Source organism: Paenibacillus fonticola DSM 21315 (genome assembly GCF_000381905.1).
GTDB classification, from domain to species: domain Bacteria; phylum Bacillota; class Bacilli; order Paenibacillales; family Paenibacillaceae; genus Fontibacillus; species Fontibacillus fonticola.
The window spans coordinates 1-115,343 of the sequence record NZ_KB907246.1; the positions used below are offsets into that span (position 1 = coordinate 1).

Genomic DNA, 115,343 nt, shown 5'->3' on the forward strand with positions numbered 1-115,343 from the left:
CAAGAAAGGCACTTGACAAGCTCACGCCGGAGCACGAGGCCCGGGAGCAAACGAAGGTTCGGGAGAGAATATGCGTGATTCGTTTGCACTAGGTTTGCCAAGAACTGAACGTGCGTTTCTAGCTTGCAAAAGCTCTCCTTGACGAAGACATAACATGTGGTACCCAACCCACGGATAGCAGCGTGCCGACCGTCGCTCGCATTTTTGCTCTCGTGCCACGTGCTCAGGCAGAAAAAATAGAGGGTTTGACAAAAACGTTCATAGCAACGAATCTCAGCCACGCTATTTGCGGTTTATCCTCTGTTTGGAGCAGTAAAGATTGAAATAACGTTGCCCAGCTTCGTTACATTTTGAGAAGGGTTATTTTTAAACAGATAGCGATTATCAGCTTCGTTATAAAATTTCGTTCACGTTCTGAGTCACATTTTCGATCTAAGCCCTGGGAAAGGAATCGTCTTGGATGGCAAACAAGAGCAAGAAAGAAATAAACCAGTTTAACTTGTAAGTGAAAGTGACAAATAACACTGAACTTGAACAGATTTGTGGTCAGGCTAGCGTCTTTAGGTGCAGTTTGGCAACAGGGAATTATCCCCCGAAGAGCAAACCACCCGTTGGACGGGTGGTCATGATTGATGGCAAAGAAAGAGGATGGAAATCAACAGGGCCAAGCTGTCAGCTGGTTAAAAAAGGGGCTCTGCCATGATGACAGAGCCTAAATCATCTATATTAATTTAAGAAACCCCTGAAAAAAACATCAACCCAGCAGGAGGGAGATCAGCACGGGCGCAGCTCCCAGCGTGAACAGGGCAGCTAAAATCATGGAGATGCTGGAAATCGTTCCGGTTAGAGAACTAAACTCAAAGGCTTTGGAAGTTCCCGTACCATGGGCTCCCGTGCCGAGCAATACGCCGCGGGCAATTTCATTTTCAATCCGGAACCATTTCAGGACAAACGGCCCGATAATGCTGCCGAGCAGCCCGGTAATGACTGCGAAAACGGCGGTAATATTCGGGACCCCGCCGATCGCTTGGGAGACACTCATGGCGATCGGAGCCGTTACGGAACGGGGAATCAGGCTGCTGACAAGCTGATGGTCAAGCCGCATCCATTCCGCCAGCAAGGCGGAGGAGAGCATGGCGACGATCGAGCCGGACAGCACGCTGATGAGAATGACAGCCGCATGCTTTTTGAGCACGTTATAGTATTTATACAGAGGTATGGCAAAAGCAATCGTTGCGGGCTGGAGCATATCGCTCAGCCACTGGCCTCCGGAGTTGTATGATTCGTAAGGGATATTCGTCCACATCAGACCTGCAATAAGTACGATGGGAGTAACAAGTAAGGGGGACAAATAGACACGCGGTCTAGCCTGGTACAGCCGTTTCGATAAACTATAGATCAGGAGGGTAAGGACAAGCCAGAACAGACCGGTCATCATGAAGCTTTACTCTCCCTTCGCTTCGTTATGCGTGAGGCAATCAGCCCCGAGCTAAGCATAACGATAAATGTGCTGGCAATAACGACAATCAGAATCCGGACACCATCGCTCTCCAGGAGCGGAATATATTTCATGACGCCGACCGCGGACGGAACGAAGAACAACAGCAGTTCGGCCAGAAGCAGGTTTGCCCCTTGCTCGACCCAGGTCAGCTTGATTACTTTGCTTTTTAGCAGTACGAAAATAACGATAATCCCCAAAATGGAACCCGGAACAGGCAAATGAAGCAGCTCGGCCAATCTGTTCATTGCGATCGAAATGAAGAATAAAATTGTTACCTGAACAACGCTTGTCGTCATCTTTTGCAGCTTTTCCATCGCCTTTAGGCTCCTTTCGTCATAGTTTTGGTAATGAAAATATTACAACAGTTACTTTCATGAGTAAAATGAATAATAATAATGTATACTATTCCTAAAAGTTATCATTAAATCAGGCCAGAGGAGATTGGATTCAATTATGGATATTCGTCAGCTTCAGTACTTAATCGAAGTAGCCCGGTTTAGAAGCTTCACGAAAGCAGCGGAATCTTTATTTATTACGCAGCCAGCAATCAGCAAGGCGATCAAAGCGATGGAGACCGAGCTTGGGGTAGTGCTGTTCGACAGGCAGGGAAAAAAAGTAGAGCTGACCGACGCCGGGCAGATCATTGCTGGACAGGCTCAGCATATCGTTGCCTCCTTCCACAATCTGACCTCTGAACTGGATGATTTGCGCAATTTGAAAAAGGGGCATATCCGCATCGGCCTGCCGCCGATGGTCGGCGCCAGCTTTTTTCCAAAAGTGATCGGTCAATTTCATAAACAGTATCCGGACATTACCATCCAGCTGTACGAAGACGGAGCGAAGAAAGTAGAGCTTGAAGTCGCCGCTGGCTCGCTGGAAGTAGGTGTAGTCGTGCTGCCGACGACGCAGGAGGGCTTATGCAGCTTTCCGTTTGTCGAGGAAAAATTGAACCTGGTCGTGCATCCTTCTCATCCATTAGCGGAGCAGAGCGAGGTGGAGCTGCCTCAGCTGGCCCAGGACGATTTCGTTCTGTTCCGGGAAGACTTCACGCTGCATGACCGGATTATCGGCGAATGCGCGAGATTTGGATTTCAGCCTCATGTCATTTATGAGAGCTCGCAATGGGATTTGATCAGTGAAATGGTGGCGGTAGGCCTGGGCATTACCTTGCTGCCGGAGACGATTTGCCGGGAGATCGATAATAAACGGGTCAGAATTATCCCGCTCGTGAAGCCTGTCATTCCGTGGAAACTGGGGATCATATGGCGGGAGGACCGGTATATGTCATTCGCGACCAGAGAATGGATTGCTTTTGCCAAGTCGGAGCTGGCCCAGGTATGATAAGCGCAGCTAAGTCGGAGCTGGCCCAAGTATGATAAACGCAGGAGTGGGCTCCGCGTTTATCTGTGATGATCATGGGCTGAAATACATTCCGATGGTATAATAAGGACATGAATCAACTGAAAAATGAACAATGTTATGAACCACGTTATGAAAAAAATGAAATATGAAAAATGAGAAATGGGATGTTGATGCTTTCATTAGAGGGGGAGACAGAAATGGCAGTTCAAGTAGGACTAATTGGCTTCGGATTATCCGGTTCGGTGTTTCATGCTCCATTAATTCATTGGACGGAGGGCTTGAAACTGGCGGCAGTCGTATCTTCTCAGCAGGACAAAGTTCATGAGAGCTATCCGGATGCAAAAGTGTACCAGGATGTAGAATCTATGCTGCAGGATAATGATATTCGCATCGTAGTCATCTCCAGTCCCAACTTGACGCACTATGATTATGCAGCCCGGGCATTGGAAGCAGGCAAGCATGTCGTCGTCGAGAAACCTTTTACGAACAGCTCAGAGGAGGCCGAACGGCTTATTGCGCTTGCCAGAGAGAAGAACTTGCTGCTTACGGTATATCATAACCGCCGCTGGGACAATGATTTCCTGACGATTACCCGTCTTTTGGAGTCCGGCGTGCTGGGCAGCATTTCTTATTATGAAGCGCATTTTGACCGCTTCCGTCCGCAGGTGACCCGGCGCTGGCGGGAGCAAGATTTGCCTGGATCCGGTATGTTGTACGATTTGGGTTCGCATCTGATCGATCAGGCTTTGACCTTATTCGGCAAGCCGAACACGGTGTGGGCGGATTTACGCAAAGAGCGGAAGGGCGGTAAGGCCAACGATTATTTCCATCTGGTGCTTGGGTATTCAAATCTTAGAGTAGTGCTGCACGCCGGATCATTGGTTCGTGAGCAGGGTCCGCGATTTATTTTGCACGGAGACCGGGGAAGTTTTATCAAGCATGGATTTGACCCGCAGGAAGCGCAGCTTAGAAAAGGGCTGGGTCCTGGCGGCGAGGATTGGGGTCGGGATGCTGAAGATCAATTCGGCAAGCTGACGACAGATATCGGCGGTCTTCCCTTTACCGGTACGATTGAGACGGTGCTTGGAAGCTATGAGATGTTCTACCGGAAGCTTGCGGATGCCGTAAGTCAAGGAGGGCAAGCGCCTGTGCCAGCAGAGGATGCGTGTGATGTGATCCGCATTATTGAATTGGCTATGAAAAGCCATTCCCTGGGACGGGTTGTTACGCTGGACAACCGTTAATGATTTTATCCAGCTAGAATGACGCGTTGAATAGCGGTGCCTAGCTCTGCCACGCTATGTGCCAGAACGGAAGCATTACATGACGGTGATCGACCGCATGCATGGTCTCCGCTGAAAGATGCTATATGATCTCCTATGTGACATAACCTAATTTCCCCGTGACATCACCTTAATTTAGCGAGGAGGCTATCCTGCAAGTCGTAAAGGGCTTGGGGTAGCCTCTTTTTGTTGTGGGATGTGAGGCATGCATATTTTCCAATGTTCGAGCAGACAATACAAAAACCGATTATGAAAAAAAAGGAGAGAACCATCGATGAGAATGGTTTTGATGTCTGCAATAGCGGCTTGTTGTCTCCTCGGATTAATTTATGGAGGGCAGGTAAGCCCGGCTTCAGCTGCAGCAGACGGGCCATACCATTTCGGCTTTAAGAGAAGCGTTAACGGGCAGCTTCCCTCGATCAATGAAGAAGGATTCAAGCCGATCGTGGATAAACATGGGGCGTTATTTCTGGGAGATACATCGCGCAAGGAGTTGTTTTTAACATTTGATAACGGCTATGAGAACGGGTATACAACTTTTATTTTAGATACGCTCAAGGCAAAGAAAGTGCCGGCGGTTTTTTTTGTGACGGGGCATTTTGTGAAAGATCAGCCAGCACTCGTGAAACGAATGGCTGCGGAAGGACATATCGTAGGCAATCACTCATGGAGCCATCCGGATATGACGGCGATTTCCGACGCTCAGATCAAGGAGGAACTTGAAAGGGTCAACAAGGAAATTGTAGCTTTAACCGGACGCAGCGACAGAGGCTATTTACGGCCGCCTCGGGGGATTTTTAACGAACGGACACTGCGCGTAACGAAGGAGCTTGGCTATACGAACGTTTTCTGGTCGGCCGCCTACAAGGATTGGGATACGAAGGAGCAGCATGGCAGTGATTATGCCTTTAAAAAAGTAGTGTCCCAGCTGCATCCGGGGGCGATTATTTTGCTGCACTCGGTTTCAAAGGATAATAAAGAAGCGCTTGGCGCCATTATTGATGAGGCCCGGCGGCAAGGGTATGAGTTCAAAGCATTCCCTGAATTGCGGGGGATGGACCTGCCCTTCATGCCCTTTGGCATGGCGATGTAGCAGGCAGCAAAGCAGCGGTGTATAAAAATGGCACAATTCAAAACAGGGGGCCGTCGCAAGTAGAAATCATCTACTTGCCGCGGCTCCTTTTTAATGTCAGAACAACGGGGAGTAAGGCTGATGGACGATGGCGTATACGGGTGCGTATGCGTGCGGTTTACTGCGGGTTCGCCTGGTGTAATCGCGGTATTTGACATTGAAAAATGACGGAAATATAATTAGGTGTACTAATAAATAGGAATGCTAATTATTAAATAGTATAAATAAATTTCAGGGGAGATGATCGTGTGATTATGGGCGACGATCCGGTAGCCCAACGTCTTATTGAAGCAGTTCACCGTTTTCGCCGCGCGGAATGGCACAAGATGGCGATAAATGGCTGGAGCAATAGTGAAATCAAGATGCTGATGTGTATTCAGTGGGGGTGTACTCAGGATGAGAGAGGCTCCTCTGTTTCCTCGCTAAGCTCCATGATGCAGGTGACCTCGCCGACCATTACCCAGTTGATCAAGAGCCTGGAGCGCGGGGAGCTGGTTACCAGATATAACGATCAGGAGGACCGGCGCGTTGTCAGGGTGAAGCTCACAGAGAAGGGGAAGGCTGTGACTAAGCAAGCCCGGGAGGATATGACCAGCAGATTCAAGGATCTATATGCGCATTTGGGGAAGGAGAAGACCGAGCAGCTTGCCTCGCTGCTTGAACAGGTCTACGAGCATTTGGAGGCTCATTTGCAAGAAAAGCGCGATATTGATAGAGAAAGTGGAGATGAGGGACGATGATCAAGCTTTTTCGATATTTGAAGCCGTACTGGCTGCTGGTACTCGCCGTGCTAGTACTGGTGTTTTTTCAATCGCTGTCCGAGCTGTACCTGCCAACGCTTATGGCGGATATCGTAGATATTGGTGTTGTAAAAGGAGATACGCCCTATATTTGGAAGATTGGCTCCTTTATGCTGCTTGTAGCGCTCGGAGGCATGTTCTGCTCCATTGCAGCAAGTTATTTCTCTGCCAGAGCGGCGACGGGATTTGGCAAAATTTTGCGCGGAAAAGTATTTAACCATGTTGAAAATTTCTCGCTGGAGGAATTCGACAAAGTCGGTACTGCCTCGCTGATAACACGTACAACGAACGATATTACGCAAATTCAGCAGGTGCTGATTATGATGCTGCGTATGATGGTCATGGCTCCTATGATGTGTATCGGCGGCATTATTATGGCCATCTCGAAGGACGCCCGGCTGTCGCTTATTTTCGTAGTCGTTCTGCCTGTGCTGGCGCTGGCTATTTTCCTGATTGCCCGGAAAGGGCTTCCTTTATTCAAAGCGATCCAGAAGAAGATCGACAAGCTGAATCTCGTCCTGCGGGAAAATTTGACCGGGATTCGCGTCATTCGTTCCTTCAACCGCATTCAGCATGAGAAAATGCGCTTTGATCAGGCGAACTACGATTTGACGGATACCTCGATCAAGGTGAACAAAATTATGGCTTTCATGATGCCGGTCATGATGCTGGTAATGAACTTATCGTCCGTAGCGATCATTTGGTTCGGCGGGCTTCGTATTGATGCAGGATCGATGCAGGTGGGCGATCTGATGGCATTTCTGCAGTATGCGATGCAGATCATGTTCTCGCTCCTCATGGTTTCGATGATGTTTGTCATGGTTCCGCGGGCCTCAGTTTCGGCAGTCCGAATTAATGAGGTGCTTGATATGGAGCCGGTAATCAAAGATACAGAGACCGTTGGAAGTCCAACTGGACAAAAAGGCTATGTCGAGTTCCAGAACGTAACATTCAGCTATCCCGGCGCGGAGCAGCCGGCTATTCAAAATATCAGCTTCGCCGCTCGCCCGGGGGAAGTAACGGCGATTATAGGCGGCACAGGCTCAGGTAAATCAACGCTTATCAGCATGATCCCGAGATTTTACGATGTGGAGAGTGGACGCGTGCTTGTAAATGGCACCGATGTGCGGGATATGCCGCAGCAGGAGCTGCGTGCGAAGATCGGCTTCGTTCCGCAGAAGGCGGTTCTGTTCACGGGAACAATTGGCGAGAACATTCGCTACGGCAAAGAGGATGCTACCGATGAGGAAGTATGGCATGCGGCGCAAATAGCTCAGGCTGCGGATTTCGTCGCTAAGATGGAGGACGGCTATGAATCTCCAATCGCTCAAGGCGGCACGAATCTTTCCGGGGGACAGAAGCAGCGTCTCTCCATTGCGCGCGCTTTGGTGCGGCAGGCGGAAGTTTATATATTTGATGACAGTTTCTCGGCGCTCGATTTCAAGACCGATTCCAAGCTGCGTGCAGCGCTGAAGCAGGAAACGAAACAGTCTACCGTCATTATCGTTGCTCAAAGAGTAAGCACGGTGCTTGAGGCTGACCAGATCATCGTAATGGATGAGAGCAAAATTGCAGGAATCGGCAAGCACCACGAACTTATGGAGACGTGTGACGTGTACAAAGAAATCGTCTTGTCTCAGCTTTCAGAGGAGGAGATCGCATGAGCCAAAGCCAAAAACAAAGCGGCCGAAAATCCGGCGGCTTCGGTCCGGGCGGGGGACCGGGACATGGCGCCCCAGGCATGAGAATGCCGGCCGAGAAGGCGAAGGATTTCAAAGGTACGCTCAAACGATTGATGAGTTACATGCGGCCATTCAGGGTGCAATTAGGCTCTGTTGTGCTCATGGCTGTCCTCAGTACGGTGTTTGCTATTCTTACCCCGAAGGTGATGGGGGAAGCAACGACCAAGCTGTTCGAAGGTATTATGATTCCGGGAGCAGCGATCGATTTTGATGCCATAGGAAGAATTATCGTATATTTGCTTGGCCTGTACTTATTAAGTGCCTTATTCAGTTATTTCCAGCAATATTTAATGGCGGACGTTTCTCAGAAGACGGTCTACAACTTGCGGAAGCAAGTGAATGACAAGTTATCGAGACTGCCGCTCAAGTACTATGATGCGAGAACGCATGGCGAAATTTTGAGCCGGGTAACGAACGATATGGACAATATCAGCTCGACTCTGCAGCAGAGCATGACGCAGCTGATCACTTCGATCCTGACTATCATTGGGGTTATCGTGATGATGCTTTCGATTAGTCCGCTGATGACGCTAATAGCGGTATTGACGATTCCGTTGAGCATCGTGGCGATTACCTCGATCGCCAAACGCTCCCAGCAGCAGTTCGTCCGCCAGCAGAAAGAGCTTGGACTTTTGAATGGCCATGTGGAAGAAATGTACACCGGCCACACTGTCATTAAAGTATTCGGCCGCGAGCAGAAATCGCTCGAGCAATTCGATGAGATTAACGAGCGCCTGTATGAAGCGGGCTGGAAGGCGCAGTTTATTTCCGGTGTAATCATGCCGATCATGAGCTTCATCGGCAATATCGGTTATGTGCTTGTTGCCGTGGTCGGCGGCATTTTGGTCTTGAAGGGACAAATCAAGATCGGGGACGTGCAGGCGTTCATCCAGTATACAAGACAGCTGTCCCATCCGATCTCGCAGACAGCTAACATTGCTAATATCATTCAATCCACCGTCGCTTCCTCGGAGCGTGTATTCGAGGTGCTGGATGAGGTTGAAGAAATCCCTGACCCGGCCAAACCGGTTGATATTAAAGAGCCGCAAGGGGTAGTCTCCTTCAATCACGTCCGTTTCGGCTACGAGGATCAAGCACTGCTGATCGAGGATATGAACATTCATGCCGCAAAAGGCCAGACAATTGCGATCGTTGGTCCTACCGGCGCCGGGAAGACGACGCTGATCAATCTGCTCATGCGTTTCTATGAAGTGAACGGCGGCTCGATTACGATCGACGGTGTCAATATTGCGGACATGAACCGCGGCGACCTGCGCAGTCTGTTCGGAATGGTACTGCAGGATACATGGCTGTTCAACGGCACGATTCGCGACAATATCGGCTACGGACGGGAAGGAGCGACGGAGGAGGAAATTATCCAGGCGGCGAGGACGGCGCATGCCGACCACTTCATCCGCACGCTGCCGGATGGCTATGATACGATTTTGAACGAGGAAGCGTCCAACATTTCGCAAGGCCAGAAGCAGCTCTTGACGATCGCACGGGCCGTTCTCGCCGATCCGGCTATTCTTATTCTGGATGAAGCGACGAGCAGCGTCGATACACGGACTGAAATTTATATTCAGAAGGCGATGAACGAGCTCATGAAGGGGCGTACTAGCTTTGTTATTGCGCACCGTTTATCGACGATTAAGGACGCGGACATCATTTTGGTGATGAATCACGGGTCTGTCATCGAGCAGGGGACCCATGACGAACTGCTGGCGCAGGACGGATTTTATGCCGATCTGTATAACAGCCAATTTTCCAAGGGCGGCTTTGAACTGGAAGTTGGATAATTCCTGAAATGGCGACTTGCTCTAAAATGAGATTCATGGTAAAAATAGAGGAGTAATACAAAACCCATAATTTTAAAAATTCAGGAGGACCCTTAGACGATGGAGTAAGAACACGTTCCCACAAGACAACTTGTCAGCAGGCAAGCGGCGCTCTCGAGGCATTGAGAGCGGGTCAGGGATACGTGTGTCGACTTAGGGTCTTCTTTTTTTGTACTTATAAAGAGTAATACGATCATGAGGAAAACTGAATGGATGCCTATTTTTGGCGTGTAAGCTCTATTTCCGTTATCAGTTACCAGATCCTGGACATTTGGTGATCGTACCCCTATTTCCATTTCCACGTACCCGACCGTGTGCCGCTGGCCACGGTTATTTGCATTTTCGCCATAAACTGGCTAAACGGGGGATGATGTGGTATGACGATGGTTTTAAATGTGAGAGAAGTAAAAAAGGAATGGAACGGAGCGTCTTTGTTTGCGGACGTTTCGTTTGAAGTAGGCCGGGGAGAGCGGCTGGCGCTATTTGGCCGCAACGGCTCCGGGAAAACGACGCTGCTGCAGGGCTTACTTGGGAAGATCGCATTCGACTCCGGCCGCGTGCATCGGATATTGCCGCTGGAAGAGTGGGGCTGGATGGAGCAGCAGGCTGATCCCGGCTCACGGCTTACGCTGCTGGAATACGTCCAGTCCAGATCCGGGGAAATCTATAGGGTGAAGAAGGAACTGGAACGATTGCAGAGTGAAATGGGATCCGGCCAGGCTTCGGAGGCAATCGTGGAGCGGTACGGCTTGTTTTATGAGCAATATATGCAGCTGGGCGGCTATGACTGGGAGGTCAAAGTAGAGAAACGCCTGGGGCAAATGAATTTACCAGCAGAGCTGTGGAACTTGCCGTTCGGGCAATTGAGCGGCGGGCAAAAGACGAGAGCGCAGCTCACCGCCCTCATGGTTCGGGAGCCGAAGTTCATTCTGCTGGATGAGCCGACGAACCATTTGGATACAGCATCTCTGAACGACCTTGAGGAGTGGGTGCGGGGCTATGAAGGGACGATTTTGTATGTGTCGCATGATCGGACGTTCATGGACCGGACGGCCACGTCCATCCTGGAGCTGCAGGCGGATGGATGCCGGCGCTATGCCGGCGGCTACAGCGATTACCGCCAGCAGAAGGAGGTGGAGCGGCGCACCCAAATGACGCTGTACAAAAAGCAGGAGCTGGAGCGGCAAGCTCTGGAGCAATCGATTCGGCGATATCAGGAGTGGTTTCACCAGGCCCATCGGGCCGCTCGCGCCGACAATTTGGATGTGGCCATCACGGCCAGCTTCTACAAGGCGAAGGCAAAGAAAAATATTTCCCGCTATCATGCGAAGCAGAAGGAGCTGGAGCGGCTGGAGCAGAATCGGGTGGAGAAGCCCCGCGAGACCAAGACGCTGCGGATGAACCTGCAGGAAGGGGCATTTGCGGCGTCGACCTTGCTGCGTCTGAGCGATGTGGGATTCGGCTACGGCTATGACCACAGGGACGGCAATGACCCCGGTAACGGCAACGGTAACGGCTATGCCCACGGTAACGGTAATGGCAACGGATATGATCCCGGGAACGACAACGACAATGGCAATGGTCACGACCCTGGTTGCGGATGCGATCGTTGTCATAGCCACGCCCTCGGGCAGGGCCATGACAACGGTGATGGCAACGACCACGGTAACGATCACGATCCCGATTCCGGCTCCGGCTCCGGCCAGAACTTGCTGTTCCGCCACTTCAACCTCCAGGTAGAACGGGGGGATCGAATTGGTGTACTGGGGCCGAACGGAACGGGCAAGTCCACATTATTGAAGCTGGTTACGGGCCAGCTCGCTCCTTCTTCAGGCACGATTACGCTGCATCCGCAGGCCTCGATCGGCTATTTTGCCCAAGAGCTTCACAACCTGGACGAGAGCAAGAGCATTCTGGACAGCTTGCTGGTGCTGCCGGATATGACTGAATCGCATGCTAGGACGATATTGGGCTGCTTTTTATTTTCCCGCGATGAGGTGTATAAAAAAATAGAAGATTTGAGCATGGGCGAAAAGTGCCGGGTAGCGTTTTTGAAACTGTTTTTTGGCCAGTCCAATTTGCTCATCCTTGATGAACCGACGAATTATTTGGACATCGATACGCGGGAAGTCGTTGAGGAAGCGCTATGTGTGTATCCGGGAGCGCTCATGATCGTAACGCATGACAGGTATTTGGCCCGCAAGGTATGCAATCGGCTGCTGATGCTGGACGGACGGAAGGAGCCAGAATGGTTTCCGGGCACAGTAGAAGAATACGAGGCCAGGGATCGGACGAACCGGCTGGACCCGGCTGGTCAATGGGCAGAGAATGAGCGGGAGCGTCTCGAACTGGAGCTGGCTTTCCTGATGGGGCGTGAGGAGCCGCCAACGCTTGAGGAGCGGGAGAAACTGATGACGATGATCGCTGAACTTCGCAGGAAAATTAAAGCTCTCTCCGAGGCATAAGGAAAATGCCAACTGAAGAATGCTGCAAATTAAGGCAGACCGTGCTCATGTTTAGCAGCTGATACTGATAATTAAGAGAAACGTAAAAAGACGCCGGATTGGGTCGCTAACCAAACTGGCGTCTTTTTCACGGATATGCGTTTAACGGGCTAGCAAGTACACGCCGAATAAAATGACGGCAACGCCGGCTAGCTTACTCGCTGAGATGGATTCGCCAAATAAGAAGTATGCAGGAAGGAGAGCGAGAACATAGGCGAAGGCTTGCATCGGATAAGCTACACTCAGCGGCAAGCGGGTCAGGACGGCGAACCACAGCACGGTAGCAAGTCCATAAAGCCCGATTCCGCCGAGAATCATCGGCGACAGAAGCAGCTTGCCCCATACGAGCCCGCCTGATCGGGTCAGTCCGATCTTGAAAAGAACCTGCCCCGTGACCAGCAGCAATATGTTGCCGAGTAGCATCACATAACTAATTGTTTTTTCCATAAAGAGCCTCCCGCGCCTTGAGGATCGCCACCTCCTGGGTCAGACGGAGCACCTGGCTCGTCAGCTTGGTAATGACGATCGTAAGATGAAGTATGAGTGAAAAGCAGAACAGCAGGCCGAAGAGGAAAAGAACGGCTGGGGCGTATTTTACGCCGAGCTGGTCTGCAATCCATTCCATCAGGGATACATTTAACGAAACGGTGAGCAGCACGATACTGAACAAGATCCATAGCAAGGAGTATTGTTCCCGCAGTCTCTGTCTACGCACAAGCTCCAGCACGACGACGAGAAATGTGATGGCTATCGATACCGATAGAACGTTAATGAACATCTATTTGATCACCGCCGTTCTATTATAGCGCATTGCGCTCATAATTACAGAGAAGGTTACTTTGATCATATAATAGACGGACCTGGCCGGAGTGATCGAGGATCGGCCTGCTTTTCGCCGGTGCATTTCCGTGGATACCTCCGTAATTTTGCAGCCATGCCGTTTAAGATAGACGAGGGACTCCACCTCCGGGTAATCGATTGGATAATAGCTCGCATACAAGTCGATGACTTTGCGTCCGGCAGCGCGGAAGCCGCTGGTCGTATCCGTGAATTGCTGTCTCGTAAGAAGCGTAACCAACTGGGAGAAAAAGATCATGCCGATGCGGCGCATATACGGCGAGCGGTATGACGTGGATTCCACGTACCTGGAGCCGATTACGAGATCGTATCTGGACGCTTGTTCGATCAATTTAGGCAGCTCTTTCGCCGGATGCTGGCCGTCCGCATCCATTTGCACCGCCACATCATAGCCCTGCCTCCTGGCATATATATATCCCGTTTGCATGCCGCCGCCAATCCCTACGTTGTAAGGCATGGTCAAGACGTTGGCGCCGCTAGCCTTGGCGATTTCCTCCGTCCGGTCCGTGGAGCCGTCGTTGATGACGACGATATCTGCTTCCGGCACATGCCCGCGGATATCAGCGATCACGGCGGCTATGCTGCCTTCCTCGTTATAGGCTGGGATGATGATGAGAGTTTTCATGGTTTTCATTGTCTTCATGGCGTCATCGTCCTCCTCCTTTTTTTATTGAACCGTTATTGGAAAGCTGGCTGATGTACCTGAGAAGCTGTTCTATGAAATAGGACCCGAATAGTATTAACAGAATCATGTTTGGATAGCCATACCGGTTAAAGGCGACGAATGGAATATAGATGATGGTGAAATAACCGAGGGCCAGCACGAGCGGCAGCAGCCTGTCCCAGCGGTGCTTCAGCAGGGCCAGGCCGATGCCGAGCATATTGATGATCATCAGTATCACTTGGATGACGTTCATAATCGGTCTTGTGACGGGCCAAATGGGCCGGGAATAGAACGGGTGAAAATATAGCTCCATCCAGCGGCCTACTGTAAACCAGTACAAATACTTGAGCGGCTCGTGCTTGAACCCGTATTTGATAATGTCGAGGCCTTTTTGGACTGCAAAGCGGTCAGAGCCTTGAAACAGCGTTGTTGGATCGTACTGCGGGTGCGCTTCGAAGAAACTGGCCGGCGGCAGCTCTCCATGGATTCGGGTTCCGAGCAGGAAAGGGCTGCCCCCGGAGTTGGTAAACAAAATGAACTTGTGGAATGTGAGCCAGTTACGTACCCACCAGGGTGTAAGCAGAACAATATAAGTTCCGGCTATGAGCAGGGCATATTTCAACACATGGCGCCACGGGACCCGATGCCTCCACCAGAGGACAACGAAAACAGCCGGGTACAGGGAGGCGTGGGGTTTGAAATAAGCAGCTGCGGCTGTCAGTACACCGAGCAAGATGTAATAGCGCGCCTTATTTTGTTCCAGCGCAATGATCGTGACGCATAGCAGGAGCAGGAGAAGTGTTCTGAAGGTCGTCTCGGACAGGATGACGCCGGAGGAGAAAAAGTCCGGCAAATAAAGCGCGCTGATCGTGCAGGCAATCAAGCCGACGCGAGTATTGAAAATGCGCTTGCCTAACCAGAAGACCAGATAAATCGACAGCACTTGCAGGACGCATTGATACAGACGGTAAGCGATGACACCGCCGTCATCCTGGCCAAACAGGGCCATGAACCCTGCCAGTATAAACGGCAGCCCAGGCATGATGAAGGCCGATGGCTTGTCTCCCGTATTATAGGCAAGAACTCCTTCATTCAGCAGAAGGCGGGAGGTCTGAATGTATTTGACGTCATCATTATTAGGCTTAAGCGGATCACCAAGAAAAAAATAATCATTATAGGCCAAAACCACGATACAAGAAACAATGCCGACGAAAGCCATTAAGCCGGCTAAATACAGCTTGGCTCCGCGGCTCACTCCTCCAATTCTGAACAAAAGCTTCAACTCCACTCTACTAGAAAATGTTCAAATATATATATAAACAAGTTCCGGCGTTTTAAATATGCAGTATGTATAATGTGTGGCATGTGTAGTATGTAGTGTATATGTAGTGTGTATGTGTGGTGCGTATGTAGTGCGTGTGTAGTGTATATGTGCAGTATGTGGTGCGTGTAGGCATGTGTGACTTGTACGATGTATCTATGGGTATGCATGATATGTGTTTGTACGTCGCGTGTGTAGATTTTTTTTGCTAATACTAATATTATTACTCGAATTCCACTCACACTCAATTTGTCACCAAATAGCACCAAATACCACCAAATGTCACCAAATGTTACCAAATATCACTAAATGTTACCAAGTGCTATTAACTTCCGCCAAACCGCCAACTAATTACTGGTTAATCCCTGACCGAAAAATGCTAAGTAGAGCTAGCGGACCGTAGATCCGCTATTTGGCCAATAATGCGAAAATGATTGCACTAACGGACCCTGGTTCCGCTATTGCGCAGAAAACTAGCCGATTTGGGGCAATTAGGGCCAGATAGCAGCTTCTGTGTCCGTAAAGCTGCGAATATCACGGAAATCGGCGAAATAGCGGATCGTATGTCCGCTAGGATCATCAAAATAGCCATAATAAGTTAACTTGAACCATATTCAATGGCCGCTCCTTTCAGTCATCAACCACTGGCATGCACCACTGGCATGCACCACTGGCATGCACCACTGGCATGCACCACTGGCATGCATCACTGGCATGCACCACTGGCATGCACCACTGGCATGCACCACTGGCATGCACCACTGGCATGCACCACTGGCATGCACCACTGGCATGCGCCATTGGCTTCAGGTATAACCGCTCATCGCTACTCCAATCATTGTAGGTTTACGTATGTTACCTATTATACCTAGTATGGGGAATTACCCCATAAATATGAAGTGTCCTAGGGTCGAAATTTATTTTACGGTGTCATCCCTTATAAAATGGTTTCTATGATCGCAGGCTGCCTTTTAAGTGCTCGATAGACGTTTTTCCTAATTAGAGAGGAGTTGATCGAGCGTTTGGCCGGAGTCTACATGTCCGATATTGATTGCTTCCCATAAATAGAGGGAGGCGACCGAACCGTACGGGCTCCATAAGCCCATGACCTGTTGCAGATACTTGCGATCCGCCCGCTCCTCCAGACCATAAAGCCACCTGGCGGCGCGCTGCAGCCCGGCATCCCCCACAGATACGACATCCTCGCGGCCGAGCCCGAAGATCAGGAACATCTCGGCCGTCCACTTGCCGATGCCTTTAATTGAAGTCAGCGCCTGGATAACTGCATCGTCGCTCTTTTCGTGCAGGCGCTCTAGCACGACTTCGCCCGACTGTACTTTACTGGATAGGTCGCGGAGATATGCTACCTTGGAAGCGGACAGTCCCGCACCCCGCAAGGCTTCGTCATTTACCGCCGATAAGGCGTCCGGGGAGAGCTCGCCGGCCAATCCCAGCACCCTGCCACGGATCGTAGCCGCAGCCTTGACGGAAATTTGCTGGCTGATGATCGAGCGGGCAAGGGCAGCGAAATGCGGGCCTTGCGGCGCCGCCTTGATCTCGCCGATTAGTGTGATCAAGGCTCCCATGCGGGCATCGGCCTCAGACAAGGCAGCAATACGAGGGTCATCCATCTGAAGATGGAAGGAAATCGGGTTCATTGGACATTCACTCCTTATTTGCTGAAATAACGATCCCATCACTTCTCTAGAAGAGAGATATATTTATCAATGAGCGGGTCGAGATTCCGCTGAACTTGATTACGCTCCTCCAGCAGAACGGATAGTTTCTCTGCGTTGCTCCCGATGCCTGGATCAAGCATAGCTTTAGCGATCTGTGCAATCCTCTCCTCCATGGAGGATATTTCCTGTTCCATTTTGCGAAGTGTGGCAGGGTTAGCGGCGGAAGAGGCTGCATTGCCGTGCTCTTGTCCCATGGTCTGTCCTGCTTTGTTTCGCACTTTACCATTAGAGGCAGCTTCCGAAACCGGCAATTTGGGGCGAGCGGAATTTCTCGCCGAGTTGAATTCGTATGCCTGCGTGGGTTCTCCATTTTGCCCAGAGGGCTTAGATTGTCTAGGCATCTCACCCTGCGTGGGCTGTCCAAGTGCAGCCAACTGCCGCTTCTTCAGCTCAGCCTGATAGTCTTCATAGCTGCCTTCGGTGATGAACATTTTGCCCCCAGCAAGCTCCCATATCTGGTCTGCGATCTTGTTGATGAAATATCGGTCATGGGAGATGACGAGCACGGAGCCGGCATAATCCTCGAGTGCGTCTTCCAGGGCTTCCCGGGAGTCGATGTCCAGATGGTTGGTCGGTTCATCCAGGAGCAGCAAATTCGGTTTTCGGTACATCAGCATAGCCAGTCTCAGCCTGGTCCACTCACCGCCTGAAAGACTGTGAACCTTCTTAAATACATCACTTCCGTAAAAGAGGAAGCGTGCAAGTTGATTACGGGCTTCCCCGGCTTCCATGCCGAGCTCATTCCGGAAATACTCCAACACCGTGCAGGGATCGTCCTTGGGTGCCGATCCTTGTGCAAGATAGCCGGTTTCTACCCGCGAGCCGAGCAAAATCTCTCCCTCCTGGACGGATTCTTTACCTAATATGCACTTCATGAGCGTCGTTTTTCCAGCGCCGTTTCCGCCGATTAAGGCAGCATTCTCTCCGTAGCGAAGCGTATGATTTATGCCGCGGTACAGCGTGCGTTCTCCTATGCTTTTCCCTGCTTCACGCAGGACGATAACATCTTTGCCAGAACGGTCAGACTGCGTCAGCTGCAGATCGATGCGTTTTCGTTCGAGTACGGGTTTCTTCAGCTTGATCATGCGGTCCAGCGCCTTTTGCATAGAGGCTGCTCTGCGGTGGAATCCCGCGTTCGGCGGGTTGGAGCGGTTTCCCCATTCGATCAGCTGCTTGATGGCCTCCTGCATTTTCTTGATTTTCTTCTGCTGTTCCTGGTAGTCGGCAAATTGCTGGAGCAGCCTGCGCTCCTTCTCTTTTTTGTATTCGCTGTAGCTGCAGGGGTAGGTAAATGCTTCACCGTCCTCGATTTCGATGATTTTACCGGCCACCCTGTCGAGAAAGTAGCGGTCATGGGAGATCACGGCAACGGTACCTTTAAAAGCACGCAGAAATTCCTCTAGCCAATGGACGGCAGCCATATCCAAATGATTGGTCGGCTCATCAAGCAGAAGAACATCCGGCTGCTGCAGCAAGATGACGGCTAGACCGATCTTCGTCTTCTCTCCGCCGGATAAGGAGCTGAAGGCCTGCTTGTAGGTACTGGCAGAGATACCGAGCCCTTGAGTCACCCGCTCGATGGACGCCTCCATTTCAAAGCCGCCGTTATGCTCAAAGGCCTCCTGTAAGCTTCCATACTGCTGGAGCAGGCGATCCATGTTAGAGCTGTTCATGCCTGATGAGGATAGCGCGGACATTTCCGCTTCCAGCTGCCTCATTTGCGCATGGACCGCGAGCAAAGGTTCAAAGGCGGATTGCAGCACATCGTATACTGTCATACGGTTGGCATAATCAGGAATCTGGGCGAGAACGCCAAACGTAGTATCTTTGCGGATGGCGATAGAGCCATGATCGGGCGTTTCACTGCCGGATAAGAGGCGGATCAGCGTCGTCTTGCCGCTTCCGTTGCGGCCGATCAAGCCTACCTTCTCCCCGGATTTGATTTCAAAGGTAACATCACTGAGCACCAGCTCGGCACCGTAATATTTTTGGACATTTATGCATTGGATAATCATTCTATATAATCTCCTTTGGCTCATGCCGCTTTCACCGAAGCAAAGCTACCTTGGAGACGAAAAAAGGCTGCAGAAATTCTGCAGCCTTCTTCACGTAACGTTCCGTTAGGTTAAGGTAGGAGCGGCATTTCGCAAGTGTAATTTGGATATCGAACAGCTAAAAATGGACAGACTTCTCCCGTTGTCAGCTGCGCCATGAACAATGCCAAATAATGCCATAGGCAATTGGCTGATTCGATTCCATGCGTACTTGCGGTCCACTCTACCCACCTCCTTCTAAATATAATTATTTAAATTGTATCCGTTTTGGCATTTATTTTCAACAGCCCCCTGGCTGACATAAAAAAGGGATTGACGAAATCGGGGTTAGAAGGGCAATGGGAGGCTGCTTATTCTCTGGGAATGTCCCGTGTTCAGGCGCTTCGGCATGTTGTATTGCCCCAAGCAGCACGGGTGTCTGTTCCGCCGCTTGGCAACTCTTTTATTAGCCTTGTTAAAGATACATCGCTTGCCTTTACGGTTACTTATGCGGAAATGTTTCGAAAAGCGCAGGAAATCACTTCAGCGACTTACGAACCGCTGATTGTATATAGCGAGACTGCCCTGATTTATTTGATGTTCAGCACAATCCTTTCCGCTTTACAAAGTTATACGGAGAAGCGGCTTGGTGGCTTTTACACCAAATAAAATAATGGTTGCTCTGTTATTCATTTCTGGAATCCGTTGCATTATAATGAGTAAGGCAAAAACGTTCTGATTACACAATCAGATACGAAGTGTCAATCTAAAAGAAGCAAGGGGAGTCTAATTGGAAAGAACAGCAAAATGTATTATTGACGAATTGCTGACGCAGTCCGGCAGTAAGGTTTCGGTCGACGTGCGCTTGCGGTTTCCCGGCGGTCGGAACGTAGGCGGCAAATACAGTATGGCCCATCATAAGGTTACGATGTATTTGGAAGAGATCAAAAAGCAATGTTTAAGTCTATTTGGCTCACTAGATGCTTTTCCGCAAGTGTTTCGTATTGTATTTGCTCATGAGCTTGGGCATGCAGAGGATGCCAGTCTGAAGGTGCTGTCAGATCTTCTAGATGCTAGCGGCTATGAAATGGAGCGCAACAGAATCGCTCTTCGCATCGAAGAGAATGCCTGGGATTATGCCAAAACGCTCATTCCCGAGGAAGATCAAAGCATCATGCAGACGGTTATTTATTGCTCGCTGAAGTCTTACCGCGATGCTATCGCGGGTGAGATCGCCTAGTGATCGCAAACGAACCGCCTATCGTAATCACGGCGGGATCACAATCGAAAATCACAGCAGAATTACCCAGCGAAATAGTTACGTAGCTGCAATGGAATCGTAGTGGTTCCGCGGCCGAGTTACAATGGAACTAGCGGAATACCATTTAGCATGCCATATGTCAAATAGCCCCCAGTGTCTAAAAACCGGGGGCTATTTTCGGATAATCCCAAAAGGATCAGTTTATTTAATCGTAATGTTTCCTGAAGTGGAGCGCACCTTGATGAGGTCATCGGTTACGCCAGGCGAGACGGGTGATTCGATTCGGCCTGATGTGGCCTTCAGGTCGTATGTGCCTTGAAATTCAGGATCGGCGGAAAGGCTTACGTTTCCGGAGTGGATCGAAATATCCAATGAGTCCGAGCGCTGCTCCCTAATTGCTATGTTACCGGAGGTGGATTTAAATGTTCCGTTTCCAGTCCAGTCGTTGATATTAATATTGCCAGAAGTCATCGTAGCATGGATATCGCCTTGTAGGTTTCGGGCCGAGAAATCACCAGAAGTCATTTTGGAAGTTAAATTTCCTGTGAAATGGTCGAGCTTCACATTGCCAGAGGTTACGTTAAGCTCGGTGTCAGCCGCAACTTGCTCAAGTGATACTTTACCGGAGAAGTTTTTTATCTGCAAGCGATCGGCAGCCAAATCCTGGACTGCCAGGTTGCCTGAATTCGTCTTCAGTGACATTTCTTTGGCGCGTAAAGCCTTAAAGTTTCCATTGTTGGCGAGCAGATCGACGTCGATTCGATTTAACATCTGCTCCGGGTCGGTCAATGCCACCGTCACATACTGGGTTGAGGATTGAAAGTCGAGGTCGAGGAAACGAACGATACGCTCCTCCATGAATTGCAGGGCAAGGCTTTGGTCGGCGATTTTCGTATCCGTCAGTTTATCGATGGATTTCTGCGGCATATTCCCGCTGGCTTCCACGTAGTTCGTCCCGTCAGGGCTGGTGATGAATTCAAATTCGACGTCATATTCGCTGTTGATGGAGAGAAGTTGCAGTTCATTATCGTTAAAAGTCCATTTCTGTGTATAGGCGGGCTTTTTTTCTTCGAAGTTGAAACCTTGATAGATCATTCCGCTGATACCCAGGATGACGCAAATGGTCGCCAGTAGGGTCCATCCTTTTTTATTCATTGATTTTAACTCCTTTGGCGACTCGGACATTCCATGCCCAATAAGACGCGCTTAATTTAATGATGCCGGAAAAGGCGCGACGCGAGCCCATGGCCAGAAAGATACCGATGCCGACCATCGTGAGGGCGGCAAACGCTTTTGCCGGTAGAAAGGGCCCGTTAAATACATATTCAAGCACAAGGAAGACAGGGCTGATCATGCCGCTGACGGCTGCTAGTACAAGAGCTAGGCCAAATGCCCATATTACAGCTAGCAGAGGAAGCATAACCAGGTTGAGGAAGAACAATCCGGCATAAATGGCGGAAGCAGCTTTCCGGTAAGGGATGTCGCTAGTTTCAGGAGGGGCTGTGCTCGTCTGTCCCTGCGGTTGTTCTCCAAACCAATATAAGGGGTTCAGAGGAACTGACCGGTTGCCGAGGGCTTCCTGGGCCAATTCGGCCGGATCGCCCAGTTCGCGGACGATCTCCTCCTCGGTCTTGCCATTCTGAAGACCGAAAGCAAAATGTGCTTCATAGTCCTCCATCAGTTCATTGCGCTCCTCAGGCGGGAGTGCCGATAAATGGTTGCTAAGCAGCGAGATGAATTCACTCTTGTTCATAGATGGTTTCCTCTCTCGATTAAATTGGATACGTTGCTGACGAATCGTTTCCATTCAATCACCAGCTTTTTCATGTGAATTTCCCCTTGGGGGGTCAATTTATAATATTTACGGGGAGGACCCTCGCTCGATTCCTGTAAATATGTCGTGCAGTGTCCTTCGTTCACGAGCCTGCGGAGCAGGGGGTACAGAGCGCCTTCCGCCACTTCGATATGCTCTGAGACGGATTGGGCCAACTCATAGCCATAGCGATCCTTCTCATGGATGAGTACGAGCACGCAAATTTCCAAGGCGCCTTTTTTGAATTGGATACTGATATCCAAGTGGCATCGCCTCTTTTTCCCATAATTTTATCAGTGTTTATCAGCTGTCTTCACTCTACATAATATCACCCAGTACTGAACAAAGCAATGTAGCTGATCAAAAGAAAGGCACCTGCCGGTGCTTTCTTATAACGTGTGTCTTATTGTTCGCATGTCCTCACTGCTGCTGTTAGGGCTGCTGACTGAGCAGCGGCAGATTTTCCGTAGCCGGTCCTTCCAGCACTTCTCCTTTGTAGTTGAACCTTGACCCGTGACACGGGCAGTCCCAGGAGCGCTCAGCATCGTTCCATTCCACCTCACAGCCGAGATGTGTGCATGTCGTGTCGACGATATATAGTCTGCCTTCCGCATCCTTATAGCCGCCGGCCCGCTTGCCAAGATGCCGCACGACCCCGCCTTCATCAGCCTTTAATTGTTCTGCTCTGCGTTGGATCATTTCTACCTTGCCGGATACCCATTCCTTGGCTACATCTGCGTTTTGTACGGCAAAGTTTTTAATCCCCGGATTTGCTTTGAAGCGGGAAGGCTTGTACAGGTCTGTATACTTGTTGCCGTGGCCCATAATGAGATCACGGAACATCAGGGCGGCTACGGTCCCGTTCGTCATTCCCCATTTAGCAAAGCCCGTGGCCACCATAACATGATCCTCGTCCGCAGTGATGGTTCCGATGTAAGGGACTTCGTCCAGCGTAATGAGATCTTGAGTCGACCAGCGATAAGGAATGCGTTTGGCTCCGAACAGCTTGCCGCCGAATTTCTCCAATTCTTCATAGTGCTTGAACGTGCATTCTCCTTTGCCCGTCTTATGCGATTCTCCGCCGACCAGAATGACCTGCTCGCCGTTTAGCAGAGCCGATCTCAGTGAGCGCTTAGGGCTGCCGCAATTAATGTACATGCCCTGCTCCAACGGAATTTCCGGTTCTATGGCAACTACGTAAGAACGTTCCGCATACAATCTCGTAAAGTAGAACCCGCTTCCGTCATAGAACGGGAAGTGCGAGGCAGAGATTGCATATTTGCAAGTAATCTTATAACCGTTCTCGGTAGTGAGCTGCCGCCGCCCATTCCCGGTGTTGACGGCCGCATCCTCCAGGGTTGTATTTTCGTACAGCGTTCCGCCATGTGATGTTACATATTCGACGAGGGTGCCCAGGTACTGCAGCGGGTGGAACTGGGCCTGATTTTTCATTCGGATCGCTCCATGGACTTGGATGGGAATCGGCAAGGTGTCGCACCATTCGCCCGGCAGCTCCAGGTGTTCGTATGCCTCCCATTCCGTGCGAAGCTGCTTTGCCTGTTCCTCAGAGTCGGCATACAAATAGGCGTCCTGCTGTTGCAATTGACAGTCAATTTGATGCTCTTCCACCGTAGATCGAATGAAGGAGAGAGCTTCCTCATTCGCTTCGTAATACAGTCTGGCTTCCTTATCCCCAAAATGTTTCCTCAGCTTGTCGTAAATTAACCCGTGCTGCGAAGTGATTTTTGCCGTCGTAAACCCGGTAGTCCCATCAAGAATTACTGCTGCGTCCACTACGGTAACCTTAAAGCCTGCTTGGCACAGCAGATAGGCGGTAGTAATACCCGTAATGCCAGCGCCGATGATGGCGATATCGGTCTCGATATTTTCTTTTAGCTGGGGAAAAGAGGGCAAGTCAGTCGTATGCCTCCACATCGACTGAGGAAAGCGGGGCAAAGCGCCGGAGTCGTATGCTTGTTTAGTCATTGGTAATCTCCTTATATTCGTAGTCGTTCTTCATTATTACCACGTTGTTTGTTAATTAAAGCATGGTCAGCTCTGCTTCTTGACGGGAGTGCTTTTTTCGATCGTTTGTATTGCCGCCCGCATGAAATTGAGGCAGTTAGCAAATAATGGGGATATGTTAAGGGACAGGAGCTGCCAGGCATGAAACGCAATCAATTTATCGGTAGAAGCAGACGCCAATTGCAAGGAAACTACGAGCAGAAGAAAAGCGAGAGCAATCTCGGCGCCAGCCACGGGATGAGCCGAGGTAAGGACGAGACCGAGACCGATTCCCGAGCAGACGCTAATTCTCAGCAGATTCAGACGGGCTCTCAAAGCAGTGCTAGAACTCACCAGGGTGATGCAGGGTCACAAAGTGGCGGCAGTGGGGACCAGGATAAAGTGGGGCCTCAGAGTGATAGTGGCAGGTACCAGGGTGATACAGGGTCTCACAGCAGCGGCATTGGGGATCAAAGTCAAGCTGGGCGACAGAATGGTGATAGTTCACAGAACGGCAATAGTTCACGGAATGGTACAGGGTCTCAGAGAAATAGTACGTATCAGGGGGACGCGGGTTCTCAGCACTACGGCAGCTCCCGAAGTGGCTTTAGCTCGCAGAGTAGTGCAAATTTGCAAGGTAATGGCGGTTCATGGAATAGCACCTCCTCCCAGACGGGTTCTGCACAGGGCGGTTCAGGATCGCAAGAAATTTCCGGATCCGAGGGCAGTGCTGGTTCCCAGGGAGGCGGTAATTCGCAAAGCAGTTCAATATATCAGAGCAGCGCAATTTCTCAGGGCGGTACTCATTCCCAAGCCAGCGCGAAGAATACACAGGGAGCCGGTAATAAGGCCATTTCAGGAGATTTGCAGCAGACTGTTCAGCGTATTCAGAAAGAAACCGGAGACAGCCCCGATATCGTCGTGCGAAAAATGAGTTTAGGCGGGGAGAAGCCTACTTCGGTAGCTGTCATTTATTTAAATGGCTTAAGCGATCAAATGATAATCAACACTTTCGTTATGGAAACCCTATCCGGCCTAGGAGAGGTAGAAGCGAAGGATTCAGAAGCATTATTGGATCAATTGCAATACAGCTTGCTGTCCCTGGGAGAATCTAAAGTAGTGTCGGAGTGGAACGATGTCGTATTTGATATTTTGTCCGGGGATACGGCTATATTTTTGGAGGGAAGCACTAGAGCCATAATAGCTGGAACCCGTGGCGGGGAATGGAGATCCATTACGGAATCTACCACGGAGCTGGTCGTTCGGGGTCCGAAAGACAGTTTTGTTGAGTCGATTGCAACCAATATATCACTTATTAGGCGCAGAATCAGGAATACGGATTTATGGCTGGAGACCATGAAAGTCGGAACCGTTACTCATACAAATGTAGCGATGATGTATATTCAGAGTCTGGCTGATCCCAAGCTTGTCCGGGAAGTCAGGCAGCGTCTGGAGAACATTCAGCTTAACGGAGTACTGGAATCCGGTTATATCGAAGAGTTTATTCAGGATAAGACTTTTACTCCGTTCCCTACCGTATACAACACAGAGAGGCCTGACACGGCAACAGGACATTTGCTGGAGGGGCGGGTAATCATCCTTGTTGACGGGACACCGTTCGTCTTAATTTTACCAACCGTATTCGGCCATTTCTTTCAATCGCCGGAGGATTATTCGCAGCGTTTCGATATCGTCATTCTGATGCGTTCGATTCGCTATCTTAGCTTTATCATACTGCTTCTTGGACCGGCTATATACATAGCGCTAACAACGTTTCACTATGAGATGCTTCCTTCGCTGCTGCTGGTTAGTCTGCTTGCACAGCGGGAAGGGGTTCCTTTTCCGGCATTTGTCGAAGCTTTGCTGATGGAGGTTACCTTTGAGCTGCTCCGTGAAGCGGGGCTCCGTATGCCGAGGGCTGTCGGAAATACGATATCGATTGTGGGTGCGCTTATTCTGGGAACAGCCGTGGTTGAAGCGGGACTGATTACTCCGGGAATGGTTATCGTCGTTGCCTTGACGGGAATTGCGAGCTTTGCGCCTACTGCCTACAACATCGCCGTTGCTGGGCGGTTGATACGGTTTCTATTTATGGTTCTGGCTGGCATGTTCGGACTGTACGGCATTACCTTGGGAATTCTGATGCTGCTCATCCACATGAACAGTCTTCGGTCTTTTGGAGTTCCGTATCTAGCTCCAATTACCCCGTTCGTTCCGAAGGACCAGAAGGACACGTTCTTCCGTATGCCGGCTTGGATCTTAAGAACTCCGCCAAACAAGGTTAGAGAGCAGCAGCTTATTCGAGAGGGCCGGAATAAAAATTCGATAGGGCCCAATCAGCAGCAAGGCCAGGCAGGCCAGGCAGGCCAGCAGTGGCAGCAGAGCCAGCAGTGGCAGCAGGGCCAGCAGAGCCAGCAGGGCCAGCAGGGCCAGCAGAGCCAGCAGGGCCAGCAGGGCCAGCAGAGCCAGCAGAGCCAGCAGGGCCAGCAGGGCCAGCAGGGCCAGCAAGGCCAGCAAGGCCAGCAGAGCCAGCAGGGCCAGCAGGGCCAGCAGGGCCAGCCAGGCCAACAGAGCCAGCAGGGCCAGCCAGGCCAGCAGTGGCAGCAAGGCCAACAGGGCCAGCAGTGGCAGCAGGGCCAGCAGAGCCAGCAGGGCCAGCAGGGCCAGCAGAGCCAGCAGAGCCAGCAGTGGCAGCAGGGCCAGCAAGGCCAGCAAGGCCAGCAGTGGCAGCAGGGCCAGCCAGGCCAGCAGGGCCACCAGAGCCAGCAGAGCCAGCAGGGCCAGCCAGGCCAGCAGTGGCAGCAAGGCCAACAGGGCCAGCAAGGGGGCTCTGATCACGGCGTTTAAGGAGATAGTCCGCTGTATGAATAAAGCCAGGCGATATGTATTTTACACCTTAATCTGTTTCGAGCAGGAGGAGCGTTCCATGATAAAGAGAACAATAGCCATCGTTTTGGCTTTTTGCTGCATGGTACTGATGACCGGCTGCTGGGACGCTATCGAATTGAACCGGAGAGCGATTGTATCTGGGATTGGCATCGATCAAGCACCGGAAGACGAGAGAAAGCTGCTGGTTACTTTTCAGGTTATCATTGCCGACGAAATTACAGGGAAAACAGGCAGAGGAGCTACTCCCACTTCGACTTACAGTGGCACAGGGTACACGATTAGCGAAGCGATCCGCAACGCTTCCCGCCAAGTACCGCGGCTGACTTCGACAGCACATGCCCGGTTCATTGCCATATCCGAGAGTGTTGCCCGAAAAGGGATTACGGAAGTGATGGACTTCTTGGACAGGGACTCCGATATCCGGTTGACTTCCGATGTTGTCATTGTCAAACAAGAAATCTCAGCCGAAGCGGTGACGGCTTCGCTAACGCCCATCGGCAAAATCACGGCATATTCCCTTTCGCAAAAGGCCGAATTTGCCTCTAAGGAGCATGGAGAAAATTATACCATGGAAATAGACGACATTATTCGAGATTTACTGACTCCGGGTGGGGGGGCTGTTATCAACGGCGTGGGAGTGGTCGGCGATGTGAATGAGACAGGCAAAAAAAGCAGTTTAGAAAAAACGAAAAGCCCGTTGGTGGTACTCGAGGATCCTGCTATCTTCAAAGGCGATAAGCTGGTGGACTGGCTAGCCCCGAATGAGAGCCGCGGGATGGTATGGATAAAGAATAAAATGAAAAAAACCTCGATAGTCTTAGAGCCAGATCAGGAAAAAGGCGATATAGGCATCGACGTTATTCGATCCAAAACCGGATTGCAAGCAAAGCTGAACGATCCGCTTCATCCGGTTATCCAAGTCAGCGTCAACGTGCAGTTGTCCATAAGAGAGGTCAACACTGCCATTGATTTGAAGAATCCCGATATGCTTCACAAAATTGAAGCTAAAGCGAATGAGGCGATTGCCAAGGATCTGCGGGCCGCTGTCCAAAAAGCCCAATCCGTGAACAGCGATATTTTCGGGTTTGGGGAAGTCGTTCAGCGTCAAAGTCCTGCGGCTTGGAAAAAGATACAGCATCAGTGGGGGGATCTGTTTCCACAGCTCGAGGTTGAGTATAAAGTCAATTCCGTCATACGCAATACGCAGCTGCGCGACCGCTCCTATAAATTTAACCAGCGCTCCTAAGGAGGAATAACGACGTGGAAAAGATCAGAATCACTCCTATGCAAATATTTTCGTTAATACTCTTGTTTGAGTTGGGTACGGGGCTTGTCGTCAATTTGGGGATGGAAGCCCATAAGGATGAATGGCTGGCCGTTCTGCTTGGAATGATTATTGGGCTCTTGCTATATGCCGGCTATACGATGTTATATCTATGGTTTCCGGATATGCTGCCTACGGCGTATTATAAACTGTTGCTGGGTAAATACTTGGGGACTTTGCTGGGGATCGGTTATATGGTGTTTTTCATGTACAAAGCATCAAGGGACTTAATGGACGGCGGGCTGCTGGTCATTGCCACTACGCTGCGGGAAACCCCCGTTTTTATTGTCAATATGCTTATGATGCTTACCGTCGCTTATACGCTGCATAAAGGATTGGAGGTGCTGGCCCGAACATCATTGATCTTCTTTGCGTTTATGATGGTAGTTGGCGTACTGAGCCTGCTTCTCATTGCTTTCGCACATATTGTCGACATTAACCGCCTGCTGCCCGTTCTTGGCGATGGGATAGGGCCGGTGCTGCAATCGGTGTCCCGAACAAATTATCAGTTTCCGTTCGCAGAAGTCGTTGCGTTTACAATGCTGCTTCCATACCTGAATCATTCAAAAAAAGGAATTAAAGCCGGATATTTAGCCCTTCTATTCTCCGGCTTAATACTTAGCTTTGGCGTTGCGACGACGATAGCCGTGCTTGGGGTTGACATTGCCGAGCGATCGTATTTTCCGATGCTGATAACGGTCGGAAAGGCTTCAATCTCCGACTTCATTCAGCGGCCGGATATTTTTATCGTCATGACGTTTATTATCGGAATCTATTTTAAAATTTGCATTTACTTTTTTGCGGCGGTAATAGGGATATCGAATATTTTCAATATTCCGTACCAAAAGGTGGTGTACCCGCTTACACTCATCATTTTGACTTTGACGGCTGGGATAGGCCGTTCTTATAGCGAGTTTTTATTGAAAGGGGGAAAGATGCTGTATCTGGTCGATCCTATATTTTTTATTGTGCTTCCGTTCATCCTTTTGATAGCGGCCATGATTCGAAAGCTTGTTTTCCGCTCAAGATCCGGACCCGGAACCGGCGGGGGATTCGGGACAGGAACCGGGGACGGGGGAATGGGCGGGGCTGGAACTGGTACCGCTGGAACCTATACCGGAGCTGAAGGCAGTTCCGGACCCGGATGTGAAATTCCCGGAGGCGGCCCGGGAAGCGGTGGAGGCATCGGCGGTGGTGGAAGTTGAACTGCCGGCTGATCTTTTCTTTTGCGTAAATAAAGCACGGAACAGGTCGGGAACAACGAGGAACAGGAGCAGTATTCTGGCCGCCCATTGTTCTGCGCCTGTAAAGAAGAAATGGCTCATGTTGATAAATAGAGTGTTCCATGGCAAGCCTGCTCGGACATCGACCCACATGCTAAATGCGGCGCATAACAGGGTGAACAAAATGGTGATTACATACTTTTTTATTAACATAGGCAACCCATCCCATCCTTTTGATAAAAATTATAGTCTTATTATGTGAAAGGACGCGGTATTCCCATGCAGATTTTGAATTTTGTCAGGAACATTGAGCCGGGAGCATGGCGGCCTAGCTTGACGGATAATGAAATAAGACTTATACTAATTCTAAAATCAAATCATAAGGAATGATTCTATATATGAAATCGCTAAATTTAACGACGCAGCGTAAAGCGGTTTATGATGTCGTCCGCAGTGCGAATGACCATCCGACTGCAGCGGAAGTAATGAATCGCCTTGTGGAACAGGGATATAATTTCGCATACGGCACAGTTTACAATTCGCTCAGGTACTTAACCGATAAGGAACTGATTCGCGAATTGAAGCTGGGCGAGGCCGCAAGCCGCTATGACGCCAAGCTTGATGATCACCAGCATATTTTGTGCGAGGTGTGCGGAAGGGTGGATGAAGTCATGTCGAAGGTTCCAGAGGAATGGACCGCTGAGGTAGCCAAGGAGACCGGATATGACGTGCATCATGCACATGTCGTATTTGGGGGGGTGTGCCAATCATGCAGGCAGAAGAAATAAAAGGAAGAGTGCAGGGCGGATCGGTGACCCTTTTCAGGCGTCCCGGACAAGAGCTTGCATACAATGATGAGCCGTTCGGCAATACTCAGCTTCAGCCTCAGGCATGTTCTGTTACGCAGCGCGTCATACTCGTTAGCCCTTTTCCGAGTGAAATATATGAGCTGGTAAGAGATTTGTCGGTAGGCTGCTTCGATGTCCTTGTATTCCATCATTTAGAGCAGGGCATCCGCAATGCTCCGTCTGCTGATCTGGTTATATTTGACCTGACGGCTTATCGCGGCAGTGAAGAGGCTGGAATGATCACTAATCTGATGCTTCGAGACCTCGAAAACGTGCCTTCACTCCTGCTGGTGAATAAAGCTATGCTGCCGCAAATGGATCAGAGCTTAATGCACCTAGAGCTCCTCGTCTGGCCATCCTCGCCCCACGAGATACTGTATCATGTTCAGCGGATTATTCGCACAAGCAATCACCGGCCGGCCGCTTCCGGCGCTTTGTCTGCAGCGGATACGGCTGCTGCCTATAAAGATCTTTGGATCGACCGCAAAAAGATGCAGGTGTACCGTGCCGGGACGGCGATCGACTTGACCAAGACCGAATATGAGCTGTTGATCAAATTGCTGGACCATGAAGGTAGCGTCCTGTCAAGGGAAGAGCTGCTGGCAGATGTGTGGGAGACCTCTTTTATGGGGGGGAGCAATGTGGTGGACGTGCATATCAAGAGCTTGCGGAAGAAGCTCGGCGACCGGGCGGCGAATCCGACTTATATCGCGACTGTCCGAGGGGTAGGGTATCGTTTGGCCGACTAGAAAGCCTGTTTAAAAACGCACTGATACTATTGTAAAAAAACAAACTAAACCGTTCGCTGTATCAGTTGAGCGGTTTTTTTGCGTTATTATTTAGAGGGAAATATGTGATTTATGTCGAATATAACAAGATAAAAGTTACATATAAAGTGGGTCAAATGGATTAATTCTATGAGGGAAAGGAACTGGATTAATGAAAAAGCGGGTAACGTTCTCATTGTTTATGGCTAGTGCCTTGATTGCCGTTGTACCTGTCGTATTGCTGCTGTTGATGGGGGATTCATTAAAATGGATCGCGATAGTAATATCTATTGTCTTTGCCCTGCTGGTCGCTATGCTTCTCGTTCGCAGCGTAACAGGGCCTCTTCAGCGGTTAAGCGAATCTATTCAAAGCATTAGCCGAGGCGACTTGTCGAAGAGAGTCGGCGGAGCTGATCGTAACGATGAAATTGGCATGGTGGCGAAACGGCTGCAGGAGGCGGTCGATAGCTGGAATGTCACGCTGACAGAGATGCGGCAGGCGTCCAACCAGGTCAACTTATCGGCGAATCAGTTGTCGGCCAGTGCCGACCAGACGACCAAAGCGATCGAGCATGTGACTTTGGCGATTCAAGAAGTAGCTTCGGGAAGCGAGCGGCAAACGCATAATATGAGCCACGGCGTAGAAGGTATCGAGGATATTTCAAGACAGGCTGAGGCAATTTCCAGCCATATTCAAGATGTGGCCGAGACGATGGAGCAGACGACAGCTGTGGCCGAGGAAGGAAATACGTCCGTAATCAGCGTCGTAGAGAAAATAGAGCACATCCACCAAACGGTTGATGAACTCGGCGCGGTCATTCAAACCTTAAGCGAGCATACCGAGAATATCGGTGGAATTGTTGGCGTCATTACAGGCATCGCTCAGCAGACGAATTTGCTTGCGTTGAACGCATCGATTGAAGCAGCCAGAGCTGGGGAGGAAGGCCGGGGATTTGCCGTCGTCGCTTCCGAGGTCCGGAAGCTTGCCGAAGGCTCAGAGACCTATGCCCATCAGATTGAAGAACTTATTGAAGGCATTCAGTCGGAAGTGCAGCGGGCGCTGGAGTCGATGGAGAACGCGAAGACGCGCGTAGAGGAAGGGATCGTTGCCGTCGACTTATCCGGCCGGAGCTTCTCTCGGATCCGCAGAGCCGTCCGGGGGTCGGCAGACAAAATCGAAGAGGTATCCAGCGCAGCACGGGAATTGACGATTGGTGCGGGGAAAGTATCGGAGACGATATCCGAAATCCGCAACATTACTGAAGAAGGTGCAGACAATGTCGGGACGATTTCCGCGGCCGCCGAGGAGCAGCTTGCCTCGATCCAGGAAATTGCGTCCTCCACGTCCCAACTGTCCTCGGTTGCCGGACGGCTGGAGGAAATGGTGGGCAAATTTAAATTGCGGAAATCCTAGATGCAATAGAGTATGACCATGGCTATGGCTATGGAATGCTGCCTCGCAGTCGTTCAAATGACAGCGCGGCAGCGTTTTTTGTGTCCAGAGAACATTTTGACCTGATGTGACTGATTCTTAAGTTGGATGCATAAATGCTTCATCTGGAATTCATTCTAACGAGAAAGATGCAATAGAACGATTTACTTAACCCCCGGTGTCGTTTAAGCTTATGGTAAACGAAGCTTCTGTTGAAGATAGCGAATACGGGGGTAGAGAAGTGGCTAGAAGATTAGAAGGTAAGCGAATTGCGTTGACCGGGCCTCGCCGCGCGGAGGAACTGGGGAAGCTGATCGAAAATATGGGTGGAATTCCGCTGTACCGCCCAGCGCAGGGAACTGTGTTTCTGGATGACGAGAAACTTCGCCAGGGGATTCAGACGTGGGTAAATCAACCGCCTGACTGGTCAATTTTTACGACGGGTATCGGGCTTAACGCCCTGTTCGAGATGGCCGGGGAGATGGGGCTGCTGGCTCCATTGCTGGACAACTTGTCTAAATCGCATATTGCCGCACGGGGATACAAAACGGTAAACGTTCTGAAGAAGCACGAGCTTGCGCCACATGCCCGCGACGACGACGGCAGTACGGATGGACTGATCCGTGAATTGGCAGCATATAATTTGAAGGAAGCTACGGTATTGCTGCAATTATACGGTGATCCAGCGCCAAAGCTGGTGGCCTGGCTGGAGCAGCAGGGGGCAGTTTGCACGGAAATATTGCCCTATCGTCATATTGCGCCGCCGGAGGAAGACTTGAGCCGCTTATTGCTGGACATTGTGGAGGGGCACGTCCATGCCGTATCCTTTACAAGCAGTCCGCAGGTAAGGTTCCTGCTTGAATATGCGGAGAAGCAAGGCCGCTTTGACGAGCTGATCTCTGCGCTGCGGGGGCCGGTCATCGCCGTTGCGGTGGGCAAAGTGACCGCCCAAGGATTGTATGAAGCGGGAATTCCCCGCGTGGTCGCTCCAAAGGAAGAACGAATGGGTAGCATGATTGTCGAACTGGCGCGTTATTTTGCCGGCGAGAGCGATCCCCTGCTGGCTAGCAAATAAGCCCTGACCTGCTGGGGATGGGAACTTTACGGACAGGAGGAGCAGTTCATGAATAAGAAGAGAGCACTGCTGATCGGAGATTATACTCATCCTAAATTTTATCCCCTGCAAGGGGTTGACCGGGAAATCACCCATATTTTGAATGACAGCTTTTCGGTGCAATGTACAGAGAACAACCATATGCTTGAGGAGAGCAACTTACAGTCGTTTGATCTTTGCATTTCCTATCATGATAGCTGGAGAGAGAAGCTGTCTTCCAAGCAGACGTCAGGTCTTCTGTCCTGCATCAGCGGCGGACGCGGACTGTTAGTTCTTCATAACGGCATTGTGCTGCAAAAAAAATACGAGATCGCGCAGCTCATTGGTGCCAGAAACGTATCGCACCCTTCCTTGCAAACATTGCAAATGCGTGTGACAGCGCCGGATCATGACATCATGCTTCACATTTCGCCCTTTGAAATTGAGGACGAGCCGTATCGATTCGAGTTCGATCCGTTTTGCGAAACGACGATTTTGCTCGAATACGAAATGGATGGGGAGTGGCACCCGGCGGCATGGGCGCATAGCTATGGGCTCGGCCGTGTAGTCTATCTGCTTCCGGGACGTGATCAGGCCGTGTTCCAGCACCCGGAATATCGCAAACTTGTGCTGCAGGCTGCGAAGTGGGCGGCAAGGTCGCCGGGTTAAGCGGGTTTAGGCCTTCAGGTTTCATGCTTCAGCTTTAGGCTTTGAGGCAGGGAGGTCTCTAGCTGTGAGAACTGTGAGAGCTGTAAGAAAGTAAGAGCTGAAAGAGCTAAAAGAACTAAAAGAGCTAAAAGAACTAAAAGAACTAAAAGAACTAAAAGAACTAAAAGAACTAAAAGAACTAAAAGAAGCTGCAAAAGCTGCAAAAGCTGCAAAAGCTGCAAAAGCTGCAAAAGCTGCAAAAGCGTCATGACTGGGACCGCAACAAGCTGCTGCAAATGGCCGGAACGCTGACTGGATGGCGGGTCCGGTCTTTTTTAAGCAAGCAACTGTAATATAAGCGAGAGGAACCTAGCGCTAAAGGCTAGCGGTTCAAGGCTAAAGGCAAGAGGTTAAATGTTTAATGTTAAAGGCGGTCTGTCTACTTAGAGAGTACGTCTTAAGGCAGGACTATTAAAGGACGAGGTGGATATATTTGACGACTTTCGATCAATGGGGCATTGCGCCTGAGCTTGTTCGGACATTACAAAGTTATGGCATCAGCACTCCGACGCCGGTACAGGAAGAGGCCATACCCGTGCTGCTTACAGGGGAGGATGCGATCGTCCAAGCGCAGACGGGAACGGGCAAGACGCTGGCTTTCTTGCTGCCGATCATGGACAAGCTGAGAGCGGACCGCCCTGATGCGCAGGCGCTGATCATTACGCCGACCCGGGAATTAGCCATCCAAATTACGGCGGAGGCACGCAAACTGGCTGCTGCCCGCGAGGGGATATCGGTTCTCGCTGCCTATGGAGGGCAAGATGTGGAGCGGCAGCTTCGTAAATTGCACAATGGCGCGCAGCTGGTCATCGGTACGCCGGGACGCTTGCTCGATCACTTGCGCCGGGGCTCGCTGGTGCTGGGCGCTGTGCGCATGCTTGTGCTCGACGAAGCGGACCAGATGCTGCACATGGGCTTCCTGGCCGAGGTAGAGTCGATTATTCGCATGGTTCCGAAGAGCCGCCAGACGATGCTGTTCTCTGCGACGATGCCGGATAACGTAAAGCGGCTTGCCCGGTCATATATGGTGCGGCCGCAGGATATCCGGATCGCGGAAACCTCCCGCGTCACACTGGATAGCATCCGGCAAATTTTAGTGGAATGCACCGATCGGGGCAAGCAGGGGGCATTGATCGAGCTTATTCGCACCCATCGACCTTATTTGGCGGTTATTTTCTGCCGAACGAAGCGGCGGGCCAGCAAGCTGAACGAAGCTTTGCAGGAGGCCGGCTTTGCCTCTGACGAACTGCACGGTGATTTATCCCAATCTAAACGGGAGCAGGTGATGCGCGCGTTCCGCGAGGCGAAGCTGGAACTGCTCGTCGCCACTGATGTAGCGGCCAGAGGGATCGATGTTGAAGGCGTAACCCATGTGTTTAACTATGATATTCCCCAGGACGTGGACAGCTACATTCACCGGATCGGCCGTACGGGCCGGGCCGGCGGGAAAGGGGTTGCGATAACTTTTGCTTCTCCAAGGGATATCGATGCGCTCCGTCATATCGAGCGGGGCATTTCGATGAAGCTAGAGCGGCACCGCCAGGAGAAAAGCGAGACAGCAGCCTCTATGAGCCGGGATACAGCAGGCAAACGGGAATCCAGGGATTCCGCCGGGAAAGGGAGAAGGCCTGAGGGCAGAAAACAGGCAGGCGGAGAAGTGGGCGGAAGAGTAGGCAGAGAAGCGTCTGGAAGAGCAGGTGGAAGAGCGCGCGGAGAAACAGGCGAAGGGCGCCGCGGCCAAGGCAGCGGGAAGGGCAATCGTGAACGTCATACCTCCCCGTTCGGCCGGGGCAGAGGCGGCAAGCCGTCCAACGCAAGAAGCGGACATGCCTCCCGCAGCGAAGGCGGCGGCCGTCGCAGCGGAACAGAACGCGGAGGGCGCCGGGGACGTTAGCCGGATGCAGCCGGATTGAAGTTAAACGCAACATAATGCGGTTAAAATACGTTTTAAAGATTAGAAATCATGTTTCATCCTTTAGGAGAAGAGGGTCAGGGGGAGAGAGTAAGGTGAATGATCGAAACATATCGATAGAAATACTGCGCGGGAGTTGTGCTGGGCGAAAGCATCCGTTTAAGCTATCGGCGGTTGTGTTGATTTGCATATTGTTGGCTGTCGCCATGACGGCTTGCGGCAAGGAGAATTCACCGCAGCCGGATAATTCATCGCAGCCGGATAATTCGGCTGCAGTGTCCGAGCCGGGAGCTAACCCGTCGAATAGCGGGAACGAGGAACAAGGTGATCCAGCAGGGGAAAATACGAGTCAGAACACCGGACCGGATGCGGAGCAGGCGCCTGCGGCTAAAGATCCGCAGGAAGGCTCCTCAGTGGCAGACAAGGCTGCTGCCGCCGACCCTCACAGTATTGCCGTGCTTGTCAATAAAGAGCTGGCTCTGCCCGAAGATTATAAGCCTTCCGATCTGGTCTATCCGGATGTCCGGTTTACATTTAAGGAGAAGATCGAGAAGCGGATGATGCGCAGCGAAGCTGCCGAGGCGCTGGAGGAGATGTTCGCTGGAGCCGAGCAGGACGGCATTTATTTGGCTGGCGTATCAGCCTATCGGTCCCACAGTACGCAAAGATCTTTGTTCAACCGCTATGTAGAGAGGGACGGAGAAGAGAAAGCGAAGACGTACAGTGCGGTTCCGGGGCATAGCGAGCATGAGACCGGGCTTGCGATCGACGTCTCAGGAAGCGATGGAAAGTGCGCCGCAGAGGATTGCTTCGGAGGGACGAAGGAGGCGGAGTGGCTTGCCCAGCATTCCGCGGAATACGGTTTTATCATTCGTTATCCCGAAGGAAAAGAAGCGATCACAGGCTACAAGTATGAGCCTTGGCATCTGCGCTATGTCGGAAAGGAAATCGCCGCGGATATTTTTGAACGGGACATTACCTTGGAGGAATATTACGATGCTGTCCCGGTATCCGGAACTCCTAAAAGTTAAGCTTTTGACGACCGGATTTATGATTCATCCCGCTGCCGGACGGGTTATGTAGTAACGAACTCCAACTAAACTTTAAGGAGGCGTATGGACATGTCCGAGCATAACCATGTAGTCAACAAAGAAGGCGAGCTGGCGCTGAATAAGGTGGATGATGTGCTTAAGCGTATGGACGGGGAGCGGAAGGAAGATATCCTCGAAAATTTCAATGCCTTTAAACGTTATTTGGGCGAGCGGATCGAGCTGGCTCAAGGTATAGGGCTTAGCGAAGAGACGTTAGCGAAGACAGCGGAGAAGATCGGCGATTACCTTGCAGCTAACGAGGAGCCGCGTAACCGGGAAGAGAAGCTGCTGAAAGAGCTGTGGAATGCCGGGGAGCAGGAGCATCGCCATGCTTTGGCCCATATCCTGGTAAGGCTTGCTAAAACGACGCAATAAGATCGATTGATGTTTGCTGAAGGTGGTTTCCTTAGGGAAATCACCTTTTTCTATTGACAAATGATAATGATTATCAGTATCTTTAAAACAGAAGGTTTTTGTTAGATAATGGTCGCATTGTGTTCATATAAATATTTAATAAGTCGTTTGCGGAAAGGGAGATTGTTATGGTCGCACTAAATACATCTCATTTGAATATTGCTTATGGAGACCGTCTCATTGTAGAAGATTTGAATATCAGCATTCCTAAAGGGAAAATCACCGCTCTTGTCGGCGCGAATGGCTCCGGGAAATCGACGGTTCTGAAAACGATGGCCCGTATTCTTCAGCCGAAGGACGGAGCGGTGCTGTTGAACGGGAAATCCATTCATAAGCAATCCACCCGAGAAGTGGCTAAGCAGCTGGCCATTCTGCCCCAGAACCCGACCGCACCCGACGGGCTTACGGTTTACGAGCTTGTGTCGTACGGCCGTTTTCCGCACCAGAAAGGATTCGGAAGCCTGAAGTCCGAGGACCGGAAAATCGTGGATTGGGCAATAGATGCCACCGCAATGAATGAGTTCGCGGACCGGGCGCTCGAGCAGTTGTCTGGAGGACAGCGGCAGCGGGCCTGGATCGCCATGGCGTTGGCTCAGGAGACGGACATTCTATTTCTGGATGAGCCGACGACCTTCCTGGATATGGCGCATCAGTTGGAGGTGCTGCAGCTGCTGGAGCAGTTGAATGCGGAATCCAGTCGGACCATCGTCATGGTTGTGCATGACTTGAACCATGCCGCAAGGTATGCTCATCATATGATCGCCATCAAGAAAGGGCAGGCTATCGCGGAAGGAGCGCCGGCCGAAGTGGTCACTTCTTCCGTCCTGCGCGAAGTATTCGGCATTGAGGCGGATATCGTAACGGATCCGCGAAGCGGAGTGCCTCTTTGTCTTCCATATGAGCTTTACCGTGTAGCGGAGAGTAGGGGACAGCTTCCGAACAACAGCGTACTGACAGGTGCCGTTGATAAGGTGGCCGCCCTAAGATAGTCGCAGAAGCGTTAGGAGACACGGTGGGAAGCAGAAGCATGGAGTGAAGCTGAGGCACAGAGTGAAAGCAGGAGGATCATATGCAGCGATTGGCCATCGACTATCAATTCCTAGAAGAGCAATGTTATATAGTTCGTGAACGCAGAGAACAGGCAATATATACAATCGAGGGAGAGGAACTGCTCGATCGGCTGCGGACCGAGCAGTTTTTGGTTCGGTATCAATCCGAGATCAAAGGGCTCGATATTCAGGTCGCAGCGACTTATTTCGTGGCCAGTTGGCGTGTTCTTTGCACGGCGCTGCATTATATGGCGTCATTGACGCTCACCCGGTTAAATTTCCAATTGGACAATCTGACACTGCAGATCGTTCCGGTGCATCAATTTCCGATGGTCTTCTTCGTGCTGCGGGACGATTCGGAGTCCGCGTGGCCGGCAGTAGCTGATAAGGCCGTTGAAGCTGGCGAGTCTGGTGAAGCTGGCGAGGCCGATGGCTGGCAGGAGCAGCAATTAGGGAGCTTCTATAAGGAGACCTTGCAGCCGGTGATGGAATCGGTAGCCGGTGTGTCCAAGCTGCCGGTGACGCAGCTCTGGGGGCAGCTGCCTCTCGGAATTGCTTATTATATCAAGCAACTGGCGAATAGGCTGGACACAGCAGAGCAGCGGGAACGGTTATGGGCGGATCATGAATCCGTCAAGGAAATGTCTGCTGAATGGTTTGGCGTCAAGCGCAATCCGTTTACGATTAAGGAAATTCTGGTGGATAATCCTTATTCGCCTGGCGAGAAGACGCCCTTGAAGCCAACCTGCTGTCTTGCGTATCGCACTAAGACCGATATAGGCTACTGCTACGCCTGCCCTAAGCTGACGAAGCAGCAGAGGGAAGAGAAGCGGATAGAGCTAATGCAAAGGCAATTGGAATCCAGCAACAAATAAGCCGCCCGAATTGACCTTTTTAGGTCGCTTTAACAGGCGGCTTTTTGTTGAAGATTAGCCGATTACTTTAGCGACTGCAAAGCCTGGACGAGCGGGGTTTCCCCCGTCATCAAGTTAAAGGCGGTATGCTCCGTCTCAGGTAGTTTTAAGGCAAGAACCGCCGCTTCGGCCACATCGTTTCGGGAAATGAATCCCGAATAGGTGAACCCCTCGCGGATCGATACTTTGCCTAAAGGCAAATCATCGGTCAGACCCCCCGGACGTATAATCGTATGGCATAAAATACTGTCTTCCAGCACTTTTTCAGCCCGGCGCTTAGCTAATAAATACGGCTTCAAAATTTTCGGCATGCGTTCCGGCTCCAGCGTTCCCATCGAGCTGATCAGAATGAAGCGCTTAACGCCGAGCAAGGCGGATTGCTCGATCAAACGAACGGTTCCGAGGTGGTCAATTTCTTCCGGATCGCCCTTATCTCCCGCGCCGACCGCGCAAATAACGGCGTCCGCCCCATCGATCCCTTCCGAGAACACCGTCCTCAAATCACCGATGTATGGCTTTGCCCCCGATTCCTGCAAGTTATCCCGCTGCAATTCATTGCGTACCAGCCCCCTGACTTCATAATTTTCTCTCTGGAGCTTTCTAATAATATGACGGCCTGTTCTTCCGTGCGCTCCCGCTACAAAAACAGTATACATGGGCAGCCCTCCGGTGCTAGATGATGTTAGTAATATCCTTAATTTGTAGGGATAATTATCATTACCCTAACAAAAATTTTCATAACCCCTTGCAATGTGAAAAAGATCACACTATAATAAGAGTCACAAGGTGAATGTTTTCACAACATTTTATTTTTATAAGTGATATATTTCACAATAAACACCCCGATTTTTGAACAATATATAACATCGGGCCATTATAAGGAGGAAGAAATCATGAGAGTAGCAGTTATTGGATGTACACATGCGGGGACGGCGGCTATTGTAAATACAGCAAAACTATACCCTAAGGCGGAGATTACCGTATATGAGCGCAATGACAATATTTCCTTCCTGTCGTGTGGGATCGCTTTATATGTCGGCGGCGTGGTAAAGGATCCTCAGGGATTGTTCTATTCATCGCCCGGTCAGCTGGCAGAGCTTGGCGTAAAGACGAAAATGCTTCATGAAGTGACCGCCGTGGACACGGACCGGAAGCAGTTAACAGCACGAAATCTGCAGACTGGAGAAGAATTTACGGACCATTTCGACAAGCTGATCGTAACGACGGGATCGTGGCCTGTCGTGCCCCGATTCCCAGGAATTGAGTTGGATAACATTATTTTGTCCAAAAACTTCAATCATTCCAATATGATCATTGAGAAAGGGAAGGAAGCGCAAAATATCGTCGTTGTCGGCGCAGGCTACATCGGCATTGAGCTCGTCGAAGCCTTCCAAATGAACGGCAAAAATGTGACGCTGATTGACGCGGAAGAACGGGTCTTAAGCAAATATCTCGATGCGGAGTACACCGATGTCATCGAGGATACGCTGCGCGAGCGCGGAATAGTCCTGGCGCTTGGCGAGAAGGTCGTGAGCTTTGAAGGAAGGGCGGGCAGGGTGAATACCGTTATAACCGATCATGGCCGGTATGCCGCGGACGTCGTCATTCTCTGCATCGGCTTTAAGCCGAATACGGAGCTGCTGAAAGGCCAGGTCGATATGCTGGATAACGGGGCGATTATCGTTGACGAGTATATGCAAACGAGCAAACGAGACGTATTCGCAGCAGGCGACAGCTGCGCGGTATATTATAATCCGCTTAAAAACCATGCCTATATTCCGCTTGCCACCAATGCCGTACGCATGGGGACGTTAGCCGCGCGCAACCTGGTATCGCCGACGGTGAAATACCTCGGCACTCAAGGGACCTCGGGTATCAAGATTTACGAGGATAACATTGCGGCAACCGGGCTGACAGAGTCTGCAGCTATAGAGGCCGGGCTTGAAGCAGACTCGGTACTGGTGACAGACAGCTATCGGCCGGAATTCATGCCGACCCATGAGAAGGTTACGCTGAAGCTCGTATATGAGCAAGGAACAAGACGCATTCTCGGCGCGCAAATCATGTCCAAGGTGGATTTGACGCAAGCGATCAATACGATCTCCGTCTGCATCCAGAACGATATGAAAATGGAGGAGCTTGCATTCGTCGATTTCTTTTTCCAGCCGCATTTTAACAAGCCATGGAATTTCTTGAACAGTGCCGGATTGCAGGCCCTGCCTGAAGTGCGGGCAGAGGAAATCGTCCACGTTTAATTGCTGCAAGAGACAAGACGCAAACAGGATACAGGACGGACGAAAGAGACAAGACGTGGACTCTATAATTATCAAGTATCGCGGATGCTGCCGCTAATTATGGTGATATGGCCACTGCCGGGGAAGCAGCTTCCCTGTGCGGTGGCTTCTTCGTATCTATAGTGACTAATGTTACATTGCCGGCAAGCCAAGGCACGATACAATGAGGATAAAATAGAGAAAGATTATTGCATCAAGAGGAGATGATAACCATGGCTTATTACAAACCGCCGCAAATTGCGGAAATAACCGTGGATACGGGAGTCCAGAAGGCGCGCAATCCGCTGCTGACTGTAATGATATTAGGATTTCTCGGCGGGGCTTTTATCGCGCTTGGATTTCTGCTCGATATACGGGTGATCAGCAACGCGCCGCAGGAATGGGGGAGCATCGTTAATTTCATCGGTGCCGCCGTTTTCCCGATCGGTCTGATTCTCGTCCTGCTTGCTGGCGGCGAGCTGTTGACGGGCAACATGATGGCCGTGCCGCTCGCACGGATGGCCAAGCGTATCACGACGCTGGAAATGCTGAAAAATATCGTACTGATTACGATCGCCAACTTTCTAGGTGCTGTCTTTGTAGCTTATTTTTTCGGGCATATCGTCGGGCTGACGGCCAGCGGTCCTTATCTCGATAAATTGATCGCGATGGCCGGACATAAGCTGGATGACAGCTTCCTGCAGGCGTTCGTATCCGGGATCGGCTGTAACTGGCTCGTTGCGCTTGCCGTATGGCTCTCCTACGGCGCCGATAATATGAGCGGCAAAATCCTCGGCATCTGGTTCCCGACGATGGCCTTTGTCGCCATCGGCTTTCAGCACGTTGTCGCCAATATGTTCCTCATACCTGCAGCAATATTCGAGGGTTATTTCTCTTGGGGAGACTATATCCGAAATTTTGTGCCCGTCTGGCTCGGCAATTTGACCGGTGGCGCCCTGTTTGTCGCAGGCGCATACTGGATGGCTTATTTGAAGGACAGAAATCCGAAAGCTGTGCAGCAGTCCGCAGAGCGTGCATCCGTTCCCGTAAGCAAGCACGCATAACAAGTACGCATAATTAATAACTGAAAAACGAATCAGCCTGTTGATTACTCAACAGGCTGATTTTTTCATGTATTCAAACTGGAAATCGTTGTAGTCAAATTATTTCATGATCAGTCAAATCTGTTGCTATGAGCTGAAATCCTGAAGTGATTAAATAAGATCCAGAGCATATATAGGGAGGGCGAACACGAGTGCAACCGTGGAAGAAGTGGCGCTGGCGCTCGGCTATGATAATAGGAGCTATTTCGTTAAGCTGTTCAAAAAGTATTATGGCGTGTCGCCAAGCCGGTTGATTTAAGGTTTCAGTAGAATGTCCTGTCGCCAAACAGATTGATTTAAGGTTTCAGTAGACACCGGTCCGTCTTTTTCCTAAGATTATGACATTAGGAAGACATGAGGATAGGGGATGTTTACATGGTCCGAGAGGAGAACGGAATATTTCCGGCTGTATGTCCATTGGATTGTCCGGACACTTGCGGCCTGTTACTGCATAAAGAAGACGGAAAGATCGTAAAGGTGACGGGGAACCCCGAGCATCCGATCACGAAAGGCGCGATTTGCAATAAAGTTCGCAACATGACGGAGCGGGTATACCATCCCGAGCGCATTCTTTACCCGCTGCGGCGGACGGGAGCCAAGGGTGAGGGGAATTTCGAACGGATTACTTGGGATGAGGCCATTGGCGAAATTGCCGGGAAATTTACGGAATTGATTCGCGATTTCGGCTCCGAAAGCATTATGCCCTACAGCTTCTACGGCAATATGGGAGCGCTAAGCGTAGATGGCATGGACCGCCGTTTCTTTCACCGGCTTGGCTCAACCCGGCTGGACCAGGGCATCTGCAATGCCGCTGGCAACGCAGGCTGGAAGTATACGATGGGATTCATGGGCGGAACAAGCCCGGAAGAGACCGCCAAAGCCAAGCTGTTCATCGTATGGGGACAGAACACGATCAGCACGAATATGCACGCCTGGTCCATTATGGAGAAGGCGCGCAAGCAAGGGGCGAAGCTGGTCGTTATTGATGTGCACCGGAATCGGACCGGCGACCGGGCGGACTGGTTCATTCCGCTCCATCCAGGAACGGACTCGGCTCTGGCGCTTGGCTTGATGCATGTCCTGTTCGACCGCGGCCTGGTGAATGAGGAGTTTATAGAGAAATATACCGTGGGCCATAACGAACTGCGCGAGCATGTGAAGCAGTATACACCGGACAAGGTGGCAGCTATTACTGGGGTGCCGGTGGAGGATATCGTCAAGCTGGCCGTGATGTACGGGGAGACATCCCCGGCGTTCATACAAATCGGCAACGGGCTGCAGCATCACGATAACGGCGGCATGAACATCCGGGCAATCGTCTGTCTTCCGGCCTTGACGGGCCAGTGGCTTGTCGAGGGAGGCGGCGCCATTAAATCGAATGGCGATTATTCCAAATTCAATGGAGCCGCCTTGGCGCGTCCCGACCTCCGGCAGAATCCGAATGCCCGCATCGTCAGCATGAATCAGCTTGGAGAGACGCTGCTGTCCCTCGATCCGCCGATCCGGGGCATGTTCGTCTACTGCGCCAATCCGGCCGTGGTAGCCCCGGATACGGACAAGGTGGAACGAGGCTTGCGGCGCGAGAATTTGTTCACGGTTGTGCACGATCTGTTCATGACTGATACGGCTCGATATGCAGATATTATCCTGCCGGCCACATCAACCTTTGAGAATATGGACGTGTACCGGTCTTACTGGCATCACTACGTCCAGCTTCAGGAGCCGGTCATTTCCCCGCAGGGCGAGAGCAAGAGCAACATGGAGGTCTTCAAGCTGCTTGCGCAGGCGATGGGGTTCACGGAGGAGGCTTTCCAAGATTCAGAAGAGGATATGATTCGTCAGGCGCTAGATCACCCGGCAAATCCGTATATTGAGCATGTTACGCTGGAAGGTTTGAAGGAGCATCGCTTCCTCAAGCTGAACATGGAGCATCAGGGCCGTTATCTCGAGACGCTTACTACCCCTTCCGGCAAAATCGAGCTGTATTCGCAGCGCATGGCCGAGGCCGGACTTCCGCCGCTGCCGACTTACGTTCCGCTTGTGGAAGGCTACGACGGCAAACGGCGGCCAGGTAAAGGCTCCCGCTATCCGCTCATGTTCATTTCGCCGCCGAACCACAGTTTCCTCAACTCCACCTTCGCCAATGTGGAGAAGCTGGCAGTGCTGGAGAAGCAGCCGACGCTGCAAATTCATCCGGAGGATGCGATGGCGCGGGGAATAGCGGACGGGGACCAGGTCCTCGTGTGGAACGATCGCGGGCAGTTCGAAGTAACGGCGGCGGTGACGGATAAAATGCTGCCAGGCACCGTTGTCAGCCAGGGGCTGTGGTGGGAACAGGAAGGCAAGCGCCAGCGTGCGAACGCACTTACACCGGAGCGCCTTGCCGATATGGGGAGCGGAGCGACCTTTTTCTCGACTATTGTCGAGGTAAAGCGTCAACGGAAGTGCTTGCCGAATCAGTAGTATTCCGCGATACTAAAAAATGACTATTGAAATGAGCTATTGATAAGTGAATTCAATTCCGGGGCCACGTTCGTCCATTTTAGCGTTTGCTGGTTCAAGTATTAAAGTGTTTCTCTGATCGCTGTTGCTTCAAGATTTCTTGAATGATATAGGTTCGTAATCATATTTTCTTAGAGGTAAAGGTTCTGGGAGGGATCTAGCACAAAGGCGACCACAAAGTCGACTACAAAGTCGACTACAAGGACGATCATAAGGATGGCCACAAGGGTGAACATAGGACGAGCACAAGGGTGAACATAGGACGAGCACAAGGGTGACCACAGGACAAGCATAGGACGAGCATGGGGGTGACCACAGGACGGTCATTAGAACGAGCAAAAGGAAGACTACAGGACGATCAGAAGGACGAGCACAAGCTTATGTCCCCAATGTGGCTTTCTTACACCAAGCTGGGTTGTACACTAAATGGAATTCATGTATCTAATTATGCACCAAACGAATGTATCCGGGGATTAGATGGATTTTATGTACTTAAAATCAAGTATTCAGCCCAGGATTGGTAATTCCCGTTCTTCTAACGACACGAAATCCATTTAAATCTACTTTCCCTTCTTTGCGGCAGAAATTAACTACTATAAATCCATTTATATAGGTTGAAAACTATTACATATGGATGTAGGGCATGTACGTAAAATGATCCTACGGCCGCTGTTGCTCCCGGATTTCTTGGATGACATAGCTTCTTTAGTTTATCTTGCATAGATTTTATTTTTTTTTGTATAGTTACTTACTTTTTTGTAAATCGCTTATTTCTTGCATAAATACTTACTCCTTGAATAGCTACTTGCTTCTTGTATAGATACATGCTTCTTGAATAGTTACTCATTTCTTATATAGTTACTTATTTCTCCTATAGTTACTTATTTCTTGTATAGATAATTATTTTTGTGTATAGGAAAAGCCCGTGAGGGCTTTTTCCTCTTCATGCAGATGGTGGGCGATAACGAATGAAGTTTTTGGAGCAGTACCCTAAAGAAGTAAAAGGTTTTTTAATCGCGAGTCTTGTCAATTCCGCGGGCGGGTCGCTTATGTGGCCGCTCGTGTCCATGTATGTGTTTGATGAGCTGGGCCGCAGCATGGCGGACGCCGGTTTCGTCATTTTGATCCAATCGGTCGGGGGCATCGCCGGACAGCTTCTCGGAGGCGGGCTGTATCACAAAATCGGCGTCAAAAAGTTGATCGTCGGCTCCCTGATCCTGAATGCGCTCGGATTGTTTACACTGTCTTTCATCAGCAGCTACTGGCTGTTGTTCGTGGCAATGATGGGCTTCATCGGTTTCTGCAATGCCGTGTCGCTTCCGGCAATCCAGGCGTTTATCGGCTTTCGGTTTGCTGATCGGCGCGGAGAGCTGTTCAATGTCATTTATGTAGCCAACAATATTGGAGTGGCCGCAGGTACGGCGATGAGCGGATTTTTGGCTGAATTTTCGTATCATTTGAGCTTTATACTGAACGGGGTAACCTCAGCAGGCTTCGCACTGTTCTTCTTCGCGTATTTGTCACGAGTTGACGGCGTCGGTTCTGAGGCCGCAGTGAGGTTGAAGAAGGGAGCTCCACCCGAAGGCAAGGGGATGGGGCTGCTGCTTGGGAATACGCGCATTTATCTCTATATGGGACTGGGCTCGTTGTTTCTCTGGTTCGGCAACTCGATATGGAACACCGGGGTGTCCCCGTACATTATTTCCGAAGGGATGTCCAAAACCGCTTACGGCTATTTATGGACGTTGAACGGCATATTGATCTTCGTCGCTCAACCGTTGACGTCAGCGATCAAGCGGTTGTTTGCCCGCACGGAAAATGTCCAGATGACGATTAGCGCCATGTTCTACCTGTCGGCATACGCCGTCATCGTCATCATGAACAATTATCCGGGCATGGTGCTGGCGATGGTGCTGGCCACACTTGGAGAAATGCTGATATCCCCCGCGATCCCTTCGTTTATCGCCGAGCGGTGCGGTAAGGAGGCTCCGTTCTATATCGGGCTTGTAGGCGGATTGGGTGCTGCAGGGAGGGTGATCGGCCCGTATATTATGGGATCGATGTATGATGGCGGCGGTCTTCCACCGGTTGCATGGTTGGCTGCCGGGACTGCGGTGCTGTCTATCAGCTTCTTCTTCGTCCACTCCCGGATGAACCGGATGCAGACTCGGGTAAAGGAGACGATCTAACCATGTTATATGGTGCGTCCACTGTAATGGTATAATAGAACCAAATAGAACCAGATAGAACCAGCAAATTATTACTGGGACGAGTGAAGGGATGGCGGCAAAAATGTCGTATGAACGATACAACCCTCATGGATCGATCAACGCCGATGGATTAATCACCCCTGATGAATCAATCATCGCTGATGTACCAATCAGCCCTGATGAACCAATCATCGCTGATGAGCCAATCCACCCTGAAGGGTTGGACAACCCTAATGAATCAAACTATCCTAATGAATCAAACCGTCCTAATGAACGAGTCAATCCTGATGGATTAAATCCTGCTGGGTTAATCAATCCTAATGAACCAAATAACCCTGACGGATCAAACAGGCTTCATGAACGAGCGATATGGGTAAGGCTGTCGGACCTGAGGGATGCAAGCAGGCTGATGGAGCTTGATGCGCTGGTGTGGGATAGCAGAACAAGTCCTTCTTCCATGTCGTGGACTTCCCGGGAGAAGTTTTTACAGCATTGCCCGCCGGGCCGACAACTTGTTGCCGGGGTAGAGGATGAGCTGTGCGGGTATTTGGGCTTTGCCTCGCCGACCGCCATGTCGTGCCACCAGCATGTATATGATATCCATATAGCGGTCCATCCTGCCTACCAGGGCCAGGGGCTCGGACGCGAGCTGATGGAAGCGATGAAACAGCTGGCAGCCGAACAAGGAATCAGGAAACTGTCCCTGCGGGTGCTCAGCACGAACCCTCGGGCCATCGCATTCTATGAAAGCTGCGGCTTTAAGCCGCAGGGCAGGCTGGTTGCGGAGTACTATATCGATGGGCAGTATGTGGATGATATTTTGATGTGGTACCCGATAACACCATGTCTGTAATTATTTTAGCTGTCTCCGGCTGGTCAGACGTAGTACTTCTGCCATTGAACTATTACGAAGTTATCGGTATATTTATAAGAAGAAAAATCGGGAAAACATCCGGCTCAACAAGCCCTCTCTAGGGCATTAATGTAGAAGTATTATGACAAAGGAAAGGTTGATATGCGTGGAAGTTAACAACAGGAACAGTACCCCTCCAAACTTTATCAAAAATATTATTACCGAGGATTTGCAAAACGGTAAAGTGAAAGAGATCGTCACGCGCTTTCCGCCGGAGCCTAACGGTTACTTGCATATCGGGCATGCCAAGGCGATCTGGATTAACTTCACGATCGCCGATGAATTCGGCGGCCGCACGCATCTGCGCTTTGACGATACGAACCCCGTCAAGGAGGACGTAGAGTACGTCAACTCGATCAAGGAAGACGTGAAATGGCTTGGCTTCGATTGGGAAGAGCTGCATTTTGCTTCGGATTATTTCGAAGAGATGTATGAGCGGGCGATCGTACTGATCAAGAAAGGCAAAGCCTATGTCGACGACCAAAGCCCGGAGGAGATTCGCGCGACCCGCGGAACGCTGACCGAGCCGGGGCAAAACAGCCCCTACCGCGACCGTTCCGTGGAGGAGAACCTCGATCTATTCGCCCGGATGCGTGCGGGAGAATTCAAGGACGGCGAGAAGGTGCTGCGCGCCAAAATCGACATGGCCTCCCCGAACATCAATCTGCGGGATCCAGTCATTTACCGTATTCTCCATGCTTCTCATCACAACACGGGAGACAAGTGGTGCATCTATCCGATGTATACCTACGCGCATCCGCTGGAGGACGCGGTCGAGGGTATCACCCACTCGCTCTGCACGACGGAGTTTGAAGATCAACGCCCGTTCTACGACTGGGTCATCGAAGAGACGGAAATGCCAAGCGTTCCGCGCCAGTATGAATTTGGACGCTTGAATCTGACCCAGACGGTAACGAGCAAGCGCAAGCTGAAGCTGCTGGTCGACGAAGGCATCGTAGACGGCTGGGACGACCCGAGAATGCCGACGATATCCGGTCTGCGCCGTCGCGGCGTAACGCCGGAAGCGATCAAGGCTTTCGTGTTCGAAGCGGGCATATCCAAGGCGTACGGGGAAATCGATCTGAAGATGCTCGATCATTTCATCCGCGAGGATTTGAAGCTAAAGGCGCCTAGGACGATGGCCGTCCTTGATCCGCTTAAAGTCGTGATCACGAACTATCCTGAGGGACAAAGCGAGCTGCTGGAGGCCGAGAACAACATTGAGAATATGGAGATGGGAAATCGTCAAATTCCTTTCTCGCGTGAAATTTATATTGAACGTGAAGACTTTATGGAGAACCCGCCGAGTAAATATTTCCGGTTGTTCCCGGGGAACGAAGTTCGGCTAAAGCACGCTTACTTTATTAAATGCCATGACGTAATCAAAGATTCGGAAGGCAACGTGCTCGAAATTCATTGTACTTATGACCCGGAAACGAAGAGCGGCAGCGGCTTCACCGGCCGGAAGGTAAAGGGCACTATCCATTGGGTGGACGCCTCACAAGCTGTCCCTGCTGAGTTCAGGCTGTATGAACCGCTCATTCGCGAGCAAGGGCCGGAAGATCCTGCCGAACTTGAGAGTGAGATTGAAGAGGAGGGGAAAGAAGGAGTAGAAGAGAAGACCTTTATGGATTTTCTGAATCCCGATTCCTTGAAAATCGTCCATGGTTTTGTGGAGCCTGGAATGAAGGACGTTCAACCGCAGGATAAATTCCAATTTTTCCGCCACGGCTATTTTAACGTGGACTCCAAATATTCCAAACCTGGACATCCGGTATTTAATCTGATTGTCTCCTTGAAGAGTTCTTTCCAGCTGCCGGATAAGAAGTAACCCGGACCCAGGATTTGTAAAAAATAACCACCCGCATAAGAGACCCGCTTTAAGCCTCGCTCAAAGCGGGTCTTTGCGTTAAGCAGCAGTATATATGTGCGTTGGATTTACGATGAATTAGCGGAATCTGTGTCCGTTAGCTCATCAGAAACAACAATAAGGAGGGAATAGCTAATAGCGAGACCTCTTAAATGGATTTACTGAACTTGCAAATTTTTTCAAAAATTGTTTTTAAAAGCTGCCATTTTAGGAAATAGTATAACGTAACAAGATATAATTTAAATTAGATTTCCCGATAGGAGGATTTAACGTGAAAACATTAGATACGATTGCTCTTACACTGCTTATTATTGGCGGCATTAACTGGTTGCTGGTTGGATTGTTCCAGTATGACCTGGTAGCCTCGATCTTTGGCGGTCAAACGAGTTCAGGGGCCCGGATTATTTATGCGATCGTGGGAATTTGCGCTCTGTACTGCATTAAATTTTTCGGTGGCACGGCCGTGGATAATAATAGGGCGACTCGTTAATACGAGTAATGCCTACCCGGAACCTATTCACTTCTTGGCAAAACTTGAACCATGTCTGCACAAAAGAAAGCTGCCCCAGATTCATCAAAGGATGATCTCTGCCAGGGCAGCTTCTTTCTTTTGAAAAATTGCTAAGCCAATTTCTGAGCTGATACTGAGCCAATGCTAAGCCAATGCTGAATCAATTCAATACTACACTAATCAATGCTAAACCAGTCAAAGCCAAGCCATACTTAGCCCATAGACAATCGGAGATGTCAGATAAGTTGTCTCTAACGCATCTATCCAAAGGTAACGCAATTAATTCAAACTATACAACGCAACTAATCCAAAACTATACAGTAACGTAACTAACCTAAAATACGGTGACGTATTTGATCCAAAAACTAAACGCTGGAACGCTCAATAAGCTTAAAACCGAGCTCTTGGATGGTCGTGCTGTCAGTTTGCTCGCTAATATGCCTGTAGATGATGCGGAAGGCCTCCGCACCGATTTCGTTTAGCCGGTTATCGATTGTGGTAATGCCGAGAAGTTTGGAAATCGGCTGGTTATCGAGGCCGATCAAGGCAAGATCGTCTGGAATCTGTACGCCTTGTTTTTGCGCGGCAATCGTTAACCCGGCGGCAACCTGATCTCCGGTGACGAGGAGTGCGGTCGGCGGATCATCCATGGATATGATCTTATTCAGTAGCACAGCGCCATCCTCAAGGTGAAGACAGTTGTCGAAGATCCAGGCTTCGCGGCCCTCGCCTCCAAGGGAAGCCAGCGTTTCCAGGTAAGCCTTATGGCGGGTGGCGCTGCTGGCGCTATTTCTGCGGTTCACTGTGTAGCCGATGCGGCGATGCCCCTTACTCCACAAATAGATGAGTGCTTTTTGGAAGGAGGCGTAATGATCGAAATATACGCAGGACAAGGGGCGTCCGCGCACTTCCTCGCAAAGCGTAATGGGGCCATATGCGGCATACTTCTCGATCTGATTCAAGGAAAGCGAACGCGAGATGATGATAAGCCCATCAACAATCTTATCCCTCAGCATATGCAGTGCCTTCCGTTCCTCATGTGTACGATAGCCCGTCTGGCATAACATTAACTGGTAGTTCACCTGAAGCGCCTGCTGCCCGATCCCTTCCACGACTTTGCCAAAGTAGGCATTATTGATCTGGGGAAGAATAACGCCTATCGTTTGCGTCGCTCCTTTCACAAGATGGACGGCATTCATGTTCCTTGTGTACTGCAGGCGCTCAATCGCTTTGTATACGGCCTGGCGTTTGTCTTCCCGTACATACGGATGCCCGTTCAGCACCCGGGATACCGTGCTTACCGACACACCGGCAGCTTCGGCCAGCTGTTTAATATTTGGCATGGCGGGCAGCTCTCCTTCTTGCAAAAAATTTGATCTGAAATGCATTTCATAGTTTAAAATGAAAATGTACTGGGAAACAACACTTCTGCTTTGGCGTGACCAGATGGGCGTAACGAAGCAAGAAGGTTGTTTTCTTTTTTCTATTTGTAAAAAAATCCGGCACCTATAGGCGTACCGGAGGACATGCGAATAATTAAGGCTCTTCAGAGCGGGGCAGGGGGGAATACCCAACCTTATAAATACGGTACCACATTGCAGCAAAGCCTGCTGCCCCAAATAACGTTAGAGTAACGCCGAACCGGTACATGATGACCGCTCCAAAGCTCTGAAACAGCCATCCCCCAAGAAAGCCGGCCAAGAGGAAGGCGAGACCGCTCAGCGCAAAGGTATATACGGCTTGCCCTGATGAGCGGAAAGGCCGGGGCAGCAGCAGTGCAGTGAGCCGGGTGCCTACATAAAAAAATCCGCCGAAGGTTACGGAATGCAGCACTTGGATCATAATGATCTGGAGTGGCGTAAAGGCTTCGGACATCAGCTGCCAGCGCAAGGCGAACAGAAAGCTGACAATCGTAATGCAAGCCAGTAAATAAGTCATTTTTCGTTTAAGAAAACGATGCAGCAGCGTGAACGCTCCAGCCTCAAATATCGTGGAAAGGAACACCGCTCCTCCAACTTGCAGCCGGGAGCTGCCAAGATCATTCATGAATAAAGGGAAAAAAATACTGTTAATGGCATTAGGAATTGAGACCATCAAACCAAACACGATAAAAGCGATAAAATACTTGCTGTGTAGGACCCGGGCCAATTCCGAGGACTTCATCCAAGGCGTATCCGTCGTTTTCCGGATGGAGGGAAGGACCAATGTAGTGCCGATCGCCAGCATTAAGGTCAAGCTGAACAGAAGGGAAATGCCGTTATGACCGGCTTGATCAATGACCAGCCCAGAAGCCAATGCGATGAAAGCCCAGCCTAAAGAACCCCAAATCCGATAAGTGCTGAATTTCAAGCCGGTTCCCTCAATATAGCCGAGAATAAGACTGTTGCTTTGTGACAACAGAGGACTTTGAAAAAAATACAGCAATACCATCGTAACATAGAGCGCTGTGTAGGTATTCACTTTAAAAACCATGTGACCTGCGACCAGCAGGCCTGTCAGCATAATGAGCAGAATAAAGCGAACATTGTGAGTTCGATCACTTAAGTGCCTCCAGAACGGGTGGGCCAACAAAGAAACTAGGGGAGCGATAGCCATCAGGCTGCCGATCTCAAACTTGTCCATGCCTACGTCCAGCAAATATAATTGGAAGAAGGCTGCGAAGATAACCATAGTTCCATATATGAAAAAATTAAGCAGCCCTAAGGGCAGTAAAGTATTTGACGGATTTTCAGCATTTTTCCGCAAATGCGCCATTCCTTTCTGTCCGATCAATCACTAAAATAATTAATGGTTACGTTCTCAATGTAACACAGGGATGAAAAAGGATACAAACCATCTTTTTCCGTTTTTGCAGAAATTAATACTAATTACAGCCTTTCTTTAACACAAGGAGACATTGATATGGAGTGGACAGCGATAATTTTGGCTGGAGGACAATCAAGCAGGATGGGAACGAACAAAGCGGTTCTTCCATTGGCAGGTTCGCCTGTCATAGAGCGGATAGTGGCTGAGATGAAGAAGGTTACGGGGCATATTGTTTTGTCCGGCGGTCAATCAACGGCCTATGCTTATTTGGGCCTTCCTGTGCTGCAGGACATTTATCCGGGGCGCGGGCCGCTGGCCGGATTGCATGCTGGGCTGAAGGCATCGTCTACAGACTGGAATCTTGTGGTCAGCTGTGACATGCCCTTTGTGAACGCCCCTTTAATGCAATATTTGGCGTGCCAGGCATTTAGCGCAGAGCAATCTCGAATAGAGCAATCCCATATGCAGCAGTCACGGTTCGAGCAACGCTTTTGGGATCAAAAAGGAAAGGAAAAGGAAGTAGAAGTAATAGTAGAAGCAGAAGTAAAAGGAGAAGACGACTTGAAAGAAGAAGGGAGAGGGAAACAAAAACGGATTGAAGCGATTATTCCCCGCGTGAACTGCCGGGAGCATCCGTTGTTAGCGATGTACCGGCGCAGTGTGCTGCCCGGATTGGAGCAGGCCCTGGAACAGGGGAGCTTGAGAGTGAACGGCTGGAGCTCTGAACTTGCGGTAAAATATATTTCAGGAGAAGAGTTAAGCAGCGCTTCGGGTCTTCCTGCTGAGGTGGCTGCCTTCAATATGAATCGGCCGGAGGATTATGAAGCCGCCAAACTTTATTATGAACATTATTTATTATGAACATTTTAAATAAATAAAGTTGAAAAAGAGGTGAACGAGCGGCTCTCCGCCCGTAATTGTTATTTTGCGCAGCCCCATCGAAGCGAGGGAGGCGATCGTCTCCTTTCATGGAAGTGGCGCAAATTTTATAGTTACCTTAGAGGAGTCGATTTGCAGGCTCACAGAGTTAACCAAAATGTAAAAAATATCACATAAAGCGCTTTCATTTCTGTTGTATAATGAAATTGAACGATACATGACCCCCTTAATCATGTGTCGGTATATGCCACTTGGATGATTTCCGAGCCATTTAAGGAAGTCATCTTTTTTTCTAACAAGTCAGACATAATTTTTAACATACAGATCTATACTTGTCTTATATTTCTCGCAGGGAGATGATCAATATGACCATGTTGTTCAAGGAACCTGTTACAACACCGCCGGAGCAAGCCGCCTGGCTGGGACGCCGGGGCTGGGTATATGAGTTGCTGATGGATTTTCTGAGCCGTCCTCCGCGTATGTCATTAATTGCACACTGGCGCAGACGGGCCGAGACGAGCCATTCGATTCCAAACAGCAGAGGCGGCAGACGTTTGAGAAGCTACTTGGAGGCTATACCCGGGGAGCAGTTCCGCAGCGTTTGCCAGCAGGAGGCGGAGGAATATAGACGTCTTTTTATGGATCATAAGGTACCGCTGATTCCGTGCGAAGGAGCGTTTCGGGCGAAGCGGGATGGCGCTGATGCTTATGCTTGTACTGCTCATATCCGGGCGATGTATGCGGAGAGCGGGGTAGTGTTCAATAAATTGTATGGGGAAAGTGACGACCACATCGCAATGGAGTTGGAGTTCATGGCTGTGCTGTCGGAAGTCATGCAGAGCAGGTTGGACTTGCGCCATAGCTGTCTGGAGCTTACCGACACGCAAATACGTTTTCTGGAGACTCATTTGCTTCAATGGGCGCCTCGTTTTGCAGAGGAACTGATCAGGGCGACAACGAGTCCATTATATACCGGTCTTGCTGAATTGCTCCGGGAATTTCTGATCTACGACCTGGAACAGCTTCGCAGATGGAGGGCTAGTTTAAGCTGATTCAAAAATTAATAAAGACAGTCCGCACCGCAGGCAACTCGTGCAGACTGTCTTCGTATTATTAGGCTAGCCAGAATGTTCTGGCTAGCCTTTTTTCGTTGTTATGAGGCGTTCTGAGATGCTGCCGATTCACTTGGGATATCTTGAATAATATCGTTCAACTTATGCATATTAGCCGTTTTCCAATTGCTGGATGGTTCATTTACGAATCCGTAGGTTACGGTAGCCGGCAGTGTGCCTGTTTCTACGAAACGGCCGTTGCCATAATGGCAGGCTTCGGTGCCGTGATAGCTAGACCGGAGAATAACAAAGACAAAGATAACAGGAATAGGGGCAAAGTCAGCAGTTTTTCAATGGTACAAATTTGTTCGTCTATCGAGTTTAATATTTTGGGATACGTTATAATAGAGAGGGGCTATACGGGGCAAAAAGGCCTTATATACGGTTTTATAGGGCTCTCGGACATAATGATTAGGAAGAAAGTTATCAATCATGTAAAATAGAGTCACTACAGTATCGCAGCATAACGTGAAAAGGAGTACAACCATGAGACGTGGATTGCAAATTATTTTAATCGCCGCCATACTTATAGCGTTTTATTATTTTGGTTTCGGCGTCTTTGGGAAATTTGGGGGTACCCTTGTGAGTATTTTCCAGACCTTGACGGTCATTACAATTGGCTTCGCCATATTTATGGAAAATCGCAATCCATCGAGTACTGTTGCCTGGATTTTAGTGCTTGCGCTGCTCCCGGTTATCGGTTTAGTTTTTTACTTCTTATTTGGCCAAAACTACTTCAAACGTCGTAATTTCGATAAAAAAGCGGAGGAAGACCGCAGAAGCTACGAACGAATTGATAATAAAGCGAATATGCTCCCTCGCGATTTGTCGCAATTTACGCCTGAAGAGCAGCGTTTGCTGCAATTGTCCCAGCGCCTGGCCCGCACACCCTTTTCCATGGCGACGAGGACGAAGGTGCTGACGAATGGGGAAGAGACTTTTTCTTCAATACTTCGGGAATTGAAAAAGGCTGAACATCACATACATATGGAGTATTATATTTACCGTGCTGATGATATCGGGCGGGAAATCCAGAGGACGCTGATCGAGAAGGCGAAAGCCGGGGTAGAAGTCCGCTTTATGTTTGATGCTGTCGGCAGCATTGGCCTGCCCAAGTCTTTTATCCGCGAGCTGGAAGAAGCGGGCGTAAAGGTCGGTATTTACGGAAAGGTGCGTTTTTTGGCGTTGTCCAGCCGGGTCAATTATCGGAATCACCGGAAAATTGTCGTCATTGACGGAACGACCGGCTTCATCGGCGGGCTGAATGTTGGGGACGAGTATTTGAGCCGCAGCACCACCTATGGTTTTTGGCGTGACACCCACATGCTGGTAAGAGGGGAAGCGGTACGGTCTTTGCAAATTATTTTTTTGCAGGACTGGAAATACGTCACCGGGGAAACGATCATGGATTTGGAATATTTGTCGCCTGAGTTGGAGGAAGGCTGCAGCGGAGCGGTGCAAATCGTGCCTAGCGGTCCAGACAACGAAAGTCGGACACTTAAAAACATTTTTTTCTCAATGATGTCCTCGGCCAAGAAGTCCATTTGGCTTGCCACGCCGTATTTTATACCGGATGATGATATTTTTACGGCGCTGAAAGTGGCTGGATTGTCGGGACTCGACGTGCGGATTCTATTTCCGGCGAAGCCGGATAAATGGCTGCCGTTTCTGGCCTCGCATTCATATTTTCCAGAATTGCTGGAGGCCGGGGTCAAAATATTTGAGTATGAGAAGGGCTTTCTTCACTCCAAGCTGCTTATTGTGGACGGCGAAGTGGCCACTGTAGGCACAGCGAATATGGATATGCGCAGTTTTCATTTGAATTTTGAGGTAAACGCCTTGCTTGTGCAGAACGACAGTGTGGCCAAAATCGTCAAAGATTTTGAACGTGATTTGTTGTTTACGAAGCAGATTGATCCGAAGTCGTTCATGGACAAGAGGCTGTTTGTACGATTGATGGAATCCGCTGCCCGGCTGTTCTCGCCGTTGCTTTAGCGGCATGAGTGTTCATTCTAATTTAATCAAGAGCAATATAAGGAGGGGCAATATGGGAAATACGTCCGGACGCAAAAGTGAGCATATCCGCATATGTCTGGAGGAGCAGGTGGGCGCGGAAGGCATTTTAACCGGGTTTCAAAAATACATTTTCCGCCATAATGCGCTGCCTGAGCTGAATTTTGATGAAATTAGTCTGAAAACGACTTTTCTGGGCGCATCCGTGCGGACGCCATTCTTGGTCAGCTCCATGACCGGCGGAAGCGAGCTGGCCGGAGTGATTAATGACCGGCTCGCAGAGGTAGCGGAGCATCGCGGCTGGGCGCTCGGCGTAGGCTCTGTCCGGGCCGCGGTGGAGCGCGAGGAATTGGCCGCTACATTTGCGGTGCGCAGTAAAGCGCCGACGATTCCCATTATCGCCAATTTGGGCGCAGTGCAGCTGAATTACGGCTTCGGGGCAGAGGAATGCATGCGTGCTGTAGACATTGCCGGAGCGGACATGCTTGTGCTGCATTTGAACGGACTGCAGGAAATATTTCAGCCGGAAGGCAATACCGCTTTTCGTGGATTGCTCGTTCGCATCGAGGAACTGTGCCGAAAGCTGTCCATACCGGTCGGCGTAAAAGAGGTCGGCTGGGGGATCGACGGCATCACCGCGAAGCGCCTCCGGGAAGCGGGCACAGCCTTCATCGATGTGGCCGGTGCAGGCGGGACGTCCTGGAGCCAGGTCGAGAAGTTCCGCAGCGCCGACCCGGTACGGCGCATCGCAGCGGAAGCATTCGCGGATTGGGGCATCCCGACCGCCGAATGCATCCGCGAAGTGCGGGCGGCGGTGCCGGACGCCGCCCTTATCGGCAGCGGAGGCCTGAACACCGGTGTGGACGCCGCCAAGGCGCTGGCGCTTGGGGCGGATTTGGCCGGGTTCGGCCGTGCGCTGCTGGAACCGGCGGTGCACTCTGCAGAGGCGCTCGACTCGCTGCTGGAGCGTGTCGAGCTGGAGCTGCGCACCGCCATGTTCGGGATCGGCGCGGGAAGCATCCCGGCGCTGAGAGGCACGACGCGGCTGGTGCGTCGGGAATAATGCTGGTGCGCCGAGGATAATGAATGATGCGTGGGGAATAAGCTGGTGTACCGGGAACAAAGAAACCTAATAAACCCTATAAATCCGTTTAATTTATGGACGGAAGGTTATATTGCATCTGCTGATATTCCCCTTTATATTGAAAGAAGAAGCCAACTTTCCGGGACGGCAGCGAAATCGGACCTGGCACAGCAAATGGACATTTACAACCACTTCATCATCAGGCCTGCTCATGAGCAGTGCTGATGATTTATCGAGGGGGAATATGATGAAACCATCCATTTGGAAATGGAGCACACGCACGGTCTTAGCGATTGGAAGCGGAGCCGCTCTTTATGGGATAACGAGCTGGATCGGAATTCCGATCGGGATGGAGGACACGCAACTGCGGCCGGCGGTAGCGCTGCTGGCGATTTTCGGAGCTCTATTCGGGCCGGTCGTGGGCTTTCTCGCTGGCTTTATCGGCCATGTGATCAATGACTTGATTACGAACGGCACGGTCTGGTGGGGATGGGCGCTGGGTTCGGGCATTGCCGCTGGTTTTATGGGACTTATTTATTTGGCAAAAGGCTTCAATCCGCAGGGCGGTGAAATCAGAAAGATTCATATTTTACAGTTCACCATATATGGAATTATCGGGATATTTGCAGCGCTGGCCTTCTCGTATTTATTTGACATATATATTGTGGGAGAGCCTGGCGATATAGTGGTCGTCCAAGCGGCACTCGCAGGATGCGGCAATATAGCTGTCTTTTTCATTCTTGGCATTCCAGCCGTATGGGCTTATGCGAAACGCACCCGGAATGATGTCAGCTTATATGTTGACAGATAGCAGTTGTCCTTGAAATATGGACGGCGTATATGTACTATGATTGAAGAAGACAAGAAGCTGAGTAATTACTATAATGAGGAGTTGTCATTAATATGGCTTTAAAAGCAGGGATCGTGGGTCTGCCGAACGTTGGTAAATCCACACTGTTTAATGCAATAACACAAGCGGGTGCGGAATCCGCCAACTATCCGTTCTGTACGATTGATCCAAACGTCGGGGTGGTTGAGGTTCCGGACGAGCGTCTCGATAAATTAACAGAGCTGGTTGTTCCGAACCGTACGGTGCCGACTGCTTTTGAATTCGTCGATATCGCAGGTCTCGTGCGCGGTGCTAGCAAAGGGGAGGGACTCGGCAACAAGTTTCTGGCCCATATCCGCGAAGTCGATGCGATCGTGCATGTCGTTCGCTGCTTTGAGGACGAGAACATTACTCACGTAGACGGAAAAATCAATCCGATCAGCGACATCCAGACGATTAATCTGGAGCTCATTCTGGCCGACCTGGACAGTGTGGAGAAGCGGATCGAGCGTTCCCGCAAAAACATGAAGAGCGGCAACAAGCAGTACGCGCAGGAAGTTGAAGTGCTGGAGCGTGTGAAAGAAGCGCTGTACAACGACATGCCGGCACGCAGTGTGGAGCTGTCCGATGATGAGAAGCTGATCGTTCGCGATCTGCATCTGCTGACGCTAAAACCGGTGCTGTATGCGGCGAACGTAAGCGAGGATGGCGTGGCTGATGCAGACAGCAACCCGTTCGTGCAGCAGGTGAAGGAGTTCGCTGCGGCGGAAAATGCCGAAGTGGTACCGATCAGCGCCAAAGTAGAAGCGGAAATCGCCGAGCTGGAAGGCGATGACAAAGCGATGTTCCTGGAGGAGCTGGGCCTGGAGGCGTCGGGGCTGGATCGCTTGATCAACGCGGCTTATCGCCTGCTTGGTCTTTACACTTATTTTACGGCCGGGGTACAGGAAGTTCGGGCCTGGACAATCCGCAAAGGAACGAAAGCTCCGGGTGCGGCTGGAGTTATTCACACGGACTTCGAGCGAGGATTCATTCGCGCCGAGGTCGTATCCTACGACGACCTGCTGGCGGCGGGTTCCATGAACGTAGTCAAGGAACGCGGCCAACTGCGTCTTGAAGGTAAGGAGTACGTTGTTCAGGACGGAGACATTATGCATTTCCGGTTCAATGTGTAGGTACGAGGTAATCGAATATTAAAGGAGAAAGCTTGCCTGTACTGGCAAGCTTTCTTTAGTTGTCCGGCACAGCGCAGCTGTGGCTGATTTATTTTTTGGGTGCAGCCTTGGGTATGCAGGCAGAATGCGGTAGTGCCAATGCGGGCCGAATGTAGTAGTGCCAGTGCAGGCAGAATGCGGTAGTGCCAATGCGGGCCGAATGTAGTAGTGCCAGTGCAGGCCGAATGCAGTAGTGCCAGTGCAGGCAGAATGCAGCATGGGCAGGTACAGGCATGTTCGCCGGGCGGGCTCTAACGGACCTCAGATCCGCTATTTAGCCAAAAGTGCTGAGAAACTGTAGCTAACGGACACAGCAGCCCTTATTTGGCCAATTTCGAGGGGAAATAGGCTGATTTGTACCGAATAGCGGAACCACGGTCCGTTAGGTTATCGAAATGGTCTTAATGCCGTGCAATAGCGGACCTCCTGTCCGTTGGCCCAACTGGCTTATACCATATCATGTAATCACAATCCACACTTTCCTCGGAGCGGCGCGTAATGGCAGCCGAACTAATGTGCGCATATTGCTCTATTGCTCTATCTATTCCATCGGGCTAGCTGATCGAACTAGCCTCACTCTAACCCTCGTTCTAGTCCTCGCTCTCTAATCCCATCCTCATCGTCGTCCCATCCTCATCGTCCATCCAATCTTCCGATCCAATCTCCCGGTCTAATCCCCCATAATTTTGTAGGCGGTGGCTTCATCAGTAACGAGCATCTTGATGTAACCGCCTGTTAAAGCTGCTTTGATGCTTTCGATCTTGTGCAGTCCGAAAGCCAGGCCGACCACGTTATCGACCCGCTTCAATTGCTCCAGTCCAATGCCGATGACTTTGTTGCTGATCGGATGATCGACGACTTCTCCGTTCCTGTTAATGAATCTCGAGTTGATGTCGGCTACGGTATCCAGCTCCTTCAGCTCGCGAAGCACTGTTTCGTTTAAATAGCCATACCGTTCCATGGTGGACATAGAGTAGGGGTTGCCAATCCCCACTATCGCTAAATCTATCTTTTCTCCCTCCCGCAGGACGGATGCTATATTCGGCAACCTGACGATTTGCCCGTGCAGTTCTTCCGTCTCGACAATCGACGGCGCGTACAGTGATTCGCATTTCCCCCCGAGCCTTTTGGACAGCTCGTAGGCGATGTGATTCGAATGCACCTCGGTCCGTTCGTTGCCGGTTCCTCCAATGAGCGGAATGATTTTAACGTCATCCTTTTTGTCGAGCGGGAACTCCCTGACCATATGATACAACGAATTTCCCCAAGACACCCCAACCCTGTCCCCGTTCTTGATCAGTTTCTGTACGAATTGGGCTGCAGCTTTACCTACGGCGCTGGTAACGAGCTCTTTGTTCAAATCCCGCGTAGGCACAACGAGCACCTGCTGCAGCCGATAGGTCATTTCCAGCTCTTTTTCCAGTTCTGTCGTTTGCTGCGGATCATCATGCACGATGATTTCCACAATGCCGATCTCCCGGGCTTTCTGAATCATTTTGGAAATGATCGGGCGTGATATGCCGAATTTCTCGGCGATTTTCTCCTGTGTCCAAGATTCATAGTAGTAGAGTTTGCAAATTTTCGTCATCAATTTGATGTTGTCGTCATTCACATGCAAAGCCACCTTTATATTGAAAAATCTTCTCTAACGTAGGATCACAACATAGTATACACGATTATTTGGTGCAAAAAAGCGAGGCAGATTCGTTTGAGGCAAATTTTACAATCGGATGATATAGCTTTAACGTAACAAAAACAATGTCGATTTACAATTGTATTGTGACGGAACAAATGTAAAGCTTGGAGCGAAAAACTAGGCACAGATGGTTTCTGCATAAGAAGAGCTTGAGGTGAGTGAATGCAATGGACATTAAAATTTTAGGTTACTGGGGAGGTTATCCTTCGGCTGGCGGGGCGACGGCCGGGTATTTGATCGACACGGGGGAAGGCCAAATCCTGCTTGATTGTGGAAGCGGGGTGATGAGCCGGCTGGTGCAGTATACGAGCGTAGACAAGCTGGACGGAGTCATTCTGTCTCACCTTCATTATGATCATATGGCGGATATCGGTATTTTGCAGTATGCGGCGGTTAACGCGATCCGCAACGGCAGAATGAAGAAGAAGCTGGTCCTGTTCGCTCCGGATGAGCCTGCTAATATTTTAAATACGCTGCATGGAGAGCATTCGGAGATTCACAGAATTGATCCGAACCGCGTAATCCGGCTTGCCGGGGCGGACATCGAGTTCGTACCCGTGTCCCATACGGTTCCATGCTATGCGGTGAAGGTGACTTATCGAGAAAAAGTGATGGTCTACTCAGGTGATACGTCCTACTGTGATGCCTTGGTAGAGCTGGCGAGAGGGGCGGATATCTTCCTGTGTGAGGCAACGATTTGCGAAGGAAGCGTACATACGACCGGGGCGGGGCATATGAATGCAAGCCAGGCGGGCATGATCGCGGATCAGGCGAATGTCAAGCGGCTGGTGCTGGTTCATTTACCGGGGGACGGCGACTTGGAGTTCATGCGCCAATCGGCTAGCGAAGCTTTCGGCGGTCCCGTCGAGCTTCCGGACACTTCAGTCCTTTATAGCGTTTGAAGGTTTATTGAAGAGGCAAGAGCGACTAGAGAAGGAATGCCCGCCAAGAAATACTTGAATACAAAAGAGAGCAGGGATCAAACATTGCAGATGGCATCGAGCAGACAAAATCCGGGTATAGCCCGGGGGCAGGGATTGTATCGGCTGCTGGCACTAGATATGGATGGCACGCTGCTTAATCCTGCCAAGGTAATCACACCCGCCGTCCATGAGGCGGTCAGAGCATACATGCACAGCGGGGGCCAAGTTACGATCGCCTCCGGCCGATTTCCAGCTTCGGTCTGGCTGCATGCCAAAGCGGCTAAGATGAATGCGCCTTTAATTGCGCTAAACGGGGCGGTAATTTTGGACGATGCGACCGGTGGGCTGAAAACGGGAACTCCGCTGCCACTGGAGCATGTCCGTAAACTGATCCGGTTTGCAGACGAACGTGGAGCCTACATCCAGTTGTACGGATACAACAAGCTCTACGTCTGCGAGCTTAACGAGATGAATGCCCGCTGGCCGCTGGCGAATGTCGTCGTCTCCCCGGACAAGGAGTTGAACGAGCAAAATTATGCACAGCAGCTGGGCATGATCGAGGTTGTGGCGGTCGGCGATCTGCAGCGATTCGTGTCTGATCCTTTAGCGGCGCCGCCAATCTATAAAGCGACGATCATTGGTCCGTCTCCAGATTACATTTCGGAATGGATGAAACAACTGGAGGAGGTGGAGGTGAGCCCGGCGCTGCAAAAATCGTCAGGACAGGTAATAACTCAAAACGTGCAAGTCCAGAACGGGCAAGCACAGAACGATCAGGCTCAAAGTGAGCAAGATCCGGGTGGAGCTCATAGTTTGCAGGCTCAGAGCGCGCAAGCCTTCACACTGACCCGGACGGGCAGACACCGCTTCGATGTGAATGCGTATGGGGTAAGCAAGCGCACGGCATTGGAGGCGCTTTGCCGCGATCTTCATATCTCCGGCTCAGAGGTAGCGGCGGTCGGCGACTATGACAATGATACTGACATGCTGTCATGGGCCGGGCTGGGGGTTGCGATGGGCAATGCGCGGCCGCATATCAAGCAGTTGGCAAAAGTAGTAACAAGCAGCAATGGGGAAGACGGAGTAGCACAAGTTATACAAAAATTTCTGCTTTAGGATAAGGGGAGAAACCTACAATGCTTATTAACCAAGAGAGATGGTTCACATTTAAAAAGACTTCAGTCATCGCTATCATGACAGCAGCCATGATGATGTTCAGCGCCTGCGGTTCGCCAGCCCCGGCCAAGCCGGACGCAAGCGGCAATACAGGCAGTCCGGCGGCAGGGGCGGAGCAATCCCAATCTGCCGGATCAGCGCCTTCCGATGTGGCGGGGCAGCTCACGTTCTATACGTCGCAGCCGGAGGAAGATGCCGCACAGTTAGTCCAAGCGTTCAACGAGAAATATCCGGATGTTAAAGTGGAGACCTTCCGCTCGGGAACGGAGGAAGTTACCGCTAAAATCCAGGCAGAGAAGCAAGCGGGCAGCGTGCAGGCAGACGTTTTGCTTCTGGCGGATGCCGTTACCTTTGAAGGCTTGAAGCAGCAGGATTTGCTGCTGCCTTACAAGTCTCCGGAGGCGGAACATATTGCTGCTGAACTCGTAGATCCGGAAGGCATGTATACCGGAACGAAGGTCATTGCTACGGTATTGGCTGCCAATACTGACAAGGTGACTAACCTGCCGACATCCTGGCAGGCGCTTGCTTCCGCGGAGAGCAAAGATGGCGCGATCATGCCGAGCCCGCTCTATTCCGGTGCCGCAGCCTACAATATTGGCGTATTTTCACGGACGGATGGTTTTGGCTGGGATTACCTGCAGGTGTTGAAGGACAATAACATGTCGGTCATCAAAGGGAATGGCGCTGTATTAAAGGCGGTCGCTAGCGGAGAGAAATCCTACGGCATGGTTGTAGACTATATGGTTGTGCGGGAGAAAGCAAAGGGTTCCCCGATCGACTTAAGCTATCCGTCTGAAGGTGTTCCGATCATTACGGAGCCGATTGGGATTATGAAGGGCACGGATAATGAGAAAGCGGCGCAAGCCTTTGTAGACTTCGTTCTGTCCGAGGAAGGCCAGAAGCTGTCCGTGGAGATCGGATATACACCGATTCGCGAGGGCGTCGCTCCACCGGAGGGGCTGAAGGGAATTGCCGATATTAAGATTTTATCCGGAGACCTGAACACACTGACCCAGGAACGCGAAGACGACAAGAAGAAATTTACGGAACTATTCGGTAACTAAAAAGGTGGCATGCAGCTTATGACCGATATCCATACTCCCGGAGTGGAGCTGAGGGCCAGGAAAGGGAGCGGGGGCTTCCCCCTTTCCCTTCTCCGCGCTTCCTCGGCAGGGCGCAACATCGGCGTTGTTTTAGGAATCATCGCGACATTATTTTTCTTCGTTTTACCGATCGTCAAACTTGTACTGCTTAGCGTGCAGGGGGAGCAGGGCCTCTCCCTCAATTATTATGTGGAGCTGCTGCAGCAGGAGCGCTTCTGGAGAACGATGAAACATACGTTTGTGATCGTTGCCGGTTCAACCTTGCTGTCCGTCGTCCTTGGCGTGACCGCGGCCTGGCTGATGGCATACACCGATTTATCGCATAAAAAATTGCTGCATCTGCTGATGCTGCTTTGCTTCGTGCTGCCCTCCTACGTCCTCACTCTTTCCTGGTCGTCCTTTATGGGCCCGCAGGGCTGGATTGCTGCTGTGCTGCAATGGTTCCATCCTGGAGCCAGGCCTTGGAGCATGTACAGCGTAGGGGGCATTATTTTTGTCATGGGCATTCATCATTTTCCGCTCGTGTATTTATTTACAGTCAATGTGCTAAAAAAAATCCCCAAGGACCTGGAGTGGGCCGCGAACACCGGCGGGGCCGGGAGATGGAAGACCTTCTTTCGGATCACCATGCCTCTAGCATTGCCTGGTGTTACGGCGGGCGGACTGCTCGTGTTCCTCGCCTCCTTGGATAATTTCGGCATTCCCGCTTTTCTCGGGACGCCGGTTAACATCAGCGTACTAAGCACGCTTATTTATGAGGAAATTATCGGCTTCGGCCCTTCCGCCTTTGGACGGGGCGCTTCCTTGTCCGTCATCTTAGGTTTGATTGCAGTTGCAGGTACGCTGCTGCAGTGGCTGTCCGTCCGCAAAAGCAAGCAGGCGGAAGCCCTTCGGGTTGATGAGGAGCCGCGCTATATGCTTGGCAAACATCGCTTTTGGGTCAATCCGCTTCTGTGGGGCGGTCTTATTTTTATCACGATTATTCCGCTATTTGCGATGATTTCCCTTTCGCTCAAAAAATCCTATGGAGGCAAGGGACTTAGCAATTTAACCTTGCACAATTACCGGTACATTCTGCTGGACAATCCGTCCACCTGGAAGTCGATTCAGAACAGCCTGCTTCTTTCCATCACAACGCTGGTCGTTTGTCTGATCATCGGCACCTTGTTTGCCTACTTTCGGGTACGCAGGCCTTCGAAAATGAATCGGCTGGCAGAACTGGCTATCTCCGTCCCTTATACGCTGCCGGGCATCGTCTTTGCTTTGTCCATGATTCTCGTATGGATGGAGCCGATCCCCGGCTGGAATCCGGGCATATACGGGACGACGACGATTTTATTTATCGCCTATGTCTGCCGGTTTCTCATTTTGCAAATTCGGGCGGGGGTGACCGCCTTTGCACAGGTCGATGCCTCCATGGAAGAAGCTGCCCGCATCTCGGGAGCCGGAGCTTGGCGGCGTTGGCGAAAAATACTGCTGCCGATGCTGCTGCCAGGGCTGCTTAGCGGAGCACTGCTCGTATTTTTGACGGCGTTGACCGAATTGACGGTTTCGGCGCTGCTGTACTCTTCCGGTTCACAGACGATCGGAGTGGCGATTTTTGGATTTGAACAGGCCGGAAACACGCTCTACTCCACAGCTTTATCCAGTCTCATTGTATTCCTGATTTTCGCGGGCGCGGGGCTGCTGGGGCTTCTTCAGAAATTTACTTTACGAAAAGGGGTGCAGTCATGACCATTCAACTAAAAAAGGTGAGCAAGACGTTCGGAAGCTTTCAGGCGCTGAAATCCATCGATTTAAGCATAGCCGACGGCGAATTCGTAGCCATCCTGGGCCCCTCTGGCTGCGGCAAAACCACCTTGCTGCGCATGCTGGCGGGCTTTGAACAACCGACGTCCGGAGAGATTGCCATCGGTGGCAGCGTTGTAGCCACGTCCCGATCCAGTCTTCCCCCGGAAAAAAGGCGGATCGGCATGGTGTTTCAAAACTTTGCCTTGTGGCCGCATATGAATATTTATGAGCATGTCCGCTTTCCGATTCGCACGCATAAAGAGACACCGCGGGCGATCCGCGAGCGGGAGGCCGAGCGGATTAACGAGGTGCTCCGGCTTGTGGGCCTCGCGGAGCTGGCAAAGCGGATGCCGCATGAGTTGTCCGGCGGCCAGAAACAGCGTGTGGCCATTGCCCGGGCGATTGCTCCCGAGCCGACGCTGCTGCTGATGGACGAACCGCTAAGCAGTCTGGACGCGATGCTGCGGATGGACATGCGGCGGGAAATCCAGTCGGTGCACCGCGAGACGGGCTCTGCGATCGTTTACGTGACGCATGACCAGGGAGAAGCCTTGTCTATGGCTGACCGGATCGTCGTCATGAAGGATGGGCAAATCGAGCAGGTTGGCACGCCGCAGGAAATTTATTTGCGCCCGGAAACTGAATTCGTGGCCCGTTTCGTATCCAAGGCGAATTTAATTCAAGGAAGCTGGAGTGATAACCGATTTACGCCTCTCGGCGCTGATCCTTCAACGTTTTGGCCAGGGGACGCTGTCGCGGACTGCTTCAAATCGCAGGGACTGTACCCGGTGCGGCCCGATCAATTCCAGCTTGAACCAGCCAGCGCCGGCGGGCTGTATGGAGAGATCGTGAACGTTCAGTTCCAGGGGAAAGAATTCAATTATGACATCCGTGCAGCGGGCCAGCATTGGGAAGTGATTTCCCCGGCGACGTTCAAGCTTCATGATCAGGTATCCCTGCATATTCCCAGCGTGGCTGGCGAAGCGTCTTCAGTAACACCAGCAACAATGTCACAAACACCGTCATCAGCAGTGGTACCAGAAACGCCATTAACAGCGACAAAAACAGCATCATCAGCATCGTCACCAGCTGTGCTACAAACAGCGCAGCCAGCAACATCACCAGCAGCACCAGCAACAACATCAGCGGCTTCACCAGCAGCACCAGCAATAACAACAACATCAGTGGCTCCAGCAGTGGTACCGGCAGGAGCCTCAAACGGAGTCTCAAATGACACTTCAGGTGAACCTTCAGGGATTGTCATGCCGCAAACAACATCAGGATGGTGAGCATATGTCGGCCATGAGTGTGTCGGTGGTAAGTCAGCCTCGCGTCAATTGCCGGGCGATCGTTTTTTTCGATATTGACGGGACATTGCTTGATCATTGCAAACGGCTTCCTAATTCTGCTAAAGAAGCCATTCAGGCCTTGCAAAAACTTGGTCACGAGGTGGCGCTCGCGACGGGCCGGTCTCCCTTTATGCTGCAGCGCATAGCCGAAGAGCTGCGGATCGACTCATATGTCGGCTTTAACGGCCAGTATGTAGTGGTGAGAGGAGAACGAATCTGTACGAATCCGTTCCGGGAAGAAGAGCTGGGCAAGCTGTCCCGATTTGCTGCAGCCAGCGGCCATCCGCTGGTTTATTTGGATGAAAATTCGATGCGCTGCAGTATGATGCATCACCCCTATGTTGAGCAGTGTATTGCGTCATTGGAATATGCTCATCCCGAGCATGACCCTGAATACTTTCAGGGGCGTCCCATCTATCAGACGATGCTGTTCTGCACGGCGGCGGAAGAACGGCAGTACCGGGAGCGGTTTGCGGGACTCCGCTTTGTACGCTGGCACCCCTACTCGCTGGATGTGCTGCCCGGCGGAGGCTCGAAGGCTCACGGCATCGCTCAGCTTATTCATAGGATGGGGTTCGAGCCGGAGGAGGTCTACGCTTTCGGCGACAATTTGAATGATCTGGAAATGCTGCAGTATGTAGGGCACGGCATTGCGATGGGGAATGCGCCGGACTGTGTAAAGCAAGCCGCAAGGTATGTGACGTCGGATGTAGATCGGCACGGCATTGCTCGCGGACTCCGCATGGTAGGTCTGCTCCCGTGATGGCCGGAGGAGATTTCATCGCCCTGAAATTTATTGTATATCACTGCAGAGTACAGCAATACGCAAGAGTACAGCAATACGCAATACAGCGAAAACAGTAAGTGTAAAACAATACAAGTAAGTATAAAACAATACAACCTAGTCATTGCATCGTATCGCATCACATTGCGTCGCATTAAGCTGTTACGAGCTGCATGATGTTAGTCGGCGGTTAACTTTCATTAGTTCGAAGACGGCCGGTCATTCGGGCGATAGATGTTAGGTAAATGCAAGCGGCAGCCGAAATGAACAAAATGAAGATCGATCGGGTTTTAAAGGGAACAGCAGCCAAGGACGCGGCGGCTGTGGGCCAGGACTATTCAGAAGACAGAAGTTATGGTATAATAAACAGTCGTTTGCTCTTAATGTGCTGAACGTTGAGGGACGGCTATTTTCAGGAAACTTCTATGTAAAGAGAGGTGGCTTCCCTTGTTAGATCGACTTCAATCCCTGGCTGATCGCTATGACAAATTGAGCGAATTGCTCTGCGATCCGGATGTAGCGAATGATACGAAGAAATTAAGGGATTATTCCAAGGAACAATCGGACTTGCAGCCTGCTTATGAGGCTTATACCGAATATAAGAAGGTCATCGAGGAGCTGGAGGCGGCGAAAGCTATGCAGGCCGAGAAGCTGGACGATGAAATGCGCGAAATGGTCAAGATGGAAATCGAGGAGCTGTCTGCCCGCCAGCAGGAGCTGGAGGAACAGATCCGCATTTTGCTCTTGCCTAAAGATCCGAACGATGACAAGAACGTTATCGTGGAAATCCGCGGCGCGGCCGGCGGGGATGAGGCGGCTTTGTTTGCGGCCGACCTTTACCGTATGTACACCCGCTTTGCCGATAACCAAGGCTGGAAAGTAGATATCATGGACGTCAACGAGAGCGATCTTGGCGGCTTCAAGGAAATTATTTTCATGATTAACGGACGCGGTGCTTACAGCAAAATGAAATATGAGAGCGGCGCGCATCGCGTGCAGCGCATTCCTGCGACGGAGTCGGGTGGACGGATCCACACTTCGACCTCGACGGTGGCGGTCATGCCGGAAGCAGAGGAAGTGGACGTCGAGATTCTCGACAAGGATATCCGCGTCGATACGTTCTGTTCCAGTGGTGCTGGCGGACAGTCTGTTAACACGACTAAATCCGCGGTGCGGGTAACGCATATTCCGACGGGGATCGTGGCGACGTGCCAGGACGGCAAATCGCAGAACTCCAATAAGGAGAAGGCGCTGCAGGTGCTTCGGGCCCGGATTTCCGATATGATGCGCCAAGAGGAAGAGGCGAAATATGCCGGCGAGCGGAAAAGCAAAGTAGGTACGGGAGACCGCAGTGAGCGGATTCGGACGTACAACTTCCCGCAGAGCCGGGTTACTGATCACCGGATCAATCTGACCGTTCATAAGCTTGATCAAGTGATGAACGGCGAAATTGGAGATCTCGTATCTGCGCTCACTCTGGCCGAGCAGGCTGAATTGATGGATAAAGGAGAATAACGCTTTGAACAGAGACGGCGTAAGCTACACCCTATCTGACAAGCACAATATTTCGGAAGCCCGCAGAGAGGCTTCTTCTTTTTTAGCGGCGGCGGGCGTGCAGGAGCCGGATTCTAACGCCGAGCTGCTGATTCGGCATGTGCTCGGCTTGGAGGGTGCCGCTTATTTGGCGGCACTGCGCGATCTTTTCCCACGCGAGAGGAAGGAAGCGTGGGAGGAAGTGATCCGCCGCAAAGCGGCGGGCGAGCCAGCGCAGTACATTATCGGGGAGCAGGAGTTCTACGGCTTGACCCTTCAGGTCACGCCAGCTGTGCTGATTCCCCGCCCCGAGACGGAGCTGCTCGTGGAGGCGATCGTGCAGCATGCCGATCGCTTGCCGGCCGGCGGCGCGCTGTACGCCGCCGACATCGGCACCGGCAGCGGCGCAATTGCCGCTGCCTTGAAGCACCTGCGCCCGAACTGGCGCGTGGCGGCGAGCGATATCTCGCCGGACGCGCTGGCGGTGGCGCAGGGCAATGTCCGGCGGCTCGGCCTGGACGTGGCGTTCAAGCAGGGGAACCTGCTTGAGCCGTTTGCGGGCGAGCCGCTGGACATCGTGGTGTCCAATCCGCCATACATTCCGGCGGATGTGATCGCGGGCCTCCAGCCGGAGGTGCGCGACTACGAGCCGCGCACCGCACTCGACGGAGGCCCGGACGGCCTGGCGCCATACCGCGAGATGATGGCGCAGCTGGCCCTGCTTCCGCAGCCGCCCCGCCTAATCGGCTTTGAGCTGGGCATGGGGCAGGCCAGTGACGTAGCCGACATGCTGCGCGCTGCCGGGCATTGGCAGGAAATTGTGACTGTTCCGGATTTAGCTGGAATCGACCGCCATGTGCTGGGTATCGCGGGTCAAGTTGGAGGGACGGCTAACCCCGCTGGTTAATATTTAATACTGGATAAAGGATTGTCATAAAAGAGATAAATATAAGCATAAATGAGATATAGGCTGAGATAATTTGGCCCTAGAGAGATATAGTAACGAAGCGAAATAGGTAGCAAAGTGATTTAAGCAAAGAAAACTATACGCATACAAAACTATAAGAAACCTCGGATAGCATGGCGGTTGCAGAACGCCGTCAATTATTCGGGGTTTTTTTGTTGGAAAATAATTTTCTATATATTCGGATATATAGAAAATTATTTTCCTGAAAGCATTTACAAGTGTCGGGGATTTTGTTAGCCTAGGATTAGCAAGTGAACCAAAAACACTTAAAGAGAGGAGTATGAAATTGAATAACAAGCTGGAATATGATGTGGTCGTCATAGGTGGAGGCATTTCAGGGGCAATGGCAGCTATGGCTGCTTCCAGTACGGGGGCAAGGACATTGATTATCGAATCCCACGGTTTCCTGGGAGGAACGCTCACCGCGAATGGCGTAGGACCGATGATGACCTTTCATGCAGGGGAGAAGCTGGCAATCCAGGGATTTACGAATCAGCTTATTGAGCGTCTCGTGAAACTGGGAAAATCGCCAGGCCATATTTTTGATACGGTTGGTTTTACGTACTCGGTAACCCCATTTGATGCAGAGGCTATGAAGCATGAGCTGGAGCTGATGGTGGCCGAGAATGGCGGCGAAATTTTGTACCATACGATGCTGGCAGATGTGAAAACGGAAGACGGAAAAATTACCGGAATTACGGTATGCAACAAGTCGGGATTAAGCGAAGTCCGGGCCGCTGTATTTATTGACGCTACGGGAGACGGCGACTTATCTGCCAGAGCGGGGGCGCCTTATACGATCGGCAGGGAATCCGACGGAGCGACCCAGCCGATGACGCTAAAGATGAAGATGTACAACGTGGATATCCCGCGGGTGAAGCAATATATCCACGAGCACCCGGAGGATTTCCCGCTTTATAACGGCGACACCTCGATTATCGAGAAATCACCACGCTTATCTGTAGGCGGATTTGACAGCTTGTTTAAAGAGGCGAAGGCCAAAGGAGAAATATCGATTCCGCGTGAGAACATTTTATTTTTTGAGACCAACAACCCTGGCGAGGTGATTTTGAATACGACTCGGATTTTGGGCCATGACGGGACGGATGCCTTCAGCTTGAGTGAGGCGGAAATCGAAGGGCGTAAGCAATGCCGTGAACTGGAATTGTTCGTACATAAATATATTCCCGGCTTTGAGAACGCCGTAGTGGAATCAACAGGGCCGTCCATCGGGGTAAGAGGCTCAAGACAAATTAAAGGTGTTTATACGCTGACGGCGGAGGACCTTCTCGAACAGCGGAAATTCGAAGATACGATCGCCCATTCGGGATACCCGATTGACATTCACAGCCCGGACGGAGAAGGAACGAAGCACCAGAAGCTGGAATGGGGCGGCATGTACAGCATCCCGTACTCCTGCATGATTACGGAGTCATTGAAGAATCTCATCGTTATCGGCCGCTGTATTTCGGCGACTTTCGAAGCCCAGTCCGCAATGAGAACGACGCCGACAACCGGGGCTATCGGCCATGCGGGAGGAGTTGCCGCAGCGCTGGCGGTGAAGCACGGATTGGCGGTTCAGAATGTGGATATCAAGGAAGTACAGACGGTGCTGAAGCAGCAGGGGGCGTATTTGGAAGTTTAAAAGGTGCCATAAAATACAGCGGCATTTATTTCGGCAGGTGCAGTCGCTCAATTTCGACAGTCGCCAGCTACTGCTCGATTTGACAGGCACTAGCTGCTACTCAGTATGACAGGCGCAGCCGCTGCATAATTCGGCAGTCGCAGCTGCCAACTAATCCGAGAGGGGAAATTACAGTGTCAACCTTAATGTGGTTTCAGGCTATTGGAATTTTAGTCGTCTTCCTGGTATTTGTAGGGCTAATGATGACAAGAAAGCTTCCAACGATTTTGGCTTTGCCTGCTATGGCGATTCTTTTTGCACTTATTGCGGGGGTACCGTGGATATCGAACGATCCAGAGGTCACTACAATCGCTAAGACCATTCTGGCTGCGGGCTCTATGCGGCTGTCGGGAGCGATCGCCGGCCTCGTGTTCGGTGCCTGGTTCGGGCAAATTCTCAATAAAGTGGGAATTACAAAGTCGATTATCCGCAAAGCGGCTGAGCTTGCCGGCGACAAGCCGCTCATGATTGCTATCCTGTTCTTTGTTACCGCTTCGATTATTTTTTCTGCGGCGGGTGGCCTTGGAATGGTCATTTTGGTCGGAACCATTGTCATTCCGATTATGCTGACTGCGGGGATATCGCAGTTCGTCGCCTCGATCGTCGTCATTTCCGCCGTTGGCGTAGGCGCTTTGTTCAACGTATCTAACTGGGCCGTATATGTAGACGTGTTGGGGCTTTCTGTCCAGACTATTGCGGATTACACGCTCGTAGCCGCCTTGCCTTTAATTGTCGTTTCTTTAGCTATGATTGTTTTCTACATCAAAAAAGACGGCAAGGGCCGAAAAGCTTGGGCAATGCCAACAGCGACAGGAGGGGAAGGCAAGAAAGTGCCTGCTGTGGCGCTGATCAGTCCGCTCGTTCCCGTCATTCTCGTCTTTGCATTTAAAATTGATATTGTACCCGCAGTTATTATCGGCGCGCTCGTGACGATTCTTCTGACTTTGCCGAAGCGTCCGATCCATGTGCTGTCTAGCGCCATGATAGAAGGGATTCAGGATATTGCCGGGGCTATGGCTCTTATGATCGGTATCGGTATTTTGCTTAATTCCGTTATGTCGCCGCAGGTGGCATCGCTCATATCCCCATTGATCGAAAGTGTGCTGCCAAGCAGTCCGTTAATGTTCATTCTATTTTTCACTCTGCTGTCGCCGCTCGCGATCTATCGCGGACCTCTTAATGTATGGGGACTCGGCAGCGGGATTGCCGCGCTTTTCGTAACTGCAGGCATGACACCGGTAGCAGCGATGCTGGCTCTCCGCGTAGTGAGCAACGTGCAGGCGGTATCCGATCCGACGAACTCGCACAACGTTTGGGTAGCTGATTTTACGAAGAGCGATATTAATGAAATTTTAAAAAAGACACTGCCTTGGATGATGGTTGCCGTACTCATATCTATGATCTTCGGGTCGTTTATGGTCTTCTAGTTGCACAAGTTTAGCCCGGGCGGGGAGCCTCGACGCTTGCTCCGCCCGTCATTTCAGGAGGAGAACATGGAGAGAAGAAAGGTTAGAGTAGGGATAGATGTTGGAGGCACTTTTACCGATGCCGCTGTTATAGATAATGAGACGTATGAAGTTATTGAGAAAATGAAAATTCCGACCACTCACCACGACGAGGATGGCGTGGCGAAAGGGATCGTTCAAATTTTGCACCAAATTTTGGAGAGCCGGGGCATTTTGCCGGAGGACGTCACTTTTATTGCCCACGGTACGACCCAGGCGACGAATGCGCTGCTTGAGGGCGACGTGGCCAGGGTTGGCATTATCGGCATGGGCTCCGGACTGGATGGACTGAGCGCCCGCTCGGAATCTAATCCGGGTAACATTGAGCTCGCTCCGGGAAAATATTTGCAGACTTATCATACGTACCTGGACTCCAAGGATCTGAAGGAGGAGCAAATTGCCGCAGCGATCGATGGGCTGGTGCAGCAAGGCGCCGAAGTCATTGTCGCCGCCGAGGCATATAGCGTGGATGACCCGACGAATGAGCTCCGCGTCGTCGAAATTGCGAACGGGAAAGGAATTTACGCTACGGGCAGTCATGAAATTTCCCAGCTGTACGGATTGAAAACGCGGACTAGAACGGCTGTGGTCAATGCCTCGCTTATTCCTAAAATGATGGAAACGGCCAACATGACCGAGAAATCAGTCAAAAACGCGGATATCCAGTCCCAACTGATGATTATGCGCTGCGATGGCGGCGTGATGAGTATTGACGAGGTGCGTAAGCGCCCGATTTTGACCATGCTGTCGGGGCTTGCTGCCGGCGTTGCCGGAGCGCTGATGTACGAGAAAATTTCGGATGGAATTTTCTTTGAAGTCGGCGGGACAAGCGTCGATATTTCAGTGATCAAAAATGGGAAGGTCATGATCAAGAACGCCCAGGTGGGCGGGCACCGCACGTACTTGCAGTCTCTCGATGTGCGCACGCTCGGAATTGCCGGAGGAAGTATGATTAAAGTAGCCGACGGCCGGATTATAGATGTCGGGCCGCGCAGTGCCCATATCGCCGGCAAGGAATACGAAACGTTTGCGAGCAGTGATCAAATCATCGATCCGCAAGTTAAATTTATTAGCCCGAGAGACGGGGACCCGCAGGAATATATCATTTGCGCAAGCGGAAATGGGAAGGAATATTCCTATACGCTAGCGGGGGCCGCGAACATCCTTGGCTACATTCCCGATGGAGACTACGCCCGGGGGAACACCGAAGCGGCGGTCAAAGCGTGGCAGGCGCTAGCCGCCCATGTAGGATTAACAGTTGAAGAAGCGGCCAGACAGGTGATAAATATTGCGATCGACAAGACGATGAAGACTGTGAATGAAATGATAGAAGATTACGAGCTGGATCGTTCCTTTACCACTCTCGTTGGCGGGGGCGGAAGCGGGACGGTGCTCGTACCGGCAATGGCGGAACGGGAGCAGATGAAATGCAAGATTGCCAATAATGCTCCGTATATTTCTACGATCGGCGTGGCTCTGGCGATGGTGAAGGAGCAGCTTGAGCGGACCGTTGTCAACCCGACTGAGGAGGACATTAAGCGCATTCGGACTGAAATTGTCGAGCGGATCGTGCAATCCGGGGCGAGTGAGGAAACAGTTGAGGTAACGATCGAAATCGACAGTCAGAAAAATATTTTGCGGGCTATCGCCACAGGCTCGACGGAGCTTCGTTCCAAGGATCTGGGACAACAAGCGATTAGCGAAGAGGACATGCGCGTCATTGCCGCTAAATCGGTTGACCAGCCGCTTGAAACGACGAGACTGGCCGCACAGACTGGAAGATGGAAGCTCTTCAGCAGCGAGAACGTCAAGAAATCCTTTTTTGGCTTGCTAAAGAAGAAGACGGTATATGGCAGCGTACTGGATCGCGAAGGGGTTGTCCGTTTTAAGAAAGGCAACATTCATTTTGAGAAAATTACTAAATCCCAGTTTGCTGGTCAGCTTAGCCACTTTTTGGATGACAACACGATCTATTCCGATGCAAATGCGACTCTGCCTAAAGTATTTGTGTTCTATAAAGAGAAAATGCTGGATTTAACGGGCATGCAAACGAAGGAACAGTTGATGTCCATTTTGGAGATTGAGACCGAAATACTCACAGCGGAAGATGAACTCATTGTCATTGCCTATCAATAGCAGGGAAGGAACTGACCATCATATAGAAGGGGAAGGAGATGCGGGCCGTGTTGCTGCAGGAAACGACAGCAGCCCTTTCCGATGAGGTGCTCGCTTGCGCGGAACTGACGCAGGATCCTTTATTTTATAAAATACCAAAGGATAAAATTCCATACTATGTAAAAGCCTCGCTGGACAAAGGACGCCAAATGGCGGCTGATTACATCGGTATTTCGGCGAGAGCCTTATGTGAGCGGGCAGGGCTGAAATATGAAATTTCGGGCAAAACAGCCAAGTTCCATCATGTTTCCTTCCGCGCACAGATCAACTTTGCGAAGAAGGTGCCGGAAATTATCGTGTACTCCTCTTCATTGTCCGAAATGCATCAGGCATTGGAGGCCGTTCTGGGACATGAAGAGAGTCCCGATATGGACCGGCTCATTGATATTCATCTGGCCCATGAGTTCTATCACTACCTGGAGTATCAAACAGGCAGCTTTACCAATGAGCTGCTGGAGCCGATCGCCGTGCTGCAGCTAGGGTTCTATACGAGATGGTCCGGTGTGATGAAGTGCAGTGAGATCGCGGCGCACGCTTTTTGCAAGGAAGTGATGGGGCTTCCTTATTTGCCGAATTTACTGGATTATGTATACCTGGTCAAGAGCGGATCGATGTCAGCGGAGCAATTTCAACAATGTGTGAAAAACTGGAATAAAATGTTATAGACTGCGTTGGATGCTCTCCTTGCCTCCATCAGTGTGGTATAATGAAGGGGTGCTAGCGGGGATACCGGATAGCATTTTCCATCGTTAGATCAGGAGGAGGTAGCATGTCTTCACAAGTTCCGGCAGTCATTGCAAAGATCGTATCGCAGACGCAAAAATTGACATTCGGCGAAAATCAGATCGCCAATTTCGTAATTCATAATCCGGAGTTTATTACTCGCAATACGATCACGGCCATAGCCAACGAGATTGGCGTGTCGGAGACGAGTATTAACCGTTTTTGCAAGAAGGTCGGTTTTAAAGGCTTTAATGATTTTAAAATTGCCTTTGCCCAGGACGCTTTTTACCGGGAAATGCAGGCCAAGAAAAAAGAGCGGCGGGAGATCAATGCTATAGATGCGCTTGCGCTCGATTATAATGAATTGATCGTGAATACATCTGCGTTAATTACAGAGGAGCAGCTCCACAATGTGGTGGATATTCTGAAGAACGCACGCAGGATTTTTTTGTTTGGGATGTTCGATTCTTACTTGGCGGCAATTGCACTGAAGAACCGGCTATCTATTATCGGGATCATGTCCGAAGCGATCAGTGACAGCAGAGCGATGAGAATTGCAGCGTCGCAGTGCACCTCCGAGGATGTCGTCATCGCCTTCTCGCGCTCGGGTTCAACCACAGAAATCGTGGACGCGGTGGCTATCGCCCAGGTGAACCAGGTGAAGACAATCGCCGTAACCTGCTACGCCTCTTCGCCCATTACAGAAAATGCGGATGTCGATATTATTGCACCGGATAAAATATCCGTAGATAACAGCGCTTTTATGTCAAATCATATTACATTTTTGTTTGTCGTAGATTTGATCATGAGCGTATTCATTTCTTCAGACAAGGCTTACTTAAAAAAGAAACTGGACAGCGAGGCCGTTCTGGCTCAAGGCCAGTCGATCACCAATTATTTTCTTTAAGTTCAACAATTCTTAAACAAGGAACTAAACGGAAGAGGGGCGCTTTGCCAGGCATTATTTTGTCTGCGAAGGGCCCTTCTTGCAGATGTTTTATTGCAATGTTACAGAAGAGGGCAGTGGATAATAGTGGAATACAGTTGGATTACAGTGGAATACATGTAAGACCAATGGATCACATATAAGGATCTATAGGCTGATTAGTTAACGGTTTCTTGCGTTGCGGATAGACTTTGCCCTGACTTTTACTTACAATAATAAGGAGCTTTTGTATTCATCATTTGGAGCGGGAGGACAGCAAATGCTGGGCAAGCTTAAAAAAATTGACTTCACGATTGTGTTTATTTTGCTGGTTCTCATGGGCATCAGTATTGCGGTTCTCTATAGCGCAACTTCCGGCACGAAATACGATGGATATCATCTTCAAATGTTGAAATATTACATTCTAGGTTTTATCGTATTTTTTCTTGTGTCTTTGCTCGATTTTCGTCTTTTGATCAAATATGCAATTTATATTTATTTGTTCGGGCTAGGTCTGCTCGTCGTTGTATTATTTGTCGGGAATACCTACCACAACGCGACGGGTTGGATGACGCTGCCGGGGGGAACCAGTTTTCAGCCCGCGGAGTTTTTTAAGCTGATCCTCGTTATTTTTCTTGGATTTCTGCTTGTCCGCAAACGAAAAACGGGACTGCTGTTTTGGCGGGATGTCATACCGGTATGCCTGTTCACTTTTATTCCGTTTGCCGTAGTTATGGCTCAGAACGATCTTGGCAACGCGCTTAGTTATCTTATCATTTTGGTAGGTATGCTCTGGATTGGAAATATTAAGTATACGCATGCTTTGATTGCTGCCGTTATTTTTTCCAGCTTGTTAATCGGCGGGATCAGCGCTTATAAAATATATTATGAGCAGGTATACGCCTTCTTCGCGGAAATCGGGCGCGAGCACTGGATCGAGCGGATCGATCCTTGGCTTATGCCTGAAATGGCCACGGACCGGGCAATCTATCATACGCGAAACGCCAAGCTGGCTATCGCCACCGGCGGAATGACGGGAGAAGGCTTTATGCAGGGCGGCAATGTGCAGGCGGATCTGGTGCCGCTCACGTATTCTGACTCGATCTTTGTGGTGATTGCCGAGGAATTCGGCTTTATCGGCTGCTCGGTGCTGCTGCTGCTCTATTTTGTACTCATTCACAGGCTGATTCTAATTTCATTGGAATGCCGGGATCGGGCTGGTCCTCTGCTTATCGTTGGGATCGTCGCGATGCTGCTGTATCAAATATTTGAAAATATCGGGATGTTTATCGGGCTTATGCCGCTGACCGGCATTACGCTGCCATTTATCAGTTATGGCGGAACGTCTCTCATGATCAACATGGCGAGTATCGGGGTGGCAATGAGTATTCTTATTCATGGAAAGGAGCCCGAAGAGGAGCAAGTGCTTCCTTCATCCCGCTACGCCTCTATGAAATCGTAAAAGAACGAAACTAGAATGCTAGAATGATAGGTTTACGTTTCTCTTAAACGGACATACTGATAGACATCAGTAGTTTTGTAGAGGAGGAACGGCAATGAAACAGCAAGGCCGTAATATAGCACTTATTTGTTGTATTTTCATTGTATTGCTTATGTCATGGGAAGGGCAGAAGAGTGATGCGGCAGCACTCGGCGGGGAGATCCCCCAGGAATCGATCCGTTTACGCATTTTAGCCCATTCGGACCGCGCCGGCGATCAAGTGACCAAGCGGATTGTCCGCGACGCCGTTGTCGAACAGATGAACGGCTGGGTGGAGCAATTGGCAGACCCGCTTAGTCTGGAGGAAGCCCGTGATTTGATCCGGGGCAACCTGGGTTTGATTGAGGAAACAGTAGCTCGTACGCTTAAAAGAAATGGCAAGAGCTATAGCTACCATGTAGAGCTTGGGACGGTGCCTTTTCCTACGAAAATGTATGGCGGTGCTGTTTACCCGGCTGGCGACTATGAAGCGCTGCGTATTACCTTGGGCGCAGGCGAGGGAAAAAACTGGTGGTGCGTCCTTTTCCCGCCGCTGTGCTTCGTGGATGCCGGGAGCGGAGAGGCGCTGGCAAAGGATGGAGCGGGCGTGAAAAATACAGCAACTGTTTCAGTTGCGGGCAGCGATGGAGAGGCACTTCAGGGGCAGGTGCATGTCCAGGCTGAACAGGGGAAGGCTGAAGTTCGTTTTTTCCTGTGGGATTTGCTCACCGGCTTGTGGGATTGGATCATGAGTTTATTTAAATAACATGCGAAGGCTTGTCGTGCCAGTCTCGTAACCGGGTAAGGGTTATAGTAGGTGGGGCAAGTTTTTTGCGTTCCAGGGTTGGGTTATAATAAAAGGCAAATGAGCAGTCACCTGAACTATGGAACATAGTTTGTAATGGAGCAAAGATCGTTATGGACATAGTTCGTTTTGGAGCATAGATAGCTATGGAATATAGGTGGTTGTGGAGTATAAATATTTATGGAGTATAGATGGTTATGGAGTATAGATGGTTATGGAATATAGATGGTTATGGAATATAGATGAAAGTTTGAGTTGATGGATAATGACCGATCAAGGCAAAAAAAATACCGATCAAACTTCTGGAGGGCGCAAGACCCGCTGGTGGAATGTCAGGGAAGTGTATGAGGAGCAATCTGTAGGACAAGCTGGAAAAGAAGCCGGAGGACAAGCTTGTCTTGAGGTTAGTTTTGAAGCTAGCCAGCAAGGAGTTCGCCAAGCTGGGCAGGCCAAAGGGCCAGTTAATGGATTAGCTGGAGAACAGGCTTTTTTCAGTGAGGATGTACAGGAGCATGCCGGCACGCGCGAGGGGCGGCAGCTGTCTGCTGACGAGGCGATTGACGAGGCGATCCAGGAAGCGGCGGCCGTTCTGGCGTCCGGCGGCACGGTCGCCTTTCCGACCGAGACCGTGTATGGGCTCGGCGCGGACGCCCGGAGCACGCCAGCGGTGGAGGCGATTTTTGCCGCCAAAGGGCGGCCATCCGACAACCCGCTGATCGTGCACATCGCGGACATGAGGCAGTTGGACGGGCTCGTTACCGAAGTAAACGAGACGGCGCGGCGGCTCATGGAAGCTTTTTGGCCGGGGCCGCTGACGCTTGTGCTGCCAGCGGTGCCCAGCGCCGTCTCGCCTCGCGTGACGGCGGGCCTGTCCACCGTGGCCGTGCGGATGCCGGCCCACGAGGTGGCGCTGCGGCTCATCGCCGCAGCGGGGTGCCCGGTGGCGGCGCCGAGCGCCAACCGGTCGGGCCGCCCGAGCCCCACGCTTGCGCAGCACGTGGGCGAGGATTTGGCCGGCGTGATCGACGGTATCGTCGACGGCGGGCCCACGGGGGTGGGAGTGGAGTCGACGGTGGTGGAAGCCGGCCCGGACGGCACCGTCACCGTGCTCCGCCCTGGCGGGATCACGGCCGAGCAGCTCGCCCGCGTGGCGGCGGGCGGCGTGAAGCTGGACCCCGCCCTGCTGGAGGCGGCCGGGGCCCAGCTGCTCCCGGCACCGAAGTCGCCGGGAATGAAGTACACGCACTATGCGCCGCGTGGAACGCTGCGCATCGTGCGCGGGGCCGCCGTCCGGAAGGTGGCGGCCCGGATCGGGGCCGAGCTGGACGCGGCCTCCCGGCGCGGGGAAGTGACGGGGGTGCTCGCCTTTGACGAGCACCTCCCGCACTACCGCGCCGACTGCGTGCTCTCGCTCGGCAGCATCGCTGCGCTTGAGACGGCGGCGCATCGGCTCTACGGGGCGCTCCGCCGCTTCGATGAGCGCGGCGTCACTTACATTCTGGCCGAGTCCTGTCCTGAGGACGGACTCGGGGCCGCCGTCATGAACCGCCTGCTCAAAGCGGCGGGCCATGACGTAATAGATGTATAAGAAGGTTCTTGGTGTGCTTCCTTGATATATGAATCATCAATTCAAAAAGGGGGAGGAAGATGATCTCTATCGGATTGACCGGGTGGGGGGATCATAACGAGCTGTACCCGCCGGGAACGCCAGCCAGGCAGAAGCTTGAAATCTATGCCCGGCATTTTCCGGTAGTAGAGGTGGACAGTTCCTTCTACGCCGTACTGAGCAGGGATACTTATTCCCGCTGGCTGGAAATGACGCCGCCCTCGTTCACTTTTATTCTCAAGGCATACCAAGGCATGACGGGGCATGCCCGGGGAAAAGTGCCTTTCGAAGGGCCAGGTGCAATGTTCCAGGCGTACTTGGATTCGATCGACCCTGTCGTACAATCCGGAAGGCTGCGTGCAGTTATGTTCCAATTTCCGCCCTGGTTTGATTGCAATCCGGACCATGTCCGCCAGCTTCGCGCCGTCCGCAAATGGATGGGGGAGCTGCCGCTCGCTTTGGAATTTCGCCATCAGAGCTGGTTTACACCGGACATGCGGGAACGGACGCTGGAGTTTATGCGTGAGGAAGGCTGGATTCACATTGTATGCGATGAGCCGCAGGTTGGACAGGGCTCCGTTCCGACCGTGCTCGAGCCTGCTGGAGGGAAGCTCACCATCGTCCGGCTTCATGGAAGGAATGCCGCGGGCTGGACGCAGAGCGGAGCGCCCAATTGGAGAGAAGTGCGGTATTTATACCGTTATAATCGGGAAGAGTTGACGGAATGGCGTGACAAACTGCGGGAATTACAGGCGAAAGGCGCCGGTGAAATCTGTATGATTTTCAATAACAACTCCGGCGGGGATGCCGCCGCGAATGCTCGAGAAATGATGTTGCTTTTAGGAATGGATCTTCCGGAGCTTCCTCCCTCGCAGCTTGATCTGTTTGGCGGGGAACAGGATTGATATTATATTCTGTTCTGGATTTTTTATCAATCACTTCAATCTTTTATAATAGGGTTATAAAGGGAAAATACACATAGTGAGGATGTAACACATAGTCATGAACCGCTTCTTGTCCGCATATGGTTGTACAAAAACAACCTCGGACATGGGGAGTGGGGCGTTATGGCGGAAATATACGAGCGGCTTGGTGAACTGCTTACGATCGTTTTGATGGCGGTCGCTTTAGGAATGGACGCCTTGTCCCTGGGACTCGGCATTGGCATGCGAGGGGTCCTGCGGCTGGAAATGGTCCGTATCGGCGTTATGGTTGCACTGTTTCACCTGCTGATGCCGCTGTTTGGAATTGTGGCCGGCCAATTTGCGGGCGAACTGCTGGGAAGTTTGGCAAAATACGTATCCGGCGGTCTGCTCGTACTGCTCGGAGGTCATATGATATGGAGCTCTTTGCTTGGCAATGGTGAACAGGTTGCGGATTATCGCTCTTTTTTCGGTTTGTTTCTGTTTTCTTTAAGTGTCAGTATAGATTCGTTCTCCGTAGGCGTATCGCTGGGCATGTTTCATAGTGATTTGCTGTTTACCGTAATTGCTTTCGGATTGTTCGGCGGGCTGATGTCCGTGCTTGGACTACGGCTTGGCCACGGCGTAGGCGAGCGGCTTGGTGAATACGGGGAAGCGGCAGGGGGCGCTATATTGCTGGCATTTGGACTAATTTTCATCTTCTGATACAATGACTAACACATATGTACATGAATCAGGGTCAGGAATAAACTAGGAATCAAATCGAATCATAACGGAATTAAGTCCGAATCCTGTCGGTATTAAACCTGCTCAAATCTGTATCAAACCTGTATCAAATCGGAGTTAGGCTGGAGGTGAACAAGCTTGCGAATATTGTTTGTATGTACTGGAAACACATGCCGCAGTCCCATGGCAGAAGGGATATTCCGCAAGCTCGCGCAGGAGCGGGGATTGGATGTAGAGGTGTCGTCAGCTGGTGTCGCGGCGGTGGAGGGCATGCCGATTTCCCGCCATGCCGGAGATGTGCTCAAAGAATTGGGAATTGAGGACCGGATCACGTCGACTCCGCTTCATGCGGAGCTGATCGAATGGTCGGACCTCGTTCTTACGCTGACTGAAGGGCATAAGCGCCAAGCTATTGCGGCTTTTCCTGCAAAGGCAGATAAAATATTCACCCTTAAAGAATACGTAGAGGAAGATGAAACCGTATTGGCCGATCAGGCAGAGCTTAGCCGGCTGATCGCCGAGCTCGAGCTTAACCGGGCGCTTGGCCAAGGAATGGACGAATATAAGGAGCGGCGAATTCGCGAACTGCTGCAGCGCATGCCGCATTACGATATTTCCGATCCGTTTGGAGGCAGCCGCATGGAGTATGAGCTTACTGCGCAGGAAATTCGGGCGGCATTGGAGAAGCTAATCGCTAAGCTGGAAAAAGAACGCTTTCAATAAAAGCGGTACAAAAACAAGGTTGCAATTGTTGGACACATGTTTTATTCTTAAGGCATGGAAATGAGGATCCGATGTAACTGGCGACGATAGTGGAGCAAACCACAATGGAGCATCGGAATATACGGCCGGTCGCCTGGGCAAAGAGCACGACGCAGATGTTGCGTCATGCTCTTTTTCGTCATTTTCGAGGAGCTGCAGTATTTCCGGCTTGCTTTAACACAGCTTGCTTCAACAGAGTGGGCTGTAACACGGCATGCTTTATCTCTGGCGCTTCAACACAACGTGCTCTAACACAGCTTTCTTCTTTTGCTTCTTCTGTCCCGGAAATTCTAACGAAGTTTGTCGCAACGATCCCCAGGTTATATTAGGTATAATAGAGACAGACTTATTTGGAAGGATGGATACGTCGATGAATGGAGAAGAGCAAGAAAGATCTATTCGCGAGGAAGCGGCGGAAGTGTTGGAAGAGCTGGCGGCTGCGGTCCCTCTCGGTTCGAATCATCTGGTAGTAATCGGTGTAAGCACGAGTGAAGTGGCGGGCCAGCGCATCGGCACGGCGGGTGCGGAGAGTATTGCCGCTGAGCTGTACGAAGGCTTGGCCGGCATTCAAAGCAAATACGGCTTTGCTTTAGCCTTCCAGTGCTGCGAGCATTTGAATCGTGCACTCGTTGTAGAACGTGCCGTACTGGAGCGGCTCGGCTTGACTGAAGTCGCAGCAGTGCCTGTGCCAAAAGCTGGCGGCTCTATGGCAGCAATGGCGTATCGCCGCATGAAGGAGCCCTGCCTTGCGGAGAAGGTAGCCGCACATGCCGGGATCGATATCGGGGAGACGATGATCGGGATGCACCTGAAGGATGTGGCTGTTCCTTATCGCCCGGCGCGGCGTTATATAGGCCAGGCCAGGGTGACGGCAGCATCGACCCGGCCGAAGCTGATCGGCGGGGAACGGGCGGTTTATAAGCTGCCGGAAGTACAAGACACACAGCTTTGCGATTAGTTTAGGATGTTATTACATTATAATTTTAAATATAGGGAGGACTTTTGGACGATGGATCATTTGAGAAAACAAGACCCTGCAGTACTGGAAGCGATGAATCTGGAGCTGAAGCGCCAGCGGAACAACATTGAGCTGATTGCTTCCGAGAACATTGTTAGCGAAGCGGTTATGGAAGCGATGGGCTCCGTGCTCACGAACAAATATGCAGAAGGATACCCGGGCAAACGTTTTTACGGCGGCTGTGAACACGTGGATATCGTAGAGGATATCGCGCGCGACCGTGCTAAGGAATTGTTCGGAGCGGAGCATGCCAACGTTCAGCCGCACTCCGGCGCTCAAGCGAACCTGGCCGTTTATTTGACTGTGCTGAATCCAGGTGATACGGTATTGGGCATGAATCTGGCACATGGAGGACACTTGACGCACGGAAGCCCGGTCAACGCCTCCGGCCTGCTTTATAACTTCGTCGCTTACGGCGTGCAGGAAGATACATTCCTGATCGATTATGATGAAGTGCGCAAGGCAGCTTTCAAGCACCGCCCTCGCCTGATTGTGGCTGGAGCCAGCGCATATCCGCGTATCATTGATTTTGAAAAAATGGCTTCCATCGCCAATGATGTAGGCGCGCTCTTTATGGTAGACATGGCCCATATCGCTGGTCTGGTTGCTGCTGGCCTGCATCCAAATCCGGTTCCACATGCGCATTTTGTTACGACGACGACGCACAAGACGCTTCGCGGTCCGCGCGGCGGTATGATTCTATGCCGCAAGCCTTGGGCTGCAGCGATTGATAAAGCGGTATTCCCGGGCACGCAAGGCGGTCCGCTGATGCATGTTATTGCTTCCAAAGCGGTTGCCTTGGGAGAGGCTTTGCAGCCTTCGTTCAAAACCTACGCGGAGAACGTTGTAAAAAATGCCAAGGTGCTGGCTGAAGCGCTTGTTTCCGAAGGGCTCAACCTGGTTTCCGGCGGTACGGATAACCACTTGATGCTGATCGATACCCGCAGCCTGAACATCACCGGTAAAGATGCGGAGCATGTGCTCGATTCCATCGGCATTACTGTTAACAAAAACGCGATTCCGTTTGATCCGACGAGCCCGTTTGTCACAAGCGGTATCCGCATTGGTACGCCTGCGGCTACATCCCGCGGCATGGACGAAGAAGCTATGGTTGAAATCGGCCGGATCATTGCGGCCGTGCTGAAAGCACCGAAGGACGCAGCAGCGCTGGAGAACGCCAAAGCGCGCGTTACTGCGCTGACCGACCGCTTCCCGCTTTATCCGGAAATGAAATACTAAGATAGGGCCGCTTAAATCCCGGTTGTTTCCGCAACTGGACTAGCAGGCAGTTAGCCCGCCCGCTCCTAGTGGAGCAGGCGGGCTAATTTCCGTCTTCTAAAACCCGAAAGAAGTGGCACTGTTGATAATTCTGTACTGAGCATGTTCTCCTATGATCAGCAAACCGGTGCGATTCCAAAAGATATGATGACCGCGGCTGGGACGCGCACCCCGCATACTGAAAGGGCTTGTTCATTAAAAGAAATGGAGCCCGGGTGGCAAGGTCTTCCATCTGGATTCCTTCATGATGAGACCTTGGGCGGCGCTGGGGCGACTAAAGACCGTTTTCCCGAAAAGCTGACAGCACTAGATGAAAACGAGTTCGCCAAGTGATATAATAAACAGGATTTGTGCATCATTTGATGTAGGGATCGTCACCTGAAGCAAGATTCAGCTTAAACCGGAGGGACAAATATGGGAAAACTGGTGGTATGTGATCACCCTTTGATTCAACACAAACTGACTTTTATTCGAGACATGCAGACGAATACGAAGGACTTCCGTGAATTGGTAGATGAAGTCGCCACTCTCATGGCATATGAAATTACAAGAGAAGTACCTTTGGAATCGATCAAGGTGCAGACCCCGGTCTGTGAAGCTGAAGCACGGGTCATCTCGGGCCGGATGCTTGGGCTGATTCCGATTTTACGGGCCGGCCTTGGGATGCTCGACGGTGTTCTTAAACTGCTTCCTGCTGCGAAAGTAGGGCATGTAGGTTTGTTTCGGGACCCGCAGACGCTTCAGCCGGTAGAATACTACGTCAAGCTGCCTACAGATGTGCAGGAACGCGAGCTTATCGTTATTGACCCAATGCTGGCGACAGGCGGTTCAGCGATCGCGGCGATTGATGTGTTGAAGAAGCGCGGATGCACGCAAATTAAAATGATGAATTTGATCGCGGCGCCTGAAGGCGTACAAGCTGTGCAGGAGGCCCACCCGGATGTAGATATTTACGTGGCGGCATTGGATGAGCGGCTGGATGAACACGGTTATATCGTTCCTGGATTGGGAGATGCCGGTGACCGGTTATACGGTACCAAATAGTTTATGTAAAATGACGATATTTAATGAAGAGGTTGTTTTGAAGGTTTCAGAGGGTATCAGAGCATACCGGAAGATGTTGCTCTCGATAATACTCAGAAGGTATTAGATGAGATCAGAGGATATCAAAGGTACTAACGGGGATTTGAAGGATTTGAAGGATTTAAAGGACAATAATTAAGGAAAGGAATTATCATGCCTAAAATTAAAGTAATGACAATTTTTGGTGTCAGGCCAGAAGCGATTAAGATGGCTCCGCTGATTCTCGAGCTGCAAAAGCATAAGGAACATATCGATTCGGTCGTCGCCGTAACGGCCCAGCATCGTGAAATGCTTGATCAGGTGCTGGATGTATTTAAGATCGTGCCTGATTATGATCTGGATGTCATGAAGCCAAATCAGACCCTGAATGAAATTACCATTCGGGTACTCGGTGGGCTAGAGCAGGTTCTGTGTGATGCGAAGCCGGATATTGTGCTTGTCCACGGCGATACGCTGACGACTTTTCTGGCCAGCTACGCTGCTTTTCTGCAAGGGATTAAGATCGGGCATGTCGAGGCGGGGCTACGTACCTGGAACAAGTGGTCACCGTACCCGGAGGAGATGAACCGCCAGTTGACAGGAGTGCTGGCCGACCTGCATTTTGCTCCGACCGAGTGGTCGGCTAACAATTTGCGCAAGGAAAATAAGCCGGAGTCAAGTATATATATCACAGGCAACACGATAACTGATGTGTTTCAATATACAGTACAGCCTAATTATTGGAACTCAGTGCTGGACTTTGCCGCCGGAAAGCGGCTTATTCTCATGACGGCCCACCGCCGGGAATCGCAAGGGGAGCCGCACATGAACATATTCCGCGCCGTGAAGCGCATTGCTGACGAGTTCGAGGACGTGGCGATCGTATACCCGGTTCACCCTAGTCCTCCGGTCAAAGAGCCAGCGCATGCCACATTGGGCGGGCACCCTCGCATCAAGCTGATCGAGCCGCTGGATGTGATTGATTTTCACAACATCTATCCGCATACCCATTTGATCGTTACGGATTCGGGCGGGATGCAGGAAGAGGCGCCTTCGTTTGGTGTGCCGGTTCTCGTACTGCGCGATACAACGGAGCGTCCCGAAGGAATTGAGGCGGGAACGCTTGAACTGGTCGGTACGGAAGAGGAGATGGTTTATGAACGGATCAAGACTCTGCTGACGGATAGCGCTTTGTATGAATCTATGAGCCGTGCGGCAAATCCTTATGGGGATGGGAAGGCGTCCGAAAGGATTGTCAATGCGATATATCACCATTTTGGTGCAATTGATCAACGACCGGAGAATTTTCACAGAAAGTTCACAAATTCGAATGATCAATAATTGTGTTTCTGAACGAGATAGCATACAGTATTACTGTACGGTTTTAACGCTTTCGTTGACAAAAAGTAGACACATTCAGTAAAATAAGTTGGGATTGTTCCGAATGAAAATTCCTGATAATAATGGCAATCCTTGGATTGCTGCCGCTTACATTAGCGGGGCGGGTTTTTTGCTGGCTACCTATATTGTTGTCGGCTTTTTGAGTGCAAAATGGCTGGCGGAGCGTTTCGACGGGCCGAATTACTGGATTGCTATTGGGGCTATCACGGGTCTCGTGCTCGGAATCGTCAACGTATTTGTACTAATCAAAAAGTTTTTGGGGGCGCAGAATGGATGATTTAGGTTCCATTGTAAAAGCCGTATTCCGGATCACGTTCCTGTTATTGTCCGCTTTATTTTTCGGATGGGCCATTCTTCCAGAGTACAGGCCGATCTTCGCCGGATTTATTTTGGGACTGGCTGTCGGTTTGCTCTACGTCCGTTATCTGTCTTTGAAAGTACGGCAATTGGTTCAACTCGTGGTCAGTCAGGAACAACGCAGGTTTAATTTCGGTTTTGTTACTAGAATTTGTCTAGTTTTTCTTGCTGTCATGGTTGCGGTCAAGTTCGAGCAGGTGTCATTAATGACGGTTCTTCTCGGCCTGTTTATCCCGCAGCTGCTGACGATCCCGGTGAGCATCTTCATCGGAATCCGCAACAAGGCTTGAACATCTTATACGGGGAAAGGGGTGAATACATATAAATGCATGACGCACCGATTATTATGCTTGGAGGATTTCACCTGGATATATCCGCCGTTATGATGCTAATGGTAAGCATGCTCATCGTATTCGTCATATGTCGATTAGCTGTAGCGAATTTGTCGGTCGAGAATCCGTCCAAGATGCAGAACTTCATGGAATGGGTCGTTGAGTTCGTTCAAGGGATTGTTGGAAGTACCATGAGTTTGAAGAAGGGCAAGCCTTATATATCTTTGGGATTGACCTTGATTTTATTCATCTTCGTATCCAATCTACTAGGGTTGCCGCTAGGCGTGATCACTGAGGCGCATGGCCCGGAGAAGGTTTTTGGGAAAGTCATTGAAGCTACGGCTACTTTGCAAGCCGGGGAACATGCCCACATTCTGTGGTGGAAATCTCCGACCGCTGATATTGCCGTGACGGCTGGACTGGCACTGGTTGTATTTATTTTAATGAACTTCCTAGGGATCAAAAACAATAGGAAGCATTACTTCAAGCATTACCTTGAGCCGTTTCCCATTTTTTTGCCGCTGAACATCATCGAGAACTTGTCCAAGCCGATCGCGTTGGCTATTCGTCTATTTGCGAACATCTTCGCGGGTGAGGTTCTGATCGCGGTTATCATCAAGATGGGTTACCTCGGTATTCCATTTATGGGCATTTGGCAGGGCTTCAGTATATTCGTTGGCGCACTGCAAGCTTACATTTTCACCATTTTGACGATGGTTTATATTTCACAGTACACGATTCACGAGGAAGAGCATTAGTAAACTCTAGGGAAAAGGCCGCATGGCATCTTCCTGCCAGAGATCTAATACTACTAATTATTAAATAAGCAACATATTAAAGGAGGATATTTAAGATGGGATTGACTTATTTGGCAGCAGCTATTGCAGTAGGTATGGGTGCACTTGGTGCAGGTATCGGTAACGGGATGATCGTAAAAAGTACAGTTGAGTCTATCGCTCGTCAGCCGGAAGCAGCGAACAAGCTGCAAACAACGATGTTCATCGGTGTTGGTATCGTTGAGGTTGTTCCGCTCGCAGCAACAGTTATCGCGTTCTTGATTATGTTCTCTTCTTAATAATAGTTTCGGTTTGGCGGGGAGGGCCTATGCCATCCACGCCTTCGTTTTAAGCACAAGAAATCGCATAAGAAACTATTATTAACGGAAAGGAGTGACATCCGTGGAGGTCCTTTGGGAGAACATTATCATCACCATGCTTGCCTTTGCGATTCTTTATTGGCTGCTGAACAAGTTTGCATTTGGCAAGCTGTTTGCAGTAATGGAGAAACGTCGCGAGCTGGTACTTGGACAATTAGAAGAAGCTAAGCAAACTAGAGAGCAAGCAAACGCGTATGTCGAGGAGCAGAAAGAGGCTCTTAGCCAGGCACGTCAGGAAGCTTATGAAATTATTGAGCAATCGAAGCAAAGCAGCAGCAAACAGGCTCGGGATTTGCTGGAACAGGCGAAGCAGGATGCTGTACGTCTGAAGGACGAGGCGGTCCGCGATATCGAGACCGAGAGAAACAAGGCCGTCGAAGCGCTGCGCGGCGAGATTGGTGCTTTCTCCGTCAACATTGCCTCCAAGCTGATTGAGCGTGAGGTCGAGAATAATCCGGAAGAACAAGAGAAGCTTGTGAACCAATATCTTAAAGAGGTAGGTAGTAAATCATGAGCCGCGAAGCTGTTGTAGCGGGCAGATACGCCAAAGCCCTGTACGAAATTGCAGCGCAGGAAGGGCGTACGCTGGAAGTTGAACAGGAAATCAGAGCTCTCGTGCATGCTTTTCATGAAGATAAAGATATACAGAGGTTCATTTCGGCCCCGAATATTTCGGAGGATGTGAAATGGGGAGCGCTTGAGCGCGCGCTGGAAGGGAAACTTTCCAAACCTGTTGTTTCATTGGTGAAGCTCCTTGTGGAACGGGGAAGGACAGGTATTTTTCCGGAATTGCTAAGCCGCTATATCAAAATTACAGGGGATGCCTTTGGGCTCGCTACAGCGACTGTCTATACGACGTACCCTTTGAATGAAGAGGAAAAGGCAGCAATCGCGGATGAATTTGGCGCATTAGTCAACAAAAAGATCCGTGTTCTGAACGAGATTGACAAAGACCTGCTCGGCGGAATGAAAGTCCGTATCGGTGATACACTGTATGACGGAAGTTTGGCCGGGAAGCTTGAACGGCTTGAGAAGTCTTTTCGAAGACAAGCACTGTAGATAGGGGTGAAAAACTTGAGTATCAGACCTGAAGAAATCAGCACGCTGATTAAAAGTCAGATCGAACAATATAAATCAGAAATTGAAGTGGCCGAAGTCGGCACCGTTATTCAAGTTGGTGACGGTATCGCTCGCGTCCACGGGCTTGAAAACGCCATGGCAAACGAATTGCTCGAGTTTGAGAACGGCGTTTTTGGTCTTGCATTGAACCTGGAGGAGAGCAACGTTGGGGTTGTTATTCTCGGGCCATATAGCGAAATTCGCGAAGGTAATCAAGTTAAACGCACCGGACAAATTATGCAGGTTCCCGTTGGGGATGCACTGCTTGGCCGCGTCGTCAACCCGCTTGGACAGCCGGTTGATGGTAAAGGATCTATTGATACGACAGAGTTCCGTCCCGTAGAAAACAATGCACCGGGTGTTATTGAGCGGAAATCCGTTCATGAGCCGATGCAAACCGGGATCAAAGCGATCGACTCCATGGTTCCGATCGGCCGCGGTCAGCGCGAGCTGATTATCGGTGACCGTCAAACAGGTAAAACCGCGATCGCGATCGATACGATTATTAACCAGAAGGGCAATGGCGTAAAATGCGTATACGTTGCTATCGGACAGAAGCAATCTACTGTCGTCAACGTTGTTGAAACGCTTCGCCGCCATGGAGCGCTCGACTACACGATCGTAGTTACCGCGTCCGCTTCTGAGCCGTCACCGCTTCTTTACATCGCGCCTTATGCCGGTGTAGCGATGGCTGAGTACTTTATGTACAAAGGCGAGCACGTACTTATTATTTATGATGACTTGTCCAAGCAAGCGGCTGCTTATCGTGAGCTGTCTCTCTTGCTTCGCCGTCCGCCGGGCCGTGAGGCATTCCCTGGCGACGTTTTCTACTTGCACTCCCGTTTGCTGGAGCGCGCCGCGAAATTGAGCGATGAAATGGGCGGCGGCTCGATTACCGCACTTCCGTTTATTGAAACGCAAGCATCCGACGTGTCGGCGTATATTCCGACGAACGTCATTTCGATTACGGATGGGCAGATTTTCCTGGAGTCCGATTTGTTCTACTCCGGTCAGCGGCCGGCGATTAACGTCGGTATCTCGGTATCCCGTGTAGGGGGTTCCGCTCAAATCAAAGCGATGAAGAAGGTAGCGGGTACACTTCGCCTTGACTTGGCCCAGTATCGTGAGCTGCAGGCGTTCTCCCAGTTCGGTTCAGACCTGGATAAATCGACGCAGGCACGTCTGACGCGGGGTTCCCGTATGATGGAAATCCTGAAGCAGGGTGTAAACCAGCCGCTCTCTGTTGAGAAGCAGGTTATTAGTTTGTATACAGCAGTCAAAGGATACCTCGACGATATTCCACTCGGCGATGTGCGCCGTTTTGAAGCTGAATTCCTCTCCTTCGTGGATAGCCAGCACGATGAAGTGCTGCAATCGATCCGTGAGACGAAAGATTTGACAGCGGACAACGAAACGAAACTTAAAGAGGTAATTGAGAAGTTTAAAAGAGGCTTTGCTGCTTCGAAGTAACAAGCTTCATGAATCGGCTTGAAGCTTGGCTGTAAGCCCGGCTTACTTTAAGCTCAGTTCGCTTGAGGCTCAGTACGGCTGAAGCTCAGCTGCACAGATGCTGATTCGTGATGGTCGTATATATAGAATGCTTATAGCATAGAATGCTCGTTTTGGCTCATCCAAAGCTTGAATTGCTTGCTTATGGCAGACTTCGGTCTTAATTGTAATTCGGTTTTGACCGTGCCTACCATAAGTGGCTGCTTGCCAAGCTGGCTTTGGCTATGAGCCAAAGTTTGAGAATAAGCTGCAGGTACTAGTTTAGGGCTGTTGCCAGAACTATGCGTATGTTTCAAAGTAAACTCTCGCTTCTAGTTAAAGTTAAGGTAATGCTTACGATACGAGTTTTGGCTTGGCCAAAACTAAGTGTATGCTTTCGAAGTAACTTTGGCTCCTAGCCAAAGTTAAGATTATGCTTACGATGCGAGTTTTGGCTTAGCCAAAACTAAGTGTATGCTTTCGAAGTAACTTTGGCTCCTAGCCAAAGTTTGAAGGTGGTGAAATCATGGCAAAAGGGATTCGCGAAATAAAGCGTCAAATCAAAAGTATTCAGAATACTCGCCAGATTACGAAAGCGATGGAAATGGTCGCTTCAGCCAAACTGAGAAAAGCGCAGGAAAGAGCGCAATCCTCCCGTCCATACGCGGAAAAGTTGAAAGAAGTCGTGACCAGCATCGCAGCCGGAACGGAAGGCGTTACTCATCCTATGCTCGTGACTCGTCCGGTGAAGCGTACGGCTTATATTGTGATCACAGCTGATGGTGGCTTGGTTGGCGGATATAACACCAATATTATTCGTAAAGTGATGGAAGTAATCAATGAGAAGCACGCCTCCAAATCGGAGTACGGTTTGTTTGTCATAGGGCGTAAAGGCCGGGATTATTTCAATCGCCGGGAGCTTCCCGTTGTGAAGGATATCGTTGAACTGTCCGACATCCCCAAGTTTGCCGATATTAAGTCGTTAGCTTTTGCGGCTGTTCAGAGCTTTGAAGAAGAACAGTTTGATGAAGTCTATATTTGCTATAACAAGTTTATTAATGCGATGACCCAGCTGCCGACAGTTGACCGTTTGCTTCCATTCGACAGTGTCGAAACAGGCGGACCAGCAGCGGAATATGAGTATGAGCCTTCTCCTGAAGCCGTACTTGAGGTTCTGCTTCCTAAATATGCCGAAACGCTTATTTTTGGAGCTTTATTGGAAGGAAAAGCGAGTGAGCTTGGCGCGAAAATGACGGCAATGGGCAGCGCTACGAAAAATGCTTCGAAAATGATCAACGAGTTAACTCTGACGTATAACCGTGCTCGTCAAGCGGCTATTACCCAGGAAATTACGGAAATTGTGGCTGGCGCTAACGCGCAGAGCTAACACTTTCTTTTCGTGGATAGTTTGCGGATATGCTGGAATTCAGACAGTACGGAACAGCTTCGACACATATGTCAAAACAGCCCGCATATTGAAAATTCAGGCGAAAGCCGTAGTACGCCAAACAGGGCGTTGGTTTTCAAAGCCGTTTTACTGCGTAGTATTGCGATGATGAGCGTGGCTCGAGAAACCTAGAAACTAGGTATATGCTTTCGAGGCAGTTTTGCTGCGTAGTAATGCACTGAAGAAGATAGCTCCGCAAAACTTAGGTATATGCTTTCGAAGTAGTTTTGCTGCGTAGTATTGCTGTAGAAGCATAGCTCCGCAAAACTTAGGTATATGCTTTCGAGGCAGTTTTGCTGCGTAGAATTGCTGTAGAAGCATAGCTCCGCAAAACTTTAAGGAGGGAAAACACAAAAATGAACAAAGGACGCGTTATTAGCGTAATGGGTCCGGTTGTTGACGTTGAGTTTGGACGTGGGCAACTTCCGGAATTATTCAACGCTATTAAAATTGTGAAACAGGACGCGCAGGGAGACGGTCACGACCTGATCCTGGAAGCATCCAATCACTTGGGCGACAACCTTGTCCGCTGTATTGCCATGTCCTCAACAGACGGTCTAGTACGCGGTATGGAAGCAGTGGATTTAGGCGCTCCAATTTCTGTTCCGGTAGGCGAAGCCACTCTCAGCCGCGTATTTAACGTGCTTGGAGAGACGATCGATAATAAAGGCGCGGTAGCAACGGAAGTTAGAAATCCAATTCACCGGGATCCTCCTACTTTTGAAGAACTGTCGACGCAATCCGAAATACTGGAAACAGGGATCAAAGTTATCGATTTGCTGGCACCTTATGCCAAGGGTGGTAAAATCGGCCTTTTCGGTGGTGCGGGTGTAGGTAAAACCGTTACGATTCAGGAATTGATTAATAACATCGCTCAAGAACATGGCGGTATTTCTGTATTCGCTGGTGTAGGCGAGCGTACTCGTGAAGGTAATGACCTGTATCACGAGATGACAGATTCAGGCGTTATTAATAAAACAGCAATGGTGTTCGGTCAAATGAACGAGCCGCCGGGAGCCCGTCTGCGTGTAGCCTTGACTGGGCTTACGATGGCCGAATATTTCCGTGATCAAGAGGGACGAGACGTTCTTCTGTTTATCGACAATATTTTCCGCTTTACTCAAGCAGGTTCTGAAGTATCCGCCCTCCTGGGACGCATGCCTTCCGCGGTTGGTTATCAGCCGACATTGGCTACGGAGATGGGGCAGCTTCAGGAGCGGATTACCTCGACCAAAAAAGGTTCCGTTACTTCCATTCAGGCGATTTATGTTCCTGCGGATGACTATACGGATCCGGCGCCAGCGACGACGTTTGCTCACTTGGATGCAACGACAAACCTGGAGCGTAGAATTTCCGAGATGGGGATCTTCCCAGCGGTTGACCCGCTTGCATCCAGCTCGCGGATTTTGACGCCTGAAATCGTTGGCGAAGAGCACTATAACGTAGCTCAAGGCGTTAAACAACTCTTGGCTCGCTATAAAGAGTTACAGGATATCATCGCAATTCTCGGTATGGATGAGTTGTCCGAGGATGACAAGCTGATCGTATCCCGTGCACGGAAGATTGAACGTTTCTTGTCGCAGCCGTTCCACGTTGCTGAGCAATTTACGGGTATTTCTGGTAAATACGTGCCGATTGCTGAGACGGTCCGCAGCTTTAAGGAAATCCTGGAAGGTAAGCATGACTCGCTTCCGGAAGCGGCATTCCTCTTCGTAGGTACGATTGAAGAAGCTGTCGAAAAAGCAAAATCATTGTAATTAATGCACCGTTCATTCGGATGCTTCAGAAATGAACTGTCCCACGAACAGGAGGGATGACAAGTGAGCACCTTTTTATTGGAAATTGTTACCCCGGACCATGTGGTGTTCTCCGAGCAGATAGATAGCCTGACCGTTCGCGGAGTAGAAGGTGAGCTTGGTATTTTGCCGCATCATATTCCGTTGGTAACACCGCTTCAGGTTGCTCCAATTGTGGCGAAATCCGGTGGTACTGAAACCACAATTGCGGTACATGGCGGCTTTGTTGAAGTCCAAAAGGACAAAGTTATCGTTCTTGCCGAAAGCGCCGAGCTTCCGGAAGCGATTGATGTTGATCGGGCTGTTGCTGCTAGAGAGCGCGCTGAGCGCAGACTGTCTGCGGGCAAAAATCAGGACCGCATCGACCATCGCCGTGCTGAGCTAGCTCTGCAACGAGCAATTACACGGATCGATGTATCCGGTAATGCGAAGATCAAAAAGCATAGCTGATAGAACGGATATAAAACAAAGCTGAACACCAAGGTGTTCGGCTTTTGTTTTATATCCATGTTGTACAAGCGGATAAATTTTATTAAAATCAGGCATAATTTTAGAAGTATTTGTTAGATATAGCAGCGAATGGCGGACGAAAAGTTATTTCTTAAGAACCTTTTATATAAGACTTATGGTTTAATGTGCTCTTGTCTGTGATTTTTTTTAATCAAAACCGATCGGTGATGTGAAGAACTTTGTATAGTAAATCCGGATCGATCGGATTGAGGAGATTGTAACCCTGTCTAACGCCAGAGCCCATATGAAACTCTGTTGCGCCGGTTCGTTTCAGAAACGCTTCAAGAGCATCCGGGTGAAGGCCTCCGCCGGGCATGATCGTAATATTTTGCGGCCGGGCTAAAGTGATCAGTTCAAGGATATCGTCCTCAGCGTCCAGCGCTGACGAACGTCCCCCTGAAGTAAGGATATGTGTAATTTGGTCATATCGGCTCAAAATATCAATTGCATCTGCGAAGCGGCTGATTTCATCAAATGCCCGGTGAAAGGTAACTGGAAGACCGTCTGCAGCATCAAGCAGCCGATCAAGGGCATTTACATCCACAGCACCATCCGTAGTCAAGGCACCCATAACAAATCCTGAGACACCCAGGTGGCAAAAATGAGCAATATCCTGTAACATAGTAGCGATGTCTTCTTTATCGTATACAAAATGGCGACTATGGGGGCGGATCATCACTCTTACGTCGACATTAACATGCTCGAGTATTTGTTGGACAAGCCCATAACTTGGTGTCAGCCCGCCCTCTTGGGGGGCAGTAATAATTTCCAGCCGATGGGCTCCGCGCTGAGCGGCCAGTATCGCGTCTCCTAACGTGTAAGCAATAACTTCAACTAACACATCAGACAACTCCTTTCTATACATTTCGATCATCTGATTATAGCTTACGTTATTGCAAGTGAAAAGAAATGCTGGATTATTATGTCTCGGGCAAGTATGATATATAAGGTTTATAGTTTTGCATTATGTAGACCGATATATTTTTATAGTGTGTTAACCCTTTTAAGGACGATTGCATAATTATAGAACGAGGCGGGGGGAAGCTGATATGAATCCATTGGACTCCGTACCGGCTTCAGTCGGTGTAAACGGTTTGGTGTCCATCTTAGTATCACTGGCGTGCATTGTCATGTCTTGGTGGGCGCTGCAAAATCTTAGGCTCGACTTGATCATACGTCACCCGAAGGGGCCTCAAGGCAGACTGCTTCAAGTGCTTTTAGCTATCGTGCTGGGACGGTTTGTAGCTGGTTTTATTTTGGAATACATCGGCTATACGCAGATGCTGGGCTATATGTTTTAATTCCTAAGTCTTTGGTTATAAGTGTGTTAGACTATTGGGGGCGTGCAAAAAATGGTCTTAGAGACTTTTTGTATGCTTATGGTTGACACCGTGAAGTTTGTCGAATAACATCAAAACATTGTGTCAACAATGGTGAATAAGGGTTATGCCAAGGAGATCTAATGATTGCTAATAAATAAGACGAAAATCTTCACAATTCGTGTTATTTCTACATGTTTAGAACCTTGTGCGCCGCAAGCTGCCGGTGATATGATGACATTTAGGGAATGAGCGGGGTTGCCTTTATTTTGCATCGAAAATAAGGGTGAAAATGAACGCGCGGAGGGAAACAAGATGAGTAAATTTATCGTCCGCGGTGGCAATATTTTGTCCGGGAACGTTAAAGTTAGCGGAGCTAAAAATTCAGTGCTGCCGATCATCGCAGCATCGTTATTAGGGGAGGAAGGCGTAAGCGTAATTCGCGATGCCCCGCCGCTAGATGATGTGATGACCATTAATAAAGTATTGGAATCGCTTGGAGCGACCGTTACATATGATCGTGAGGTTATTACGGTCAATGCGCAGAAGATCGCGAATTGTGAGGCCCCGTACGAATGGGTACGGAAAATGCGGGCATCGTTTCTTGTCATGGGTCCTTTGCTGACTCGCACGGGTTACACGCGAATTTCTCTTCCTGGAGGCTGCGCGATCGGTACAAGACCGATTGATCAGCATTTGAAAGGCTTTGAAGCGATGGGAGCCGAGATCAACCTGGGACAGGGCTTCATCGAAGCGAAATCAAATGGGCGTTTGCGCGGTACGAAAATATATTTGGACGTAGCCAGCGTCGGTGCAACGGAGAATATTATGATGGCGGCTACTCTGGCAGAAGGAACGACAGTTATCGAAAATGCGGCGAAGGAGCCGGAAATCGTTGACCTCGCTAATTACTTGAACGGAATGGGCGCAATCGTCCGCGGTGCAGGAACGGGCGTTATCCGGATCGAGGGTGTCGAGAAGCTGCGCGGTGTTGAACATACCGTAATTCCTGATCGTATTGAAGCAGGCACGTTTATGATTGCTGCGGCTACGACGGGTGGAAATGTTTTTGTTGAGGGAGCGATCGCTGATCATTTAGGCCCGGTCATTGCCAAGCTTGAGGAAATGGGCGCAATGGTTGAAGTACATGAGAATGGTGTGCGGGTAATAGCGGAAAAACCGCTTAAGGCCGTTGATGTCAAAACGCTGCCTTATCCGGGCTTCCCGACCGACATGCAGTCACAAATGATGGCGCTATTACTTGTGTCCGAAGGTACGAGCGTCGTAACGGAAACCGTGTTTGAGAATCGTTTTATGCATGTAGAGCAATTTGCGCTCATGAATGCGGAGATTAAGGTGGAAGGCCGCAGCTCTATTATTACTGGCGGGGCTAAACTGAGCGGTGCTAAAGTATGTGCTACCGATTTGCGCGCCGGGGCAGCACTAATCATTGCCGGCCTCGTAGCAGACGGGACGACGGAAGTGAGCGGTACGCATCATATTGACCGCGGCTACGTCAATTTGGCTGAGAAGCTGTCCGGTCTCGGAGCGGACATTTGGCGGGTCACTGTCGATGAGAAGGAGTCCGCAGCACAAAGCGAGCGCTCTTCGGTGAGTTTGCAGGATGAACTGCCCCTGCTCAACATCCAGCCTACCTGGGCATAAACACGAAATAATTTTATGAATTTTATCGCGAACGCGAATGAATTAAATCGTGAGTGTTGTAAATAATAAAAGTTACTTTATATTGTAATAAGGAAGACCGTGTTTGTAACATGGTCTTTTTTGCAATGACTTGGATATGATGCAGGAATGACGATAGTTCCAGAGTAGCTTTTTGGGTAGTTCCTTTATAGTTCTTTCAAGTATTTCAAGTGCTTCAAGTGCTTCAAGTGCCTCAAGTGCCTCAAGTGCCTCAAGTGCCTCAAGTGCCTTAAGCGTCTCAAGTGCCTTAAGTGCCTTAAGTGCCTCAAGTGCCTTAAGTGCCTTAAGTGCCTTAAGTGCCTGAAGTGCCTCAAGTGCCTCAAGTGCCTCAAGTGCCTCAAGTGCCTCAAGTGCCTCAAGTGCCTCAAGTGCCTCAAGTGCCTCAAGTGCTTCAAGTGCCTCAAGTGCCTCAAGTGCTTCAAGTCCTCAAGTACCTCAAGTGCTTCAAGTCCTCAAGTACCTCAAGTACCTTAAGCGTCTCAAGTGCCTCAAGTATCTGAATACCTGTATAGTCTCTCTATAATCTCTGTACAGTTCCTTAAGTCTCTGGTAGGCCCTGTATCGTTATTGTAAATTCCTGTTGTACTGAAACGGACCCTGAATCCTTTATTTGCTGAAATGGGATAATCACGGCGAGTCCAGAGCTGCAATGCTGCATGCTAAGTTTCGGACGTGATAATTGAACTTGATGTAACTGTATTTTTGGTACTTAAATGTAGCAAATTCAGTACTGGATATACAACAACTGGATTTCATGCCTCTAAAAACAGACTTTCTTCTGATTTTATCGTTAAAGCCGATTCTAATGACATGAAATCCAGTTAATTCGCCACCCAAGACCTCATTAGGGAAAATAATATCAACAAATCCATCTAAACTTTGGTACAAAGTCGTTGAAGTGAATCGGAGTGAACAACGTGATCAATGTGACCAATGTGACCAATGTGATCAAGTGATCAAGTGATCGAAGTAATCGAAGTAATCGAAGTGAGCGAGGTTATCTTGTACCCCATTTTTGGTTCTAGTAGATAAAAGAAACTCATATCTATAAGTATAGCGAACAAAAAGTATAACGAATTCAAACGCTAGGGTTGTATGGTTCTTTTAGGAGGAGAACTGTACGACTGCAGCATGAATCGGGATGGGGGTAGACTTGGTTTGGAAATGAAGGCGAAGGAAGGTTTGTTAATTATTAATCTAGCGGCCCGTAAAAATAAAAGAGAACAGATTTTTACCTCAATAGGGAGGGAATTGCTCCCAGACTCCGTAAAAAGAAAGGGGGCTGCACAGCAGGAAGCATTACGGCTTCCAGAATCTGCTGCAAATCTCAATTTTCTTTCTTACGAAAGCGGGATGTCACGTGAGGACGAACACCGGTCGGAAGGGCCAGTCGGGCAGAGGCGGGACAGTTTGAATAGTTTTAAGCCAAAGAGTAAAACGACTCCAATCGCGTCGCTAGCTTCGTTGGGACAAGTGCTGGAGTACAACTCTGCTAAGAGATACGAGCAGTCTGAGACACAAATTCATAATGAGCAATCTAAATCAGACTCTAGCAATGTGCAGTTTCAAGCGCAGCTTTGCCCGGAATCACAATCAGTTTTGAAGGATGGAGAGTCCTCCCTTTTATTTTCGCAAACGCAGCCTGCAATTTTACTGGGAGGGGAGAAATCATCGTCACAAACATCATCATTACATGGAGCACCGTACGCATCATCTTACACGCCGTTATACGACTCCTCACACGCATCACTGCCCGGAGCATCCTATGCATCACCGAACGGCTCGCTACAGGTATCGCAGAAAGCATCGCGCGATGCCTTGCTCAACGCGCACCAACTGTCGGTGCCACAGCGAGAGCGGGTGCAGGCAGTGCGAGAAGCTCTACCGCAGCGCGAGCGGGTGCAGGCAGTGCGAGAAGCGCCACCGCAGCAAAAGCTGGCGCAGCAAGGGGAGCCGCGGCAAGAGGCAGCAAAGCAAGGGTGGCTGCAAGAGGCGCCGAAGCCGGCCCTGCAGGGCCAGCTAAGCGCTGCGCAGCCAGTAGCGCCGCAGCCCGCGCGCCAAGCTGCGCAGCCGGCGCCGCGCGCGCTGCGCGCCGTACGCGTGCGCGTCCCCGCCGGCACGCGCGCGCACCGTTCCTTCCGCCATCGCGGAAGGAACGGTGCCAAGCTCGGCGCAGGGCTCGCCTCGCTGGCCGCCGCGGCCGTGCTGCTGGCTGCGCTCGTCGGCAGCCGCAGCGGCACGGGCGGCGGCCCCGGCGCTGGCGTCCCCGGCCTGACGGCGGGGCAGTCGCGCGGCGCAGCGCAGCCGGCATCGCACGGCGCCGCCTCAGACGCGGCCGTGGCCGTGCCGCCCGCTGTCGAGCTGCCAGCGGCACCGGCTGCGGGCGAGCTGCCCTCGGTAAGCGTCTACCTGACGCACACCGGGGGCATCGAGACACTGCCGCTCGAGCAGTACGTGACCGGCGTCCTCGCCGCCGAAATGCCGGCGGAATTCGAGCTGGAGGCGCTCAAAGCGCAGGCGATAGCGGCCCGGACCTTCATTGTGCGCCGGCTCGCCGATGGTGACCGCAGCGGTATTTCGGCAGAGGGGGCGGATGTCCTCGACACGGTCGATCATCAGGCTTACCTGAACCGCGCAGAACTGGACAAATGGACGAAGAACGGAAAAAGCGAGCAACTGGCCAAACTTCGCAAGGCTGTTCAGGATACGCAAGGTATCGTCATGACCTATCAGGGCAAACCGATCACGGCGACTTTTTTTTCAGCCAGCGGGGGTTACACCGAGAACTCCGAGGAATACTGGTCCCTAAAGCTTCCTTATTTGCGCAGCGTGCCAAGTCCTTGGGAAAAAACGATCAATCCCTCCTTCAAAGAAACGATCAAGATTCCCATACAGGAACTGTTTGATAGACTAGGGATGAAAAGCCCGGCTTTAGCCACTTCGTCCAACCTGTCCAACCCGTCCATTCCATCCATTGGGGCCTCAGCTGACGGCAAAGCTCAGGCAGCTTTCGCCTCGGAGCTGTTTCAGGTCAAGTCATATACGACAGGGCATAGCGTAAAGACGATGGCGATCGGTGAGCATACTTTTACCGGACGTGAACTGCGCGAGAAGCTTGGGCTGCGTTCAGCTCAGTTCAGCATGACTTTGGAGGGAGACGACGTAAAAATTACTACGTATGGCAACGGGCACGGCGTCGGCATGAGTCAGTGGGGAGCGAACGGCATGGCGAAGCAGGGCTATACGACAACCCAGATTCTTAAACACTATTATACCGGCGTAACCTTTGCCCAAGCCTCCAGCCTATTGCAAAACTAATTTTTTAAAAATATTAAACTAATGGAAGTATAAAAGAGTCCTCCCCGGTAACACTGGTTATTGAGGTGATACCAAATGAATGAACAGAAACCAAAAAACCAGTCCCATGAGGAAGCTCCCAAAAATATAATGGGTGAGCCGGAAGTGCCAGCGTCCGCATGGAAAAAAGTATTGTCCAAAAGATGGGTTTATCCGGCAGCGTACGTGGCGGCAGCGGCAATTATACTAACCTTAGTGTGGGTCTATCAGGATGCAGGCCGTAAGCCGATGGAATCGACCCCCGCCAGCGTAACGGATTCGGTGCAGCCCCCAGTGGACGAAGTTACACAAGGAGAAGTCGTGGATAAGACTGCCGACCCCAAGATGGCAAAGATGGAAGATTTAATCTGGCCGGTCGCAAATAGAGCCGAGATCGTGGTAGTGAAGCCGTTCTATGAAAAAGAAGGATCAGCCGAAGAACATCAGGCGGCGATGGTCCAGTACAAGGACACCTTTACACCGAATACCGGGATCGATTTAGCACGAGAGGATGATCAGCCGTTTGAAGTGAAAGCGGCACTCGCCGGCAAAGTTACCCGTGTGGAAGAAAACCCGCTGCTTGGCTATGTGGTGGAAATTACCCATGCGAACAACTTGAAGACCGTCTATGAAAGCTTGAACGATGTGAAGGTGAAACAGGGAGCCGAAGTGAAGCAAGGGGATCATCTTGCCACCGCAGGCCGGAACGAAATAGAGAAGGATCTGGGCAACCACTTGCATTTTGTGATCTACGAAAACGGCGAGCTAGTCAACCCGGTCACAGTGCTGCCAAGCAATTAATTTGCAAGCGGTGAGAAGCTGTCCTACAAGCAGACAAATCTGCTGGGGACAGCTTTTTTTGCGTGAACGCCTTTCCGAAGGGCATCAAGGACTAGCACAATAGGCATATTGTGGCTTTACAGGCCAGGGAGACTAGCGCAAGGGGCATATTGTACGGCTTCACAGGCCGGCTGAGATTAGCGAAATAGGCATATTGTTCGGCTTCGCAGGCTAGCTGAGATTTGCGCAAGAGAAAGTATGATTTCGGCAGGAGCATGTTCCAAACCGCGAAAGACATGTTTTGAAACACGAATTAGTCATTTTTATAAATTTATACAAAAAGCGAGGGCTAAGTACCTACAGGCTCCGCAAGGCCTTAATGCTCCCTCCCCCCCGATTTGTAAAAATAAATGATCTTGTCCGGGCTTGTCAGGCCTCCGAAACAGTGAATATATGGGCACGCCCCTCATATAATGTACCAAACTATCTCGAGTAGGGAGGCGGGAGCGTGCACGATTACATCAAGGAACGGACGATTAAAATAGGTCGCTGCATCGTGGAAACTCGGCACACGGTTCGGACGATTGCCAAGGAGTTTGGTGTGTCTAAGAGCACAGTGCATAAAGATTTGACCGAGCGTCTTCCGGAAATTAATCCGGAATTGGCGGATCAGGTGAAGCACATTCTCGAATACCATAAGTCGATCAGACATCTTCGTGGCGGAGAGGCGACTAAGATCAAGTATAAGAAAAAAGGACAGACGAAACGAGAGGCCATCGGCTCGGCGAAATGACGAGCTGCAGGCGATGAGCGGCAAACTCCCGTGCGGTAGGATAATTATTGAATACATCCCCCAAAGTATGGTATTTTTAAATATGGTACGAGAAAGTGGATTTTTATCCATAAATCCCGAAATATAAAGGATTATCGCGGTTTTTTGTCGAATAACAACAAAGTATATAAAGGGAAACTTTTACCATAAGGTGCGGAGCTTCGTTTCTCCCTCTGGAGTAGGGAGAACCTAATGGAGCTTGTTCAGCACATTGGAAGACAGGGCTTACATAGACAGCGTTTTCCGTGATTTATAAAATACGCTTTGGGGGAGCATCGGGATGATTAGCAAGGATATCGGTATTGATTTAGGTACGGCTAATGTATTGATTCATGTGAAAGGAAGAGGGGTAGTTCTCGATGAACCGTCTGTCGTGGCGATTGAAAGCGATACGAAGCGGGTGCTTGCCGTCGGCGAGGATGCAAGACGCATGGTTGGCCGGACGCCGGGCAATATCGTAGCGATCCGCCCGCTTAGAGACGGGGTTATTGCTGATTTTGAAATTACGGAGACGATGCTCAAGCATTTTATTAATCGCGTAGGCGCTAAAAGCTGGTACAGTCATCCCCGTGTTCTTATTTGCGCGCCAACGAACATTACGTCTGTAGAGCAGAAATCGATTCGGGAAGCTGCGGAGCATAGCGGAGCCAAGGACGTATTTCTGGAAGAGGAGCCGAAAGCGGCAGCAATCGGCGCAGGGATGGACATTTATGAGCCTAGCGGAAACATGGTCGTTGATATCGGCGGCGGGACGACAGACGTGGCGGTGCTCTCCATGGGGGACATCGTTACGGCTTCGTCCATTAAAGTTGCCGGCGACACATTCGACACCGCGATCATTAGATATATTAAAACAAAGTACAAGCTGCTCATCGGCGAGCGGACGGCAGAGGATATTAAAATTGCAATCGGCACGGTTTACCCGACGGGGGCTGTAGGAGAGCTTGATATCCGCGGTAGAGATATGGTTTCTGGGCTGCCTCTAACGGTGACAATATCATCCAAAGAGGTGCAGGAGGCTTTGTCGGATCCTGTATTCTCGATTGTGGCGGCGGCCAAATCGGTATTAGAGCGTACTCCGCCAGAGCTGTCTGCTGACATTATAGACCGGGGGGTTATTCTCACGGGGGGAGGCGCGCTTCTGAACGGATTGGACGAGCTGCTGGCGGAAGAGCTGCGGGTTCCGGTGCTCATTGCAGAGGACCCGATGCACTGCGTCGTAAAAGGCACGGGCATGATGCTCGACAATTTGGACAAGGTTATTAAGAAAAAGTTCTGATCGTCCGATATATAGATGAAAGATCAGTAACGTCCGATATATAGATGAAAGATTAGTAATCAGTTTGGAGGTCAATCTATGTTAAGAGGACTCTATACCGCAGCCGCCGGCATGATCACGGAGCAAAGACGCCATGATACGGTGACTCAGAATATAGCAAACATCAACACACCGGGCTATAAGCAGACGAACAGCGTGGCTCATTCTTTTCCGGAGATGCTCGTTTCGCTTATAGGTGACAGCAGCATGGCAGGTGCCCGGCGAATCGGAAAACTGAACACCGGGGTGTTTGCGGAAGAGAGTTTGCCTTTCTTTATGCAGGGAGACCTCAGGGAGACAGGGAAGGGCTCCGACTTTGCGCTTATTTCCAGCATTGGCGTGGAAGATCCTGCTACAGGGGAACTCATTCCGTTTGACGCATCGGGCAAATACGTCAATGAGGACGGGGAAGTCATTTATCGTCCGCAAACTTTTTTTTCGGTGCAGGATGATGAAGGGAATGTCCGATATACTCGGGATGGCAGCTTTTTCGTGAATGCTGCAGGAGAGCTGAGAACGAAGCTCGGATACCAGGTGCTTGATGCGGAGGGAAATGCTATCGTGCTCGCGGAGCCGATCGATTCACTCCAAGCGGATGGATTGGGTAACCTGTATAGCAGCGGCGATCCCATCGATATTCGGCTGGGCGTTTCCGTTGTAAATCGTCCACAGGAACTCGTTCGGGAAGGGAATGGCGTATTCCGCGTACAGAATGAGGAAGATGCCGGCATTCGTGCTTTGGAAGCAGATGAGGGAGCTGAAGTGCGCCAGGGTTATCTCGAAGTGTCTAACGTGGACACGGCTCAGGCGATGGTGGATCTGATGGCTGCACAGCGGGCCTATGAATCAAATCAGAAAATGATCCAATATTATGATAAAAGTTTAGAAAAAGCGGTTAATGAAATCGGCCGTGTATAAATAGGGGGGCCACATGAATAACTCGATGATCACTGCCATGGTATCCATGAGTGGAATTCAGCAGCGGCTGGATTTGATCGCAGATAATATTGCGAATATCAATACGGTAGGATATAAACGCAAGGAAGCTTCCTTCGAGGATACATTGACTAGCGTTATGCAGCAGTCCTCCGATTTCCAGCTGCCCGGCCGGGCTACTCCGCTTGGTTTTAATATGGGATTCGGTTCCCGTATGGGAGAGGTAACGTTAAATTTCACCCAGGGCTCGCTTCAGGAGACCGGGAATATGATGGATCTGGCTATACAAGGGAATGCGCTGTTCGAAATATTGACTCCTGACGGGGTAAGAGCATACACTAGAGCTGGTGACTTTCACATTCAGCCGAATCCTGTTGATGGCGAAACGGCCTTTATCGTTAATAACCAAGGACATCTCCTGTTAAATTCGGAGGGGGCTCCGATTGAAGTGCCTGCCGGCTCTACGCTGAGCATTGACGGGGAAGGGAATATAACGGCTGTTGTCGGCACGACAGAGACAGCGGCTGGTCGTATTGGGCTGGTGACTCCGCTTCGCCCAGAGGCGCTTGAGCAGAAGGATGGCAACTTGTTCGTATTGGCGCCGGGCGCTGTTATAGAAGAAGTCCTTACGGCTACTTCGGAGCTTCCGCAAAATGAACAGGCAAGCATCCGGCAAGGAGCGCTTGAGAGCTCCAACGTCGATCTGGCAAATGAAATGGCTGAGATGATGCAGGTACAGCGGGCTTATCAGCTTGCGGCACGCGCGCTGACATCCAGTGATACGATGATGAATTTAGCCAATAACTTGCGCGGATAGGTGGAGGGTTTCATGAGGCAAGACAAGAAACCGGTGAAGAAGCGTTCCGGCTGGATTGTGATCCTGCGGATGTTTCTTATCGTTCTGTTCCTTGCTTTAGCATTGGTTGGAGGAGCAGTTGTAGGTTATGTCGTACTCGGCAAGCAGGATATTCACGATATTCTGGAATGGAGCACATGGCGGCATGTGTTCGACCTCGTATTTGCCCCGTAACAGGGCGATATAATGAAAGAACTGGTCATATTAATGTCATATTCATGTTAGACTCCCGGAAATCGGGAGTTTTCTTTTTAAACGAGGAAAATGTATAATGATGGGGGTGCTGTGTACGAAAAGAAAATTCAAAAGGGCTTGATCCATAGACGGCTGTGTGCCATCTGTGGATCAGCCCCTTATCTTAACCCTCGCTTCTGCAGACGCGAAGGATAATTACAGTTTGGCCGCTTTGGATCGTTTTTATACGATCGAGCGATTTAAAAATAGAATAGTGAAGGGAGCATTACATATGTTAGACTCGAAACAAATCCAGGAAATTATTCCGCATCGCCCTCCGTTTTTGCTGGTGGATCGCATTGTGGAGATGGAGGAGGGCAAACGGGCCGTCGGCATTAAAAACGTCACTGTGAATGAGCCGTTTTTTGCGGGCCATTTTCCTGACTATCCGGTTATGCCGGGAGTGCTGATTACCGAGGCACTAGCTCAGGTCGGAGCCACAGCAATTCTTAGCGTGGAGAGCAACCGGGGGAAAATCGGTTTTCTTGCCTCCCTCGACGGTTTCCGCTTCCGTGGACAGGTCGTTCCCGGGGATACCTTGCGCCTTGAGGTGGAGATTATCCGGCTTAAAGGCACCTTCGGCAAAGGCCGGGCTGTTGCTTCCGTTGAAGGCAAGGTTGTGGCAGAAGGCGAGATCATGTTCGCTTTATCCTAGCCACTCCAGCATTCCTAAATAGTGTTTACACCATCAAGAGGCTTTACCCTACAGAGATAAGCTTAAGGAGGAGCGTGTAACCATGGCTGATTTAAGTCATACCATTGAAGAGAAAGTAAACAGTTGGCTTCAGGATCCTTCCATTGACGAGGCGACAAAAGAGGAACTGAGATCGCTGGCGGGGAATCCGGCCGAGCTGGAGGACCGCTTTTACCGCGATTTGGAATTCGGCACGGGTGGGCTTCGGGGCGTAATCGGGGCCGGAAGCAACCGGATGAACCGTTACACGGTCGGACGTGCTACGCAAGGTCTGGCCCAGTATATACTGGAAGCTCATGGAGCCAAGGAGGAATCAGCATCCGTCGTAATCGCGTATGACAGCCGGCATTACTCGCCGGAATTTGCACTTGAAGCAGCGCTCGTGCTGGCGGGCAACGGGATCGTTGCGAAGCTGTTCCCATCACTCCGCCCTACACCGCAGCTGTCTTTTTCGGTGCGTCATTTACGGGCGACCGGCGGCATTGTCATTACCGCGAGCCATAATCCTCCGGAATATAACGGTTATAAAGTGTATAATGCCAGCGGTGGCCAGCTTGTTCCGCATGAGGCGGAGCAGGTGATTCGGAACATTAAAGAGCTGAACTCCTTCGATCAGGTTAGACGTTTGACACAGGAAGAGGCGGAAGCTGCAGGACTGCTAGTGTGGCTGGGTGAAGCGGAGGATGAAGCTTTTGTTGATATAGTGGCCAGCGCCAGCTTGAACCCGGATCTATTGTCTCAAGGGGCCGGGGAAGATGTGGTCGTTGTTTTTACGCCACTGCATGGTACGGGGAATATACCTGTGCGCCGTGTGCTCGATAAGCTGGGCTTCACGCAGGTGCATATCGTGAAGGAGCAGGAGCAGCCTGACGCTCAATTTTCCACCGTTAAATCGCCCAATCCCGAAGAGCGGGAAGCATTCAAGCTCGCGATTGAATTGGGAGAGCAGGTTGGTGCAGACATATTGATCGGTACAGATCCCGATGCCGACCGTATGGGAGCCGTAGTAAAAAATGCATCCGGCGAATATGAAGTTTTGACCGGTAATCAATCCGGAGCGATTCTCGTGCACTATATTTTGAGCCAGATGAAGGAGGCAGGGAAGCTGCCTGCCAATGGCGCGGTTGTCAAGACGATCGTAACGAGTGAATTCGGTGCTGAAATTGCTCGTCATTATGGAGCTGAAGTTTTTAATACGCTGACCGGATTTAAATATATCGGCGAAAAGATGAACCAGTTCGAGCAATCCGGAGAATACACATATTTGTTTGGGTATGAGGAAAGCTACGGATATTTGGCAGGAAATTATGCCCGGGACAAGGATGCGGTCGTCGCCGCTACACTCATATGCGAAGCAGCCGCATTCTATAAACGGCAAGGGAAGTCGCTGATTGATGTTCTCGAAGAGTTGTATGCCAAATTCGGGTACTATCGGGAGTCGCTAGTGTCACGCACGCTGAAAGGCAAAGACGGCCTGGCACAAATCGTTGCCCTGATGGATCAGTTCCGGAACCAGCCGCCTCAGAACATTGGAAATATACCGGTATCCCAAGTAGAGGATTATTCTGCAGGCCTGTATGGATTGCCTAAAGAGAACGTATTGAAGTTTCTGCTTGAAGACGGTTCCTGGTTCTGTCTGCGTCCTTCCGGCACGGAGCCGAAAATTAAGTTTTACTTCGCGGTCCGTGGCTCATCGGGCGCGGATGCGGCGGCACGGCTCGAGCAGCTTCAGATAGAAGTGCTGAAGCACGCTGGTGCTTGATCGTACTGTAACGATGGATTTTTTAATTTTGCCCCTTTCCGGCAAGGATTCAGTTCAACTGGATGCGTGCCGGAAGGGGCGGGATTCATATTGAGGAGGTACCTTTGTGATCCAAGGTTGGCAACGATGGAATAATGCGTCCCGCAAATTGTTGTGGATATTAGTAGTTGTCGGAATTATCGCTTCTATTCCTGTAATTTATCAACGTGTTCAGACCGAATCGTCTTCCAAAAAGGTCGAATTTGTGTTTAATTATCGCGGTTTGCTGGAGGTCGCATCCTATCAGGCGGATCCATCCGTATTTTTGGACGAGCAGCTCGATCGCCTTAAAAAAGCGGGCATCGGATCGATGGCGATGTTTGAGACTACGCTTGACGAACTGATTAAGGCGCGCCGGGTGATGCTGTTTACGGCGGCGGATGTAGCCAAGATGAACAATGCAGTCATTTCGGAGAACGAAAATGATACGTATGTCGCTTTTACGACGGAAGAGAATGAACGTCAGCTTAGACCGATTATTGAACAGGGGATGCGCAATTTTGATATCGCCGTTTCTCCTTGGGAATATGAAGGGCATGGCGGCTTAAGAATTGCAGCCGGACCGGAGGATGCCGTACTGAAGCAGCTTCTTGAGACCGATCCGATTGCCTTTAAGATGCTGAGGGATAAAGGCTTTAATATTGTGCCTCGCTTAAGTGATAATGTCCCGTTTAACGAAGAAGATGTAGACAGGCTGCTGTCTTTTTATAAAGAAAATGGGGTCACGCGCATTACGCTCGATGGCGAAGGGGTCAAAGGCTACCAGGAGGATGAGGAGAAGGGCAGCATCCAGAGGATGGCTGATTTGCTGAATAAACATGAGCTGGGGATCGTCGTGATCGAGAACAATAGGGTTCAGCCCAAAGGCTTTCATAAAATAGCTTATTTGACCGATTACAATGCAGTTCGCCTATTTTCGTTATCCGACACCGATGTGAATCTGGATAGAATGGTCGTGGCCGACAAGATTGCATTGGCGACCAAGGATCGCAACATCCGCATGATTTATTTCAATGCTGCTCCGAGCAAAGACTTGCAAAAGGGCGCGGTTACGAATCCTCTTGACAACATTGTGCATACGCTTCTGGAGCCGGGAAATGCGGTTGAGCGGGTGCAAAACAACGGATTTGAACTAGGTCAGGCCGAGGCATTTCAGGTCGTCGATGCTTCCTGGCAGAAATATTTGAAGGCTGTTGTAGTAGTTGGGGGCGTGGCGTTTATTGCTCTCCTGATTTCCATATTTGCACCGACGCTGACGCTAGGTTCGTTTTTGCTGGGACTAGTGGGCTCGGCAGGGTTATACGTGCTTAGACCTACGCTGCTGGAGCAGGCTCTCGCCTTAGGTGTGGCAATTAGTGCGCCAACGATTGCGACGATTTATGCGTTCCGGAAAATAAGGGACCTCAGCAAGGCTGTGCCGGATATGTCGGCGGGCCGCAGATTGACGCATGCGCTTGTGCTGTATTTAAAAACATCCGTGTTGTCACTGCTGGCAGTACCGTTTGTCATTGCGCTTCTTAACAATATTACGTATAGTTTAGTGCTCAGTCAGTTCCGAGGGGTCAGTCTGCTCCATTTGGCTCCGGTTTTCTTGGTAGCTGTTTATATTATGCTGTATAAGGGTACTAGCTTGGTGGAGGAATTGCGCGCCTGGATGCGTATGCCAATTACGCTCGTAATGGTTGTAGGAGCCGTCGTTTTCGGCGCGGCTGCGTTCTATTATTTATCCCGTACCGGCAATGCCGGAACTCTCCTGCCGGGAGAGGCCGTGTTCCGTTCAGTACTCGAGAATACGGTTGGCGTCAGACCACGGAATAAGGAGTTCTTATTTGCTCATCCGCTGTTTATCGTCGGAGTTTTCGCTGCTTTCCGTTATCGCTGGGCGTTATACGCTCTGATTATCGCGGTGATTGGCCAACTGTCGATGGTGGACACTTTCGCTCATATTCATACTCCAGCTGTACTTTCGCTCATTCGCGGCGTACTTGGATTAGGTCTCGGCTTAATCGTTGGATTGTTGGCCGTCTTAGTCTGGTATATCCTTGAAAGGTGTTGGAAGAAATGGTCGCCACGTCTTCTCAAACATTAGTTATTTCCGGTTACTATGGTTTTCGTAACATTGGGGACGAAGCGGTGCTGCAATCGATTCTGGCTGCGCTTAAGGAAGAGAGCGAGGCAGCGGGAATGAAGATTGAGCCCGTCGTTCTGTCGATCGATCCGGAATGGACATCCCGGACCTACGGAGTTAAGGCTGTCCACCGGATGAAATTCGGCGAAGTAAGGAACGCTATCAAAAATAGCAGCGGACTCATAAGCGGCGGTGGCAGTTTGCTGCAGGACGCGACGGGGGTAAAAACGATCCCCTACTATTTGGGCGTCATTAAGCTGGCGCAATGGCTGCGCAAGCCGACCTTTGTTTACGCCCAGGGGATCGGCCCAGTGAACCGCGCGATATTCCGCCCGCTGATCGCTTCTGTGTTTCGCCGCTGCGAATATGTCTCTGTACGGGATGTGGAATCGTCCGCTTTACTGCGGGATATCGGTGTGCCCAAGGACATGATTGAAGTCGTTCCCGACCCGGTTATGGGGCTGTCATTGCCGGAAGCGGATGCTGAGAGCCTTGTTCTGGGTGGGAACCGGGTCTCGAAGGAGGAAGGGATCCCGCTCGTCGGCGTTTCTGTTCGTTATTGGAATCCGCAACGGAGTGAGCTTAAGAAGCTAGCCGAGGGGCTTGATGCTTTGATGAGCAGAATGCGACTGCACATTCGGTTTTTACCTTTTCATATTCCGGGTGATGACGAGGCTTCACGCTTTGTAATGGATAGGTTAAGTCATTTAGAAGATCATGGAAGTCAAGTTAGTATCGCTCCCCAGAGTGAGACGCCGTTGGAAATGCTGAGTGAAGTGAAATCCTGTGATTTGCTGATCGGCATGCGCCTGCACAGCTTAATCTATGCGGCATCTCAAAACGTGCCGATGCTGGGCATCTCCTATGATCCTAAAATCGATCACTTCCTGGGCCGCCTTGGCAGCGTCCCGGCAGGAACGAGTGCTGATTTGGATCATCGTATCGTCGCCGCGGAAAGTGAGCGG

At 50.6% G+C, this 115,343-nt stretch carries 100 protein-coding genes, 2 pseudogenes and 1 riboswitch (1 of these 103 running past the window's edge); of the genes and pseudogenes, 82 read left to right on the plus strand and 20 right to left on the minus strand.

Annotated elements, in window-relative coordinates; translation table 11 throughout:
* Positions 1-754: 754 nt before the first annotated feature.
* Both G358_RS0101775 and G358_RS0101780 read right to left on the minus strand, forming a co-directional pair.
* Positions 755-1,435, minus strand: a complete 681-nt coding sequence (locus tag G358_RS0101775) for a CidB/LrgB family autolysis modulator (RefSeq protein WP_026342001.1) — start codon at positions 1,433-1,435, stop codon at positions 755-757.
* Complete coding sequence (locus G358_RS0101780; protein WP_019635486.1) at positions 1,435-1,815, minus strand: CidA/LrgA family protein; 381 nt, start codon at positions 1,813-1,815, stop codon at positions 1,435-1,437. The genes G358_RS0101775 and G358_RS0101780 overlap by 1 nt, the downstream gene beginning before the upstream one ends.
* A 139-nt stretch (positions 1,816-1,954) precedes the next feature.
* On the opposite strand from G358_RS0101780, the gene cidR reads away from it, so the two are divergent.
* The 7 genes from cidR to G358_RS31520 all read left to right on the plus strand — a co-directional run bounded on the left by cidR (position 1,955) and on the right by G358_RS31520 (position 12,123).
* Positions 1,955-2,842, plus strand: a complete 888-nt coding sequence (cidR, locus tag G358_RS0101785; RefSeq protein WP_019635487.1) for a cidABC operon transcriptional activator CidR — start codon at positions 1,955-1,957, stop codon at positions 2,840-2,842.
* A 218-nt stretch (positions 2,843-3,060) separates the two neighbouring features.
* Entirely contained in the window at positions 3,061-4,107 is a 1,047-nt protein-coding gene (locus tag G358_RS0101790; protein ID WP_019635488.1) for an oxidoreductase, read from the plus strand.
* A gap of 313 nt (positions 4,108-4,420) precedes the next feature.
* Entirely contained in the window at positions 4,421-5,239 is an 819-nt protein-coding gene (gene pdaA, locus G358_RS29295; protein WP_019635489.1) for a delta-lactam-biosynthetic de-N-acetylase, read from the plus strand.
* 293 nt (positions 5,240-5,532) lie between these two features.
* Entirely contained in the window at positions 5,533-6,018 is a 486-nt protein-coding gene (locus tag G358_RS0101800; RefSeq protein ID WP_033403749.1) for a MarR family winged helix-turn-helix transcriptional regulator, read from the plus strand.
* Positions 6,015-7,742, plus strand: a complete 1,728-nt coding sequence (locus G358_RS0101805) for an ABC transporter ATP-binding protein (protein ID WP_019635491.1) — start codon at positions 6,015-6,017, stop codon at positions 7,740-7,742. Before G358_RS0101800 ends, G358_RS0101805 begins: the two co-directional genes overlap by 4 nt.
* Positions 7,739-9,619: an ABC transporter ATP-binding protein gene (locus G358_RS0101810; protein ID WP_019635492.1), complete on the plus strand. Its 1,881-nt coding sequence runs from the start codon at positions 7,739-7,741 to the stop codon at positions 9,617-9,619. The genes G358_RS0101805 and G358_RS0101810 overlap by 4 nt, the downstream gene beginning before the upstream one ends.
* 416 nt (positions 9,620-10,035) lie before the next feature.
* Positions 10,036-12,123 (plus strand): ABC-F family ATP-binding cassette domain-containing protein, encoded by a 2,088-nt coding sequence (locus tag G358_RS31520; RefSeq protein WP_019635493.1) that lies wholly within the window; start codon positions 10,036-10,038, stop codon positions 12,121-12,123.
* A 141-nt stretch (positions 12,124-12,264) separates the two neighbouring features.
* Here G358_RS31520 and G358_RS0101820 read toward each other — a convergent pair whose 3' ends face one another.
* The 7 genes from G358_RS0101820 to G358_RS34370 all read right to left on the minus strand — a co-directional run bounded on the left by G358_RS0101820 (position 12,265) and on the right by G358_RS34370 (position 19,029).
* A complete protein-coding gene (locus G358_RS0101820) occupies positions 12,265-12,609 on the minus strand; it encodes an EamA family transporter (RefSeq protein ID WP_019635494.1) in 345 nt (114 codons plus the stop codon).
* Positions 12,593-12,940, minus strand: a complete 348-nt coding sequence (locus G358_RS0101825) for a DUF2304 domain-containing protein (protein ID WP_019635495.1) — start codon at positions 12,938-12,940, stop codon at positions 12,593-12,595. Before G358_RS0101825 ends, G358_RS0101820 begins: the two co-directional genes overlap by 17 nt.
* Positions 12,941-13,663: a glycosyltransferase gene (locus tag G358_RS0101830; RefSeq protein WP_019635496.1), complete on the minus strand. Its 723-nt coding sequence runs from the start codon at positions 13,661-13,663 to the stop codon at positions 12,941-12,943.
* Between the two features lie 4 nt (positions 13,664-13,667).
* Positions 13,668-14,957, minus strand: coding sequence for an ArnT family glycosyltransferase (locus G358_RS0101835; protein WP_019635497.1), 1,290 nt, complete (start codon positions 14,955-14,957; stop codon positions 13,668-13,670).
* 1,043 nt (positions 14,958-16,000) lie between these two features.
* The gene (locus G358_RS0101840) at positions 16,001-16,702 is read right to left on the minus strand and encodes a DNA-3-methyladenine glycosylase family protein (protein WP_240479919.1); all 702 of its coding nucleotides are present in this window, start codon (positions 16,700-16,702) and stop codon (positions 16,001-16,003) included.
* Complete coding sequence (gene abc-f / locus G358_RS0101845) at positions 16,702-18,759, minus strand: ribosomal protection-like ABC-F family protein (RefSeq protein ID WP_019635499.1); 2,058 nt, start codon at positions 18,757-18,759, stop codon at positions 16,702-16,704. Before abc-f ends, G358_RS0101840 begins: the two co-directional genes overlap by 1 nt.
* A gap of 105 nt (positions 18,760-18,864) precedes the next feature.
* A complete protein-coding gene (locus tag G358_RS34370; protein WP_338042658.1) occupies positions 18,865-19,029 on the minus strand; it encodes an RAxF-45 family protein in 165 nt (54 codons plus the stop codon).
* 96 nt (positions 19,030-19,125) lie between these two features.
* On the opposite strand from G358_RS34370, the pseudogene G358_RS29305 reads away from it, so the two are divergent.
* Positions 19,126-19,446, plus strand: a pseudogene (locus tag G358_RS29305) (ABC transporter permease subunit); the annotation flags it as partial.
* 121 nt (positions 19,447-19,567) lie between these two features.
* Complete coding sequence (locus G358_RS0101855) at positions 19,568-20,017, plus strand: hypothetical protein (protein ID WP_019635501.1); 450 nt, start codon at positions 19,568-19,570, stop codon at positions 20,015-20,017.
* Between the two features lie 222 nt (positions 20,018-20,239).
* Here the strand turns inward: G358_RS0101855 and G358_RS0101860 are convergent, their stop codons facing one another.
* From G358_RS0101860 to G358_RS0101875, 4 genes are all read right to left on the minus strand, one after another.
* Positions 20,240-21,193, minus strand: a complete 954-nt coding sequence (locus tag G358_RS0101860) for a DUF4097 family beta strand repeat-containing protein (RefSeq protein WP_019635502.1) — start codon at positions 21,191-21,193, stop codon at positions 20,240-20,242.
* Positions 21,186-21,791 carry a DUF1700 domain-containing protein gene (locus G358_RS0101865; protein ID WP_019635503.1) on the minus strand — a complete coding sequence of 202 codons (606 nt, stop codon included), beginning with the start codon at positions 21,789-21,791 and terminating at the stop codon, positions 21,186-21,188. Before G358_RS0101865 ends, G358_RS0101860 begins: the two co-directional genes overlap by 8 nt.
* Positions 21,788-22,114: a PadR family transcriptional regulator gene (locus tag G358_RS0101870; RefSeq protein WP_019635504.1), complete on the minus strand. Its 327-nt coding sequence runs from the start codon at positions 22,112-22,114 to the stop codon at positions 21,788-21,790. The genes G358_RS0101865 and G358_RS0101870 overlap by 4 nt, the downstream gene beginning before the upstream one ends.
* 169 nt (positions 22,115-22,283) lie before the next feature.
* Entirely contained in the window at positions 22,284-23,837 is a 1,554-nt protein-coding gene (locus tag G358_RS0101875; protein ID WP_019635505.1) for an FAD-dependent oxidoreductase, read from the minus strand.
* 180 nt (positions 23,838-24,017) lie between these two features.
* On the opposite strand from G358_RS0101875, the gene G358_RS32060 reads away from it, so the two are divergent.
* From G358_RS32060 to G358_RS29315, 3 genes are all read left to right on the plus strand, one after another.
* On the plus strand, positions 24,018-26,702 hold the full coding sequence (locus G358_RS32060; protein WP_019635506.1) for a spore germination protein: 2,685 nt from the start codon (positions 24,018-24,020) through the stop codon (positions 26,700-26,702).
* A 79-nt stretch (positions 26,703-26,781) separates the two neighbouring features.
* Positions 26,782-27,990, plus strand: a complete 1,209-nt coding sequence (locus G358_RS0101890; protein WP_019635507.1) for a Ger(x)C family spore germination protein — start codon at positions 26,782-26,784, stop codon at positions 27,988-27,990.
* Positions 27,991-28,004: 14 nt separating this feature from the next.
* Positions 28,005-29,273, plus strand: a complete 1,269-nt coding sequence (locus G358_RS29315; RefSeq protein ID WP_019635508.1) for a GerAB/ArcD/ProY family transporter — start codon at positions 28,005-28,007, stop codon at positions 29,271-29,273.
* A gap of 39 nt (positions 29,274-29,312) precedes the next feature.
* On the opposite strand, the pseudogene G358_RS34695 reads toward G358_RS29315, so the two are convergent.
* Positions 29,313-29,504: pseudogene (locus G358_RS34695) on the minus strand (YczF family membrane protein); the annotation flags it as partial.
* A 185-nt stretch (positions 29,505-29,689) separates the two neighbouring features.
* Between G358_RS34695 and G358_RS0101905 the strand changes: the two are divergent.
* The 5 genes from G358_RS0101905 (at position 29,690) to G358_RS0101925 (ending at position 34,100) form a co-directional block, all read left to right on the plus strand.
* A complete protein-coding gene (locus G358_RS0101905; protein WP_019635510.1) occupies positions 29,690-30,079 on the plus strand; it encodes a Fur family transcriptional regulator in 390 nt (129 codons plus the stop codon).
* Positions 30,061-30,888, plus strand: coding sequence for a winged helix-turn-helix domain-containing protein (locus G358_RS0101910; protein ID WP_019635511.1), 828 nt, complete (start codon positions 30,061-30,063; stop codon positions 30,886-30,888). The genes G358_RS0101905 and G358_RS0101910 overlap by 19 nt, the downstream gene beginning before the upstream one ends.
* A 190-nt stretch (positions 30,889-31,078) precedes the next feature.
* The gene (locus G358_RS0101915; protein ID WP_019635512.1) at positions 31,079-32,320 is read left to right on the plus strand and encodes a methyl-accepting chemotaxis protein; all 1,242 of its coding nucleotides are present in this window, start codon (positions 31,079-31,081) and stop codon (positions 32,318-32,320) included.
* 259 nt (positions 32,321-32,579) lie between these two features.
* Positions 32,580-33,413, plus strand: coding sequence for a uroporphyrinogen-III synthase (locus G358_RS0101920; protein ID WP_026342004.1), 834 nt, complete (start codon positions 32,580-32,582; stop codon positions 33,411-33,413).
* Between the two features lie 48 nt (positions 33,414-33,461).
* The gene (locus G358_RS0101925; protein WP_019635514.1) at positions 33,462-34,100 is read left to right on the plus strand and encodes a ThuA domain-containing protein; all 639 of its coding nucleotides are present in this window, start codon (positions 33,462-33,464) and stop codon (positions 34,098-34,100) included.
* Between the two features lie 14 nt (positions 34,101-34,114).
* On the opposite strand, the gene G358_RS32065 is transcribed toward G358_RS0101925, so the two are convergent.
* A complete protein-coding gene (locus G358_RS32065) occupies positions 34,115-34,348 on the minus strand; it encodes a hypothetical protein (protein ID WP_019635515.1) in 234 nt (77 codons plus the stop codon).
* Positions 34,349-34,572: 224 nt separating this feature from the next.
* Between G358_RS32065 and G358_RS0101935 the strand changes: the two genes are divergently transcribed.
* The 5 genes from G358_RS0101935 to G358_RS0101955 all read left to right on the plus strand — a co-directional run bounded on the left by G358_RS0101935 (position 34,573) and on the right by G358_RS0101955 (position 39,480).
* The gene (locus tag G358_RS0101935) at positions 34,573-36,033 is read left to right on the plus strand and encodes a DEAD/DEAH box helicase (protein WP_019635516.1); all 1,461 of its coding nucleotides are present in this window, start codon (positions 34,573-34,575) and stop codon (positions 36,031-36,033) included.
* Positions 36,034-36,146: 113 nt separating this feature from the next.
* Positions 36,147-37,082 (plus strand): M15 family metallopeptidase, encoded by a 936-nt coding sequence (locus G358_RS0101940; RefSeq protein WP_019635517.1) that lies wholly within the window; start codon positions 36,147-36,149, stop codon positions 37,080-37,082.
* A 90-nt stretch (positions 37,083-37,172) separates the two neighbouring features.
* The gene (locus tag G358_RS0101945) at positions 37,173-37,517 is read left to right on the plus strand and encodes a DUF3243 domain-containing protein (RefSeq protein ID WP_019635518.1); all 345 of its coding nucleotides are present in this window, start codon (positions 37,173-37,175) and stop codon (positions 37,515-37,517) included.
* 167 nt (positions 37,518-37,684) lie between these two features.
* Positions 37,685-38,545 carry an ABC transporter ATP-binding protein gene (locus tag G358_RS0101950; protein WP_019635519.1) on the plus strand — a complete coding sequence of 287 codons (861 nt, stop codon included), beginning with the start codon at positions 37,685-37,687 and terminating at the stop codon, positions 38,543-38,545.
* Between the two features lie 80 nt (positions 38,546-38,625).
* On the plus strand, positions 38,626-39,480 hold the full coding sequence (locus G358_RS0101955; RefSeq protein WP_019635520.1) for a (2Fe-2S)-binding protein: 855 nt from the start codon (positions 38,626-38,628) through the stop codon (positions 39,478-39,480).
* Between the two features lie 62 nt (positions 39,481-39,542).
* Here G358_RS0101955 and G358_RS0101960 read toward each other — a convergent pair whose 3' ends face one another.
* Positions 39,543-40,175, minus strand: coding sequence for an SDR family oxidoreductase (locus tag G358_RS0101960; RefSeq protein ID WP_019635521.1), 633 nt, complete (start codon positions 40,173-40,175; stop codon positions 39,543-39,545).
* 237 nt (positions 40,176-40,412) lie between these two features.
* Here G358_RS0101960 and G358_RS0101965 point away from each other — a divergent pair, with 237 nt between their 5' ends.
* The 8 genes from G358_RS0101965 (at position 40,413) to G358_RS0102000 (ending at position 50,880) form a co-directional block, all read left to right on the plus strand.
* The gene (locus tag G358_RS0101965) at positions 40,413-41,774 is read left to right on the plus strand and encodes an FAD-dependent oxidoreductase (protein ID WP_019635522.1); all 1,362 of its coding nucleotides are present in this window, start codon (positions 40,413-40,415) and stop codon (positions 41,772-41,774) included.
* A gap of 251 nt (positions 41,775-42,025) precedes the next feature.
* Positions 42,026-42,856, plus strand: coding sequence for a formate/nitrite transporter family protein (locus tag G358_RS0101970; RefSeq protein ID WP_019635523.1), 831 nt, complete (start codon positions 42,026-42,028; stop codon positions 42,854-42,856).
* Positions 42,857-43,028: 172 nt separating this feature from the next.
* Positions 43,029-43,154, plus strand: a complete 126-nt coding sequence (locus G358_RS32070; protein ID WP_276203554.1) for a helix-turn-helix domain-containing protein — start codon at positions 43,029-43,031, stop codon at positions 43,152-43,154.
* 116 nt (positions 43,155-43,270) lie between these two features.
* Positions 43,271-45,358, plus strand: a complete 2,088-nt coding sequence (locus G358_RS29320) for a molybdopterin-containing oxidoreductase family protein (RefSeq protein ID WP_019635525.1) — start codon at positions 43,271-43,273, stop codon at positions 45,356-45,358.
* A gap of 1,007 nt (positions 45,359-46,365) precedes the next feature.
* Complete coding sequence (locus G358_RS0101985; RefSeq protein ID WP_019635526.1) at positions 46,366-47,586, plus strand: MFS transporter; 1,221 nt, start codon at positions 46,366-46,368, stop codon at positions 47,584-47,586.
* Between the two features lie 103 nt (positions 47,587-47,689).
* Positions 47,690-48,460 (plus strand): GNAT family N-acetyltransferase, encoded by a 771-nt coding sequence (locus G358_RS34375; protein WP_019635527.1) that lies wholly within the window; start codon positions 47,690-47,692, stop codon positions 48,458-48,460.
* 142 nt (positions 48,461-48,602) lie between these two features.
* Positions 48,603-50,351: a glutamine--tRNA ligase/YqeY domain fusion protein gene (locus G358_RS0101995; RefSeq protein WP_051107629.1), complete on the plus strand. Its 1,749-nt coding sequence runs from the start codon at positions 48,603-48,605 to the stop codon at positions 50,349-50,351.
* 310 nt (positions 50,352-50,661) lie between these two features.
* Positions 50,662-50,880 (plus strand): DUF378 domain-containing protein, encoded by a 219-nt coding sequence (locus G358_RS0102000; protein ID WP_019635529.1) that lies wholly within the window; start codon positions 50,662-50,664, stop codon positions 50,878-50,880.
* Positions 50,881-51,266: 386 nt separating this feature from the next.
* On the opposite strand, the gene G358_RS0102005 is transcribed toward G358_RS0102000, so the two are convergent.
* Both G358_RS0102005 and G358_RS0102010 read right to left on the minus strand, forming a co-directional pair.
* On the minus strand, positions 51,267-52,244 hold the full coding sequence (locus tag G358_RS0102005) for a LacI family DNA-binding transcriptional regulator (protein ID WP_019635530.1): 978 nt from the start codon (positions 52,242-52,244) through the stop codon (positions 51,267-51,269).
* Positions 52,245-52,437: 193 nt separating this feature from the next.
* On the minus strand, positions 52,438-53,655 hold the full coding sequence (locus G358_RS0102010; protein ID WP_051107636.1) for an MFS transporter: 1,218 nt from the start codon (positions 53,653-53,655) through the stop codon (positions 52,438-52,440).
* A 147-nt stretch (positions 53,656-53,802) separates the two neighbouring features.
* Here G358_RS0102010 and mobA point away from each other — a divergent pair, with 147 nt between their 5' ends.
* The 6 genes from mobA to ychF all read left to right on the plus strand — a co-directional run bounded on the left by mobA (position 53,803) and on the right by ychF (position 60,798).
* Positions 53,803-54,567 carry a molybdenum cofactor guanylyltransferase gene (gene mobA, locus G358_RS31525; protein ID WP_019635532.1) on the plus strand — a complete coding sequence of 255 codons (765 nt, stop codon included), beginning with the start codon at positions 53,803-53,805 and terminating at the stop codon, positions 54,565-54,567.
* Between the two features lie 383 nt (positions 54,568-54,950).
* A complete protein-coding gene (locus G358_RS0102020) occupies positions 54,951-55,637 on the plus strand; it encodes a TorD/DmsD family molecular chaperone (RefSeq protein WP_019635533.1) in 687 nt (228 codons plus the stop codon).
* A gap of 546 nt (positions 55,638-56,183) precedes the next feature.
* Positions 56,184-57,692, plus strand: a complete 1,509-nt coding sequence (cls, locus tag G358_RS0102030; protein WP_019635535.1) for a cardiolipin synthase — start codon at positions 56,184-56,186, stop codon at positions 57,690-57,692.
* A 52-nt stretch (positions 57,693-57,744) separates the two neighbouring features.
* Entirely contained in the window at positions 57,745-58,773 is a 1,029-nt protein-coding gene (gene fni, locus G358_RS0102035) for a type 2 isopentenyl-diphosphate Delta-isomerase (protein WP_019635536.1), read from the plus strand.
* 265 nt (positions 58,774-59,038) lie between these two features.
* Positions 59,039-59,605 carry an ECF-type riboflavin transporter substrate-binding protein gene (locus G358_RS29330; RefSeq protein WP_240479921.1) on the plus strand — a complete coding sequence of 189 codons (567 nt, stop codon included), beginning with the start codon at positions 59,039-59,041 and terminating at the stop codon, positions 59,603-59,605.
* A gap of 92 nt (positions 59,606-59,697) precedes the next feature.
* Entirely contained in the window at positions 59,698-60,798 is a 1,101-nt protein-coding gene (gene ychF, locus G358_RS0102050) for a redox-regulated ATPase YchF (protein ID WP_019635539.1), read from the plus strand.
* A gap of 709 nt (positions 60,799-61,507) precedes the next feature.
* Here ychF and G358_RS0102055 read toward each other — a convergent pair.
* A complete protein-coding gene (locus G358_RS0102055) occupies positions 61,508-62,449 on the minus strand; it encodes a sugar-binding transcriptional regulator (RefSeq protein ID WP_019635540.1) in 942 nt (313 codons plus the stop codon).
* A 251-nt stretch (positions 62,450-62,700) separates the two neighbouring features.
* On the opposite strand from G358_RS0102055, the gene G358_RS0102060 reads away from it, so the two are divergent.
* The 33 genes from G358_RS0102060 to G358_RS0102230 all read left to right on the plus strand — a co-directional run bounded on the left by G358_RS0102060 (position 62,701) and on the right by G358_RS0102230 (position 98,380).
* Positions 62,701-63,435 carry an MBL fold metallo-hydrolase gene (locus G358_RS0102060; protein WP_019635541.1) on the plus strand — a complete coding sequence of 245 codons (735 nt, stop codon included), beginning with the start codon at positions 62,701-62,703 and terminating at the stop codon, positions 63,433-63,435.
* Between the two features lie 90 nt (positions 63,436-63,525).
* Entirely contained in the window at positions 63,526-64,572 is a 1,047-nt protein-coding gene (locus G358_RS31530; RefSeq protein WP_205621503.1) for an HAD family hydrolase, read from the plus strand.
* Between the two features lie 20 nt (positions 64,573-64,592).
* The gene (locus tag G358_RS0102070) at positions 64,593-65,699 is read left to right on the plus strand and encodes an ABC transporter substrate-binding protein (protein WP_019635543.1); all 1,107 of its coding nucleotides are present in this window, start codon (positions 64,593-64,595) and stop codon (positions 65,697-65,699) included.
* Positions 65,700-65,717: 18 nt separating this feature from the next.
* The gene (locus tag G358_RS0102075) at positions 65,718-67,472 is read left to right on the plus strand and encodes an ABC transporter permease (protein ID WP_019635544.1); all 1,755 of its coding nucleotides are present in this window, start codon (positions 65,718-65,720) and stop codon (positions 67,470-67,472) included.
* The gene (locus G358_RS29340; RefSeq protein WP_019635545.1) at positions 67,469-68,818 is read left to right on the plus strand and encodes an ABC transporter ATP-binding protein; all 1,350 of its coding nucleotides are present in this window, start codon (positions 67,469-67,471) and stop codon (positions 68,816-68,818) included. Before G358_RS0102075 ends, G358_RS29340 begins: the two co-directional genes overlap by 4 nt.
* 4 nt (positions 68,819-68,822) lie before the next feature.
* A complete protein-coding gene (locus G358_RS0102085) occupies positions 68,823-69,641 on the plus strand; it encodes a Cof-type HAD-IIB family hydrolase (RefSeq protein ID WP_019635546.1) in 819 nt (272 codons plus the stop codon).
* A 468-nt stretch (positions 69,642-70,109) separates the two neighbouring features.
* Positions 70,110-71,177 (plus strand): peptide chain release factor 1, encoded by a 1,068-nt coding sequence (prfA, locus tag G358_RS0102095; RefSeq protein WP_019635548.1) that lies wholly within the window; start codon positions 70,110-70,112, stop codon positions 71,175-71,177.
* A gap of 4 nt (positions 71,178-71,181) precedes the next feature.
* Positions 71,182-72,102, plus strand: coding sequence for a peptide chain release factor N(5)-glutamine methyltransferase (gene prmC / locus G358_RS0102100; RefSeq protein ID WP_019635549.1), 921 nt, complete (start codon positions 71,182-71,184; stop codon positions 72,100-72,102).
* A gap of 340 nt (positions 72,103-72,442) precedes the next feature.
* Positions 72,443-73,807, plus strand: coding sequence for an FAD-dependent oxidoreductase (locus G358_RS0102105; RefSeq protein WP_019635550.1), 1,365 nt, complete (start codon positions 72,443-72,445; stop codon positions 73,805-73,807).
* Between the two features lie 173 nt (positions 73,808-73,980).
* The gene (locus G358_RS0102110; RefSeq protein ID WP_019635551.1) at positions 73,981-75,273 is read left to right on the plus strand and encodes a citrate transporter; all 1,293 of its coding nucleotides are present in this window, start codon (positions 73,981-73,983) and stop codon (positions 75,271-75,273) included.
* A gap of 66 nt (positions 75,274-75,339) precedes the next feature.
* Positions 75,340-77,487 (plus strand): hydantoinase/oxoprolinase family protein, encoded by a 2,148-nt coding sequence (locus tag G358_RS0102115; protein WP_019635552.1) that lies wholly within the window; start codon positions 75,340-75,342, stop codon positions 77,485-77,487.
* 38 nt (positions 77,488-77,525) lie between these two features.
* The gene (locus G358_RS0102120) at positions 77,526-78,191 is read left to right on the plus strand and encodes a hypothetical protein (protein ID WP_019635553.1); all 666 of its coding nucleotides are present in this window, start codon (positions 77,526-77,528) and stop codon (positions 78,189-78,191) included.
* Positions 78,192-78,295: 104 nt separating this feature from the next.
* Positions 78,296-79,156 carry a MurR/RpiR family transcriptional regulator gene (locus G358_RS0102125; protein WP_019635554.1) on the plus strand — a complete coding sequence of 287 codons (861 nt, stop codon included), beginning with the start codon at positions 78,296-78,298 and terminating at the stop codon, positions 79,154-79,156.
* Between the two features lie 298 nt (positions 79,157-79,454).
* Complete coding sequence (locus tag G358_RS0102130) at positions 79,455-80,636, plus strand: FtsW/RodA/SpoVE family cell cycle protein (RefSeq protein WP_019635555.1); 1,182 nt, start codon at positions 79,455-79,457, stop codon at positions 80,634-80,636.
* A 94-nt stretch (positions 80,637-80,730) separates the two neighbouring features.
* Positions 80,731-81,420 carry a stage II sporulation protein R gene (gene spoIIR, locus G358_RS0102135; RefSeq protein WP_019635556.1) on the plus strand — a complete coding sequence of 230 codons (690 nt, stop codon included), beginning with the start codon at positions 80,731-80,733 and terminating at the stop codon, positions 81,418-81,420.
* 304 nt (positions 81,421-81,724) lie between these two features.
* Positions 81,725-83,047 carry an L-threonylcarbamoyladenylate synthase gene (locus G358_RS29345; protein ID WP_019635557.1) on the plus strand — a complete coding sequence of 441 codons (1,323 nt, stop codon included), beginning with the start codon at positions 81,725-81,727 and terminating at the stop codon, positions 83,045-83,047.
* 59 nt (positions 83,048-83,106) lie between these two features.
* Positions 83,107-83,970 (plus strand): DUF72 domain-containing protein, encoded by an 864-nt coding sequence (locus tag G358_RS0102145; protein WP_019635558.1) that lies wholly within the window; start codon positions 83,107-83,109, stop codon positions 83,968-83,970.
* 162 nt (positions 83,971-84,132) lie between these two features.
* Positions 84,133-84,693 (plus strand): manganese efflux pump MntP, encoded by a 561-nt coding sequence (locus G358_RS0102150; protein ID WP_019635559.1) that lies wholly within the window; start codon positions 84,133-84,135, stop codon positions 84,691-84,693.
* Between the two features lie 159 nt (positions 84,694-84,852).
* Positions 84,853-85,437, plus strand: a complete 585-nt coding sequence (locus tag G358_RS0102155) for a low molecular weight protein arginine phosphatase (protein ID WP_019635560.1) — start codon at positions 84,853-84,855, stop codon at positions 85,435-85,437.
* Positions 85,438-85,500: 63 nt separating this feature from the next.
* Positions 85,501-85,583: riboswitch (ZMP/ZTP riboswitch) on the plus strand.
* Between the two features lie 263 nt (positions 85,584-85,846).
* Entirely contained in the window at positions 85,847-86,434 is a 588-nt protein-coding gene (locus G358_RS0102160; protein WP_019635561.1) for a TIGR01440 family protein, read from the plus strand.
* A 51-nt stretch (positions 86,435-86,485) separates the two neighbouring features.
* The gene (gene glyA, locus G358_RS0102165; protein ID WP_019635562.1) at positions 86,486-87,733 is read left to right on the plus strand and encodes a serine hydroxymethyltransferase; all 1,248 of its coding nucleotides are present in this window, start codon (positions 86,486-86,488) and stop codon (positions 87,731-87,733) included.
* Positions 87,734-88,186: 453 nt separating this feature from the next.
* Positions 88,187-88,816, plus strand: a complete 630-nt coding sequence (gene upp, locus G358_RS0102175; protein WP_019635564.1) for a uracil phosphoribosyltransferase — start codon at positions 88,187-88,189, stop codon at positions 88,814-88,816.
* A 192-nt stretch (positions 88,817-89,008) separates the two neighbouring features.
* A complete protein-coding gene (gene wecB, locus G358_RS0102180) occupies positions 89,009-90,175 on the plus strand; it encodes a non-hydrolyzing UDP-N-acetylglucosamine 2-epimerase (protein ID WP_019635565.1) in 1,167 nt (388 codons plus the stop codon).
* Between the two features lie 103 nt (positions 90,176-90,278).
* Complete coding sequence (locus tag G358_RS0102185) at positions 90,279-90,512, plus strand: AtpZ/AtpI family protein (RefSeq protein WP_019635566.1); 234 nt, start codon at positions 90,279-90,281, stop codon at positions 90,510-90,512.
* Positions 90,505-90,882 (plus strand): ATP synthase subunit I, encoded by a 378-nt coding sequence (locus G358_RS0102190; protein WP_019635567.1) that lies wholly within the window; start codon positions 90,505-90,507, stop codon positions 90,880-90,882. The genes G358_RS0102185 and G358_RS0102190 overlap by 8 nt, the downstream gene beginning before the upstream one ends.
* A gap of 35 nt (positions 90,883-90,917) precedes the next feature.
* Positions 90,918-91,682 (plus strand): F0F1 ATP synthase subunit A, encoded by a 765-nt coding sequence (gene atpB / locus G358_RS0102195; protein WP_019635568.1) that lies wholly within the window; start codon positions 90,918-90,920, stop codon positions 91,680-91,682.
* A 101-nt stretch (positions 91,683-91,783) separates the two neighbouring features.
* Positions 91,784-91,999 (plus strand): F0F1 ATP synthase subunit C, encoded by a 216-nt coding sequence (gene atpE / locus G358_RS0102200; protein WP_420836040.1) that lies wholly within the window; start codon positions 91,784-91,786, stop codon positions 91,997-91,999.
* A gap of 103 nt (positions 92,000-92,102) precedes the next feature.
* Positions 92,103-92,594 carry a F0F1 ATP synthase subunit B gene (gene atpF, locus G358_RS0102205; RefSeq protein WP_019635570.1) on the plus strand — a complete coding sequence of 164 codons (492 nt, stop codon included), beginning with the start codon at positions 92,103-92,105 and terminating at the stop codon, positions 92,592-92,594.
* A complete protein-coding gene (locus tag G358_RS0102210; protein WP_019635571.1) occupies positions 92,591-93,139 on the plus strand; it encodes a F0F1 ATP synthase subunit delta in 549 nt (182 codons plus the stop codon). Before atpF ends, G358_RS0102210 begins: the two co-directional genes overlap by 4 nt.
* Positions 93,140-93,154: 15 nt before the next feature.
* Complete coding sequence (gene atpA / locus G358_RS0102215; protein ID WP_019635572.1) at positions 93,155-94,669, plus strand: F0F1 ATP synthase subunit alpha; 1,515 nt, start codon at positions 93,155-93,157, stop codon at positions 94,667-94,669.
* A gap of 544 nt (positions 94,670-95,213) precedes the next feature.
* Positions 95,214-96,074 carry an ATP synthase F1 subunit gamma gene (gene atpG, locus G358_RS0102220; RefSeq protein ID WP_019635573.1) on the plus strand — a complete coding sequence of 287 codons (861 nt, stop codon included), beginning with the start codon at positions 95,214-95,216 and terminating at the stop codon, positions 96,072-96,074.
* Positions 96,075-96,490: 416 nt separating this feature from the next.
* On the plus strand, positions 96,491-97,891 hold the full coding sequence (gene atpD / locus G358_RS0102225) for a F0F1 ATP synthase subunit beta (RefSeq protein WP_019635574.1): 1,401 nt from the start codon (positions 96,491-96,493) through the stop codon (positions 97,889-97,891).
* A 63-nt stretch (positions 97,892-97,954) separates the two neighbouring features.
* Complete coding sequence (locus tag G358_RS0102230; RefSeq protein WP_019635575.1) at positions 97,955-98,380, plus strand: F0F1 ATP synthase subunit epsilon; 426 nt, start codon at positions 97,955-97,957, stop codon at positions 98,378-98,380.
* Positions 98,381-98,591: 211 nt separating this feature from the next.
* On the opposite strand, the gene G358_RS0102235 is transcribed toward G358_RS0102230, so the two are convergent.
* The gene (locus G358_RS0102235; protein ID WP_019635576.1) at positions 98,592-99,281 is read right to left on the minus strand and encodes a copper homeostasis protein CutC; all 690 of its coding nucleotides are present in this window, start codon (positions 99,279-99,281) and stop codon (positions 98,592-98,594) included.
* A 208-nt stretch (positions 99,282-99,489) separates the two neighbouring features.
* On the opposite strand from G358_RS0102235, the gene G358_RS0102240 reads away from it, so the two are divergent.
* The 13 genes from G358_RS0102240 to csaB form a co-directional block, all read left to right on the plus strand.
* Positions 99,490-99,741: a DUF1146 family protein gene (locus tag G358_RS0102240; RefSeq protein WP_019635577.1), complete on the plus strand. Its 252-nt coding sequence runs from the start codon at positions 99,490-99,492 to the stop codon at positions 99,739-99,741.
* A gap of 333 nt (positions 99,742-100,074) precedes the next feature.
* Positions 100,075-101,424 carry a UDP-N-acetylglucosamine 1-carboxyvinyltransferase gene (gene murA, locus G358_RS0102245; RefSeq protein ID WP_019635578.1) on the plus strand — a complete coding sequence of 450 codons (1,350 nt, stop codon included), beginning with the start codon at positions 100,075-100,077 and terminating at the stop codon, positions 101,422-101,424.
* Between the two features lie 1,134 nt (positions 101,425-102,558).
* Complete coding sequence (gene spoIID / locus G358_RS32085; RefSeq protein ID WP_240479922.1) at positions 102,559-104,781, plus strand: stage II sporulation protein D; 2,223 nt, start codon at positions 102,559-102,561, stop codon at positions 104,779-104,781.
* A gap of 75 nt (positions 104,782-104,856) precedes the next feature.
* Entirely contained in the window at positions 104,857-105,600 is a 744-nt protein-coding gene (locus G358_RS0102255) for a M23 family metallopeptidase (RefSeq protein WP_019635580.1), read from the plus strand.
* A 487-nt stretch (positions 105,601-106,087) separates the two neighbouring features.
* A complete protein-coding gene (gene spoIIID / locus G358_RS0102260) occupies positions 106,088-106,372 on the plus strand; it encodes a sporulation transcriptional regulator SpoIIID (protein ID WP_019635581.1) in 285 nt (94 codons plus the stop codon).
* Positions 106,373-106,691: 319 nt separating this feature from the next.
* Positions 106,692-107,690 (plus strand): rod shape-determining protein, encoded by a 999-nt coding sequence (mreB, locus tag G358_RS0102265; protein WP_019635582.1) that lies wholly within the window; start codon positions 106,692-106,694, stop codon positions 107,688-107,690.
* A 78-nt stretch (positions 107,691-107,768) separates the two neighbouring features.
* Entirely contained in the window at positions 107,769-108,647 is an 879-nt protein-coding gene (locus G358_RS0102270) for a flagellar hook-basal body protein (RefSeq protein WP_019635583.1), read from the plus strand.
* A gap of 13 nt (positions 108,648-108,660) precedes the next feature.
* Positions 108,661-109,482: a flagellar hook-basal body protein gene (locus G358_RS0102275; protein ID WP_019635584.1), complete on the plus strand. Its 822-nt coding sequence runs from the start codon at positions 108,661-108,663 to the stop codon at positions 109,480-109,482.
* Positions 109,483-109,494: 12 nt separating this feature from the next.
* Positions 109,495-109,695: a DNA-directed RNA polymerase subunit beta gene (locus G358_RS0102280; RefSeq protein ID WP_019635585.1), complete on the plus strand. Its 201-nt coding sequence runs from the start codon at positions 109,495-109,497 to the stop codon at positions 109,693-109,695.
* A gap of 292 nt (positions 109,696-109,987) precedes the next feature.
* Positions 109,988-110,410, plus strand: a complete 423-nt coding sequence (gene fabZ, locus G358_RS0102285) for a 3-hydroxyacyl-ACP dehydratase FabZ (RefSeq protein ID WP_019635586.1) — start codon at positions 109,988-109,990, stop codon at positions 110,408-110,410.
* A gap of 82 nt (positions 110,411-110,492) precedes the next feature.
* Positions 110,493-112,211: a phospho-sugar mutase gene (locus G358_RS0102290; RefSeq protein ID WP_019635587.1), complete on the plus strand. Its 1,719-nt coding sequence runs from the start codon at positions 110,493-110,495 to the stop codon at positions 112,209-112,211.
* A 106-nt stretch (positions 112,212-112,317) separates the two neighbouring features.
* Positions 112,318-114,339: a DUF5693 family protein gene (locus G358_RS0102295; RefSeq protein ID WP_019635588.1), complete on the plus strand. Its 2,022-nt coding sequence runs from the start codon at positions 112,318-112,320 to the stop codon at positions 114,337-114,339.
* On the plus strand, positions 114,312-115,343 hold the 5' portion of the coding sequence (gene csaB, locus G358_RS0102300) for a polysaccharide pyruvyl transferase CsaB (RefSeq protein WP_019635589.1). Its footprint extends 117 nt past the window's final position; only the first 1,032 of its 1,149 coding nucleotides appear in the window; the start codon lies at positions 114,312-114,314; the stop codon falls past the right edge of the window. The genes G358_RS0102295 and csaB overlap by 28 nt, the downstream gene beginning before the upstream one ends.

What these genes read in the sequence shown, in the direction of transcription:
- G358_RS0101860 (WP_019635502.1), bottom strand. Translation starts at nt 21,193, where the DNA reads ATGAATAAAAAAGGATGGACCCTACTGGCGACCATTTGCGTCATCCTG.
- G358_RS0102060 (WP_019635541.1), top strand. Translation starts at nt 62,701, where the DNA reads ATGGACATTAAAATTTTAGGTTACTGGGGAGGTTATCCTTCGGCTGGC.
- G358_RS0102105 (WP_019635550.1), top strand. Translation starts at nt 72,443, where the DNA reads ATGAAATTGAATAACAAGCTGGAATATGATGTGGTCGTCATAGGTGGA.
- G358_RS0102160 (WP_019635561.1), top strand. Translation starts at nt 85,847, where the DNA reads ATGAATGGAGAAGAGCAAGAAAGATCTATTCGCGAGGAAGCGGCGGAA.
- fabZ (WP_019635586.1), top strand. Translation starts at nt 109,988, where the DNA reads ATGTTAGACTCGAAACAAATCCAGGAAATTATTCCGCATCGCCCTCCG.
- G358_RS0101810 (WP_019635492.1), top strand. Translation starts at nt 7,739, where the DNA reads ATGAGCCAAAGCCAAAAACAAAGCGGCCGAAAATCCGGCGGCTTCGGT.
- G358_RS0101780 (WP_019635486.1), bottom strand. Translation starts at nt 1,815, where the DNA reads ATGGAAAAGCTGCAAAAGATGACGACAAGCGTTGTTCAGGTAACAATT.
- G358_RS0102020 (WP_019635533.1), top strand. Translation starts at nt 54,951, where the DNA reads ATGACCATGTTGTTCAAGGAACCTGTTACAACACCGCCGGAGCAAGCC.
- G358_RS0101830 (WP_019635496.1), bottom strand. Translation starts at nt 13,663, where the DNA reads ATGAAGACAATGAAAACCATGAAAACTCTCATCATCATCCCAGCCTAT.
- G358_RS0102240 (WP_019635577.1), top strand. Translation starts at nt 99,490, where the DNA reads ATGAATCCATTGGACTCCGTACCGGCTTCAGTCGGTGTAAACGGTTTG.
- G358_RS29340 (WP_019635545.1), top strand. Translation starts at nt 67,469, where the DNA reads ATGACCATTCAACTAAAAAAGGTGAGCAAGACGTTCGGAAGCTTTCAG.
- G358_RS0101970 (WP_019635523.1), top strand. Translation starts at nt 42,026, where the DNA reads ATGGCTTATTACAAACCGCCGCAAATTGCGGAAATAACCGTGGATACG.
- G358_RS0101985 (WP_019635526.1), top strand. Translation starts at nt 46,366, where the DNA reads ATGAAGTTTTTGGAGCAGTACCCTAAAGAAGTAAAAGGTTTTTTAATC.
- G358_RS32065 (WP_019635515.1), bottom strand. Translation starts at nt 34,348, where the DNA reads ATGACGCTTTTGCAGCTTTTGCAGCTTTTGCAGCTTTTGCAGCTTTTG.
- G358_RS34375 (WP_019635527.1), top strand. Translation starts at nt 47,690, where the DNA reads ATGTCGTATGAACGATACAACCCTCATGGATCGATCAACGCCGATGGA.
- G358_RS0101805 (WP_019635491.1), top strand. Translation starts at nt 6,015, where the DNA reads ATGATCAAGCTTTTTCGATATTTGAAGCCGTACTGGCTGCTGGTACTC.
- G358_RS0101905 (WP_019635510.1), top strand. Translation starts at nt 29,690, where the DNA reads ATGAAATCGCTAAATTTAACGACGCAGCGTAAAGCGGTTTATGATGTC.
- G358_RS0101945 (WP_019635518.1), top strand. Translation starts at nt 37,173, where the DNA reads ATGTCCGAGCATAACCATGTAGTCAACAAAGAAGGCGAGCTGGCGCTG.
- G358_RS0101915 (WP_019635512.1), top strand. Translation starts at nt 31,079, where the DNA reads ATGAAAAAGCGGGTAACGTTCTCATTGTTTATGGCTAGTGCCTTGATT.
- ychF (WP_019635539.1), top strand. Translation starts at nt 59,698, where the DNA reads ATGGCTTTAAAAGCAGGGATCGTGGGTCTGCCGAACGTTGGTAAATCC.
- G358_RS0102185 (WP_019635566.1), top strand. Translation starts at nt 90,279, where the DNA reads ATGAAAATTCCTGATAATAATGGCAATCCTTGGATTGCTGCCGCTTAC.
- G358_RS0101995 (WP_051107629.1), top strand. Translation starts at nt 48,603, where the DNA reads ATGACAAAGGAAAGGTTGATATGCGTGGAAGTTAACAACAGGAACAGT.
- upp (WP_019635564.1), top strand. Translation starts at nt 88,187, where the DNA reads ATGGGAAAACTGGTGGTATGTGATCACCCTTTGATTCAACACAAACTG.
- G358_RS0101875 (WP_019635505.1), bottom strand. Translation starts at nt 23,837, where the DNA reads ATGACTAAACAAGCATACGACTCCGGCGCTTTGCCCCGCTTTCCTCAG.
- cls (WP_019635535.1), top strand. Translation starts at nt 56,184, where the DNA reads ATGAGACGTGGATTGCAAATTATTTTAATCGCCGCCATACTTATAGCG.
- G358_RS0102150 (WP_019635559.1), top strand. Translation starts at nt 84,133, where the DNA reads ATGGCGGAAATATACGAGCGGCTTGGTGAACTGCTTACGATCGTTTTG.
- G358_RS0101950 (WP_019635519.1), top strand. Translation starts at nt 37,685, where the DNA reads ATGGTCGCACTAAATACATCTCATTTGAATATTGCTTATGGAGACCGT.
- G358_RS0101960 (WP_019635521.1), bottom strand. Translation starts at nt 40,175, where the DNA reads ATGTATACTGTTTTTGTAGCGGGAGCGCACGGAAGAACAGGCCGTCAT.
- atpG (WP_019635573.1), top strand. Translation starts at nt 95,214, where the DNA reads ATGGCAAAAGGGATTCGCGAAATAAAGCGTCAAATCAAAAGTATTCAG.
- G358_RS29330 (WP_240479921.1), top strand. Translation starts at nt 59,039, where the DNA reads ATGATGAAACCATCCATTTGGAAATGGAGCACACGCACGGTCTTAGCG.
- G358_RS0101820 (WP_019635494.1), bottom strand. Translation starts at nt 12,609, where the DNA reads ATGGAAAAAACAATTAGTTATGTGATGCTACTCGGCAACATATTGCTG.
- G358_RS29345 (WP_019635557.1), top strand. Translation starts at nt 81,725, where the DNA reads ATGACCGATCAAGGCAAAAAAAATACCGATCAAACTTCTGGAGGGCGC.
- G358_RS0102275 (WP_019635584.1), top strand. Translation starts at nt 108,661, where the DNA reads ATGAATAACTCGATGATCACTGCCATGGTATCCATGAGTGGAATTCAG.
- atpB (WP_019635568.1), top strand. Translation starts at nt 90,918, where the DNA reads ATGCATGACGCACCGATTATTATGCTTGGAGGATTTCACCTGGATATA.
- G358_RS0101890 (WP_019635507.1), top strand. Translation starts at nt 26,782, where the DNA reads ATGATAAAGAGAACAATAGCCATCGTTTTGGCTTTTTGCTGCATGGTA.
- G358_RS0101775 (WP_026342001.1), bottom strand. Translation starts at nt 1,435, where the DNA reads ATGACCGGTCTGTTCTGGCTTGTCCTTACCCTCCTGATCTATAGTTTA.
- G358_RS0101790 (WP_019635488.1), top strand. Translation starts at nt 3,061, where the DNA reads ATGGCAGTTCAAGTAGGACTAATTGGCTTCGGATTATCCGGTTCGGTG.
- G358_RS0101840 (WP_240479919.1), bottom strand. Translation starts at nt 16,702, where the DNA reads ATGGGATCGTTATTTCAGCAAATAAGGAGTGAATGTCCAATGAACCCG.
- G358_RS0102010 (WP_051107636.1), bottom strand. Translation starts at nt 53,655, where the DNA reads ATGGCGCATTTGCGGAAAAATGCTGAAAATCCGTCAAATACTTTACTG.
- G358_RS0102290 (WP_019635587.1), top strand. Translation starts at nt 110,493, where the DNA reads ATGGCTGATTTAAGTCATACCATTGAAGAGAAAGTAAACAGTTGGCTT.
- G358_RS0101910 (WP_019635511.1), top strand. Translation starts at nt 30,061, where the DNA reads ATGCAGGCAGAAGAAATAAAAGGAAGAGTGCAGGGCGGATCGGTGACC.
- G358_RS0102145 (WP_019635558.1), top strand. Translation starts at nt 83,107, where the DNA reads ATGATCTCTATCGGATTGACCGGGTGGGGGGATCATAACGAGCTGTAC.
- murA (WP_019635578.1), top strand. Translation starts at nt 100,075, where the DNA reads ATGAGTAAATTTATCGTCCGCGGTGGCAATATTTTGTCCGGGAACGTT.
- G358_RS0101865 (WP_019635503.1), bottom strand. Translation starts at nt 21,791, where the DNA reads ATGAACAAGAGTGAATTCATCTCGCTGCTTAGCAACCATTTATCGGCA.
- G358_RS0102280 (WP_019635585.1), top strand. Translation starts at nt 109,495, where the DNA reads ATGAGGCAAGACAAGAAACCGGTGAAGAAGCGTTCCGGCTGGATTGTG.
- G358_RS0102085 (WP_019635546.1), top strand. Translation starts at nt 68,823, where the DNA reads ATGTCGGCCATGAGTGTGTCGGTGGTAAGTCAGCCTCGCGTCAATTGC.
- spoIID (WP_240479922.1), top strand. Translation starts at nt 102,559, where the DNA reads ATGGTTCTTTTAGGAGGAGAACTGTACGACTGCAGCATGAATCGGGAT.
- G358_RS0102130 (WP_019635555.1), top strand. Translation starts at nt 79,455, where the DNA reads ATGCTGGGCAAGCTTAAAAAAATTGACTTCACGATTGTGTTTATTTTG.
- cidR (WP_019635487.1), top strand. Translation starts at nt 1,955, where the DNA reads ATGGATATTCGTCAGCTTCAGTACTTAATCGAAGTAGCCCGGTTTAGA.
- G358_RS0102210 (WP_019635571.1), top strand. Translation starts at nt 92,591, where the DNA reads ATGAGCCGCGAAGCTGTTGTAGCGGGCAGATACGCCAAAGCCCTGTAC.
- G358_RS31520 (WP_019635493.1), top strand. Translation starts at nt 10,036, where the DNA reads ATGACGATGGTTTTAAATGTGAGAGAAGTAAAAAAGGAATGGAACGGA.
- G358_RS0101800 (WP_033403749.1), top strand. Translation starts at nt 5,533, where the DNA reads ATGGGCGACGATCCGGTAGCCCAACGTCTTATTGAAGCAGTTCACCGT.
- G358_RS0102070 (WP_019635543.1), top strand. Translation starts at nt 64,593, where the DNA reads ATGCTTATTAACCAAGAGAGATGGTTCACATTTAAAAAGACTTCAGTC.
- G358_RS31530 (WP_205621503.1), top strand. Translation starts at nt 63,526, where the DNA reads ATGGCATCGAGCAGACAAAATCCGGGTATAGCCCGGGGGCAGGGATTG.
- spoIIR (WP_019635556.1), top strand. Translation starts at nt 80,731, where the DNA reads ATGAAACAGCAAGGCCGTAATATAGCACTTATTTGTTGTATTTTCATT.
- G358_RS29320 (WP_019635525.1), top strand. Translation starts at nt 43,271, where the DNA reads ATGGTCCGAGAGGAGAACGGAATATTTCCGGCTGTATGTCCATTGGAT.
- G358_RS0102125 (WP_019635554.1), top strand. Translation starts at nt 78,296, where the DNA reads ATGTCTTCACAAGTTCCGGCAGTCATTGCAAAGATCGTATCGCAGACG.
- pdaA (WP_019635489.1), top strand. Translation starts at nt 4,421, where the DNA reads ATGAGAATGGTTTTGATGTCTGCAATAGCGGCTTGTTGTCTCCTCGGA.
- G358_RS0101825 (WP_019635495.1), bottom strand. Translation starts at nt 12,940, where the DNA reads ATGTTCATTAACGTTCTATCGGTATCGATAGCCATCACATTTCTCGTC.
- G358_RS0102190 (WP_019635567.1), top strand. Translation starts at nt 90,505, where the DNA reads ATGGATGATTTAGGTTCCATTGTAAAAGCCGTATTCCGGATCACGTTC.
- G358_RS0102115 (WP_019635552.1), top strand. Translation starts at nt 75,340, where the DNA reads ATGGAGAGAAGAAAGGTTAGAGTAGGGATAGATGTTGGAGGCACTTTT.
- G358_RS32060 (WP_019635506.1), top strand. Translation starts at nt 24,018, where the DNA reads ATGAAACGCAATCAATTTATCGGTAGAAGCAGACGCCAATTGCAAGGA.
- mreB (WP_019635582.1), top strand. Translation starts at nt 106,692, where the DNA reads ATGATTAGCAAGGATATCGGTATTGATTTAGGTACGGCTAATGTATTG.
- G358_RS0101925 (WP_019635514.1), top strand. Translation starts at nt 33,462, where the DNA reads ATGAATAAGAAGAGAGCACTGCTGATCGGAGATTATACTCATCCTAAA.
- wecB (WP_019635565.1), top strand. Translation starts at nt 89,009, where the DNA reads ATGCCTAAAATTAAAGTAATGACAATTTTTGGTGTCAGGCCAGAAGCG.
- G358_RS0102120 (WP_019635553.1), top strand. Translation starts at nt 77,526, where the DNA reads ATGCGGGCCGTGTTGCTGCAGGAAACGACAGCAGCCCTTTCCGATGAG.
- atpD (WP_019635574.1), top strand. Translation starts at nt 96,491, where the DNA reads ATGAACAAAGGACGCGTTATTAGCGTAATGGGTCCGGTTGTTGACGTT.
- G358_RS0102255 (WP_019635580.1), top strand. Translation starts at nt 104,857, where the DNA reads ATGAATGAACAGAAACCAAAAAACCAGTCCCATGAGGAAGCTCCCAAA.
- G358_RS0101955 (WP_019635520.1), top strand. Translation starts at nt 38,626, where the DNA reads ATGCAGCGATTGGCCATCGACTATCAATTCCTAGAAGAGCAATGTTAT.
- G358_RS0102005 (WP_019635530.1), bottom strand. Translation starts at nt 52,244, where the DNA reads ATGCCAAATATTAAACAGCTGGCCGAAGCTGCCGGTGTGTCGGTAAGC.
- G358_RS0101965 (WP_019635522.1), top strand. Translation starts at nt 40,413, where the DNA reads ATGAGAGTAGCAGTTATTGGATGTACACATGCGGGGACGGCGGCTATT.
- abc-f (WP_019635499.1), bottom strand. Translation starts at nt 18,759, where the DNA reads ATGATTATCCAATGCATAAATGTCCAAAAATATTACGGTGCCGAGCTG.
- G358_RS0102270 (WP_019635583.1), top strand. Translation starts at nt 107,769, where the DNA reads ATGTTAAGAGGACTCTATACCGCAGCCGCCGGCATGATCACGGAGCAA.
- glyA (WP_019635562.1), top strand. Translation starts at nt 86,486, where the DNA reads ATGGATCATTTGAGAAAACAAGACCCTGCAGTACTGGAAGCGATGAAT.
- G358_RS0102075 (WP_019635544.1), top strand. Translation starts at nt 65,718, where the DNA reads ATGACCGATATCCATACTCCCGGAGTGGAGCTGAGGGCCAGGAAAGGG.
- mobA (WP_019635532.1), top strand. Translation starts at nt 53,803, where the DNA reads ATGGAGTGGACAGCGATAATTTTGGCTGGAGGACAATCAAGCAGGATG.
- fni (WP_019635536.1), top strand. Translation starts at nt 57,745, where the DNA reads ATGGGAAATACGTCCGGACGCAAAAGTGAGCATATCCGCATATGTCTG.